At 41.5% G+C, this 114695-nt stretch carries 123 protein-coding genes and 1 pseudogene (2 of these 124 cut by a window edge); 82 read left to right on the top strand and 42 right to left on the bottom strand.

Annotation, left to right across the window (positions count from 1 at the left end; translation table 11 throughout):
- From MHB83_RS00960 to MHB83_RS00915, 10 genes are all read left to right on the top strand, one after another.
- Window positions 1–140, top strand: the 3' end of a protein-coding gene (locus MHB83_RS00960; RefSeq protein ID WP_310025226.1) for a HAMP domain-containing sensor histidine kinase. Its footprint begins 1168 nt before the window's first position; only the last 140 of its 1308 coding nucleotides appear in the window; its start codon lies off the left edge, out of view; the stop codon is at window positions 138–140.
- A 37-nt stretch (window positions 141–177) separates the two neighbouring features.
- Window positions 178–606 (top strand): phosphate-starvation-inducible protein PsiE, encoded by a 429-nt coding sequence (gene psiE, locus MHB83_RS00955; protein WP_003212694.1) that lies wholly within the window; start codon window positions 178–180, stop codon window positions 604–606.
- 220 nt (window positions 607–826) lie between these two features.
- Complete coding sequence (locus MHB83_RS00950; RefSeq protein WP_050944079.1) at window positions 827–1372, top strand: PadR family transcriptional regulator; 546 nt, start codon at window positions 827–829, stop codon at window positions 1370–1372.
- Window positions 1365–2111 (top strand): transporter, encoded by a 747-nt coding sequence (locus MHB83_RS00945; RefSeq protein WP_251191394.1) that lies wholly within the window; start codon window positions 1365–1367, stop codon window positions 2109–2111. The genes MHB83_RS00950 and MHB83_RS00945 overlap by 8 nt, the downstream gene beginning before the upstream one ends.
- Before the next feature lie 581 nt (window positions 2112–2692).
- A complete protein-coding gene (locus tag MHB83_RS00940) occupies window positions 2693–3601 on the top strand; it encodes an alpha/beta fold hydrolase (RefSeq protein ID WP_342496556.1) in 909 nt (302 codons plus the stop codon).
- Between the two features lie 139 nt (window positions 3602–3740).
- Window positions 3741–4694, top strand: a complete 954-nt coding sequence (locus tag MHB83_RS00935; RefSeq protein WP_253622261.1) for an iron-siderophore ABC transporter substrate-binding protein — start codon at window positions 3741–3743, stop codon at window positions 4692–4694.
- Between the two features lie 70 nt (window positions 4695–4764).
- Window positions 4765–5781 carry an iron ABC transporter permease gene (locus MHB83_RS00930; protein WP_342496555.1) on the top strand — a complete coding sequence of 339 codons (1017 nt, stop codon included), beginning with the start codon at window positions 4765–4767 and terminating at the stop codon, window positions 5779–5781.
- Window positions 5774–6811, top strand: coding sequence for an iron ABC transporter permease (locus MHB83_RS00925; protein WP_003212627.1), 1038 nt, complete (start codon window positions 5774–5776; stop codon window positions 6809–6811). Before MHB83_RS00930 ends, MHB83_RS00925 begins: the two co-directional genes overlap by 8 nt.
- A 21-nt stretch (window positions 6812–6832) precedes the next feature.
- The gene (locus tag MHB83_RS00920; protein ID WP_342496554.1) at window positions 6833–7552 is read left to right on the top strand and encodes an IucA/IucC family C-terminal-domain containing protein; all 720 of its coding nucleotides are present in this window, start codon (window positions 6833–6835) and stop codon (window positions 7550–7552) included.
- Window positions 7553–7663: 111 nt separating this feature from the next.
- Window positions 7664–8122, top strand: coding sequence for a hypothetical protein (locus MHB83_RS00915; RefSeq protein ID WP_003212829.1), 459 nt, complete (start codon window positions 7664–7666; stop codon window positions 8120–8122).
- A gap of 81 nt (window positions 8123–8203) precedes the next feature.
- On the opposite strand, the gene MHB83_RS00910 is transcribed toward MHB83_RS00915, so the two are convergent.
- Window positions 8204–9082: an endonuclease gene (locus MHB83_RS00910; RefSeq protein ID WP_003213322.1), complete on the bottom strand. Its 879-nt coding sequence runs from the start codon at window positions 9080–9082 to the stop codon at window positions 8204–8206.
- Between the two features lie 169 nt (window positions 9083–9251).
- Between MHB83_RS00910 and MHB83_RS00905 the strand changes: the two genes are divergently transcribed.
- The gene (locus MHB83_RS00905; RefSeq protein ID WP_050944684.1) at window positions 9252–10487 is read left to right on the top strand and encodes an alanine--glyoxylate aminotransferase family protein; all 1236 of its coding nucleotides are present in this window, start codon (window positions 9252–9254) and stop codon (window positions 10485–10487) included.
- A gap of 159 nt (window positions 10488–10646) precedes the next feature.
- Window positions 10647–11837: a tetracycline resistance MFS efflux pump gene (locus MHB83_RS00900; protein WP_003213581.1), complete on the top strand. Its 1191-nt coding sequence runs from the start codon at window positions 10647–10649 to the stop codon at window positions 11835–11837.
- Between the two features lie 54 nt (window positions 11838–11891).
- Here the strand turns inward: MHB83_RS00900 and MHB83_RS00895 are convergent, their stop codons facing one another.
- Window positions 11892–13049 carry an oxalate decarboxylase family bicupin gene (locus MHB83_RS00895; protein WP_251191391.1) on the bottom strand — a complete coding sequence of 386 codons (1158 nt, stop codon included), beginning with the start codon at window positions 13047–13049 and terminating at the stop codon, window positions 11892–11894.
- Between the two features lie 64 nt (window positions 13050–13113).
- The gene (locus MHB83_RS00890) at window positions 13114–14274 is read right to left on the bottom strand and encodes a helix-turn-helix domain-containing protein (protein ID WP_251191390.1); all 1161 of its coding nucleotides are present in this window, start codon (window positions 14272–14274) and stop codon (window positions 13114–13116) included.
- A 320-nt stretch (window positions 14275–14594) separates the two neighbouring features.
- Between MHB83_RS00890 and MHB83_RS00885 the strand changes: the two genes are divergently transcribed.
- From MHB83_RS00885 to MHB83_RS00865, 5 genes are all read left to right on the top strand, one after another.
- Complete coding sequence (locus MHB83_RS00885) at window positions 14595–15446, top strand: DUF72 domain-containing protein (RefSeq protein WP_003212748.1); 852 nt, start codon at window positions 14595–14597, stop codon at window positions 15444–15446.
- Window positions 15447–15509: 63 nt separating this feature from the next.
- On the top strand, window positions 15510–16883 hold the full coding sequence (locus MHB83_RS00880; RefSeq protein ID WP_342496553.1) for a bifunctional UDP-sugar hydrolase/5'-nucleotidase: 1374 nt from the start codon (window positions 15510–15512) through the stop codon (window positions 16881–16883).
- A gap of 67 nt (window positions 16884–16950) precedes the next feature.
- The gene (locus MHB83_RS00875; RefSeq protein ID WP_050944071.1) at window positions 16951–17256 is read left to right on the top strand and encodes a YunC family protein; all 306 of its coding nucleotides are present in this window, start codon (window positions 16951–16953) and stop codon (window positions 17254–17256) included.
- 69 nt (window positions 17257–17325) lie between these two features.
- A complete protein-coding gene (gene yunB / locus MHB83_RS00870; RefSeq protein WP_003213497.1) occupies window positions 17326–18096 on the top strand; it encodes a sporulation protein YunB in 771 nt (256 codons plus the stop codon).
- 128 nt (window positions 18097–18224) lie between these two features.
- The gene (locus MHB83_RS00865; RefSeq protein ID WP_106029280.1) at window positions 18225–18455 is read left to right on the top strand and encodes a hypothetical protein; all 231 of its coding nucleotides are present in this window, start codon (window positions 18225–18227) and stop codon (window positions 18453–18455) included.
- A 56-nt stretch (window positions 18456–18511) separates the two neighbouring features.
- Here the strand turns inward: MHB83_RS00865 and MHB83_RS00860 are convergent, their stop codons facing one another.
- Window positions 18512–19456: a M23 family metallopeptidase gene (locus MHB83_RS00860; protein ID WP_249118194.1), complete on the bottom strand. Its 945-nt coding sequence runs from the start codon at window positions 19454–19456 to the stop codon at window positions 18512–18514.
- Between the two features lie 327 nt (window positions 19457–19783).
- On the opposite strand from MHB83_RS00860, the gene lipA reads away from it, so the two are divergent.
- The gene (gene lipA / locus MHB83_RS00855) at window positions 19784–20680 is read left to right on the top strand and encodes a lipoyl synthase (protein WP_034317455.1); all 897 of its coding nucleotides are present in this window, start codon (window positions 19784–19786) and stop codon (window positions 20678–20680) included.
- Window positions 20681–20718: 38 nt separating this feature from the next.
- Here lipA and MHB83_RS00850 read toward each other — a convergent pair whose 3' ends face one another.
- Complete coding sequence (locus MHB83_RS00850) at window positions 20719–21354, bottom strand: YhcN/YlaJ family sporulation lipoprotein (protein ID WP_050944070.1); 636 nt, start codon at window positions 21352–21354, stop codon at window positions 20719–20721.
- Window positions 21355–21474: 120 nt separating this feature from the next.
- On the opposite strand from MHB83_RS00850, the gene MHB83_RS00845 reads away from it, so the two are divergent.
- The 3 genes from MHB83_RS00845 to MHB83_RS00835 are packed head-to-tail and all read left to right on the top strand — an operon-like array spanning window position 21475 to window position 22996.
- On the top strand, window positions 21475–21750 hold the full coding sequence (locus MHB83_RS00845; protein WP_003213192.1) for a YutD family protein: 276 nt from the start codon (window positions 21475–21477) through the stop codon (window positions 21748–21750).
- Between the two features lie 19 nt (window positions 21751–21769).
- Window positions 21770–22204 carry a DUF86 domain-containing protein gene (locus MHB83_RS00840; protein ID WP_212045767.1) on the top strand — a complete coding sequence of 145 codons (435 nt, stop codon included), beginning with the start codon at window positions 21770–21772 and terminating at the stop codon, window positions 22202–22204.
- 18 nt (window positions 22205–22222) lie between these two features.
- Window positions 22223–22996 (top strand): TIGR01457 family HAD-type hydrolase, encoded by a 774-nt coding sequence (locus MHB83_RS00835; protein ID WP_137054515.1) that lies wholly within the window; start codon window positions 22223–22225, stop codon window positions 22994–22996.
- Between the two features lie 41 nt (window positions 22997–23037).
- Here the strand turns inward: MHB83_RS00835 and MHB83_RS00830 are convergent, their stop codons facing one another.
- A complete protein-coding gene (locus MHB83_RS00830; protein ID WP_106066291.1) occupies window positions 23038–23538 on the bottom strand; it encodes a phosphatidylglycerophosphatase A in 501 nt (166 codons plus the stop codon).
- A gap of 114 nt (window positions 23539–23652) precedes the next feature.
- Here MHB83_RS00830 and yutH point away from each other — a divergent pair, with 114 nt between their 5' ends.
- The 6 genes from yutH to MHB83_RS00800 all read left to right on the top strand — a co-directional run bounded on the left by yutH (window position 23653) and on the right by MHB83_RS00800 (window position 31523).
- Window positions 23653–24681, top strand: coding sequence for a spore coat putative kinase YutH (gene yutH / locus MHB83_RS00825; RefSeq protein WP_342496552.1), 1029 nt, complete (start codon window positions 23653–23655; stop codon window positions 24679–24681).
- An 85-nt stretch (window positions 24682–24766) separates the two neighbouring features.
- Window positions 24767–25750 (top strand): D-glycerate dehydrogenase, encoded by a 984-nt coding sequence (locus MHB83_RS00820; RefSeq protein WP_342496551.1) that lies wholly within the window; start codon window positions 24767–24769, stop codon window positions 25748–25750.
- 208 nt (window positions 25751–25958) lie between these two features.
- Window positions 25959–27260, top strand: a complete 1302-nt coding sequence (locus MHB83_RS00815; RefSeq protein ID WP_003213524.1) for a homoserine dehydrogenase — start codon at window positions 25959–25961, stop codon at window positions 27258–27260.
- A complete protein-coding gene (thrC, locus tag MHB83_RS00810; protein WP_044140848.1) occupies window positions 27260–28321 on the top strand; it encodes a threonine synthase in 1062 nt (353 codons plus the stop codon). The genes MHB83_RS00815 and thrC overlap by 1 nt, the downstream gene beginning before the upstream one ends.
- The gene (gene thrB / locus MHB83_RS00805) at window positions 28318–29250 is read left to right on the top strand and encodes a homoserine kinase (RefSeq protein WP_034620114.1); all 933 of its coding nucleotides are present in this window, start codon (window positions 28318–28320) and stop codon (window positions 29248–29250) included. The genes thrC and thrB overlap by 4 nt, the downstream gene beginning before the upstream one ends.
- A 302-nt stretch (window positions 29251–29552) precedes the next feature.
- The gene (locus MHB83_RS00800; RefSeq protein ID WP_342496550.1) at window positions 29553–31523 is read left to right on the top strand and encodes a S9 family peptidase; all 1971 of its coding nucleotides are present in this window, start codon (window positions 29553–29555) and stop codon (window positions 31521–31523) included.
- A 211-nt stretch (window positions 31524–31734) separates the two neighbouring features.
- Here the strand turns inward: MHB83_RS00800 and MHB83_RS00795 are convergent.
- Window positions 31735–32034 (bottom strand): annotated as a pseudogene (locus MHB83_RS00795) (NifU family protein).
- 121 nt (window positions 32035–32155) lie between these two features.
- Between MHB83_RS00795 and MHB83_RS00790 the strand changes: the two are divergent.
- Both MHB83_RS00790 and MHB83_RS00785 read left to right on the top strand, forming a co-directional pair.
- Window positions 32156–32485, top strand: a complete 330-nt coding sequence (locus MHB83_RS00790; RefSeq protein WP_003212989.1) for a YuzD family protein — start codon at window positions 32156–32158, stop codon at window positions 32483–32485.
- 99 nt (window positions 32486–32584) lie between these two features.
- The gene (locus MHB83_RS00785; RefSeq protein ID WP_003213664.1) at window positions 32585–32815 is read left to right on the top strand and encodes a hypothetical protein; all 231 of its coding nucleotides are present in this window, start codon (window positions 32585–32587) and stop codon (window positions 32813–32815) included.
- A gap of 50 nt (window positions 32816–32865) precedes the next feature.
- Here MHB83_RS00785 and MHB83_RS00780 read toward each other — a convergent pair whose 3' ends face one another.
- A complete protein-coding gene (locus MHB83_RS00780; protein ID WP_050944064.1) occupies window positions 32866–33933 on the bottom strand; it encodes an NAD(P)/FAD-dependent oxidoreductase in 1068 nt (355 codons plus the stop codon).
- A 255-nt stretch (window positions 33934–34188) separates the two neighbouring features.
- On the opposite strand from MHB83_RS00780, the gene MHB83_RS00775 reads away from it, so the two are divergent.
- The 3 genes from MHB83_RS00775 (at window position 34189) to erpA (ending at window position 35986) form a co-directional block, all read left to right on the top strand.
- Window positions 34189–34425 (top strand): YuzB family protein, encoded by a 237-nt coding sequence (locus tag MHB83_RS00775; protein WP_003213414.1) that lies wholly within the window; start codon window positions 34189–34191, stop codon window positions 34423–34425.
- Window positions 34426–34695: 270 nt separating this feature from the next.
- A complete protein-coding gene (gene dapF / locus MHB83_RS00770; protein ID WP_342496549.1) occupies window positions 34696–35550 on the top strand; it encodes a diaminopimelate epimerase in 855 nt (284 codons plus the stop codon).
- A gap of 73 nt (window positions 35551–35623) precedes the next feature.
- Complete coding sequence (gene erpA, locus MHB83_RS00765) at window positions 35624–35986, top strand: iron-sulfur cluster insertion protein ErpA (protein ID WP_012011138.1); 363 nt, start codon at window positions 35624–35626, stop codon at window positions 35984–35986.
- A gap of 153 nt (window positions 35987–36139) precedes the next feature.
- Here erpA and MHB83_RS00760 read toward each other — a convergent pair whose 3' ends face one another.
- The 3 genes from MHB83_RS00760 to MHB83_RS00750 all read right to left on the bottom strand — a co-directional run bounded on the left by MHB83_RS00760 (window position 36140) and on the right by MHB83_RS00750 (window position 38438).
- A complete protein-coding gene (locus tag MHB83_RS00760; RefSeq protein WP_342496548.1) occupies window positions 36140–37036 on the bottom strand; it encodes a DUF2268 domain-containing protein in 897 nt (298 codons plus the stop codon).
- Complete coding sequence (locus tag MHB83_RS00755) at window positions 37020–37787, bottom strand: MerR family transcriptional regulator (RefSeq protein WP_199852783.1); 768 nt, start codon at window positions 37785–37787, stop codon at window positions 37020–37022. The genes MHB83_RS00760 and MHB83_RS00755 overlap by 17 nt, the downstream gene beginning before the upstream one ends.
- Before the next feature lie 234 nt (window positions 37788–38021).
- On the bottom strand, window positions 38022–38438 hold the full coding sequence (locus MHB83_RS00750) for a hypothetical protein (RefSeq protein ID WP_284907307.1): 417 nt from the start codon (window positions 38436–38438) through the stop codon (window positions 38022–38024).
- Window positions 38439–38633: 195 nt separating this feature from the next.
- On the opposite strand from MHB83_RS00750, the gene MHB83_RS00745 reads away from it, so the two are divergent.
- A complete protein-coding gene (locus MHB83_RS00745) occupies window positions 38634–38840 on the top strand; it encodes a hypothetical protein (RefSeq protein WP_044140840.1) in 207 nt (68 codons plus the stop codon).
- Window positions 38841–38886: 46 nt separating this feature from the next.
- On the opposite strand, the gene yumC is transcribed toward MHB83_RS00745, so the two are convergent.
- The gene (gene yumC / locus MHB83_RS00740) at window positions 38887–39885 is read right to left on the bottom strand and encodes a ferredoxin--NADP reductase 2 (RefSeq protein ID WP_003212844.1); all 999 of its coding nucleotides are present in this window, start codon (window positions 39883–39885) and stop codon (window positions 38887–38889) included.
- Between the two features lie 390 nt (window positions 39886–40275).
- Here yumC and MHB83_RS00735 point away from each other — a divergent pair, with 390 nt between their 5' ends.
- The 4 genes from MHB83_RS00735 (at window position 40276) to MHB83_RS00720 (ending at window position 42892) form a co-directional block, all read left to right on the top strand.
- Window positions 40276–41493, top strand: coding sequence for an NAD(P)/FAD-dependent oxidoreductase (locus MHB83_RS00735; RefSeq protein WP_161792789.1), 1218 nt, complete (start codon window positions 40276–40278; stop codon window positions 41491–41493).
- Between the two features lie 128 nt (window positions 41494–41621).
- Complete coding sequence (locus tag MHB83_RS00730) at window positions 41622–41747, top strand: YuiA family protein (protein WP_157957789.1); 126 nt, start codon at window positions 41622–41624, stop codon at window positions 41745–41747.
- A gap of 81 nt (window positions 41748–41828) precedes the next feature.
- The gene (locus tag MHB83_RS00725) at window positions 41829–42149 is read left to right on the top strand and encodes a YuiB family protein (protein ID WP_003212933.1); all 321 of its coding nucleotides are present in this window, start codon (window positions 41829–41831) and stop codon (window positions 42147–42149) included.
- 98 nt (window positions 42150–42247) lie between these two features.
- Window positions 42248–42892 carry a 3D domain-containing protein gene (locus tag MHB83_RS00720; RefSeq protein WP_003212854.1) on the top strand — a complete coding sequence of 215 codons (645 nt, stop codon included), beginning with the start codon at window positions 42248–42250 and terminating at the stop codon, window positions 42890–42892.
- 42 nt (window positions 42893–42934) lie between these two features.
- Here the strand turns inward: MHB83_RS00720 and MHB83_RS00715 are convergent, their stop codons facing one another.
- Window positions 42935–43411, bottom strand: a complete 477-nt coding sequence (locus MHB83_RS00715) for a divergent PAP2 family protein (protein WP_003212726.1) — start codon at window positions 43409–43411, stop codon at window positions 42935–42937.
- A 325-nt stretch (window positions 43412–43736) separates the two neighbouring features.
- On the opposite strand from MHB83_RS00715, the gene MHB83_RS00710 reads away from it, so the two are divergent.
- The 3 genes from MHB83_RS00710 to MHB83_RS00700 all read left to right on the top strand — a co-directional run bounded on the left by MHB83_RS00710 (window position 43737) and on the right by MHB83_RS00700 (window position 47633).
- The gene (locus tag MHB83_RS00710; protein ID WP_253622270.1) at window positions 43737–45227 is read left to right on the top strand and encodes a leucyl aminopeptidase; all 1491 of its coding nucleotides are present in this window, start codon (window positions 43737–43739) and stop codon (window positions 45225–45227) included.
- Window positions 45228–45368: 141 nt separating this feature from the next.
- A complete protein-coding gene (locus tag MHB83_RS00705) occupies window positions 45369–46697 on the top strand; it encodes a Na+/H+ antiporter family protein (RefSeq protein ID WP_253622271.1) in 1329 nt (442 codons plus the stop codon).
- Between the two features lie 159 nt (window positions 46698–46856).
- Window positions 46857–47633, top strand: a complete 777-nt coding sequence (locus MHB83_RS00700; RefSeq protein WP_137054456.1) for a sporulation protein — start codon at window positions 46857–46859, stop codon at window positions 47631–47633.
- A 70-nt stretch (window positions 47634–47703) separates the two neighbouring features.
- Here MHB83_RS00700 and MHB83_RS00695 read toward each other — a convergent pair whose 3' ends face one another.
- The 3 genes from MHB83_RS00695 to MHB83_RS00685 all read right to left on the bottom strand — a co-directional run bounded on the left by MHB83_RS00695 (window position 47704) and on the right by MHB83_RS00685 (window position 50892).
- Window positions 47704–48300 (bottom strand): biotin transporter BioY, encoded by a 597-nt coding sequence (locus MHB83_RS00695; protein WP_003212636.1) that lies wholly within the window; start codon window positions 48298–48300, stop codon window positions 47704–47706.
- A gap of 115 nt (window positions 48301–48415) precedes the next feature.
- Window positions 48416–49552, bottom strand: a complete 1137-nt coding sequence (gene ald, locus MHB83_RS00690; RefSeq protein ID WP_061409499.1) for an alanine dehydrogenase — start codon at window positions 49550–49552, stop codon at window positions 48416–48418.
- Between the two features lie 110 nt (window positions 49553–49662).
- Entirely contained in the window at window positions 49663–50892 is a 1230-nt protein-coding gene (locus tag MHB83_RS00685; RefSeq protein WP_137054457.1) for a PucR family transcriptional regulator, read from the bottom strand.
- Window positions 50893–51296: 404 nt separating this feature from the next.
- Here MHB83_RS00685 and MHB83_RS00680 point away from each other — a divergent pair, with 404 nt between their 5' ends.
- From MHB83_RS00680 to MHB83_RS00645, 8 genes are all read left to right on the top strand, one after another.
- On the top strand, window positions 51297–51590 hold the full coding sequence (locus MHB83_RS00680; RefSeq protein WP_003213769.1) for a WXG100 family type VII secretion target: 294 nt from the start codon (window positions 51297–51299) through the stop codon (window positions 51588–51590).
- Window positions 51591–51685: 95 nt separating this feature from the next.
- Entirely contained in the window at window positions 51686–51925 is a 240-nt protein-coding gene (locus MHB83_RS00675; RefSeq protein ID WP_003213579.1) for an EsaB/YukD family protein, read from the top strand.
- A 14-nt stretch (window positions 51926–51939) separates the two neighbouring features.
- The gene (gene essB / locus MHB83_RS00670) at window positions 51940–53253 is read left to right on the top strand and encodes a type VII secretion protein EssB (RefSeq protein ID WP_342496547.1); all 1314 of its coding nucleotides are present in this window, start codon (window positions 51940–51942) and stop codon (window positions 53251–53253) included.
- A gap of 51 nt (window positions 53254–53304) precedes the next feature.
- The gene (gene essC, locus MHB83_RS00665) at window positions 53305–57780 is read left to right on the top strand and encodes a type VII secretion protein EssC (RefSeq protein ID WP_342496546.1); all 4476 of its coding nucleotides are present in this window, start codon (window positions 53305–53307) and stop codon (window positions 57778–57780) included.
- Window positions 57777–60674, top strand: coding sequence for a type VII secretion protein EsaA (esaA, locus tag MHB83_RS00660; RefSeq protein WP_342496545.1), 2898 nt, complete (start codon window positions 57777–57779; stop codon window positions 60672–60674). Before essC ends, esaA begins: the two co-directional genes overlap by 4 nt.
- Window positions 60664–61149 carry a type VII secretion protein EssA gene (gene essA / locus MHB83_RS00655; protein ID WP_050944050.1) on the top strand — a complete coding sequence of 162 codons (486 nt, stop codon included), beginning with the start codon at window positions 60664–60666 and terminating at the stop codon, window positions 61147–61149. The genes esaA and essA overlap by 11 nt, the downstream gene beginning before the upstream one ends.
- 99 nt (window positions 61150–61248) lie before the next feature.
- Window positions 61249–61992, top strand: a complete 744-nt coding sequence (locus MHB83_RS00650; protein WP_170965981.1) for a (S)-benzoin forming benzil reductase — start codon at window positions 61249–61251, stop codon at window positions 61990–61992.
- A gap of 145 nt (window positions 61993–62137) precedes the next feature.
- Window positions 62138–62671, top strand: a complete 534-nt coding sequence (locus MHB83_RS00645) for an HD domain-containing protein (RefSeq protein WP_003212819.1) — start codon at window positions 62138–62140, stop codon at window positions 62669–62671.
- Here the strand turns inward: MHB83_RS00645 and MHB83_RS00640 are convergent.
- Window positions 62668–64152, bottom strand: a complete 1485-nt coding sequence (locus MHB83_RS00640) for an alpha/beta hydrolase (RefSeq protein ID WP_340866490.1) — start codon at window positions 64150–64152, stop codon at window positions 62668–62670. The two genes, MHB83_RS00645 and MHB83_RS00640, sit on opposite strands and share 4 nt — an antisense overlap.
- Before the next feature lie 182 nt (window positions 64153–64334).
- Here MHB83_RS00640 and MHB83_RS00635 point away from each other — a divergent pair, with 182 nt between their 5' ends.
- From MHB83_RS00635 to MHB83_RS00595, 9 genes are all read left to right on the top strand, one after another.
- On the top strand, window positions 64335–64571 hold the full coding sequence (locus tag MHB83_RS00635; RefSeq protein ID WP_003213721.1) for a YuzF family protein: 237 nt from the start codon (window positions 64335–64337) through the stop codon (window positions 64569–64571).
- A gap of 185 nt (window positions 64572–64756) precedes the next feature.
- Entirely contained in the window at window positions 64757–65860 is a 1104-nt protein-coding gene (locus tag MHB83_RS00630) for an AI-2E family transporter (protein WP_050944047.1), read from the top strand.
- A gap of 66 nt (window positions 65861–65926) precedes the next feature.
- The gene (locus MHB83_RS00625; RefSeq protein WP_106029262.1) at window positions 65927–66148 is read left to right on the top strand and encodes a spore germination protein; all 222 of its coding nucleotides are present in this window, start codon (window positions 65927–65929) and stop codon (window positions 66146–66148) included.
- Between the two features lie 99 nt (window positions 66149–66247).
- The gene (locus MHB83_RS00620; RefSeq protein ID WP_050944046.1) at window positions 66248–66469 is read left to right on the top strand and encodes a spore germination protein; all 222 of its coding nucleotides are present in this window, start codon (window positions 66248–66250) and stop codon (window positions 66467–66469) included.
- Between the two features lie 96 nt (window positions 66470–66565).
- On the top strand, window positions 66566–66814 hold the full coding sequence (locus MHB83_RS00615) for a YueH family protein (protein WP_034660684.1): 249 nt from the start codon (window positions 66566–66568) through the stop codon (window positions 66812–66814).
- Between the two features lie 27 nt (window positions 66815–66841).
- Entirely contained in the window at window positions 66842–67249 is a 408-nt protein-coding gene (locus MHB83_RS00610) for a YueI family protein (RefSeq protein ID WP_050944045.1), read from the top strand.
- Window positions 67250–67309: 60 nt separating this feature from the next.
- Window positions 67310–67861: an isochorismatase family cysteine hydrolase gene (locus MHB83_RS00605; RefSeq protein WP_003213138.1), complete on the top strand. Its 552-nt coding sequence runs from the start codon at window positions 67310–67312 to the stop codon at window positions 67859–67861.
- Between the two features lie 77 nt (window positions 67862–67938).
- Window positions 67939–69348: a nicotinate phosphoribosyltransferase gene (locus MHB83_RS00600; protein WP_229200437.1), complete on the top strand. Its 1410-nt coding sequence runs from the start codon at window positions 67939–67941 to the stop codon at window positions 69346–69348.
- 140 nt (window positions 69349–69488) lie between these two features.
- Window positions 69489–70715, top strand: a complete 1227-nt coding sequence (locus MHB83_RS00595; RefSeq protein ID WP_050944044.1) for an HDOD domain-containing protein — start codon at window positions 69489–69491, stop codon at window positions 70713–70715.
- A gap of 30 nt (window positions 70716–70745) precedes the next feature.
- On the opposite strand, the gene MHB83_RS00590 is transcribed toward MHB83_RS00595, so the two are convergent.
- Complete coding sequence (locus MHB83_RS00590; RefSeq protein WP_050944043.1) at window positions 70746–71099, bottom strand: hypothetical protein; 354 nt, start codon at window positions 71097–71099, stop codon at window positions 70746–70748.
- Window positions 71100–71604: 505 nt separating this feature from the next.
- Between MHB83_RS00590 and degQ the strand changes: the two genes are divergently transcribed.
- From degQ to MHB83_RS00560, 6 genes are all read left to right on the top strand, one after another.
- Window positions 71605–71745, top strand: coding sequence for a degradation enzyme regulation protein DegQ (gene degQ / locus MHB83_RS00585; RefSeq protein ID WP_003213123.1), 141 nt, complete (start codon window positions 71605–71607; stop codon window positions 71743–71745).
- Window positions 71746–71896: 151 nt separating this feature from the next.
- Window positions 71897–72820, top strand: coding sequence for a polyprenyl synthetase family protein (locus tag MHB83_RS00580; RefSeq protein ID WP_322000331.1), 924 nt, complete (start codon window positions 71897–71899; stop codon window positions 72818–72820).
- A complete protein-coding gene (gene comX / locus MHB83_RS00575; protein ID WP_342496544.1) occupies window positions 72789–72977 on the top strand; it encodes a competence pheromone ComX in 189 nt (62 codons plus the stop codon). Before MHB83_RS00580 ends, comX begins: the two co-directional genes overlap by 32 nt.
- Window positions 72978–72983: 6 nt before the next feature.
- Window positions 72984–75269 (top strand): ATP-binding protein, encoded by a 2286-nt coding sequence (locus MHB83_RS00570; RefSeq protein WP_253622277.1) that lies wholly within the window; start codon window positions 72984–72986, stop codon window positions 75267–75269.
- Between the two features lie 80 nt (window positions 75270–75349).
- Window positions 75350–75991 (top strand): response regulator transcription factor, encoded by a 642-nt coding sequence (locus tag MHB83_RS00565; protein ID WP_003213500.1) that lies wholly within the window; start codon window positions 75350–75352, stop codon window positions 75989–75991.
- A 23-nt stretch (window positions 75992–76014) separates the two neighbouring features.
- Window positions 76015–76404: a hotdog fold thioesterase gene (locus MHB83_RS00560; RefSeq protein WP_340866485.1), complete on the top strand. Its 390-nt coding sequence runs from the start codon at window positions 76015–76017 to the stop codon at window positions 76402–76404.
- A gap of 86 nt (window positions 76405–76490) precedes the next feature.
- Here the strand turns inward: MHB83_RS00560 and mnhG are convergent, their stop codons facing one another.
- The 7 genes from mnhG to MHB83_RS00525 are packed head-to-tail and all read right to left on the bottom strand — an operon-like array spanning window position 76491 to window position 82267.
- Window positions 76491–76865: a monovalent cation/H(+) antiporter subunit G gene (gene mnhG, locus MHB83_RS00555; RefSeq protein ID WP_003213369.1), complete on the bottom strand. Its 375-nt coding sequence runs from the start codon at window positions 76863–76865 to the stop codon at window positions 76491–76493.
- Window positions 76849–77130 (bottom strand): Na(+)/H(+) antiporter subunit F1, encoded by a 282-nt coding sequence (locus tag MHB83_RS00550; RefSeq protein WP_003213177.1) that lies wholly within the window; start codon window positions 77128–77130, stop codon window positions 76849–76851. The genes mnhG and MHB83_RS00550 overlap by 17 nt, the downstream gene beginning before the upstream one ends.
- Window positions 77130–77609: a Na+/H+ antiporter subunit E gene (locus MHB83_RS00545; protein WP_044140819.1), complete on the bottom strand. Its 480-nt coding sequence runs from the start codon at window positions 77607–77609 to the stop codon at window positions 77130–77132. The genes MHB83_RS00550 and MHB83_RS00545 overlap by 1 nt, the downstream gene beginning before the upstream one ends.
- Before the next feature lie 6 nt (window positions 77610–77615).
- A complete protein-coding gene (locus MHB83_RS00540; protein WP_034620106.1) occupies window positions 77616–79094 on the bottom strand; it encodes a Na+/H+ antiporter subunit D in 1479 nt (492 codons plus the stop codon).
- Entirely contained in the window at window positions 79087–79428 is a 342-nt protein-coding gene (locus tag MHB83_RS00535) for a Na(+)/H(+) antiporter subunit C (protein ID WP_003213576.1), read from the bottom strand. Before MHB83_RS00535 ends, MHB83_RS00540 begins: the two co-directional genes overlap by 8 nt.
- On the bottom strand, window positions 79428–79859 hold the full coding sequence (locus MHB83_RS00530) for a Na(+)/H(+) antiporter subunit B (protein WP_034620105.1): 432 nt from the start codon (window positions 79857–79859) through the stop codon (window positions 79428–79430). Before MHB83_RS00530 ends, MHB83_RS00535 begins: the two co-directional genes overlap by 1 nt.
- Window positions 79856–82267, bottom strand: coding sequence for a Na+/H+ antiporter subunit A (locus tag MHB83_RS00525; RefSeq protein WP_339205992.1), 2412 nt, complete (start codon window positions 82265–82267; stop codon window positions 79856–79858). The genes MHB83_RS00530 and MHB83_RS00525 overlap by 4 nt, the downstream gene beginning before the upstream one ends.
- A gap of 219 nt (window positions 82268–82486) precedes the next feature.
- Between MHB83_RS00525 and MHB83_RS00520 the strand changes: the two genes are divergently transcribed.
- Entirely contained in the window at window positions 82487–82696 is a 210-nt protein-coding gene (locus tag MHB83_RS00520; RefSeq protein WP_050944039.1) for a hypothetical protein, read from the top strand.
- A gap of 74 nt (window positions 82697–82770) precedes the next feature.
- Here the strand turns inward: MHB83_RS00520 and MHB83_RS00515 are convergent, their stop codons facing one another.
- The 7 genes from MHB83_RS00515 to malK form a co-directional block, all read right to left on the bottom strand.
- A complete protein-coding gene (locus tag MHB83_RS00515; RefSeq protein ID WP_003213451.1) occupies window positions 82771–84108 on the bottom strand; it encodes a 2-hydroxycarboxylate transporter family protein in 1338 nt (445 codons plus the stop codon).
- A gap of 175 nt (window positions 84109–84283) precedes the next feature.
- Entirely contained in the window at window positions 84284–85243 is a 960-nt protein-coding gene (locus tag MHB83_RS00510) for an ABC transporter permease (protein WP_003213713.1), read from the bottom strand.
- On the bottom strand, window positions 85244–86290 hold the full coding sequence (locus MHB83_RS00505; protein ID WP_003212654.1) for an ABC transporter permease: 1047 nt from the start codon (window positions 86288–86290) through the stop codon (window positions 85244–85246). It lies immediately after the preceding gene.
- Window positions 86283–87818, bottom strand: a complete 1536-nt coding sequence (locus tag MHB83_RS00500; protein WP_003213375.1) for an ABC transporter ATP-binding protein — start codon at window positions 87816–87818, stop codon at window positions 86283–86285. The genes MHB83_RS00505 and MHB83_RS00500 overlap by 8 nt, the downstream gene beginning before the upstream one ends.
- A 159-nt stretch (window positions 87819–87977) precedes the next feature.
- Window positions 87978–89060 (bottom strand): BMP family protein, encoded by a 1083-nt coding sequence (locus MHB83_RS00495; protein ID WP_044140813.1) that lies wholly within the window; start codon window positions 89058–89060, stop codon window positions 87978–87980.
- 394 nt (window positions 89061–89454) lie between these two features.
- Window positions 89455–90162, bottom strand: coding sequence for a response regulator (locus MHB83_RS00490; RefSeq protein WP_003213073.1), 708 nt, complete (start codon window positions 90160–90162; stop codon window positions 89455–89457).
- Entirely contained in the window at window positions 90155–91756 is a 1602-nt protein-coding gene (malK, locus tag MHB83_RS00485) for a malate sensor histidine kinase MalK (protein ID WP_050944037.1), read from the bottom strand. Before malK ends, MHB83_RS00490 begins: the two co-directional genes overlap by 8 nt.
- Window positions 91757–91941: 185 nt before the next feature.
- Here malK and MHB83_RS00480 point away from each other — a divergent pair, with 185 nt between their 5' ends.
- The gene (locus tag MHB83_RS00480; protein ID WP_003212871.1) at window positions 91942–92499 is read left to right on the top strand and encodes a YufK family protein; all 558 of its coding nucleotides are present in this window, start codon (window positions 91942–91944) and stop codon (window positions 92497–92499) included.
- A 42-nt stretch (window positions 92500–92541) separates the two neighbouring features.
- Here MHB83_RS00480 and MHB83_RS00475 read toward each other — a convergent pair whose 3' ends face one another.
- The 3 genes from MHB83_RS00475 to MHB83_RS00465 form a co-directional block, all read right to left on the bottom strand.
- Window positions 92542–92952, bottom strand: coding sequence for a thiol-disulfide oxidoreductase DCC family protein (locus MHB83_RS00475; protein ID WP_003213597.1), 411 nt, complete (start codon window positions 92950–92952; stop codon window positions 92542–92544).
- Between the two features lie 18 nt (window positions 92953–92970).
- Complete coding sequence (locus tag MHB83_RS00470) at window positions 92971–94872, bottom strand: transglycosylase domain-containing protein (protein ID WP_050944036.1); 1902 nt, start codon at window positions 94870–94872, stop codon at window positions 92971–92973.
- 108 nt (window positions 94873–94980) lie between these two features.
- Window positions 94981–96159 (bottom strand): MFS transporter, encoded by a 1179-nt coding sequence (locus MHB83_RS00465; protein WP_309216248.1) that lies wholly within the window; start codon window positions 96157–96159, stop codon window positions 94981–94983.
- A gap of 218 nt (window positions 96160–96377) precedes the next feature.
- Here MHB83_RS00465 and kapD point away from each other — a divergent pair, with 218 nt between their 5' ends.
- Window positions 96378–96995: a 3'-5' exonuclease KapD gene (gene kapD, locus MHB83_RS00460; protein WP_003213730.1), complete on the top strand. Its 618-nt coding sequence runs from the start codon at window positions 96378–96380 to the stop codon at window positions 96993–96995.
- On the opposite strand, the gene MHB83_RS00455 is transcribed toward kapD, so the two are convergent.
- On the bottom strand, window positions 96992–97384 hold the full coding sequence (locus MHB83_RS00455) for a kinase-associated lipoprotein B (protein WP_003213196.1): 393 nt from the start codon (window positions 97382–97384) through the stop codon (window positions 96992–96994). The genes kapD and MHB83_RS00455 overlap by 4 nt on opposite strands.
- 90 nt (window positions 97385–97474) lie before the next feature.
- On the opposite strand from MHB83_RS00455, the gene MHB83_RS00450 reads away from it, so the two are divergent.
- Window positions 97475–97654 carry a hypothetical protein gene (locus tag MHB83_RS00450; RefSeq protein WP_003213469.1) on the top strand — a complete coding sequence of 60 codons (180 nt, stop codon included), beginning with the start codon at window positions 97475–97477 and terminating at the stop codon, window positions 97652–97654.
- Here MHB83_RS00450 and MHB83_RS00445 read toward each other — a convergent pair whose 3' ends face one another.
- Window positions 97655–98947, bottom strand: coding sequence for a sensor histidine kinase (locus tag MHB83_RS00445; RefSeq protein WP_226803970.1), 1293 nt, complete (start codon window positions 98945–98947; stop codon window positions 97655–97657).
- 133 nt (window positions 98948–99080) lie between these two features.
- Window positions 99081–100256: a MalY/PatB family protein gene (locus tag MHB83_RS00440; protein WP_226803968.1), complete on the bottom strand. Its 1176-nt coding sequence runs from the start codon at window positions 100254–100256 to the stop codon at window positions 99081–99083.
- Between the two features lie 83 nt (window positions 100257–100339).
- Between MHB83_RS00440 and MHB83_RS00435 the strand changes: the two genes are divergently transcribed.
- On the top strand, window positions 100340–100600 hold the full coding sequence (locus tag MHB83_RS00435) for a YugE family protein (RefSeq protein ID WP_003213422.1): 261 nt from the start codon (window positions 100340–100342) through the stop codon (window positions 100598–100600).
- Here MHB83_RS00435 and MHB83_RS00430 read toward each other — a convergent pair.
- Window positions 100597–101421, bottom strand: a complete 825-nt coding sequence (locus MHB83_RS00430) for an alpha/beta hydrolase (RefSeq protein WP_226803966.1) — start codon at window positions 101419–101421, stop codon at window positions 100597–100599. The genes MHB83_RS00435 and MHB83_RS00430 overlap by 4 nt on opposite strands.
- Before the next feature lie 174 nt (window positions 101422–101595).
- On the opposite strand from MHB83_RS00430, the gene MHB83_RS00425 reads away from it, so the two are divergent.
- The 3 genes from MHB83_RS00425 (at window position 101596) to yugI (ending at window position 103881) form a co-directional block, all read left to right on the top strand.
- On the top strand, window positions 101596–102096 hold the full coding sequence (locus tag MHB83_RS00425) for an Lrp/AsnC family transcriptional regulator (protein WP_003213765.1): 501 nt from the start codon (window positions 101596–101598) through the stop codon (window positions 102094–102096).
- Window positions 102097–103290, top strand: a complete 1194-nt coding sequence (locus MHB83_RS00420) for an aminotransferase (RefSeq protein ID WP_327839898.1) — start codon at window positions 102097–102099, stop codon at window positions 103288–103290. It abuts the gene before it with no gap.
- Window positions 103291–103488: 198 nt separating this feature from the next.
- Window positions 103489–103881, top strand: coding sequence for a S1 domain-containing post-transcriptional regulator GSP13 (gene yugI / locus MHB83_RS00415; RefSeq protein ID WP_003213420.1), 393 nt, complete (start codon window positions 103489–103491; stop codon window positions 103879–103881).
- 67 nt (window positions 103882–103948) lie between these two features.
- On the opposite strand, the gene MHB83_RS00410 is transcribed toward yugI, so the two are convergent.
- Window positions 103949–104185, bottom strand: a complete 237-nt coding sequence (locus MHB83_RS00410) for a DUF378 domain-containing protein (protein WP_003212952.1) — start codon at window positions 104183–104185, stop codon at window positions 103949–103951.
- A gap of 144 nt (window positions 104186–104329) precedes the next feature.
- Here MHB83_RS00410 and MHB83_RS00405 point away from each other — a divergent pair, with 144 nt between their 5' ends.
- The 5 genes from MHB83_RS00405 to MHB83_RS00385 all read left to right on the top strand — a co-directional run bounded on the left by MHB83_RS00405 (window position 104330) and on the right by MHB83_RS00385 (window position 109162).
- Complete coding sequence (locus MHB83_RS00405) at window positions 104330–105493, top strand: iron-containing alcohol dehydrogenase (protein WP_342496543.1); 1164 nt, start codon at window positions 104330–104332, stop codon at window positions 105491–105493.
- Window positions 105494–105614: 121 nt separating this feature from the next.
- The gene (locus tag MHB83_RS00400) at window positions 105615–106787 is read left to right on the top strand and encodes an iron-containing alcohol dehydrogenase (protein WP_342496542.1); all 1173 of its coding nucleotides are present in this window, start codon (window positions 105615–105617) and stop codon (window positions 106785–106787) included.
- 126 nt (window positions 106788–106913) lie between these two features.
- Window positions 106914–108269 (top strand): glucose-6-phosphate isomerase, encoded by a 1356-nt coding sequence (locus MHB83_RS00395; protein WP_012011080.1) that lies wholly within the window; start codon window positions 106914–106916, stop codon window positions 108267–108269.
- A gap of 240 nt (window positions 108270–108509) precedes the next feature.
- Entirely contained in the window at window positions 108510–108728 is a 219-nt protein-coding gene (locus MHB83_RS00390) for a spore germination protein (RefSeq protein ID WP_003213169.1), read from the top strand.
- Between the two features lie 32 nt (window positions 108729–108760).
- Window positions 108761–109162: a YugN-like family protein gene (locus tag MHB83_RS00385; protein ID WP_003212880.1), complete on the top strand. Its 402-nt coding sequence runs from the start codon at window positions 108761–108763 to the stop codon at window positions 109160–109162.
- Here MHB83_RS00385 and MHB83_RS00380 read toward each other — a convergent pair.
- Window positions 109159–110145, bottom strand: coding sequence for a potassium channel family protein (locus tag MHB83_RS00380; RefSeq protein WP_050944029.1), 987 nt, complete (start codon window positions 110143–110145; stop codon window positions 109159–109161). The genes MHB83_RS00385 and MHB83_RS00380 overlap by 4 nt on opposite strands.
- 118 nt (window positions 110146–110263) lie before the next feature.
- Here MHB83_RS00380 and MHB83_RS00375 point away from each other — a divergent pair, with 118 nt between their 5' ends.
- The 6 genes from MHB83_RS00375 to MHB83_RS00350 all read left to right on the top strand — a co-directional run bounded on the left by MHB83_RS00375 (window position 110264) and on the right by MHB83_RS00350 (window position 114443).
- Complete coding sequence (locus tag MHB83_RS00375; RefSeq protein WP_003213467.1) at window positions 110264–110488, top strand: hypothetical protein; 225 nt, start codon at window positions 110264–110266, stop codon at window positions 110486–110488.
- 81 nt (window positions 110489–110569) lie between these two features.
- Window positions 110570–111244, top strand: coding sequence for a zinc metallopeptidase (locus MHB83_RS00370; protein WP_041816317.1), 675 nt, complete (start codon window positions 110570–110572; stop codon window positions 111242–111244).
- Between the two features lie 48 nt (window positions 111245–111292).
- Window positions 111293–112585 (top strand): hemolysin family protein, encoded by a 1293-nt coding sequence (locus MHB83_RS00365; RefSeq protein ID WP_044140793.1) that lies wholly within the window; start codon window positions 111293–111295, stop codon window positions 112583–112585.
- Between the two features lie 135 nt (window positions 112586–112720).
- A complete protein-coding gene (locus MHB83_RS00360; protein WP_212045479.1) occupies window positions 112721–113122 on the top strand; it encodes a secondary thiamine-phosphate synthase enzyme YjbQ in 402 nt (133 codons plus the stop codon).
- Between the two features lie 16 nt (window positions 113123–113138).
- Window positions 113139–114170: a nitronate monooxygenase gene (locus MHB83_RS00355; protein WP_335353051.1), complete on the top strand. Its 1032-nt coding sequence runs from the start codon at window positions 113139–113141 to the stop codon at window positions 114168–114170.
- Between the two features lie 24 nt (window positions 114171–114194).
- Window positions 114195–114443: a hypothetical protein gene (locus tag MHB83_RS00350; protein ID WP_095117870.1), complete on the top strand. Its 249-nt coding sequence runs from the start codon at window positions 114195–114197 to the stop codon at window positions 114441–114443.
- Window positions 114444–114464: 21 nt separating this feature from the next.
- Here MHB83_RS00350 and MHB83_RS00345 read toward each other — a convergent pair whose 3' ends face one another.
- A protein-coding gene (locus MHB83_RS00345) for a protein-glutamine gamma-glutamyltransferase (RefSeq protein ID WP_044140789.1) crosses the window boundary here: on the bottom strand, window positions 114465–114695 show its final stretch. 510 nt of this gene lie beyond the right edge of the window; 231 of the gene's 741 nt are visible here — the last part of the coding sequence; its start codon lies off the right edge, out of view; it ends in the stop codon at window positions 114465–114467.

Below are 114695 nucleotides of genomic sequence, written 5' to 3'. Positions count from 1 at the left end.
CAAATGACACGCAGGAAAGCACTGGACTTGGTGAACGAAGCATCAAACGAATGATGTCTCGCATGCACGGACAGTTTGAAAAGATGGAAAAAAGCGATGTTTACTACATCGTGCTGCGATTCTGGCACATCAAAATATAGATGACAAATGAATAACATGGAATGGAGAGACAATCTAATGAAACGATTCAACAACTTCCAAAAGGTACCCGATCTCTTGCAAGGTCTTCTGAATATCTGTCTATTCTTTCTAGCCCTTGCTTTAAGCGTCCTCTTAATTAGTGAAACTTGGTATATTGTCCAATTTGTCTACAAGAATGTGGTCAACAAAGGAGAAAGCTATTATGAAATGCTTGGTGAGCTGCTGATCTTCTTTATGTACTTTGAGTTTATTGCCTTAATTATTAAGTACTTTAAATCAAACTTTCATTTTCCGCTTCGCTATTTTATTTATATTGGCATCACAGCCGTCATCCGTTTGATTATCATCGATCATAAAGAGGCTGTGTCGACCTTCTGGTGGGCGCTGACCATTCTAGCCATGACCGTTGCACTCTTTATCGCCAGTAAACGACATGCGGTTCAGGAGCATGAAGAAGTGAAGTGAGGGGAGAAGACGAACGGTTGCCGTTCGTCTTTTTTTTGTTTGATCGAGGTGGCTCACTCATCGTATTGCACACCTCTATAAACATCACGCTAACGCTTGCTTACAGGATTTTTTGAGAGCTCTGAAAAAGTGCTTAGCATGAAAGAAAATTTAAATCTAATCTTGAAATAATACTCAATGTTGAGTATTGTGTAAATAGATATTGAATAGGAGGAATCTGATGACGGACTTATATATATTAGGATTAATATCGATGAAACCGATGTCAGGGTATGATGTTGAGCAGAATTTAAAAAATACAATGGTCGATAGATGGGGAGGAATTCTAGTTGGCTCAATCTATTATGCGCTAAATAAATTAGAAAAAGGAAACTATATAAAAGTTTGTGAAACTAGGACGGTAGGGAAAAAGAGTACTAAAATTTACAAGATTACAGAACTTGGAAAAGAACACAAGAAAGAATGTGTGATGAAATGTCTTGTAGAACCTCAAAATACTTATCCAACTCAACTTTTTGCTGGACTAATGTTTGCTGACGAAATTGAAAAACAAGAAGCTGTTAAATCATTAAATATTCAAATTGAAGCGCAAAAAAGACATTTAGCAGAAATAAAAAAGGGTGAAGAAGAAAAAGAGAAACAAATGAATCTACCTCCTTTAACAAGACTAACGTTTGATTACATTTATGAAATGGAAGAAATGAAAATGAAGTATCTTTATGAAGCTATTCATTTAATTAAGACGAGGGAGTTAACCGATGAATAAAATCGATCATATTGTTATCAATGTTGATGAGAAATATCAAAAAGACAAAAAAATGATAGATATGATACAACAAAATGGTTTTCCGTATGCACCTAAAAAAGGTAAAAGAACAAAAGGCTTTAAAATAAGCAATCTTTGGATTGGAAAGGAGTATCTTGAATTAGTGAATATAACACAGAAGGATGGCGGTGGCTGGAAAAAAGATTGGACAGAGTTGTATAATCGAGGCACAAGAGGAGCAATATGCTTAATGATTGATGTATCAGATATTGATTATTTACATCAATCGCTTTTAGACAAAGCATTTGATGTACAAACGCCAGAAAGAATCGAATATAAATTATTTGGACTACTTAAAATTTCATCACGATGGAGAAACATGTACTTACCTTATTTTGAAAAAGAGGCCTTTCAAATTGGATTTCAGCAATTAGATAACGAAGATATTTCTGAAAAATTTCAAAAGAAAATGATCCCCAATAGTATCAGTCATAAGATAATGGGGATGACAAAAATGATCATCAATGGCAAGTGGACTGAATTAGACTACAATATGATTGAGAATACCTTTCGTAATACTCAAAAAGAAGGCAATGCATTAAAAATAAAACTTAATAATGGAAGCGATATAATTTTTGTTAAAAACAATGATTTTTCCCTTTACGTAGAAATGGATAATCACAGTTTTCAATCTAAGTCTATAACAAAAATAGAAAATGTCTATTTAGTAAACAATTAGATTCAATACATATAGATAATCATAAAAAAATGATTGTTTTTCTGAAATTCATCAGCATATGGCTTATTGTTGTGACCGCCGGGTGAAATGAACATCATTAACTGGAAAAAAGCATGTTATCATATCTAGTGAAAAAGTATCTCATTCTGCTCAGCGGTCACAATAATATGTATAAAGAGAATGGTGATATTTTTCTTTATTAAAATGCTAAAAAGTCATAGTGGGTAATAATAAATTCATTACTTGCTACTTAAAAGTTGGTATACAATAGGACAATAAATAAGAACGATATCAATGGATTTGTTCATGAAGAATTATCGTTAAATGCGGACTTAGAAATTGATGCTGAAAATTAAAAAAGCTTTATAGAAATATTGTCATTGCACTGCCCAAAAAAGCATGAAAAGCTATGAAATAAATTACGTCTTTCCTATACCCGAAGCATAAAAAGCGTTAAAACAAATTGTTGCCATTATTCAAAACAAGACCTTTCCTTTGCGGGATATTACTTAATAGAATGTAGTCATGAGAATGGCCAGTATCGCTTGCCATTCTCGTTTCTGTTTGAAGGAGCGAAAAAATTGACAGACACGAAGACAGAACCATTTTCATTTACAAGTATGCAGCAGGCAGCTCCTGTTCATATTCCAGAAAGACAATTCATGCCATCACACGACGGCACAAGCCTTGCGTATTATCCGTTTTTAGCAGAAAAAAAGAACGTGGCAAATGTCATCTTGATCCATGGTGGAGGCGCTCACAGCCTAGCTGGTTACGAGCATATCGCCTATACGCTGCAACATGATTTTCATGTGAATACGTTTTTAATCGATTTAAGAGGTCACGGCTATTCTGATGGAAAAAAGGGTGATACACCTAGTGTCACAGATGTGTGGCACGATATTTCGCAGTTTGTGAATATGGTCAAACAGCAGCATAAAGGAGCTGTTTATCTTTGCGGGCATTCATCTGGAGCGGGATTACTGCTAAACTACCTATCTTGGCCGAAAAAAAGAGAAGTAGACGGGTACTTTTTTATTGCCCCTGAATTTGGCTATAAATCAGGCACTGCGAGCCCTAATCAAATCCCTTTTGCAACCGTTCAAGTATGGAAATTCGTTCTGTCTGCCATGACAAAAGGATTGCTGATGAGTCATTCTGAAGCCGTTCGTTTTCACTATCCAATATGGGCAGTCGAGCAGGATCCGCTTTTGTTGACAGCCATCACCGTCAATCTAGCACTTGCCTTAACCCCATCTGCACCTAAAAAACAATTTGCGATGATGGATCGGCCATATGCGATGTTAGTAGGAAGTGAGGATGAGCTGTATGATATAGAAAAATTTCCTGCCTATCATGAGCTGCCCGATGAAACGATCAGAAAACAATCAGTCTATGAAGTGATGGATGGACATACCCATTTGTCGGTGTTACTAGAAGCGGGAAAACAGATTGGAAGGGCCATCCAAATGTGGAATCGTTCTATTTAGTATGAACAACTAGTCAACACTCTCCCTTTTTCTTAAAAATTTACATTGACACCATCCTTTTCTATGATAAAATCATAGTGTGATAATGAGAATCGTTATCAAACGATATGACTACATATAGAATGGATAGGTGAGGTACATGTTCAAAAAATCTTTTTGGTCACTATTAGTTGTGCTCTCCATCGTTTTACTTGCAGCTTGCGGCAGCAATAGCAGTGAAGGCAAGTCAAACAGTAAAGAAAAAGCAAGAACTGTTGAAAGCGCTATCGGTTCAACTGAAATTAAAGGATCGCCTAAACGTGTGGTGACGCTGTACCAAGGAGCAACAGATGCAGCAGTCGCGATGGGCATTAAACCAGTGGGTGTTGTAGAATCTTGGCTTGAAGCACCTACGTATAAATATTTAAGAGATGATTTAAAGGGTGTCAAAATTGTTGGACAGGAAATACAGCCAAACTTAGAGGAAATTGAAAAGCTTAACCCAGATTTGATCATTGCATCAAAAGTCCGCCATGAGCAAATTTTTGATCAGCTGAAAGAAATCGCTCCAACTGTTGCAACAGAAACAGTGTTCACATTTAAAGATACAGTGAAATTAATGGGTGAAGCGTTAAACCAGCAAGACAAGTCAAAAGAATTGCTAACGAAGTGGGATGACCGCGTCGCTGACTTCAAAGAAAAAGCGAAAAAAGACATCAAAAACTGGCCAATGAGTGTGTCTGTAGTGAACTTCCGTGCAGATCATGCTAGAATCTATCAAACTGGATTCGCAGGGTCCATTTTAACAGAGCTAGGCTTTGAAGGACCTAAGAATGTCAAAGATAAAAAGCAAGACATCATTACACTGACAGACAAAGAGAGCATTCCGCAAATGGATGCAGATGTGATCTATTACTTCATGGATGATCAGGATAAAGCCGTTGAAAAAGCATATAAAGAGTGGACGAGTCATCCTTTATGGAAGCAGCTTGACGCAGTGAAAGCGAAACAAGTGCATAAAGTGGATGAAATCACTTGGAACATGGGCGGAGGTATTATCGCTGCAAACATGATGCTTGATGATATTGATGATCGTCTCGGAATTGATAAATAAGGATAACAGAGGAGAAAATGTGAAAAACCATTTTCTCCTTTTTCCATAACAGATTGAAAGCGGGAATCAGATGAGAAGTTTATTAAAAAAGGATTCGAGCAAGGCGCTGCTGTTTGCTGGATTCGTCGTATTGATGGTGGTCTTTTTTATACTCAGCATTTCTCTTGGGCAAACCTCGATTTCCCTCAAAGCCACCATCCATGCGTTTCTCCATTTTGATGAATCGGATCCAAACAGTGTCATTGTCATGACATCCAGATTATCAAGAGCTTTAATTGCAACAGTTGTTGGATCAAGTCTAGCGATTTCAGGTGCACTGATGCAGGCATTAACAAGAAATCCGCTTGCAGCGCCAGATTTGTTAGGAATTAATGCAGGTGGACTATTTTTTATCGTCATTTCAATTGTTTTCTTTTCAACAGAGTCATTAACAGGCTATATGTGGACAGCCTTTCTAGGTGCGGCAATTGCAGGGATGCTCGTTTTTCTCTTGGGCTCTATTGGAAGAGATGGATTGACACCGGTCAAAATTGTCCTTGCAGGTGCGGCGATATCTGCACTGTTTGCGTCCTTTACACAAGGTCTTTTAATCGTGAATGAACAGTCGATTCAAAGCATCCTGTTTTGGATGGCGGGTTCAGTTTCTGGAAGAAGCATTGATATGCTGCTGCCTGTTTTTCCTTATATTTTAGGTGCGACAGTTGTGGCGCTGCTTCTTGGACGCTCCATCAATGTCCTTTTGTCAGGAGATGATATTGCGAAGGGACTTGGTCAACGTACGCTGGCGCTGAAAATCACGATGGGAGTTCTCGTCGTCTTTTTAGCGGGTGGTTCCGTCGCTGTCGCAGGATCGATTGGATTTGTTGGTTTTCTAGTGCCGCATATTGTGAAAAAGCTTGTCGGACCTGACCACCGCTGGGTACTGCCGTATTGTGCCGTAGTGGGGGCGTCGCTTTTACTTGTCGCAGACCTTGCGGCTCGTTTTCTGATCATGCCGCAGGAAGTACCGATTGGTGTCATGACGGCGGTAGCAGGAGCGCCTCTATTTGTTTATCTCGTGCGCAAGGGGTTGAAGACAGGTGGCTAAAACATATACAGTGCGTTCAAAGGGCGGGCGCATTTCATTTCAATTTTCAAAGCGGACGTTTTTGATTTTACTTTTATTGACGGCCATTGCTTTTGGGTTGTTTATTCTCAGTCTCTGTATGGGCAGCCGATTTATTTCGCCTGTGGATGTGCTTCTTCATATAATCGGTCAGGGAGAGGGAAATACCTTTGTGCTCAATACACTGAGGATTCCAAGAACATTGCTGGCTGTCTTAGTGGGAGCCGCACTTGCGGTATCAGGGCTTATTTTGCAAGGGTTAATTCGCAATCCGCTTGCATCGCCTGACATCATCGGGATTACGAGTGGTGCTTCGTTCGGTGCGATTATGTTTATTGTTTTTTGGATGGGCACTGTGCCTATTGCGTATCAATCGTTATGGGCGATTGCAGGTGCGTTTGCTGTCTCGTGTCTGATTTATTTGCTTTCATGGAAAAAAGGGGTCAAGCCGATCACACTTGTCCTAATGGGCATTGGGATTTCTGCCATTATGAAGGCGTGTGTGACGTTTACTCTTGTTCTTAGTGATACGATGACAACGACAAAATCATATATTTGGCTGACAGGCAGTTTATATGGTTCTACGATGAAGGACGTCACGTCGATGCTTCCTTGGATCATGATCATTTTACCGATTGTCATGGTGTTAGCAAGAACGATGAATGTGAAGGAGCTTGGAGATGATCTTGCAACAGGTCTCGGGGTAAAAGTGCAGGCAAAACGGTTATTCTTTCTGCTGATGAGTGTGACATTGGCAGGGATTGCTGTTGCCTTTGCTGGCGGTATTGAATTTGTTGGACTGATGGCGCCGCATGTTGCACGGATGATCATCGGCCGTTCCTTCATTGCGCTGGTCCCGGCATCTGCGCTTGTTGGAAGTATTCTCGTGATGCTCGCAGATTTAGTCGCTAGAACGGCTTTTCTACCGTTAGATGTACCAGCAGGTGTATTCACAGCTGCAATTGGGGCACCGTTCTTTATTTATTTGTTATACCAGCAGAGAAATCGATAAACGAAAGATGGAGGTTTTGATATGAGGCCAGAGTGGGTTGAGAGAGAATTACTTGATTTCGGGGTACACATCACAAATGGACCAATGACATCTGATCGCACACTTGCTGCGCTTTTTTCAGAAGCATCTGTCCTGCGTTTATTAGAGGCTGAAAAGGAAGCTATGCATGCACCGAATGTGGCGGTAGCAGCGTCGATGTTTTCAAAGCGTTATGCCTACTTAGCGGTCAGTTCCTCTTTGTACATGATGACGCTGTATGACGGTGTTTATCAGTTTCCACCAGAGGCATGTTTCTTTAGAGAGGATCGGAAAATCGAAATTGATGAGTCATTGTGTTCGTTTGTTCCATTAGAAGGAGATCGGAATGAATGGAGAGAGCAGGTTGTGCATGCGCTGTTTACGGAGTGTGTCACACCTCTTTTAGATGTACTGAAGCGTACGTCAAGACTTCCGTATACCATTTTGTGGGAGAATATAGCAGTTCGCATCAATTCTCTTTATCGCAGCATGATGCGAGAGGCTGAAGACCCTGCGGTGAAGCAGCGCGTGCGAGAGGATTATCTGTATCTGAAGCAAGCAGCTGGTGATGTATTTGGAGCAAAACAAAATCCATTTCATCACAGCTTAAACTTAGATGACAGTTTACTAGAAACATCCAACCGAAAGACTTGCTGTATGTATTATAAGCTCGAGAAAAAATCTGATAGTCTCGATTATTGTCTTGTCTGTCCTCTAAAATAAAAAAACACCTTATACTGAAGGTGTTTTTTTATTGGTTTAAATAGTTAGGTGTAAAATTAAATAAAGTTTTTTTGTTATTTCATCATCTCATATTTTATGGAAGGAACTCATATGAAAAAAATTATAATATGTATCATTTTTATGATGACAATCATCGTGGGCTTGTTTTTTATTCAACCACTTAAAAACCAAATTTCTTTTCTTACAGTAAAAAATACAAATCTGACTGAATTAAAGGTAGGACATTTGAAGTTGGGATTGAAAAAGGAAAAAAGCAGTGAAAATGAATGGATGAAAACTTCAAATTCAAATTATTTTAAAGTGAATAGAAGAAAAGAAATAGTGGCAATTTCTTTAGAAAATAATCAAAGTAATATAAACAACACAATAAATATTCATTCAACTAAGAAAGATATATATGATTATTTTGGTGAAAATACATACGGTAGAGACGATGACCAAGGATATAACATAATAGGTTATAAGGATTCGGAGCATGATATCAAAATAGAATTTTTCTACTTAGATAAAAATTTAGAGAGAATAATCATTAGTGAATTTAAGGAATAACGGAATATCCAGAATGTGTATGAGCGGTGAAGTCATTTTATTTTAAAAGGCACTGCTTGTTCGTAGCAGTGCCTTTCTTTTTTATTCCCAAATCGCACTTGCCCATTCTGGGTGATCGATAAAGGGATTGCGGTTGTTCTGATACGTTTCATAAATAATCTCGTTGCGGTTTCGTTCGATTTGATCGACAGGATCTTGTTTGTGCCACTTGAGAAGTACGGACATTTTGCCGTGAAGAGGGGCGCTACCATTATTCACTTTGTCGTTTAATTCTAAATCTGGAAAGCGGTCATCCCCTTCGTATCGCACTGCCATATAAAAGAGCATTCTTGCCACATCCCCTTTCACCCGGCTGTGAGGTTCGAATGAGTCGCTATCGTAAAAATTGCCCGGCGCTCCCTTGTATTCATTTCCGCCCAGATCAAAATCTAAATTTCCTCGTGTGCTATTCGTTTGCACGTCTGTTGCTCGCAGATGATGGAGATCTGTACCAGGGCCCTGGCTTGTCCCAAAATTGCCGTGTGACTTAGCCCACACATGCTCCCGGTTCCACTGGCCAACATTTCCGCCATTCGATTGCTTTGAGCGGGAGACACCGCTATAGAGCAAGAGCACGTTGTTTGGATTTTTTGGATCTTCATCTGTTTTCTTTAAGGCATCCCAAACTTGGCTGTAGGATAGCTGCTTATGATCATCAATAATATCGTGTAAAGCTTTCTTTAAAGCGGGTCCTGATTTGCCATTAGCAGATTGATAATAGGAATCGATTTGACTTGTAGCGGTTGTTTTCGCTTGTTGTGTAGATGTTTCGTTTTGAAGCTGTAACGGGGAAAATGTGATGGTTTGGCTCGGTTCATTCAAAGTAAAGCTTTGAGCATTCGCAGTTTGCGGCAGCGGGGCGGCTAACGTACCGAATATCATGATTCCGGCAGCCACAGTTCCAAATAAGGTTCTCTTCATTCGATTTCCTCCTTGATAGGGAATGTATTCTCTTTATTTCTATCATAATGTCAGAAAGAAATAAATGGATTTCTCGTAAATTTTATGTAATGAGTTCATAGGAAAAGAGATTGCTATTTTATCAGCATTACTGTATAAGTGGGCATATAGGATGACAGCAAGGGAAAGGATGGATAACGTGAAAGAACTGCAAATACCTTCAAGAACGATTATGACACCAGGACCTGTTGAAGTAGATCCCAGGGTGCTCCGTGTAATGAGTACGCCAATTCTCGGTCAATTTGATCCAGCATTTACACATATCATGAATGAGACGATGACCTTATTGCGGTCCCTTTTCCAAACAGAAAATGAATGGGCTTTTCCAATTGACGGCACGTCTCGTTCAGGGCTTGAAGCTGTGCTTGCCAGTGTCATTGAGCCGGGAGATTCGATGCTTGTGCCTGTCTTTGGCCGGTTCGGTCATCTTCTCATTGAAATAGGACAGCGCTATGGTGCTGAGGTACATACAATGGAATGTGAATGGGGAACCGTTTTTGACCCTAGCGATATCATTCAGAAAATGAAGCAGGTCAAGCCTAAAATCGTTGCGATGGTCCATGGTGAAACATCTACCGGGCGGTTGCAGCCACTTGAGCAAATTGGTGAAGCGTGCCGGGCACTGGATGCATTGTTCATTGTAGACGCTGTAGCAACCATTGGCGGGGTTCAGGTGAAAGTGGATGAATGGAAGATTGATGCGGCGATTGGCGGTACGCAGAAGTGCTTGTCTGTTCCATCAGGTATGTCCCCTATCACGTATAATGACCGGGTGGCAGCTGTCGTTGAATCGAGAAAGAAAGTGGAAAAGGGAATTGCGACACAGGATGAATTGCAGGAGCAAATGGATATTTCTCCAATTAAAAGCAATTACTTTGATCTCAGCCAGCTTCAGGATTATTGGAGCCCTAGGCGATTAAATCATCATACAGAAGCGACAACGATGCTCTATGCACTTCGAGAAGGGGTTCGTGTTGTGCTGGAAGAAGGTCTGTCTGAGCGTTTCCAAAGGCACGCATATCACGAGAAGGCCTTGATGAAAGGACTTGAAGCGATGGGACTTGAATTGTTCGGTGATCCACATTGTAAAATGCCGGTTGTGACATGTATTGAGATTCCAAGTGGTATGGATGGAGAAGCGGTACGTGCCGATCTGCTTAAGCATTTTGGTATCGAAATTGCCAGCTCCTTTGGACCGCTAGCCGGACGTATATGGAGAATTGGCACAATGGGCTATAGCTGCCGAAAAGAAAATGTGCTGTTTGTGTTAGCAGGGCTAGAAGCAATTTTAATCAAGCATGGTGCATCCATCCATTGCGGCGCAGGGCTTCAGGCGGCTCTTTCTATCTATGAACAAGGTGAATAAAGTCATAAGGATACTCGCTATTTGCGGGTATTTTTTATTTGGAAAAGAAAACTAAATTTTGAAAAACTAGACTTATAGACAGTGATATCGCTATACTGAAGAAGTTCTGATCATTTTTGTCATCATTTTCATTTATTTTGCAGAAAGAGGTTTTTTGATATGAAGAAAATGGGCAGATTATATATTTTGATGCTCAATATTTTTATTGCCATGCTTGGCTTTGGCCTCATTGTCCCTGTCATGCCAAGTTACATTGAAGCCTTTGGCGCAACAGGAAAAACACTCGGTTTTCTTGTCGCTGCAACAGGTCTCACACAGTTTGCTTTATCGCCGGTCGCAGGCGCATTGACCGATCGATTTGGACGTAGAAAATTGATCATTGCGGGGATTGCCGGCTTTACGATTGCCCAGTTTATTTTTGCATTTGCTGATCAGCTTTGGATGCTGTTTGTGTCACGATTTTTAGGCGGTGCTGCCGGGGCTTTACTCATGCCAGCCATGTTTGCATACATCGCTGATATCACAAGTGAGAAGGATCGAGGGAAAGGAATGGGGCTATTTAGTGCTGCAATGACGTTAGGCTTTGTCATTGGACCAGGCGTAGGCGGCTATTTGGTCGAGTACGGAATCGCTTTTCCTTTTCTCATCGCAGGTTCCTTTGCAGCTCTTTCTACCCTATTGTCCATCCTGTTTTTACCTGAAACATTAACAAAGGAAAAGCAGGAAGAAGCGAGGTTAAACAAAGACATTCATTTCAACCCGTTTGTACAAATGCTGCAAGCTTTAAAGACATCCTACGGTTTTTTGTTTATATTGGCGTTTGTCCTCAATTTTGGCATCATTCATTTTGAATCGATTTTCGGCTTATATGTAGACCAAAAACATGGATTTACACCGAAGGATATTGCGTTTGTAATTACGGTTGCGGGTCTTGCAGGCGTGCTTGTCCAAGGTGCGTTGGTGAATGCCTCTGTGAAACGATTTGGTGAAATGCGCGTCGTGCGTTATGCACTTCTAGGAGCGGCTTTGATGCTCATCGTCTGCCGTGTTGCGCCGTCCTTTTGGCTAATCTTTGCAGGCTCTATTTTATTTTTATCGGCTACATCATTTGTTCGTCCAGCCCTCAATACATTGCTGTCCAAAATGGCAGGTAATCAGCAAGGAGTAGCGGGTGGCCTCAATACATCCTTTATGAGCCTTGCCAATATTGTCGGACCGAGCCTTGCGGGCATTTTATTTGATGTGAATATTGAGTTTCCTTTTATGCTCGGAACACTGGTGCTTTGCATAAGCTTCATTGCATCCATCGTGTGGGGGAAAAAAGTGCAGCATCCTTCGACAGTTTCTTAAAATTTGTTTATAAAAAACCGATCAGTACGGCTTGATCGGTTTTTTTGATGCGCATCATCTCTTATATTTCACGACAGGTGATTTTTCTTTATGAAGCGCTCGAATCATGGCATCATCTACATGCAAATGCTCTTTCACTAATTGAGGAGGGGTTAAGGCCATCCACTGATTTAACGAAATATCTGCAAAGCGATCACTTTTAAAAATTTCTAAAAACCAAAGGCTCGTTTGGCCGATATTTTGGATGTAATGTCCCATACCAAAAGGAACATATCCGACATCACCTGCTCTGTAATTAAAGGTGCGGGCAGTGCCCCCGGCTCCAAAGACCGTCATTTTGGCTGTACCGGTTAAATAATATTGCCACTCATCATTATTAGGGTGCCAGTGCATTTCTCTCATGCCGCCAGGCTTTACTTCAACAAGCGCAGCTGCAATGGTTTTTGAAACAGGGAAATTCCGTGAATCGACAATGCGGACAGTTCCCCCAGAGGTCGTCAGCGGTTTTTGGCGAAGCAGCTGGTACGTAAATGGCGGCTCGATGCTTCCGTATGGATCAGATACCGTTTGGCTTTCTATTGATGCTGGCGGAGAGCCTTGAAACATGTAGCGCTGCTTATTCGGAATATGGTCAAACAGCTTCTTAGGAACGCCAAAATTGTCGGAGAGAATGTTTTTCGGTGTATGGGCAAACCAGTCTGTGATGGTGAACGTATCAAATTCAGAAAAAGCGCCATCATCAAAGACTAAAAGAAATTCACACCCGTCCTCAAGTCCTTGAATGGAGTGCGGAATACCTGGGGGGAAATACCATAAATCTCCTTCTGCTACATCAGCGATCATATTTCGCCCTTCTGCATCTACAGAGGTGATGCGGGCTTTTCCTAAAATCATATACGCCCATTCAGCCTGCTTATGCCAATGGAGCTCTCGCACTCCGCCTCGAGTCAGCCGCATGTTGACACCCGCAATCGTTGTGGAAACAGGCAGCTCTCGCTTCGTAATTTCTCTCGACCAGCCGCCATGATTTAAATGCATATGTGTATCGGAATATGAAAATTTTAAATTAGGAATGATTCCGGCATCGGTTTTAGGTGGAACAAGCATATCTGGGTTCTCGATATCTCGAAGGACGTCCCGCGGGCCTAGATCGGTGGCACCAGCACCATCCTCTCGAATTGGCTGCGGGATGTGACGCAGCTCATCATCCATTTATCATCCCTCCTCTTGTATCATTTTTCTCCTCCAAACTATATGAAGCTTCGGAAGAAAACATTCACTCAGGATGGGGGGAAAGAAGCATGTGAATACGTAATGCTAAGCGCAGCCTTAATGTGGTTTCAGGATCTTTTAAGCTGATCCGCAGCAGCTCCTCACACTTCTCCAATCGATAAATGACCGTGTTGCGATGAATAGACAAACGTTTCGCTGTTTCTGAAATGTGGCAATGCGTTTCTAAATAGACAGATAAGGTGTGGAGGAGATTTTGACCGGCTTCATATAACGGGTGAAGGTGCATCTGGTGAAACGTGACTAAATCCTTTCTTGGAATAAGCTTTAATAAATCTGGCACATCCTTTGCCTGATAGAAGTGTATATATTCCGACTGCGCCGAGAGATGTCCGGCTTGAAGCGCTTCTAATGCTTCTCTGTACCCCTCAGACAGGTAATTGATGCGACAACTAGTCAAGCTCGCGCCAAAGGAAATGGTGTGATTCACTTGAAGGCTAACGAGCATCTGCAGCTGTTTCAAAAAAGAAAGGAGTCTTTCACTCATCTCTGACCAACTGCCCGTCTCTTCCATTAATACAATGCCCATATCACCTTTGACAAATAAAAAGGAAGGGAAAGGAGAGCTTGGAAGTGCGCTGTCGAGCAGATCAACGACTTGTTCTAACATCAGTTGCTGCTTCAAAAAATGAGTGGTCTCATGACACTGATCAAGCTGACAGATCATACATAGATAGCTGCTATCTACATTTAATCCAAACGCCTTCGCAATGTTTGCAGCGTCTTGCTGAGAATACGATGAACCCTCTATCCATCTGCGAAATCCTTCATTTCTGGCACGCTTGGCCGTTTGCTGGGCAGAATATTGTCTCATTCGCGCAATCGAGATTTCGTGTACTGCTTGTTCAATGATGACTTGCAGTGTTTCATCCAGCGGAAGGATGAAGGAAGGAATGACCACATACTCACATGTTTGTTCGGTTAGATCAATCGGAAAGACAGAAAAGGTTTGCTTCGTATCTATTATTGAAAAATAATGGGGTGTCCGGCTTTTGAAAAAGGGGAGAATGCGAATCCAATCTGGGCTCGTGATGATGATGTGCGAGTTGCAGAGAAGGCGCCCATGCTGGTTACACAAATAGACAGGCTTGTGAATCCTTTCGGCGATTTTTTGCAATGCTTCAAACTGGTTATCGTCTAAGTTCATATCCACTAAGTCTCCTTTATTGAGAACTTTAGTTCTTGGTGAAGATGAATAAATAAATGGACAATCACTGTTCACTTCTCTGATATGCATTTTATGTTATCAGCTCAAATCATTTAAGATAGAAAGTTGTCAACTAATATCACAAACAAACAGAGTTCATGATAAAATCACGCACCATCAGTCATCTTCATTCAGAATTACGGGCAAATATGATATGTTGTAGACAGAAGAATTTCTTTCAGAAAGATGGGTATGACAAGAGAAAAAGGCTTTCATGTGAGGAAGCCGTCTATACATGAGAGTGGCAAGAGGTGAGAAACATGATTTATATCGGATTAACTGGCTGGGGTGACCATGACAGTCTTTATCCGCCGAAAATCGGCAGCGCGCAAAAGCTGTTTCACTATTCGTCTACGTTTCCCATTGTGGAGCTGGATGCCAGCTTTTATGCAGTTCAGCCTGAACGTAATCATGAAAAGTGGATCAAGGATACGCCAGATACCTTTCAATTTGTCGTGAAAGCATATCAAGGAATGACCGGTCATCAGAGAGGCGAAATTCCGTTTGCTTCGAAGGAAGAGATGTTTGACGCATTTATTCTTTCATTGACTCCGCTTATTCGTGAAGGGAAACTAGCCATGGTTCTATTTCAATTTCCACCATGGTTTGATTGCAAAAAAGAGCACGTCCTTTATTTAAGATGGTGTAAAGAGAAGATGGGGGACATTCCGTGTGCCCTCGAATTCCGTAACCGCACATGGTTCTCAGATGAATTTTATGAGCAGACCTTGTCCTTTATGGAAAAAGAAGGCTGGATTCATTCTGTTTGTGATGAGCCGCAAGTTGGAGAAGGCTCCATTCCGCCAGTCATACAAGCTACGCACCGTGATAAAACATTGGTCCGTTTTCACGGAAGAAATAAACAGGGCTGGCTTCACCCAGCAGACCATGAGAATTGGCGTGAAGTGCGATACTTATATTTATATAATGAAGCTGAATTAAAAGAGTGGAAAAAGAATCTCGACATCCTGCATCAGCAATCAAAAGATGTGTATGTCGTGTTTAATAATAACTCCGGCGGAGATGCAGCGGCGAATGGTCAGCAGATGATTGATTTGCTGGATATTACGTATTCAAGCCTTTCTCCGAAGCAGTTAGATTTATTTAGTTAAATGAGAGCTGCGGCTTTCAACTTGAATGAGACGGTTCAGTGACAACTTGAGGGAGAGATCAACATGCTGCAGAAGCTATGGCTATATCATACAAACGACTTGCACAGCCACTTTGAGAACTGGCCCAAAATCGCAGCTTATATTGAGGAAAAGCGTCAAGTTCACGATCAGATGCTCTTGTTTGATATTGGCGATCATATGGACCGAGTGAACCTTGTGTCAGAAGCTGATTATGGAAAGGTAAACGTCAAGCTTCTCAATCAACTTGGCTATGATGGGGTCACGATTGGGAATAATGAAGGCATTACGCTGCCTCATGATCAGCTCGATCAATTGTACGAGCATGCGCAATTTCCAGTGATCCTGTCTAATTTATTTGAGAAAGGCAAAAGACCATCGTGGGCACAGCCTTATCATATAATCCAAATGGAAAACGGATTGAAAATATGTCTCTTAGGTGTGACCATTGCGTATACACCTGTCTATGAAAAGCTGGGCTGGGAGATTACAGATCCGTTTGACAGCATACGGGACATGCTGCAGGAAGTGAAGGGACAAGCGGATATCATTGTGCTCTTATCCCATCTTGGTATCATCCATGATCGGGAGGTCGCCCGTGATTTTCCTGACATCGATATTATCCTAGGCTCACACACGCATCATTTGTTAGAACAGGGTGAAATGGACAATGGCGTACTGCTTGCATGCGCTGAAAAGTATGGGCATTATATTGGCTGTGTCGAGCTGACCATTGACACAGCGAGCAAAGAGTTAATCGAGAAAAAAGCAACGGTGCAGTCAGTGGAGCAGCTGATCAGTGAATCAGATGAAGCGATCACTACCTTACAGCAAGCAGAGAGAAGAGCGAGAGCCCTCATGCAGGAGAAAGTAACTGCGCTTGAGTCAAGGCTAGAAACGAAGTGGTTTGATGAATCCCCGCTTCCGCAGCTCTTAACAGATGCCATTAAAGATTGGTGCGGGGCAGATATCGGCATGATGAATGCAGGTATGGTGCTTGATTCATTAGAGGCAGGAATCGTGACTAGAGAAGAAGTCCACCGAATCTGCCCGCATCCCATTAACCCAATTAGGGTGACGCTTTCCGGTCAACAGCTCATCGAAACCGTTCGGCGTGCCTGTGAAGAAAAAATGGAACAGCTACGCATTAAGGGCTTCGGCTTTAGAGGTGAGCTGATGGGGAAAATGCTGTATAGCGGCCTCACCTATACAGTAGAAGAAGGTGAAACCAAACGAGTAAAGGATGTTTTTGTGCATGATCAATTGATCAGAAAAGACGCCTTATATACGGTTGGCACAGTCGATATGTATACATTAGGCTCTCTATTTCCTCATATCCGTGACCATGAACACATTGAATATTTCATGCCGGAATTTTTACGTGATGTGCTTACTTGGCGCCTGAAGGAAGCCACATGAAATCCGCTTTAGCCTAACAACACTCGCCCTCTTGTCACATAGATTGTGATGAGAGGAGTGAAGGGATTTGGTGAATTTAACACCTATTAATATTGATGGACATTCCTTTACAGCCGTCACCGTCAAACTGCCGAAGACGAATTTTATGGCAGTGACAAATGAACATGGGTATATTATGTGCGGTGCACTGGATGTCGGGCTCTTAAATGAAAAGCTTGCAGATAGAGGCATTATCGCAGGGAGAGCAGTTGGTGTGAGAACGATAGAGCAATTGCTTGATGCCCCTTTAGAATCTGTCACATACGCTGCAGAAGCGTTAGGCATTACAGTTGGAACCATTGGAAGAGACGCCTTATTAAAAATGGTGAAATAAAATGAAGAGATGATTCCTATCCCCCCGCCTGTCTGCATACACTTGTAATGGAGAAGGGGGGATTTTTTATTGAGAATGAACCGCCGCTATCGCCCCTATAAAAAGGGCCCTTTGCCATTCCGATACGTCATGCTGCTTGCGATCTTATTCTTTGTACTCTCAACCGTCATAAGTCTATTTTTTATTAACCGCTCCATTAAACCAACCCTTATTCACATTGCTGAACTAGAAACAGAGCGTATCGCCAATCATCTGATTCAATATTCCGTCCAAGACTTTGCAGAAGATCAGGAGAATATGAAGGATATGGTGGTTATGAATACAAGTGAGAACGGAAAAGTAACGACCATCGATTTTAATGCGCAAGCAACATCTAAAGCAATGGCTGACCTATCACGTCATCTTCAAAAAAATTTAGAGGACATTGAAAAGGGGAACTTTCAAAAAGAGGCAAAAGAAGCATTAAAGGATCAAACAGATGGACATGACGGCATTATATATAACATTCCGCTTGGGCAAGCGTCCGGAAATGCACTCATCGCCAACCTAGGACCAAAAGTGCCTGTACGGTTTAGTCTCATTGGCGATCCGCATACGGACGTTGAAAAAAACATTAAGCCTTATGGCATCAACAATGCCTTGATTGATATTAGTGTTCTAATTGAGGTCAAGGTGAGAGTCATCATCCCGTTTGCATCTGAAACAATCGTAGTCAAAAATTCAGTTCCCGTCTCCATCCAAGCCGTTCAAGGAGATGTACCAGATTATTACAATGGCAGCGGAACGAACTCAGGCGCTCCATCGATTGTTCTCCCAGAGAAAAAGGAGAAGAAAGAATAACAGCCCAAGGAATGATAGGGCTGTTTTTTGATGTGCATTTATTGTAAATAAAAACCTCATTCACTACTTGATTCCATATAGATGAATGTGTCATGATCAATTTTAATTGTTATTAGGGGGGGAGCTTTATGAAGAAACTTTATGTAAGTGGTATTTGCTTTTTGGTTTTTGCTATAGTATTTAGTGCTAAATATATCACAGCATCCATTTTACTGGTCAGAAATGAAAGCTTAAGTATCAATATTTTTAGAGGTATGTTTGACATGATTCCATTGGAAGTAACCGTTGTGTATTTCATTTTTCTCATCATGGGAATTCTATTTTTAATTTTAGGTTTGAAGGAGAAAAATGAGCAGTAACTTGCTTAGACATGAAAAAGGAGAAGGGTGCGAAAACGCTAAACTTCTCCTTTTCTTTAATGTCGTTTTCGCTCAGCTCTTTCCCACGCCCTTAAATGAGGGTATGGATCAAAAGACCATTCAGTTCTGCCATTGTCTTTATACATGCCATAGTGAAGATGCGGCGGAAATTTTCCTGCTGTGCCTGGGGGGCCATAACCGGAGCTTCCGACAGATCCAATGACCTGTCCGGGTTCAACAATTTGACCTGTTTTGAGTCCTTTTGCAAAGCCATTTAAATGAGCGAAGTAATGATAATGGTTATGAATATCTCGAATCCCAATCCGCCAGCCGCCAAAGCGGTTCCAGCCTTTCATTTCAATCACACCATACGATGTCGCACGAACGGGAAGTCCATAATGGGCAAATAAATCCGTACCCTCATGAATTCTTCTGCCTCCAAATCCTCTTGCATCTCCCCATGTACTCCGGTAGCTGTAGTCAGCTCCGACTGGAAGAGGGAAAGCGTGCTTTCCGAGGTCAAGATGACCATAGTGCTGATATAGCTTCATAAAAGATGAAATGATTCCAACGGTTTGATCTCGTCCATAATAGTCCCATAAAGCAATTTTTAATTGATCAATGCTGTTGCCGTAATGAAGCAAGTATTGAGCAAACGTGAATAATACATCCTCATCGTCATCGCTGTTCGCTTTTCCATCCCCGTTGCCATCAAGTCCAATTCCATCAAACACTTTAATGCTTAAAGGAGAGGTATCCTGCTTATTCGGGTTTTCAGGGCCGATCCACATTTCCCGGGGAATGTAGATGCCAATGACGCCTTTTTGTTTCGGTAAATCTCTTCTGCTTTTTCGAATATTGTGCTCATACTGATCAACCGCAGCAAGTACATACCATGGAACTTGTGTCGTGATGGCGACTTTTTCGTAAAGTGCCATTCGCTGCTTCAGTACATCTGGCTGCTTGCCTTCCCCCTGCGTATGAACAGGTAAAGGAAGCATTGAAAGAGCGATCATGATGGCTAAAACCACTTTCACAAACGTCCATCTCCTTTCATCAAGCATCGTCTTCTACCGTTTAGTGTGGTTAGATCACCCTATTTCATAAGAAGAAAATGTTAGTAATTTTCTTGTGATTTTTTTAGGAGGCTTTTGGGTATTTTTGCAGCTCATTCCCTTGTTGTTCAATCTGTACTATGTTAAAGTGTCTAAAGAAAAGGCTTTAGGCCGAAGATTCAATTTTTTGCAGCTTCTTAGCTGCATCCATCGTATATAGCAGGAAGATTTTTGTAGATGCACCTTTAACGAATTCATATGGAGATGATGGAATTGGCAAAGAAGGAAGAGCACGTAAGAAAACCGGACTGGCTTAAAATTAAGCTGAATACGAATGAAAACTATACCGGTTTGAAAAAAATGATGCGGGAAAACAACCTGAATACCGTTTGTGAGGAAGCAAAATGTCCGAATATTCATGAATGCTGGGCAGTGAGAAGAACCGCTACATTTATGATCCTTGGATCTGTTTGTACGCGCGCATGCCGTTTCTGTGCGGTGAAAACTGGACTTCCAACTGAGCTAGACCTGCAAGAGCCAGAACGCGTGGCAGATTCAGTGGCTTTGATGAACTTAAAGCATGCTGTCATAACAGCGGTTGCAAGGGATGACCAAAAGGATGGCGGAGCAGGTGTGTTTGCTGAAACCGTTCGTGCCATTAGAAGAAAAAGCCCATTTACGACAATTGAAGTTCTCCCTTCAGATATGGGCGGCAATTACGATAATTTGAAGACGTTAATGGACACACGTCCTGACATTTTAAATCACAATATTGAAACAGTTCGCAGATTAACGCCAAGGGTTCGTGCGCGTGCTACATATGATCGTTCATTAGAATTCTTGCGCCGTGCAAAAGAAATGCAGCCCGACATTCCAACGAAATCAAGCATTATGATTGGACTCGGTGAAACGAAGGAAGAAATCATTGAAGTCATGGATGATCTTCTTGCTAACAACGTCGATATTATGGCGATTGGTCAGTATTTACAGCCTTCGAAAAAACATCTAAAAGTTCAAAAATACTATCATCCGGATGAGTTTGCAGAGCTGAAAGAAATTGCCATGTCAAAAGGCTTCAGCCATTGTGAAGCTGGACCGCTTGTGCGCTCTTCCTACCATGCAGATGAACAAGTAAATGAAGCGTCTAAAAAGCGTCAGGCGCAAGCATAACAAGAAAACGCCAGAGCTCTCTGGCGTTTTTTCTCGTATTAATTTTGGCCGTAAGGGGCATTTCTTCTCATGGTACGGTCGGAATTCGTCATACCATTTGCATCTTCTTTCGTAGAAATATCTCCACCTTGAGGGGAATACTTCATTTGTTGAATTGTTTTGGTTAAGATTTGATCAAAATCACGTGAATTGGTTTGAAGACGTGAAAAATTGGCAATGGATTGAAAGTGCTCTGGATTATCAGAGACGTATACATGATAATAACGAGGGAGAACAGAAACCGCCGTTTTCTTTACTTGATCGGCAGATTCATCCCGGTTTTTGTTTCCTGTTCGATACACAATCAGTGCATCCTCATCTGTCACAAGTGTGGCTGCATCTTTGATGTTTGGCAGCTGCACAGTTAAACTTGTAATGACGTGGGCAAGATGCTCGCGATTTAAAGCAGGTGTTCTTTCTTTCTGATCCGTTACTTGCTGGTGCTGATAACGAACATACCCTGCTCTGTTTGTGTCTGCTTCTGGCATGTTGGAATTATTTCCTTCATGACGATCTGACAGACGGATGGTTTTACTTGAAGAATCTTCATCCACTTGCCGGTTCATACCTGATTGAAAGCCGCACCCGCCTAAAAGCATGCTGAGAAGAATCGCGGCTGTCAGTTGTTTCTTCATAAATGTGACCTCCTTTTTTCTTTAGCTTCGGCTAAATCGGAAAAAACATGCTTTAGCAATTGATGGAGTTCTTCCAATGAATTATCATTAAAGATGGATCGTTTAAAAAGAGGTGAGAAGATGATCGTCATTCAGAATGCTACTTTTGATCTTGTAAGAGATATTAAAGATGGTTTTGATGAAGAAGCGTTTAAAGCGAGGTACTCAGATATTTTAAATAAGTACGATTATATTGTGGGGGATTGGGGCTACAATCAGCTGAGATTGAAGGGGTTCTTTGATGACCAAAACCAAAAGGCCACATTTGATACAAAAATCAGCACACTCGATGAATACATTTATGAATACTGTAATTTTGGCTGTGCCTATTTTGTCTTAAAACGAATCAGAAAATAACGCAAAGGGGAGCGTCATGATGTATTTCGTAGACAGAAAAAAAATTGAAGAGACATTACGTTTTTTCGAGGAGCAATATGAGTTGATGCGTAGTCATCAAACATGGACAAGTCCACTAGAGAAAAAAGCGCTGGAACGAATTGTCCATTTGCTCGTCGAATGTATTCTTGATACGGGAAATGACATGATTGATGGCTTTATTATGCGTGATCCAGGAAGCTATGATGACATCATGGATATTCTTGTTGATGAAAAGGTTGTACCAGAAGAGGAAGGCAGTCAGCTGAAAAAGCTTGTCTCGTGCCGCAAAACACTTGTACAGCAATACCAAGAAGTGGCTCATCACGACTTGCTGCAGGTGATCAGCGAGGTTGAGCATGCGCTACAGGTTTTCCCAAACCGCATCCGTACCTACTTAGAGCAGGAGCTAGGCCCAGTATCAGCGTTTAAATAATCCATTGGAGTTGTGAACATCATGAAATACAAAGGCTATTTAATTGATTTAGACGGAACCATGTATAAAGGAACAGAAAAGATCGAAGAAGCAGGTCAATTTGTTCAAAAGTTAAATGAGCTAAACATTCCCTACTTGTTTGTCACGAATAACTCGTCACGTACGCCAAAGCAGGTAGCAGAAAAACTTGTTTCATTCGATATCCCAGCAACAGAAGAACAAGTCTTTACAACAAGTATGGCAACAGCCAATTATATTGCCGAACAAAAGAAAGACGCGTCTGTTTACGTCATCGGTGAAGAAGGAATCAAGCAGGCCATTGAAGAAAAAGGGCTGACGTTTGGTCAGGAAGACGCTGATTTCGTTGTTGTTGGAATTGATCGCAGCATTACATATGAAAAATTCGCAGTCGGTGCGATTGCCATCCGTCAAGGCGCACAATTTGTCTCAACAAATGGAGACATTGCTATTCCAACCGAAAGAGGGCTTTTGCCAGGCAACGGCTCGTTAACATCTGTATTGACCGTGACTACTACAGTCCAGCCAACATTTATCGGGAAGCCAGAATCGATCATCATGGAACAAGCCATGCGAGTGCTCGGGACGGATGTGTCTGAGACGCTCATGGTAGGCGATAACTATGATACGGATATTATGGCAGGGATGAATGCAGGAATGGACACATTGCTCGTTCATACAGGCGTGACAACAAAAGAGCTGCTTCAGAAATATGACAAACAGCCAACCTATGTCATTGATTCATTATCTGAGTGGATTGAACGATTATCATAAAAAAAGAGGACAAGCGTTACGCGCGCGTCCTCTTTTTTGCTTTATTCCACATTTCTTGCACTATGTGCCAGCCTGCTTGATGCTGCAGCAGCAATGGCGCCGACAATGTCATCTAAAAAGGTGTGGCACTCCCCTGTGGATTTATCGTTGAGTGTCCCGAGAATTCCTGGTTTTTCTTTATCGATATATCCGTAATTCGTAAAGCCGATCGAACCATAAATATTGACGATAGCAAACGATAAAATTTCATCAACACCATACAGGCTTTCGTCTGTTTCTAGAATGGATTGAAGCGGCTCGGTCAGTTTTTTTTGCTCGGCGAGTACGTCTAGTTCGACGCCAGTTAATATCGCATTTTGGACTTCTCGTTTTGCGATGACACGCTCCACATTGTGGATGCATTCTGTCATGTCTAAGCCAGGATGATATTTTTCCTGTAAAAAGTAGACAAGGTCTGCTATATCTTGAATGGATACGCCTCGTTCTTGTAAACGGCGTCTTGCTGTTTTTTCTACTTCGTTCATCTCATGATGATGTGGCATATATTCCTCACCCAATCCTCGTAATTTGTCCACAACGTGTAAAAAGCTTCGGATAGTAAATAGTATTCATAAATCCCTCAACCTGCGACTACGATATGATAAGAGATCGATCATATGAACGCAGGTGAAAACATGAAAGAAACCATTTATCACACATTTGGTATTGATGTGCGTCAACTTATGCCATATGGCAGTTATCAGAGCTTTCAAACGTCGGAGGCTCTCTTTATCATTGTTCCTGTGTCTCATTTGCGAGAAGAAGAACTCACAGAGCTGTTTCATATCAGTCAGTATTTACTGAATGCCGGAGACCCATACGTCGCTGTGTTTGAATTAACAAATGAAGAGAAGTCCACCTTTACTCATGGAAAGGAGCTGTATGCTTTATTAAAGGCAGCACCGCCGATCTCGAGCCGCTCGTTTCAACAGGCGTCAGAGCTGGCGGCCTTTCATGTCAGGGGAAGAGGTTTTCCATATGAGGTGTCTGAAACAAAACGTGTGGGAGCGTGGAAGGAATTATGGGCAAAACGGCTAGATCAGCTTGAAGGCTTTTGGATGCAGCAAATGCACCAAAAACCACTGGAACGGTTTGAAAAAAAATTCATCGAATCCTTTCCGTATTATCTTGGATTAACGGAAAACGCCATTCAATATTTAGTGGATACTGAGCTGGATGATGAACCGAAAGAATGTGACTCAGGCACTGTCTGCCACCAGCGTTTTTCGCGAAGGACATGGCCGCATGAGCAGCCGCTTCGTTTACCTGTAGATTGGGTCTTTGATCATCCAACCCGGGATATTGCCGAATACTTAAGAGAAACCTTTGTCCAGCATAAGGAAGATTTAATTGAGGAGGGCTTCTCTTTTCTACAGCAATATGAGCAGGTGACACCACTTTCTTCCTTTTCTAAGCGTTTGTTATACAGCCGCCTGTTGTTCCCGCTTCATTACTTTGAAATTGTGGAAGGCTACTACATGTCGGGAGAAAATGAAAAATCATATTATGAAGAACGGCTAGATTACGTCTTAAATGATGCCAATCGCTATGAATACTTTCTAAAGGTCTTTCAAGAAATGAGTGCCATGCGAAGCGGCGGGAGCCTCATTCCACCTGTTGATTGGATCACAGGTCCACTGATTTGAAGTTTCAGTGAACAGATGAAACGTCTCTTTTCTCTTGAGGCGTTTTTCGTTATGCTTAAAGAAATCAATCAAAGGAGTGTTCTTCTTGACGAAACCTTATGTCTATATCACAAGAAAGCTGGATGAAGCATCACTTACACCACTAAAAGAAGTCGCTCATATCGATATGTGGCCAAGCGAAGATGAGCCATGTCCACGAGAAGAATTAGAAAAACAAGCAGCGAAAGCGGATGCGCTTCTCACCATGCTGTCAGATCAAGTAGATGAAGCCCTTTTATCAAAGGCTCCACATGTTAAGGTGATCGCAAACCTTGCTGTGGGTTATGACAATATTGATCTTGAAGCCGCTAATAAGCGCAACATCACCATTTGTCATACGCCTGATGTATTAACGGAATCCACGGCTGATTTAGCTTTTGCCCTTCTGATGGCGTCAGCTAGACGGATTGTCGAGGCGAGTGATTGGATTAAGGAAGGAAATTGGACAGGCTGGGGACCGCTTCTTCTTGCAGGAGCTGATGTTCATCACAAAACCCTTGGAATTGTCGGCATGGGCAGTATCGGAACAGCGCTTGCCAAGCGGGCAGCAGGCTTTGACATGAAGGTGCTGTACCATAACCGGTCAAGAAAGCCAGAGGCAGAAGCGCAGCTCGGCGTGACCTATGCGGCTTTTGAGGACTTGCTCACGCAGTCTGATTTCATCGTCTGCCTGACGCCGTTAACCCCAGAAACGAAAGACATGTTTAATGAAAAGGCATTTGATCTGATGAAGAACTCTGCTTATTTTATTAACGTATCAAGAGGACAGACTGTGGATGAGGATGCTTTATATGAGGCAGTCACGACAGGAAAAATTGCCGGCGCTGGTCTGGATGTATTTAGACAGGAGCCTGTCAGCCCATCTCATCCGTTAACAACATTACGTAACGTCACGGTTCTCCCTCATATTGGAAGTGCAAGTGTCGAAACGAGAAAAACGATGATGCGTTTATGTGCTGAGAATATTGCGCTTGTCCTACAAGGTCAGCAAGCCAAAACGCCGGTTCGTTCATCATTTCAGGCTCCCTGAGTTTCGGGAGCTTTTCTGACAAAAATATTTTGAAAATATAGAATCTTGATATAAATAGCTGTTAAGCGGTTTCATTCTAACAATCTCATATTTTATTACCTTGTCAAAATGAGGATACCCCTTTATAATGTGTGTACATTGAATGTCTGTGTTAGGTTAACAAATGTCTTTTTAGAGAGGACATTGACGGAGAAAGGTGGAATTTCAGGTGAAGGCAATTCGAGTTGGACTATTAGGATTAGGAACAGTGGGAAGCGGTGTCGTCAAGATTATCCAAGATCATCAGGATAAATTAATGCACCAGATCGGCTGTCCGGTATTAATACAAAAAGTGCTTGTGAGCAATCCCGATAAAAAGAGAGATGTGGATGTGGCAAGAGAAGTCTTCACAACTGAAGTATACGATGTGATTAGAGATCCAGAGGTCGACGTCATTATTGAAGTGATGGGCGGCATTGAAGAGACAAAACAATATTTAATAGATGCGTTAAATGAAAAGAAGCATGTCATTACCGCCAATAAAGATTTAATGGCACTTTACGGAACAGAGCTTTTACATGTGGCGAAAGAAAATGGCTGTGATCTTTATTATGAAGCAAGTGTCGCCGGAGGAATTCCGATTCTGCGTACGCTGGAGGAAGGATTGGCATCTGACCGAATTACGAAAATGATGGGAATTGTGAACGGCACAACCAATTTTATATTAACGAAAATGAACGTCGATAAAAGCGCATATGAGGATGTCTTAAAAGAAGCGCAGGATCTTGGCTTTGCAGAAGCAGACCCGACAGCTGATGTAGAAGGACTGGATGCAGCAAGGAAAATGGCGATTCTTGCAAGACTCGGTTTTTCCATGAATGTGGAATTAGACGATGTGAAGGTGAGAGGCATTTCTGACGTTTCTGATGAAGACATTAATTTCAGTAAACGATTTGGCTACACAATGAAGCTGATCGGAATTGCCCAGCGGGACGGAGAGAAAGTGGAAGTCAGTGTCCAGCCAACCTTACTCCCTGATCACCATCCGTTATCATCAGTCAACAATGAATTCAATGCGGTGTATGTCTATGGGAGTGCTGTAGGGGAAACGATGTTTTACGGACCTGGAGCTGGAAGTCTGCCAACGGCAACCGCTGTGGTATCAGACTTAGTCGCAGTCATGAAAAACATGCGCCTTGGCGTGAACGGAAGCGGATTTATCGCACCGGAGTTTGAGAAAAAGATCAAATCACCGTCGGAAGTATTTGCTCAGCAATTTTTAAGAATTCATGTTAGAGATCAAGTCGGGGCATTTTCCCGCATTACATCTATTTTTTCTGAAAGAGGCATCAGCTTTGAAAAGATCCTTCAGCTTCCTGTGAAAGGGCATGATGAGCTGGCTGAAATTGTGATTATTACACACCGGACCTCAGAAGAAGATTTCTCAAATATCCTGCAAAAATTAAACGATCTCGACGTGGTGGTTCAAGTGAAGAGCACGTACCGAGTAGAAGGGAACGGTTTAAGCTGATGAAGTGGAATGGACTTATTGAAGAATTCCAAGAATTCTTACCAGTAAACGAATCAACACCAAAACTAACATTAAATGAAGGGAATACACCGCTGATCCACCTTGCCAAGCTTTCGGAAAAGCTAGGGATTGAGCTTCATGTGAAAACAGAAGGCGTCAATCCAACAGGCTCTTTCAAGGACCGCGGGATGGTCATGGCTGTTGCAAAGGCAAAAGAAGAAGGCAATGATACGGTCATGTGTGCTTCGACAGGGAATACTTCTGCAGCGGCAGCGGCTTATGCTGCTCGTGCTGATATGAAATGTATCGTCATCATTCCAGACGGAAAAATTGCCTTTGGCAAGCTTGCACAGGCTGTGATGTACGGAGCAGAGATCATTGCAATTGACGGTAACTTTGATGATGCACTGAAAATCGTCCGCAGCATCTGTGAAAAATCGCCGATTGCCCTTGTTAACTCTGTCAATCCGTACCGAATTGAAGGACAAAAAACGGCGGCATTTGAAATCTGTGAGCAGCTAGGCTCGGCCCCGGACGTACTGGCGATTCCTGTTGGAAATGCGGGGAATATTACCGCCTACTGGAAAGGCTTCAAGGAATACCATGAGAAAAAAGGAACTGGACTGCCTGTTATGCGCGGCTTTGAAGCAGAAGGCGCAGCAGCGATCGTGCGAAATGAAGTGATTGAACAGCCAGAAACAGTGGCAACTGCCATCCGTATCGGAAATCCTGCAAGCTGGAAACAAGCTGTGGCAGCGGCAGATGAATCAAACGGAAAGATTGATGAAGTGACAGACGAAGAAATTCTTCATGCATATCAATTGATTGCTCGTGAAGAAGGTGTGTTTGCAGAGCCAGGCTCATGTGCGTCTATCGCAGGTGTGCTAAAGCAGGTGAAATCCGGAGAAATCAAGCCAGGCAGTAAAGTTGTTGCGGTATTAACAGGCAACGGATTGAAAGATCCGAATACGGCCATTGATATTTCACAAATTAAGCCGGTCACACTTGATGCAGATGAAGATCAAATTCTTGAACACTTAGAAAAGGCCGCGCGCGTATGAGTAAAGCCTCCATGCTTTTTTCAATCACAGTACCGGGAAGCACTGCCAATTTAGGACCAGGCTTTGATTCAGTTGGAATGGCGCTCAGCCGCTATTTAAAGCTATCGGTCTATGACCATGATAGCTGGCTGTTTGAAGCAGAATCAGATGTCGTGTCTGGAATTCCATCAGGCACCGACAACCTCATTTATCAAACAGCCAAAAAGGTCGCAGATCACTTTGGAAAAACACTCCCGCCTGTTTATGTCAAAGTGTGGAGTGATATTCCATTGGCACGGGGGCTGGGCAGCAGTGCTGCTGCAATTGTGGCAGCCATTGAGCTAGCCAATCAGCTTCTCGAATTAAATATGCCGGATGATCAAAAGCTCTTTTTTGCAAGTGAGGTAGAAGGTCATCCAGATAATGCGGGTGCTTCTTTATTCGGAGGTTTACTGATTGGTCTTCATGAAGAAGACAAGACACATGCTGTCAAAGTGAAGCATGTGGATATAGATGTTGTTGTCGTGATTCCTTTTTATGAAGTACTGACAAAGGATGCCCGTGATGTCCTGCCAGAGGATTTTTCCTATAAACATGCTGTCAGTGCGAGTGCTGTGAGCAACGTGCTTGTTGCCGCCTTAATGACGCAAAACTGGCCGCTTGTTGGAGAAATGATGAATAAGGATTTATTTCATCAGCCTTACCGCACAATGCTCGTCCCAGAGCTGTCGAAGGTAGAGCATGTCGCTTCGCTAAAAGGAGCGTATGGAACGGCATTAAGCGGTGCTGGTCCGACAATCTTAACCTTAGTTGAAAAAGGGAAGGGAGAAGCGCTGAAAAAGCAGCTTGCCCAAAACTTCCCGCATTGCGAAGTAGATTTGCTGACAGTACCAGTAGAAGGTGTTGTCGTGGAGCATGATCCAGTCAATCAAGTAAAGAACGTGCTGTAAAAATGCACGTTCCAGCGTGTAGGCAAACCCTCGCATTCGGTGTCAGTCCTGCGTGCTGGTGCTCACGAATATTAATTCGCTCCGCTCCAGTACTCGTCCTTCCTAGACTGCAAAGGTTTTCTATCACGCTGAAAAGAAGAAAAAGAGCTAAAATAAAGATCATTTTAGCCCTTTTTCAATAACCCGAGAACGTGCTGTAAAAATGCACGTTCTTTTTTTATTCTTGTTTTTATAAAATGAAGCAGGGATTATTATTTAGAGGATCGAACTATTTTTTATGCATAAAAGGAGGAGATACATTCATGAAGAAATTGATGACAGCAGAAGATTTAACGAAGATTGTTTCTGTTTCTCATCCGGTTTATTCACCAGATGGAAAAAAGGCGGTTTTTACAAAGGTCACGGTGAATGACAAAAAGGACGATTACAACATCCATTTATGGGTTCGAGATGAAGAGACAGAGGAGCTGTCACAATGGACATTTGAGGATGGAAAGCATCATCAGCCAGTGTGGTCAAAAGACAGCAGGCAGCTTGCGTTTATTTTGCAAAAGCCAAAGGAAGCTCCCCAGCTTGCACTGATTCAGAGCGAGGGAGGCGGTGTGCGTACCTTAACGTCGATTCCATACGGAGTATCTCATCCTGTCTTTTCACCAAATGGAGCTTTCATTTATGCGGCTGTGTCACTGAAACAAACAGAGTCTATACATGATGAAAAAAAGGAAGAGGGAGATGATTTCGCTCCTGCGGTATATGATGATTTAACCTATAAAGCAGATGGCAGAGGTTTTTTAGATGGGCGTTTTACGCAGATCATTCAAGTGGATGTTCATTCAGGAGAGATCGAGGCAGTTACGAGCGGACAGCATCATCATGTGAATCACACGCTCTCTCCGTGCGGGAAATGGCTTGCCTATATTCAATCAAATCCTCAGAAACCTTACATAAGTGACGTGTGCCTCCGATCATTAGAGGAAGGTACGACAAAGAAAATCACACAATCATCAGGCGCTTATTCCACCGTGTCTTTTGCTCCTAATGGAGAAAGCCTCGTGTATATCGGACATGAGCGAGAATTTCAAAATGCTACGTTCCCAGCATTATGGCTGTATGATCTGAAGGAGGGAAACGTCGTTCAGTTGTCAGAAATGCTCGATATGTATGTGGGCAACTGTATGGCAGGGGATAGTGTTATGGGCGAAGCCAATCAGCTTCCGCAGTGGACAAAGGATAGCCAAGGGTTTTATGCGCTTGTTTCTGATCAAGGCAGTACAGGGATTTATTATTTCTCTGTTGAAGGCTTAGCCTATCCTATTCGATTAGAGGCAGAACATATCACAAACTTCAGCCTTCATCCAGATGAATCCAAATTGCTGCTGAGCCGGCTGTCTTCCGTTTCTCCAAGTGAGCTGTATGAGCTGACATTAGGGGAGGCGGATCTAAAGCGAATCACGTTCGAGCATGATGAATTCCTCAAGGAGCATGTCCTATCGGTACCAGAGCCATTTTCATTTCAGTCAAAAGAAGGCGACGAGGTGCATGGCTGGTTTATGAAGCCATCCCAATTGGAAGAGGGGAAGACTTATCCGCTTATTTTAGAAATTCATGGCGGGCCGCATGCCATGTATGGTTATACGTATTTTCATGAATTTCAAATGCTTGCCGCGGAAGGCTATGCCATCGTATATATCAATCCTCATGGCAGTCATGGATACGGACAAATGTTTACCGACCGTGTGAGAGGGAGTTATGGTGACGTTGATTATGAGGATGTCATGCAGGCTGTTGATCATGTGCTGAAAGCCTATGATTTCCTTGATGAAACAAGACTTGGAGTGACAGGCGGCAGCTATGGCGGTTTTATGACCAACTGGATTGTCGGACAGACCGACCGTTTTCGCGCAGCCGTCACACAGCGGTCCATTTCAAACTGGATTAGCTTTTATGGCATCAGTGATATCGGTTATTATTTCACAAGGTGGCAGATGGATGGGGATATTTATGATTCAGCCGATAAGCTATGGGATCGTTCGCCGCTAAAGTATGTGAAGCAGGTAAATACGCCGCTTCTCATCCTACACAGCGACGAAGACTATCGCTGCCCAGTCGATCAAGCAGAACAGCTTTTTGTAGCACTGAAGGAGCTTGGGAAAGACACAAGGCTCGTCAAATTCCCGAAAGCATCTCATGATTTATCCAGAAGCGGCCATCCGGGGCAGCGTATTCAAAGACTGACCTTTATAAAGGATTGGTTTAGAGAGAAGCTAAGCTAATAATAAAAAAACGACCCAAATCGGGTCGTTTCAGCGTGATGACAAACCCTCGCATTCCGTGTCAGTCCTGCGTGCTGGTGCTCACGAATATCAATTCGCTCCGCGCCAGTACTCGTCCTTCCTAGAATTCAAGGGTTTTCATATCACGCTGAAAAAGGCTAATACTGAAAAAAACGACCCGAATTTGGGTCGTTTTCATGTCATATATGAATTAGAAAACCTGTTCAACTTCTACAACGCCAGGCACTTCTTCTAATAATGCGCGCTCAATACCGGCTTTCAATGTAATGGTTGAACTTGGGCAGCTGCCGCATGCACCAAGAAGACGCAATTTGACAATGCCATCTTCAATGTCTACAAGCTCACAGTCTCCACCATCACGTAATAGAAATGGACGAAGTTTGTCTAGTACTTCCTGTACTTGGTCTTTCATTTCGACTTCAGTCATTAGATACAATCGCTCCTTTCACAACATATCACCATTATATTCATCTGGACGATAAAAATCTATTGATTGGTTTCAAAGTTTCCTTCTCATTATAGCACAATCTCATCTTGAAACAAAAAGTGATTTTGACTTTTTTCATACAGAAAATTCAGCTAAAATAAAGAAAGAATAGGGGGCTTGTCAAATGAATCAAACCGTCGATCTTTATGTATATGGAAGAGATGTACTTTGCGCTAGCTGCGTGAATCTGCCTTCATCAAAAGACACATTTGAGTGGTTAGATGCAGCGTTAAAACGAAAATATCCAAATCAGCCGTTTCGCATCACATATATTGATATTGAGCACCCACCAGAAAACGAACACCAAAAGGAATTGTCTGAACGAATTCTTGATGATGAATTCTTTTATCCGCTTGTCTTAGTGGAGGATCAAATTGTCGGAGAGGGCAATCCAAAATTAAAAGACATTTATCAAGAAATGGAGAAATACGGTTACACGGAGAGCAGTGAATAAACTGTTCTTTTTTTGAGAAAATAATCGAACAAACGTTCCTTTTTAGGTTGAAAAAGAACGTTTGTTCGATTATAATGAAAGGAAAGGAGCGTGAGCATCATGAATTATTTACTGAAACAATCTCTTCAACAGCAAATACCAATTGAGATGATTTATATGAAGAAAAACGGAGAGTGCACGAAGCGTAAAATCATTGTCCACCGTCAAACAGACCAGCTCATCCAAGCGTATTGTTTATCGAAAAAGACGATGAGAACGTTTCGTAAAGACTGCATCCTTGCCCTTGCTCCGATCAAATGGACCCGTTCATCGGCACATGCCGTTTCATAGAAAAAAGCTCCCTCGACGAGAAGGAGCTTTGAGATAAAATTCACATGATGTTAGCCATTGTGATGCTTATACATCCAAAGGAGTCCGGATTTTAGAAGTCTTGGTACACGGCCAATAAGTGGACGATCTGCTACTAAGCCAAAGCCGGCTTTTTTCCCTAAAGAGCCTAAGACACCTTTTAGCTTAAACTGAGGATAAGCCTCAGGAAGCGGCTCGTTTTTCCAGCGTTTTTGCAGAGATTGGACAATTTGTTCTGCCTGCGCCTCGGCAAGCTGTGCACTTGGGGCATGCGGAAGACTTGCGCAATCACCCACGACATAGACGTGCTCATTTTCAGGGAGATTGTGATGAGGTGTTAATACGACGCGGCCTTGTACGTCCTTTTCAACATCCATCTCCCGTACCACTTTGCTTGGCTGAATGCCTGCTGTCCATACGATTACCTCTGCTTCAATGGCGTCATCATGGTTGTAAACAACACCTTCTTCAACCTTCGTAATATTGGCACAGTTAATGATCTTTACGTCATTTTCTTCAAACCACTTTTGCACATATAAACTTAATCTTTTTGGGAAGCTTGATAGAATCAGCTCTCCGCGGTCAAAAAGAATAATGTTTAAATCAGCACGGCTTTCTCTTAATTCACTGGCTAGCTCTACCCCGCTAAGTCCAGCACCGACGATACCAACCGTTGCACCTGCACCCAAATTGTTTAATTTGTTATACGTATGTCTTGACTGATCAATGGTTTGAATGCTGTATGTATGTTCTTTCGCACCAGGGACATTATGATACTTGTCCTCACAGCCGAGTCCAATCACCGTGTCGTCATAAGGAATGGGTTCACGGTCGCTGAATAAGATCTGTTTGTTTTCAATATCAATTTTTTCTACTTCCCCATATTGAATATCCAGCTTCGGATGCTCTGGAAAAGATACTCGAATGTGATGATCAGAGATCGTTCCAGCAGCGAGTGCATAATATTCTGTTTTTAAACAGTGGTAAGGATTTCGATCAATTAATGTGATAGTAACATCATCAGGTAATTGATTTGGCAATAAGCGGTGGAGAACCCGCATATTCCCGTAACCTCCGCCGATCAAGACTAAATTTTTCATGACGATTCTCCTTTTCCCCGTAGACATTGAAAAACACTTATACTAAAAAACTTTAAGTTAAAATACCAAATAAAATTATATCGAATTTACTGTGAAACCACAATAATTGTTTCAAAATAACCTACATATTCATTAGTTAGTCCTAAATAGTAAAACATTTTATGAGGAATAGGCGTAACGATACAGGTGAAGCTCATGTTTTGACTAATAGAAGGAATTTCGGTAGGATGGTAAAGCAATGTGAGGTGAAGCAAAGTGTTCCCACTGATCGAATTTTGTGTAAGTAATCTTGCGCAAGGGTCTCAAGAAGCAAAAGAGAAGCTTGATAAAGACCCAAACCTAGACGTTATGGAATACGGCTGTTTAAGCTATTGCGGCAAATGTATGGACTCCCCATTTGCACTCGTGAATGGAGAATTTGTTTCCGGAGAAAATGCAGAGCAGCTAGTTGAGCGTATTTATGCTTTTATAGAGGAAAATGAGATGTTTTAAATGCACCACATGGGTCATGAGGTGCATTTTTTTCATATTTTAAGTTTCCATTTTTAAGGAGAATGAATAGAAAGCGCATCCAATATGTTATGCTAATAAAATATCATTAAAATGAAGCATCACACGAGAGAAAATGAGGCATATGCATAATAAAAGCCCCTTGCCATGGCAGCAAAGAGCTTTTATGTATGAAAAACGGGGGATGATAAGATTGTCTCCTGAATCGACTCCTTTTATACTATAAAGAAACAACATTTTTGGAGGAAGCTCATGACATCATTTCAATTCACGAAAATGCACGGATTAGGAAATAATTATATATACGTCAATCAGATGAAGGAACAGCTTCCAGAAGAGCAGCTATCAGAGATAGCGATCCAGGTTTCTTCTGTTTATACAGGAATCGGTTCAGACGGAATGATCCTTATTTGTCCATCAGATGCTGCACCTGTGAAAATGCGCATTTTCAACAATGATGGTTCAGAGGGGAAAAACTGCGGTAACGGTCTGCGCTGTGTGGCTAAATATGTGTATGAGCATCAAATCGTAACAGACACAACGTTCCAGATTGAGACATTGTCAGGACTCGTTGAAGCGACCGTTCATGTGCAGGATGGTCACGTACATTTAGTGACAGTAGATATGGGAAAGCCTCGTTTTGAAAAAGAAGCGATGCCGATGCTTGGCGAACCAGCAAGCACAACGATTAATGAACCGCTTGATTTTGGCACGACGACCTTAAATGGAACGGCTGTTTCAATGGGAAATCCGCACATCGTTTTTTATCTGGAGGACATTGAAAAGGCACCGCTTGATACAATTGGGCCAATCATCGAAAAACACGACATGTTCCCGGAAGGCGTCAATGTAGAATTTGTAGAAGTGGTCAGTGAAACAGAACTGCATTTTCGTGTGTGGGAAAGAGGGTCTGGTATTACTCAAGCCTGCGGAACGGGAGCTTGCGCGGCTGCCGTATCCACGATTGTGAATGGACAGGCGAAAAAAGAAACGGACATGACGGTTCACTTAGCAGGCGGAGATCTCATCATTCGCTGGAAAGACAACGACCATGTGCTCATGACAGGGCCTGCTGAAACGATTTGTGACGGCACATTTTATCTGTAAACCATTTATTTGAGAAAAGGCACCATCAGGTTTATAATTGAAAAGAAACATCCAGTCAAAAGGAGGGATGATCATGAGTACACCAGTAACCATTACAGAAGCTGCTGCACTGCAGATTAAAGATATGATGAAAGAGCATGAAGAAGAAAATGCGTTCCTACGAGTTGGCGTAAAAGGCGGCGGCTGTAGCGGTCTTTCATACGGAATGGGCTTTGACCATGAAGTTTCAGAGAAAGACACGCAGTTCGAACAGCAAGGCATCCAGGTCCTTGTCGACTCCGAAAGCCTTGATATCATGAACGGCACTATCATTGATTTCAAACAATCACTAATGGGCGGCGGTTTCACTATTGATAATCCGAACGCGATTGCTTCATGCGGATGCGGTTCTTCTTTCAGAACAGCGACAAATACCGGTACGCCGGAAGAGTGTTAAGGTTAGTAACAATTAATTTTGTAAATCCATATTGAATATTTAAAACCTCCTCAAATTGGTTATGATTCGAGGAGGTTTTTTTGTATTGTATTAAAGATGTGAAAAGGGGAGATAACTTAAATCACTCAGCACCGTCTTTTTTTTGTATGGTATTTAAGTATAAAAAAGTTCGCAATTTCTTAATATTTCATCTGTACCAAGTAAGGTGGCTTCTTCTATTCCTATATTATTTTTTCTCATAAAAGATTGTACAGCTTGATAGCCTACTGCATAGCCTGCAAAGGGTGATAATCCGACAGGCTGAAAGCCTTGTTCTTTTGCAATGATATCACCAAACATATAACTGCTGACCTCAGCAAACCCTTTTGTATGTAAAGCCTCTTTTATCACTTCTTTTGAATAGTCTAATTCCTCTTTATCAAAAGAAGTGACCCAAGGTCCTAACACATGTTCACCATAAAGCTCTTTTACAAATGATTCAGCTAAACCCTCTATAATTAAATAATCTCCAACCGTGACGTTTCCGTAATCCCATTCAAAATGTGAAAAACGGATATTATGATGGAATTCATGTGCAATGAGAGCAGGAATTCTAGGGATATTATATGAATTTGGATATAGTGATACTTGAATAAATCCAGGAATTCCCCCAAAGCCACAATATCCTTTTTGCAGTTCAAGCTTTTTCGGATCAGCTATATATAGACCAAATCTCAACTCATCAGCATTTATTTGAAGGTTGTGCTTTTCTATGAAATCCATACAATGGTTTAAGGTGATATCTGCTGTTTGAAGAGCCTGAATTTCTCGTAGTCTCTTCAATGCCTGTTGTCCAGTTTGTGTATCTGTTACATCAAGATAGCCAAGCATCTTGGTTGCCATTATTACATCATATCCATTTTGGTGTTTAGCTTTTAGCGGAACGTTAATCATATTCCACATCTTTTCAAAAGGTTTCATCATGGTGTGTTGGAAAAAACGTTCTTTATTGTGTTTCGTTGAGAATAATTTTTCGTATTGATCGATTGTATTCTCAATCATAATTTTCATAGCTGTTCCCTCTTTTATGAAGAGTAGTAAAGACTTTCATCGCTTCGCTCATAAATGATGCCAAGCCCTCACCATATTGATCTATATTCTTTGTGAAACGTTCATCTTGAATATAGAGTTGGCCTAAACCGTAAAAAGCATCAAGAGAGTAATAACTAAAGTTTTTGTTTAAAAAGTCGTACCATTGTTTGATTACGATTTGCACCTCTTTGGATTTAGGGGAATGATTGCGAAGAGAGGCTAGTTTATTAAATATGCTATCCCAGCTATCAGATAATTCAATTTGTTCATCTTTAGACAAATGATTTAGTTTTGAGCTGACTTGATCAACAGTTTCATTTCCCCAACGGTGACGAGCTTCTTCTCCATATTGACTAAATTTCATATTCATATTCTCGAACCTTTCTTTATGGGTGTAGAGAGATTCTCCCATCAAATGCTGTAGCGTCTTATCAATATTTTCGATCATTTTATCAAATTTATCTCGTTTCTCTATTAACATTTTTCTTTGTAAAATAAATGCTTCTTTCTTCTCAAATGAAGGATTATGCATCATCTTTTTTATTTCCTTCAATGGAAATCCAAGTTCTCTGAAAAATAATATCTGCTGTAATGTTTCAAGGTTTTCTTCTGAATAGAGTCGATAACGATTATCTGTGACTTCTTTCGGAATCAATAAGCCAATCTGATCGTAATGATGAAGTGTCCGAATACTAATACCAAACAATTCAGCTACTTCTTTTACTTTCATTTCAATTCACCTCTCTTGATATCACTATAAAATATGACGTTACGTGAGGGTCAATAGAAAAAGGATTGATGAATGGAAAATTTGTTATTAAAATAACCTGATTAATTTTGGGGATTTCACTTAATCTAAGCCTATTAAAATAATGACATGATTGGAAATGACTAAGTGGAACAGCATGTGATGTTAAAGGTGGAGAAGAAATTTAAAAAAAGACACTCATCCAGTGTCTCTTTCTCATATTGCTTCTTCTATTTTCAACAGCTCTTTATCCAAGACATCCACCAGCTCTTGGGTGCTAAACATATAGATCACCACTTCTTTATTGCCATCTTCCACATGGACTTCAATCACAATTTTAATATTTGCTGGTTTTTCATGATACATTACTTCAAAAGTACCCACTTTTTTCGTTTCATTGTTTTTATTCATTTTTTGGACTTTAGAGAGTATCTGTTTGATTTCTTGATCACTCAAACCAGAATCTAAAACGGAAGTGGACACACGCTTTAAAAAAGGTTCTAGTTGATCAACATCAATATTCAGTCCTGCTGCGAACTGCGCATAATGTTTGTTATAGTCTTTTGCAAACAGCTCAACTGAGCCACCAATCATCAGTAACAAGATCAAACTGATCATGAAACGCTTTAACATTTTTCCACCTATCCTTCATTATGATCTTCTTCTTTTCCTATATCGGTTGATCAGATAAAACCTTCATTCTCTCTTCAACAATTTATAAATCGCTCAATTTTGTTACAGCTTGCTCTCACAACTGGCTATTTCCACCCGAAAAGAGTATCATGAGAACCAAACATAAACTGTAGGTAGAAAAGAGGTTGCTGAGGTTTGAGTGAACAAATCAATTGCAGGAACTGTCATGAACTGATTCCGTATCGTTCTAAAACGTGTCCAGCTTGCGGGATTGAGAAGCCGCTTCCGAAAAAGGAACGTGTAAAAGATCGGGTGATTTTGGTTGTGGCAGGGATTGTTGTGGTGCTGCTTGCTGCAATGGTACTTGGAATGGCGAATGCCTATATTGGGATTTTTAAATAAACGAAAAAGGAGTTCCGCTAGTGGGAACTCCTTTTTTTGATTTCGCTTATTTGTTTTCAAATAAGCTTGTGGAATGAAGAGGCTGTACACGGGCTTTCGGGTCCATGTAGGCTTTCGCATTGTTGACAGCCGTTGGTGCTTCACCAAATCCGCTGGCAATCAATTTGACTTTTCCTTCATACGTACAAATGTCTCCTGCCGCATAGAAGCCTTCAATGTTTGTTTCCATTGTGGATTTCACGACGATCGAGTTCTTTTCGATTTCAAGACCCCATTGCTTAATTGGTCCAAGAGAGGAAACAAAACCGAAGTTGACGATCACGTCGTCCACATCAAGCACTTGTTTTTTGTCGCCTTTGACTTCTTCTAGCACAATCTGTTCAATGCGGTCTTCACCAATGAGCTCGGTTGGGACAAATGGCGTCACGACATTGACTTTCGAATTGTGCAGGTTTTCTACACTGTGCTCATGTGCACGGAATTTATCGCGGCGGTGAATAATGGAAACCTCTTTTGCGATAGGTTCAAGCATCAGTGCCCAGTCCACCGCAGAGTCTCCGCCGCCAAGAACAGCGACACGTCTGCCAGCAAATTGATTCAAATCATTAATGAAGTAATGCAGGTTGCTTCCTTCAAATGATTCTGCTGCATCTAGTTCAAGCTTTCTCGGTTGGAATGCACCGTTACCAGCTGTGATGATGATCGTTTTAGAATAATGAACCTCTTGATTTGTCACAAGTTTAAAGATACCATCTGCCTGTTTTTCAACCGTTTCAACTGCTTGCTCTAAGCAAATGGTTTGATCAAATTTATCCATTTGTTCCTTTAAGTTATCAATTAATTCTTGTGCGCGGATTTTTGGAAAACCAGCCACATCATAAATGTATTTTTCAGGGTAAAGAGCGGATAATTGACCGCCGAGCTGAGGAAGGCTTTCAATGATTTTCACACTTGCCTGTCTCATGCCACCGTAAAACGCAGTAAACAATCCTACTGGGCCGCCCCCGATAACGGTAATGTCATATACCTTAGAATCTTCTTGCATTCCTTTAATCCTCCCAAATGAAAATTGTTATCACTATATCATATCATACCACACATCGTCGTTTGACTTGTTTTGAAAAACTTGTCGTTTTTTGATGCCGAAGCTTTGAAAAAGAGGAAAAAGTGAGAAAGACCGTTTATCATAAGGATTTTCAGTTTAAAGCCTTGAAAATTGGATCAGAACTCGCTATTATTGTTAAGGGAACTAAATATTAATTTTTTATGAATTTTTGTCGGATACGGTCAAATGCTTTCGTTTTATGTAGGTGAAAGTTCAGATTTTCACATACTTATTTTTTGTTTAAATTTCATAAAATGCCGCAAAGCGGTTGAGAATAACGATATGTAATTCTTTATCCGTTTTACAGCAAATTTAAAAAAGGTGGATGTGATTCCAGTGAATAAACCGAAAATCGTTGTATTAGGTGCAGGTTATGGCGGATTAATGACTGTAACAAGATTAACAAAACAGCTTGGCACAAATGATGCGGACATTACTCTTGTGAACAAGCATAATTATCATTACGAAACAACATGGTTACATGAAGCAAGTGCAGGTACACTTCATCATGACCGCTGTCGTTATCAAATCAAAGATGTGATTAACAGTTCCCGTGTCAACTTTGTACAAGCAACAGTTGAAAGCATTAATAAGGAAGAGAAGAAAGTCGTGACATCAGATGGCGAACTTTCTTACGACTACCTTGTTGTTGCGCTTGGTGCTGTTCCTGAAACATTTGGTATTGCAGGACTGAAAGAATATGCATTCTCAATCTCTAACATCAACTCTGCTCGTCAGCTTCGTGAGCATATTGAGCTTCAATTTGCGACGTATAATACGGAAGCTGAAAAACGTCCAGAGCGCTTGACAATCGTTGTCGGCGGTGCGGGCTTCACAGGTATTGAGTTCCTTGGTGAGCTTGGAAACCGTGTGCCTGAGCTTTGCAAAGAGTATGATATTGATCAAAAAGATGTGCGCATCATCTGTGTAGAAGCTGCACCAACAGCTCTTCCAGGATTCGATCCTGCATTGATCGACTATGCAATGAACTACCTTCAAGGTAAAGGCGTTGAGTTCAAAATTGGTACAGCGATCAAAGAATGTACGCCTGAAGGCATCATTGTTGGAAAAGACGATGATACTGAAGAAATCAAAGCTGAAACTGTTGTTTGGGCTGCTGGTGTACGCGGTAACCCAATCGTTGAAGAAGCTGGATTTGAAAACATGCGCGGCCGCGTAAAAGTATCTCCAGATCTTCGTGTACCAGAAAATGATGATGTATTCATCATCGGTGACTGTTCATTGATCATCAATGAAGAAATCAACCGTCCATACCCACCAACTGCACAAATCGCAATGCAGCAAGGTGAAACAGTAGCGAAAAACCTTGCCGCACTAGTGAAAGGTGGTTCTCTTGAAAGCTTTAAGCCAGACATCAAAGGAACAGTTGCTTCTCTTGGTGAACACGACGCTGTAGGTGTTGCGTTTGGTAAAAAACTTCAAGGAACAAAAGCTTCAGCAATGAAGAAAATCATCGACAACCGTTCTTTATTCATGGTTGGCGGACCAGGACTTGTTCTGAAAAAAGGAAAATTCAAGTTCTTCTAAACCGATATAGACAAAAACGTGTATCCTCGTGATACACGTTTTTTTTGACATATTTTCTTACTTGGTTATCGGCAGTAAAGTATGGTATGATAAATTATCAGAAAATTTAGATTAAGGGAGTGAGCAATATGAATGCACATACAAAAGAAAAGAAGTCCACCTGTCAATATTGTTCGGGGAAAGGATATTTTCAGCTATTGCTCGGCGGATCTGAAACATGTGAGGAATGTAAAGGGACAGGAAAGAAGCTTTAATCCATCTGCTTTTTCCATTGATTGACTTCATCTCTATTTCCAAGTTAAACTAATGATGGGATATTTGGGGGTGGAGATGAAGTGATCAGTTTACCAGTCGTTATTATTTCCGTTATTTTATTTTTCGTGTTATTCTTCGGCATTGGCTTTTTGCTCAATATGCTGCTGAGAATGTCATGGATTATGGCTATTTTATATCCAATTGTATGCCTTTTCATTATCAACAATCAAAAGATGATCGCTTATGTCAGAGAACCGGGCATCGCTTTTTCAGGAATAGGGGACCGCATTGTCTCTCTCGCAGCGGCTGATATCATTATTTTGTTAAGCGGTCTGATTGGTGCAATTGCATCAGGTTTTGTCATTAATGCACTTCGAAAAAGAGGGTATCAAATGTTTTAACTCACTTGTAGATAGGCAAGTGGGTTTTTTGTTTCTCCTTTGCATAGTTTCCATTTTGTTTGGAAACAAATAGATGGGTAGAGGAGTGACAAATAAAGATGAAAACATGGATGAAACGATTGTTCATGACAGCCCTTTTTATGCTTGCTCTTTTGACAAGCTTTACGGGCATATCTGGAGTTGAACCAAGTGATGTAGCTGCCTGGGTGAAAGAGACTGATCCTGGCAAGCAAGTATCTTCTTTTTTCCAACAGCAAAAAAGAGAAACGATGGCACTCAAAAGTGATGACTTGCGGGCTATATCTCTCGAAGAAGCGTTCAATTGGAACGATTACCCGAAGCAAAAGGTTGTCGCCACAGGCTATACAGCAGGTGTGGAATCAACAGGTAAAACGAAGGAACACCATGCATATGGCATTACATATTCAGGCGTCAAAGTGAAACGTGATTTATATTCAACTGTGGCTGCGGACCCATCAGTCTTTCCGATTGGAACGGTGCTCTTTATCCCAAACTATGGCTACGGAGTGGTCGCAGATACGGGAAAAGCCATTAAAGGTCATAAGCTTGATTTATACTATGAAACAGTAGATGATGTGTATAGAGAATGGGGTAAAAAAGTGCTCGATGTGTATATCATCAAAAAGGGCGAAGGAACGTTAACGGAAAAAGACTTAAACCAGCTTAATGAAGCAAAATCAATGCAAGTATTCCGTCAGCAGTTTCAAGCCAATAAAGAATAAAAAAGCTTTGGACAAGTTTGAGGTCCAAAGCTTTTTTCGCTTCTACATGAAGTAATAATCTAAGATAAGTGTCAGCAAGATCCCTGTTAAGCCGCCAAAGAAAACTTCAATCGGCTTATGACCAAGAAGCTCTTTCAATTTCTTTTGCTTTTCTTTTTCTTCCGCACTCGGGAAATTCTTTGCTTCAGAAACAAATCGGTTAAAATCTGTTACCAGCTTGTTCAGTACAGTTGCCTGTTCTCCTGCCTGTCTGCGCACACCTGTTGCATCAAACATGGTAATAATCGCAAAGATGGCGGAAATCGCAAAGATTGATGTATTTAGCCCGTGCTCTAAAGCCACTGCTGTTGAGAGTGCTGTTACGGCTGCGGAGTGTGAACTTGGCATTCCGCCTGTGCTTGTAATGAGCGACCAATCTAGTCGTCTAGAAATGATAAATTGAATCGGTACTTTTACAAATTGAGCAAAAAAGATGGCTGCAAGGCTGGCAAGCAGCGGAAAATTCGTCAGTACGCTCATGAACAAGAAACATCCTCTCTGTAAGAAAAAATATCGTGCAAAATGGTGGACTGTGTACCCTAGTATGATGAAAAAATGATAGCAGATTCAAATGCTGCCAAGTCCATGTTCAATTATAACATTAAAGAAAGTAGATGTGGAACGAGGAGACGCGGACGGGCTGTACAAGTTTTCATCGCTTTTTCATGATGCCCTTCCGCGTGTGAAAATATAAATGTTCATCAAGTAAAGACAGACTGGCAATGATCGTATAGACCCGCAAATTTTGATATAATAGAAGTTCCAATGTGAAAAATGGAGTTCATTGAAGGAGCGTGTGATAAATATGTTTTTCTCGACAAATGAATGGCAACATAAAGATACACTGGCGATCGGACTTTTTCAAAAGAGCCAATTATCAGGAAAAGCAAAAGAAATGGATGAATTACTTGAAGGACGAATCACTGAATTATTAAAAGAAGGCGATATTTCATCTAAACGAAATCAGCTTTCGAAGTTTTTCCCATCCCCTGAAACAGGCATCAAACGCATTTATTTTGTCGGGCTTGGGAAGGAATCAGATTACACGTTTGAAGAGGCAAAAGAAGGATTTGCCCATTTATTTAAAAAGCTTCATCAAGATAAAAAGCAAGCGGTTTCGGTCTTGCTGGACACGTTTATTGGAAAGGATCTACCTGCCCAAGATGCAGCCCATGCCCTTTCTGAAAGCTGCCTTTTAGCTACATATGAATTACAAGATTTTAAACATAAAACAAATGAGCCGGATCGCTTCATCGAATTTGTTTATGCAATGACGGATCATGATACGACTGAAATTCAGGCTAGTCTGAAAGTGGGCGAGGTCTACGGACAGTCCGTCAATTCGGCTCGTACCCTTGTGAATATGCCGCCGAATATGCTCACATCCTCTGATCTGGCTTCGTACGCGGCAGAGCTTGCGTATAAATACGAATTTGAGATTGAAATTTTAGATAAAGAACAAATGGAAGAGCTCGGGATGGGCGGGATTCTAGCTGTCAATAGAGGCTCAACAGAACCACCAAAGCTCATCGTTCTGAAATATCAAGGCAAGGAAGAATGGACGGACGTGATTGGGCTTGTCGGTAAAGGCATCACATATGATACTGGTGGCTATTCGTTAAAGCCAAGAGCCAGTATGGTTGGGATGAAAACTGATATGGGCGGCTCAGCCTCTGTTTTAGGCGCTATGGAAATCATCGGTGAGCTGCGCCCAGAGCAAAATGTCATTGCTGTTATTGCTTCGACAGACAATATGATCTCGGCTGATGCGATGAAGCCGGATGACGTCATTGTGTCGCTTAGCGGTAAAACAATCGAAGTGCTGAATACGGATGCAGAAGGCCGTCTTGTTTTAGCAGATGGGGTGACATATGCGAAGCAGCACGATGCCTCTGTTCTTATAGACGTGGCGACATTAACAGGCGGAGTCATTGTGGCACTTGGAAATGAGACAACAGGCGTCATGACGAATAACGATGAACTGTATGCCCAGTTTAAAGAGGCATCAGAAGAATGCGGTGAAATGATTTGGCAGCTGCCAATCACTGAAAAAGATAAAAAGCGCGTACGAAACAGCAAAATGGCTGATCTCAATAACTCACCAGGCCGCGATGGTCATGCGATCATGGCAGGAGCTTTCATCGGTGAGTTTGCTGAGGATACGCCTTGGGTTCACTTGGATATTGCAGGAACAGCCACAACAGAAAAGCCTTCATGCTTTGGACCAACGGGGGCGACAGGTGTGATGGTACGGTCATTGGCCACATTTGTGGAACGATTTGAAGGAAAGAAATAAAGGATGAGGCTCTGCCAAATGGCAGGGCCTTTTTTATGTAGGTCAAACGCCATTTGACGTAGTATTTTTTCTATGGTAACATACGTTGGTACTTTAATTATCTACTACATTAGTAAACTAAAGGATTTCGGGGGTTTCACCATGAATGCAGTTGTTTTAGCGGTTGTTTTAATGTTGATATTAAGCTTGCTGCGGGTCAATGTGGTCATTGCCCTCGCACTTGGTGCTTTAGCTGGCGGACTTGCAGGTGGATTAGGCCTGGGAGGAACAGTGGAAGCCTTTACTGACGGGCTCGGAGGAAATGCGACAGTGGCAATTAGTTATGCGCTTTTAGGGGCATTTGCTGCGGCGCTGACAAAAACGGGTCTTCCAGATGCCATGGTTGAAGGAGCAGTGAAGCTTTTAGGAAAAGAAGGCGACTCAAGAAGAAAAACATTATCAAAAGTACTGATCATTCTTGTGATTTTGATCGTATCTTGTTTTTCACAAAACGTCGTTCCTGTTCACATTGCCTTTATTCCGGTCTTAATTCCGCCATTATTAAAAGTGTTTAACGAGCTTCAAATTGACCGTAGACTGCTAGCGTGTGTCATGACCTTCGGACTCACTGCACCATATATTTTACTTCCAGTCGGTTTTGGACAGATTTTCCACGGAATGCTCCGTGACAATATGAAGGATGCAGGTCTAGCTGTGAATTTAGCAGATATTCCATATGCCATGCTGATCCCTGTTGGGGGGATGGTGCTAGGATTGATTGTCTCTCTTTTCATGTATCGTAAGCCAAAAGTATATGAGGATCGCGATATTACAGATATAGAGAAATCAGCCTATACGACAAAAAGTCTATTCTTTGCCGGTCTTGCCATTCTCGTGTCATTGATTGTCCAGCTTTATCTGTCTCAAAGCCTTGGCGTGGAAGGGATGATCTTCGGTGCACTCGCAGGACTGCTTGTCTTGTTTGTGACCGGAATGATGAAACGCGATGAAGCAGATCAACTGATTACATCTGGCATGAACATGATGGCATTTATCGGTTTTGTCATGCTTGTTGCGGCTGGATTTGCCAACGTTTTAACCAAAACAGGAGACATTGAAACGCTTGTTAAAGCATCTTCACAATTTATCGGCAACAGCCAGAGTCTCGCGGCCATTTTAATGCTGCTTGTGGGTCTGCTTGTGACAATGGGGATCGGATCATCATTTGCCACGATTCCTATTATTACGACCATCTTTGTTCCACTTTGTTTACACCTTGGATTTAGTCCAATGGCGACCATTGCCATTATTGGTTCAGCTGCGGCTGTTGGTGATGCAGGTTCACCTGCAAGTGACAGTACGCTTGGACCGACATCTGGATTGAACATGGATGGACAGCATCACCACATTTGGGGTACATGTGTCCCGACTTTTATCTATTATAATATCCCACTTGTTCTATTCGGCTGGCTTGCAGCGATTATCCTGTAAGATGAAAAGCTTGTAGAGAAAACGATGATGTTTTTTCTATAAGCTTTTTTGTTGTTCACAAGCGAAAAAATAATTAGGACTAAAGTATGAATTAAATGAATCTTTCTTCCTCTATCTTACGTATATATGCTGATAAAAACGAAAAGGGGAAGATGAGAGATGTCATTTTTTAAAAAGCTAGCGGCAAGTGCAGGGATTGGTGCGGCAAAGGTAGATACCATTTTGGAGAAAAACACTTATTATCCTGGACAAGAGGTAAGGGGAACTGTCCATGCAAAAGGCGGGAAAATCTCTCAGGACATCCGCTATATCAATGTCAAGATTCAAACACAGTATGTGATTGTGAAAGATGATGAAGAGCATAGAAAATATGTGAATATCTTTACTTTACGGGTGACGGATTCTTTTATCATCCAGCCTGGCGAAAAGCATGAATTTCCGTTTTCATTTATTCTTCCTATCGATACCCCGATGACGATCGGAAAAGTAGAAATTGCAGTAATGACAGACCTTGATATCCAAGGAGGAATCGATAAATCTGACTATGACCGCATTTTCGTTGAAGCACATCCTTGGGTGAGAAATGTACTGGAGGCCACTAGAAATCTTGGCTTCCACTTGAACGAAGCAGACTGCGAACAAGCACCTTACTTCCAGCGTCGTCTGCCATTTGTTCAAGAATTCGAGTTTATTCCGACATCAGATGACTATCGTTATATGCTTGATGAATTAGAGCTGATTTTTCTGATAGATGAAGGCGGATTAGACATTGTTTTCGAAGTTGACCGCAGAGCAAGAGGACTCAGAGGGTGGCTTGAGGAGATGTATCATGATGGAGAACAGCTTGTGCGCTACCGCTTCAGTCCATCAGACCTTGAAGATGTAGAAGTGCTTGAAGGGATGCTAGAAGGAATCATCGACCAATACGCTGAATAAATGATGAAAAAAGAGCCTAAATGAAGATAGGCTCTTTTCTCTATGTTCAACTTGTAGATGATGTCTGCACTTATGATGCGGCTTGTTGTTTTCGAAAGGACGTAGCTTTTGAAACAGAGCGATAAATTTTAGGTGCCAGCATCGCAAGTAATATCGTCAATGCGTAATCTTTCACCATAAACCAGATCATAAAGAACCACGTGGTTTGATAAGAAATCGGGGCATTCAGCCACACATTTAATGCGAGGTACGTATAAGTCGTTCCGATCACATACATGACGGTCGTACCTGCAATAGCTGCAAGTAAAAAGCGGCCAAATCCAGGATTTTTTCTTTTTTCTAAAATGAATCCAGCTAGCCAGGCAGCAGGAATATACGATAAGACAAAGCCACCGCTTTTGCCTAAAATCACCCCAAAGCCTGCTGAAAACTGTGCGAATACAGGTGCGCCAGCAATTCCGACCAAGGCATATACAATCATCGCTAAAGCACCAAGCCGTCTGCCGAGCAAAAGACCAGCAAGTACACAAAAAAATGGCTGCATCGTAAGTGGAATTCCGCCGACCTGTAAAAACGGCACAATGGATGTGATATTCGCTCCAATCGCCATGAGTGCAGCAAACATTCCGACTAGCACAAAATCAGCGGTTCTTGTTTTCTGTTGCATGATGTTTCCCCCTGTCTTATCTGTACAAATAGATTAAGGGGATGAAGGTTATTTGTCAACCTGTTTTTAATATTGGTTAACAATAAAACCCGCCCATCAAAAGGGCGGGTCTGTATTAAGCTTCTGTCATAGAGGACGCATCGATCGCTTGATGAACAGGTACATAATCATAGCCGAGATCACGAGCGACGGCTTCATATGTGATATGTCCGTTCATGACATTGACACCTTCTGCGATGGCTTTGTTTTCTTGAATGGCTTTTGCAGCGCCTTTATTAGCAATTTGCAGTGCGTAGGGAACGGTGACATTCGTTAAAGCAACAGTCGATGTCCGTGGAACTGCTCCAGGCATATTGGCGACAGCATAATGTAAAATACCGTGTTTTTCATAAGTAGGTTGATCATGTGTTGTGATATGATCTATGGTTTCGACAATGCCGCCTTGGTCAATGGCTACGTCTACGATGACGGAACCGGGCTTCATTTGCTTCACCATTTCTTCCGTCACAAGCGTTGGTGCTTTGGCACCTGGGATCAGCACCGCACAAATGAGAAGGTCCGCCTCACTGACTGAATCGGCGATATTGACAGGGTTAGACATTAACGTTTTCATTTGATGCCCAAATTGATCGTCCAGCTGACGTAATCGTTCTGCGTTTACGTCAATAAGAGTGACATCTGCGCCAAGTCCAATCGCCATTTTCGCTGCGTTTGTTCCAACAACACCGCCGCCTATAATCGTGACCTTCCCTCTTGATACCCCTGGTACGCCTGCGAGCAAGATGCCTTTACCGCCTTTTGGCTTTTCTAAAAATTGTGCACCGATTTGGGCGGCCATTCTGCCTGCCACTTCAGACATAGGTGTTAAGAGAGGGAGTGATTTTCCGTCCGTTACTGTTTCATAAGCAATAGCTGTGACGCCTTTTTGTTTTAAAGCTTCAGCCAAGGAGGGCTCTGCAGCAAGATGCAGGTACGTAAATAAGATGAGTCCTTCTCTGAAAAATGAATATTCCTCAGGTAATGGTTCTTTTACCTTCATGATCATATCAGAAGAAGCCCACACATCTTTCGCTTGATCAAGAATTTCTGCACCAACAGATACATAATCGTCATCAGTGAATCCGCTTCCAAAACCAGCGTTTGTTTCAATCAAAATCTGATGTCCAGCTGAAAGTAATTGAGAAGCTGCTCCTGGTGTTAATGCCACTCGGTTTTCATTGTTCTTAATCTCTTTCGGAATGCCGATGATCATGTTTATTCCTCCCATGCTTATCTATTCATATTGTATGTCTAGTGTATCCTGAATGTTTAAAAAATGCTTCGGTTGAAATAAAAAATAAAAAAACGCCTCTTTGTGAAATTTCACAAATGGACGTTTTTTAGCTTCATATCAAGGTATATGGTCATTTTCTCATTCATGTTTTTTAAATCGATTTCTGCAATGTCCGTAATGCGTTTTAATCTGTAATTCAATGTATTGATGTGGATGTTTAATTGCTTTGCGGCAATATTGGCATTGCTGTCACAGTCAATAAACCGTTCAAGGGTTTCGACTAGGTTGGAATGATGCCTCAGGTCGTAATCTTCCAGCTTTGATAAAGAGTAACTGGAGTAAGATGAGCCCCTTCGTTTTTCAGCGAGGACATCTAAATATTGATAAATACCAAGCTCAGAAAAACTGTGTAAACGTTCGGTTTCAACAGGGAAGCGCTCTTTTGTTTTTAATACAGCCAGTGCTTCTTTATAGGATGGCTGAATATGAGAGATGTTATCGTAAATTCCACCAATCGCTGCTTGAACGTGATGGATATGATAACGATCAGACAGCTGCTGCAGCATGCCACTTGTGAATTGTTTAATATCCTGCAGTGGGTGCTCTGTTTTTGGTGAGACAAGAATAATGAATTCGTGAAAATCAACAGTCGTTAACAGCACTTGGACTTGCTGTGTTGTTTCAAGCAGATAAGATAGCTTTTTTTCTGTGTCCTCTGTGAGTTCGTCACGAAGTCGGAAGATGATGATGGCATACGTGTCTGGACATCTGATGCCGAGTCTTAAAAATAGGTCGAGCATCTCATCCTTTTCATGAATATGACCTGTGAGCATCTTCCAAAAAAGCTCCTGATTGCGTTCTTCTGTTTTCGTTTTGCGAATTTGTAAGTTAAGTAATTTGTTTTTAACAGCATGTGCTGCCATCTTCAAAAGGTCTATTTCTTCTTCTGAAAATGGCTGTGCGGATTCAATTGCCCAGATAAATCCGAGTACTTCTTTGTCCTTCCAGATTGAAATGGCAACCCTGCTAGATAAACCCACCTCTGCAATTTGAGGGACACGAAGCGGTTCGTCTGTCTTAAGGAGTGTAGGAATGATGCCGTCCTTCCAAAGCCGATTAATGACCTTTTCCGGTACACGGCGGGAGATAATGGTTGAAGTTCTGGCGGGATCAGTAAAATCATTATGTGTGCTATAAGCGAGCAATCGATGATGCGTATCTTCTATAGTAATAGGGCAATTGAGCACATCACTAATTTGGTCTGCCACATCCTCTAAACGATCAAGACTATACTTAAATGGATCTGTCTTTTTTGTCATAAAAACCCCTGCTTTTTCGAATATTTCACGTACTTACATTATGAAGAGAAAGCGGTACGTAAATCAATAACAAAATGCCATAAATTTAAAAAAGAGATCGCTATGAGAAGCGAGCGTATCATGCTGAAAGAAGGCGAAAAAGAAATAGTACAATAATAACGTAGTAATAAATCAATAGGCGGAAAGATTCAGTGAAGTGTGTCTACACTTATTAAGAATATATGACCAAAAAAATGTTAAATACTAGATAAAAAGCGAAAATACAGTAATTCTATAGACTCATTTTGTAAAATAAAAACAGATTTGTTTGACTGTGTATCATTTCTGTTTTTATAATAATAACGTCAAAAAATAAGTGGATTAGCCCATTATATGGCGGCTATGCACGGGAGGTAATGAGGAATATGTCAGGAATTATTCGCGTAACCCCAGAAGAACTAAGAGCGACCGCTAAGCAATATGGTGTTGAAAGTCAAGAAGTGTTAAACCAAGTTGATCGTCTAAATAGAATGATCTCAGATTTAAAAGGAATGTGGGAAGGTGCTTCTAGTGAAGCATTTGCTGATCAATACGAGCAGTTAAAGCCTTCATTCATCAAAATGTCTGATCTATTAACAGATGTCAGCAATCAGCTTGATCAAACGGCAAATACACTTGAAAGCACTGACCAAGACATCGCTAGCCAAATCCGCGGCTAATCAAAGGGATTTCCTTTCTAAGTGTGAAAAGCAGAAAAAGCGCCGAGTCTGTCAATGGATGCCGGCGCTCTTTCTATTTTGTGAGGTGGAAATTTGTGTATATCGATATTACCATCGACTTAAAAAATTATGATGGCAGTGTGTTTGATTTGAGACTATCAAATTATTTACATATTAAACAAGTCATCCATATCGCCTGGCAGGCAAAACAAATCTCACTCCCTAAGCGAGAAGGCGGCTGGGTGCGAGTAGTCAATAAGAAAGCTGTGTTTTCAGGCGAATATAAGCTGTCAGACTGTGGAATCACCACAGGAGACAGGCTGGAAATACTATGAAAGGACTTTTGTAAATGGCAGATAAAAAGAGTTCCTATTTAGAAGAACAATTAGAAGCAGTGATGAAAAAAGAGGGCGGAACCTACAGCTTCATTTTTCAAAGAGAGACCATTAAACTCTTAGACGGTTTAGAAGCGGCACCGATCAAAGACATCAACCCTTCATTCAAAAAAGAGATTCAATTAACTGAAGATGAGGTTATTATTTCTATTCAACCGCCTCCTGCCTATCAGGAATTTCGTTTCATCCATGCGAAGGATGAAAAAAGCAAATGGATTTTTTCATACCAGCTTGTCGATGCAGTGTGCAAACACGACGTGAAGCGGCTGCATCCTATTGTTTCTCCTGAAAACATTGTTTTTCATCAAGGCTTAGCTCCTGCATTTTTGCATTACGGCGTCAAAGAAAGCATCCCGCCATATGAAACGGATGAGCATCGTCTGTTAAAAGAGGTCAAAGCCGTCATTCTTCGAGTGGTGGACCATGAATATCAGTTTCAAGAATATGTGGCTTACAGCGAGACACTGAAATTATCTGAACTGGCAAAAGAGATCAGCGAAACGCAGTCTCTGGAAGAATTGTCTGCCCTGATTCAGCAAAAGATCGAAGCGATTGAAACGAAAGAGAAAACGCTATTGACCATTCCGAAAAAGAAATGGAAGGTCGAACGATATATCGGACTAGGTCTGCTTGTCCTATTAATCCCTGCATTGGTGTACACCATTTACACCTTCTTTTTTGCGATGCCGAAACAAGAAGCGTATGTCGAGGCAAACAAATATTATCTCAACAAACAGTACAGCCAAGTGGTGGATACGTTAGAAAAATATTCAGCCAATCAAATGCCGGTCTCTCTTCAATATGAACTGGCCATTTCGTATGTACAAACAAATCAAGGCAACCTGTTACTCGATCAGCATAAAAAAGAAATCACAGATACATACACATTACAGACTGATCCGCAATATTTCCTTTTCTGGATTCATATTGGACAAGGCAATAGCAAGGAAGCACTTGATATTGCACGGGTACTTGGAGACGACCGGTACATATTTACGGCACTCGTCGCCTACCGCAACGACATTCAAAACGATGACAGTCTTTCTGCGGAAGAAAAACAAAAACAGCTAGATCCGATCATTAAGGAAATGGCGAAATATGAAGAAAAAGAAACAACGGAGACAAGCACCAATGACTCCTCGGGCGCAAGTCAAACAGATGAAACAGCTGAACAAAAAGAGCAGTCAAAAGCCGATCAAGAGAAAAAAGAGAAAGAATCTGAAGCGAAAAAGAAAACCTCTCAGACGAAAAAAGATGAGAAAAAATAATTCTTTCGATACAACTGACAGTTGGTGCTGTCCCATGAGGAGGTGGAGCGTTTGAGTCTTCTTTGGGTTTTTTATGAGGAGGATTATCAAACCGTCCGTTTAGACGAGCAGTTCAATCGAGAAGCTGTGATTGGACCTGAAATAGAGCATACGGTGACAATCCCTTCACTTTCGTTTGATGAAGGGGGCATCCGTTTAACTCCTGATGAACCGAATGATGGCTTTTCCATTTATCAGGGTGAAGAGAAGAAAGGCACATTACTTCCACATGAACCATATAAGCTTGGTACAATGACACTTGTTTTAATGGAAGCACATCATGATCAACACATTTATTACCTAGGAAATAGAGTCGAGCTGTCTTTTTCACGTGAGAACAAAGGTGATATTGATGTGTGGAAAGAACAAGCGCATTCCATGTTTCAAGATGCGAGCCAATTTACTTTGGAGAAAATCGAAGGAACTTGGTATGTCATGCCTCAGGACGAAACGATTTATGTGAACGGGCAAAAAATTCACGGTCCAGAGACAATTGATGCTGGAGATGAGCTGTTCTGGAACTTCCTAACGGTGACATTGAAAGATGATGATTTATTGCAGGTGACTGCATATGAACCATTTCAAACACGTTTGGAAAAAACAAGAGCACCAAGCACAGAAACAAAACAAAAATATCCTTTATATAGACGAACACCGCGTTTAATTTATGATCTGCCAGATGACCGGGTTTCCTTTAGCTTTCCTTCGCAGGAGAGTGAAAATAGCAGCAGAGGGCTTTGGCTTGTTGTCCTCCCGCCGCTTGTGATGCTTCTTGTGATGGGAATTGTCGCTCTTGTCCAGCCGCGCGGGATCTTTATTGTCGTGTCGATGGCGATGTTTATCATGACGTTAATCACATCGTCTGTTCAATACTTTAAAGAGAAATCACAACGTAAAAGAAGGGAAGAGAAACGGCAGCGAGTCTATTCTCTTTACTTAGAAAATAAACGAAAAGAACTGCAAGAGCTCTACGACCGCCAGCAATATATTTTGACGTATCATTATCCATCATTTGAACAAATGAAGTATTTAACGTCAGAAATTAGCGGCCGAATTTGGGAAAAAACACTGATGAGTGATGATTTCTTGCAGTTGCGTCTTGGGACGGGCGCAGTCCCGTCAAGCTATGAACTATCGATGAGCGGCGGCGATATGGCCAATCGTGATATCGATGAATTAATGGAACAAACGCAGCACATGCAACAGGTCTATCGTGAAGTAAAGGATGTACCCATCACATTCGGTCTTGCCGATGGCCCAACTGGATTGATTGGAAAGCCAGCCATTGTGAAAAAGGAGCTTCATCAGCTTGTCGGACAGCTTGCTTTCTCGCACAGCTATCATGATTTAAGATTTGTCTTTATTTTTCATGAGCAGGAGTATGAGAAGTGGGAATGGATGAAATGGCTTCCGCATTTCCAGCTGCCTCATACATACGGCAAAGGGTTCATTTACAACGAACAAACACGTGATCAGCTGTTGTCCTCGATTTATGAAATTTTACGTGAGCGTGATCTAGAAGAAGAAAAAGAGAAAAAAATCTTTACGCCTCACTTTGTGTTTATCGTGACAAATCATGAGCTCATTGCGGAACATGTGATTTTAGAATATTTAGAAGGCAGCCGAACGGACCTTGGCATCTCCATTATTTTTGCTGCTGAAACAAAGGAAAGCTTAGCTGAAAATATCTCGACGCTTGTCCGTTATATTAACGAGGAAGAAGGAGATATTCTCATTCAGCACAAGAAAGCCGTCCGAATTCCATTTCAGCTTGATACACATGAGCGCGGGGACAATGAGCTGTTTGCCAGAACGCTGAGAACATTAGATCATCAAGTTGGCATGACCAACTCGATTCCTGAAACGGTCTCCTTCCTTGATCTTTTTCATGCCAAACAGGTAGACGAGATTGGCATTCGTGAAAAGTGGCTCACATCAGAAACGGCCAAATCACTCTCTGTGCCAATCGGTTATAAAGGGAAAAATGACATTGTGGATCTGAACCTACACGAAAAAGCACACGGTCCGCACGGCCTGTTGGCGGGAACAACAGGATCAGGGAAAAGTGAATTTTTACAGACGTACATTTTATCGCTCGCTGTACACTTTCATCCGCATGAAGTCGCATTTCTATTGATTGACTATAAAGGAGGCGGAATGGCGCAGCCGTTCCGGAATATTCCTCATTTACTTGGCACGATCACCAATATTGAAGGCAGTAAGAACTTTAGTGAAAGGGCGCTTGCCTCAATTAAAAGTGAGTTGAAGAAAAGACAACGCTTGTTTGATCAATATCATGTGAATCACATTAATGATTATACGAAGCTCTATAAGGAGAAAAAGGCTGAACAGGCAATGCCTCATTTATTCTTAATCTCTGATGAGTTCGCTGAATTAAAAAGTGAAGAGCCGGACTTTATTAGAGAGCTTGTCAGTGCTGCACGTATCGGCCGAAGCCTTGGGGTTCATCTCATTTTGGCTACCCAAAAGCCAGGCGGGGTCATTGATGATCAAATTTGGAGTAACTCACGCTTTAAGGTCGCACTGAAAGTACAAGATGCGTCAGACAGTAAGGAAATATTGAAAAATAGTGATGCGGCGTCTATTACCGTTACAGGCCGTGGCTACTTACAAGTAGGAAACAATGAAATCTATGAATTGTTCCAATCAGCTTGGAGCGGTGCGCCTTATATGGAAGATGGCTACGGATCAGAAGATGACATTGCCATTGTGACTGATACTGGACTTATTCCGTTATCAGGGGTAAGCACAGAGCCGGCTGTGAAAAAAGAGACAGTGTCGGAGATTTCTGCTGTTGTGGATGAAATTGAACGTATGCAGCAGGAGCTTGGGATTGAGAAGCTCCCAAGTCCTTGGCTTCCACCGCTCGAAGAACGGATTCCAAAATCACGTTACGCGTCGAGTGAAGAGCATGTCTTCCATTTTGCGCTTGTCGATGAGCCAGATCAGCAAAGCCAGCATCCACTTTCTTATCAAATGATGGAGGATGGGAACATTGGGATCTTTGGTTCCTCTGGCTACGGAAAATCACTTGCTGCAACAACACTACTCATGAGCTTTGCGGAGAGATATTCACCTGAAGAATGGCATGCGTATATTTATGACTTCGGAAATGGAACATTGCTTCCGTTGGCCAAGCTGCCGCACACGGCGGATTATTTCTTAATGGATCAAATGAGAAAGATTCAAAAGTCGATGACGCGTCTGCGGGAAGAGGTTGAATACCGCAAGCGTTTATTCAGGCAGCAAGAAATGAGTCATATCAAAATGTACAACGCCTTAAATGAGAAAAAGCTCCCATTCATTTTCATCGTGATCGACAACTTTGACATTGTCAAAGACGAAATGCATGAACTTGAATCTGAATTTATCCAGCTGAGCCGTGATGGACAATCATTAGGAATTTACTTCTTAATTACAGCGACTCGGGTAAACGCAGTCCGTCAATCTCTTATGAACAACTTGAAAACAAAGGTCGTCCATTACTTAATGGATCAAGGAGAGGCGTACTCGATTATTGGCAGACCGAAATTTAGCTTAGAGCCGATTCCAGGACGAGTTATTATCAACAAAGAAGAGCTTTACTTTGCACAAATGTTCCTACCAGTTGAAGGAGATAACGACCTCGAGCTGTTTGAGCATTTGAAACAAGAGATCCAGCTTCTTCATGATCGCTTTGCATCAGCTGAAAAACCAAAACCTGTACCAATGCTTCCTGATAAACTAACCATTTGGGAGCTAGAAAGTCGCTTAGAAGAACAAAAACAGCCGTATGACATTCCAGTCGGACTAGATGAGGAATCTGTTGCTCCTGTTTACTTTGACTTGAAGAAGAATAAACACTGCCTCATCATTGGTCAAACGCAGCGCGGGAAAACAAATGTGACAAAACTGATGCTTGATCAGCTATTAGCAGCAAAACCTGAGAAGCTAGCCGTCTTTGATTCGATTGATCGGGGTCTCTCTCATTATGCAAAAGAAGAGAACATTGATTACCTTGAAACAAAAGGTGATATCACCGAATGGGCTGAGGAAATAGACCGTTTATTCAAGGTGCGTGAAGAGATGTACGTCGAAGCTGTGCGCCGGGGAGAGACTGATCAGTTGTCGTTCTCTCAAATTGTGCTTGTGATTGATGGCATTACGCGTTTTCAGCAGACAATCGACCCGCGCCTTCAAGATCAATTGGCTGATTTCATGAAGTCATATGCACACCTAGGCTTTAGCCTGATCGCATCAGGAAATCATACCGAATTCAGTAAAGGCTATGATGCACTCACAAACGAAATCAAACAAGTTCGTCATGCTATGTTACTCATGAAAAAATCAGAGCAAAACATCATACCGCTTCCGTATGCAAGACAAGAACCAGATATTCAGCCAGGCTTCGGGTATTTGGTTGAAAACGGGAAAGAGAAGAAAATCCAGGTTCCTTTATGTGCGGTAGAAAGGAAGAGTGTTCAATGACAGAGCAGCAAAAAAGCTCCATCAAAATCGTATCGACCATGATATTGATTCTGGTTCTGCCGGTTTTATTTTTCCACCTTATTGGAGATGATCCGGCAAAACAGAAAAAGAATGCCACACGTAATATTGCTGTGGTCAATGAGGATATGGGAGCGAGCGAAAGTGAAAACACCGCTCGTTTCGGACAGGATGTCGTGGCCGCATTATCAGAGCGTCCAGATTATACATGGACCGTAGTGAACCGCAGTGCGGCGGAAAATGGACTGAAAAGCAGAAAGTATGACGCTGTCCTCTATATTCCGTCTGATTTCTCTAAAAATGTGCTGAGCTATGATAAAGATCATCCTGAAAAGGCATCCATTCAATTTTCCATTCAAGATCAGCTCAATTCAGTCAATAAAGAGAAAGTGCAAAGAGAGCTGGAAAATGCGCAAAAGAAAATGAATGAACAGATGTCAACGTTATACTGGAGCTTTGTATCACAGGAAATCGGCAATGTCAGAGAAGAGTTTGAGCATATTGTCGGTAAAGAAGTCGAATTTCAAAACACGATGTATAACTTCTATAAGCCGAACTCAAACAAACTATCAGACGCTGTTCAGCAGCAGAAGAAACAAATAGAAGAATTAAAAAATGCGATGGCCGATTCGCAGAAACAATATAAAGATGGTCTGAGTACAACAGAAGAAGCAAAGAACCAGTTAAAGGGCTTTGTGAAAGTAGTCGATCAATACCAGCAGTATCAAGACAAACAAAAGGACCTCCTGATCAAAGCGCAATCGACAAACCAAAAACAAATCCAGCAGGGGCTCAAACAGCTCGCTGATATCCAAAACCAAAATGCCCGCAGCTTTAGTGATCAAATGGGTGGACTCAAAACAGACATCAACGGCGTACAAAGTCAGCTAAACACAACGGACAGCGCCATCCAATCTGTTCAAAAGTCAAGAGAGGACGCTATTCCTAAGCAATCGACGGGATTAACTAAGCTTGTTCAGGAGTCTCAGGAAGAACTGATTAAAAAGTATGAAGAGCGTTACTTAGAAGACTATCGAAATAAGATATCAGCCTTGCAGACAAAGCTATTGGCTAAACGGCAAGAGTTGATGGATGAGCCTGAGCCGCCAGTTGATTCTGAAGATGACGGGCCATCAGATCAAGATAATGAAAACCCAGAAGAGATTGGGATTAACCTAGATGAAGAAACAAATGAGCTCTCGCAAATTTCAATAGAAATGAACGACCTTGCGGATCAATTAGGAGAACAAGAGACACCGCCTTCGACCGGAGATGGGGAAGAAGGTGAAGCGGGCGAAAATCCTGCTCAGCCAGATACCGGCAACAAGAATTCATCGCAGGATGACCTAAAAGCACTCTCAATCCGCTTAGATGAAGTGAAAAAGAAAATTCAAGAAAAAGCTTCCGCTCATAATGACGAATTGAAAGACAAAGTGAGTCAAATGAGTAAAGAGCTTGAGAAACTTACGAAAAAAGTAGAAAAGCTTGAAAAGATGTTCCTATGGTTACAAGATCGATATAATGTGATTCCAAATGAAATCAAAAATCAGGAGTCCACTATTTTAAGCAAAGTAAAAGAGCTGAAGCGCAGAAACTCACCGATTGGTGAAGCTTTTAATGACAATCTTTTTGAGAAAAAGTTCGAAACAAAATCAACAAGAACTAAAAAATTAATGGAGTATTCCAATCAACTCTCTCAGCTAGAGCTGATGATCGCAAATGTCTATCAACCATCTAATAACTCTTCTTTATATGACGCAAAAGAAGAGAATATCCAGTCCATCCTCTCCATCAAAAAAGAGGAAACAGAAAACTGGGATACGCTCAAAAAACAAATGCTGACGTCAAACGATGATGTGTCTACTTTTATTGATGAGATGCAGAAGTTTTCAGATGGCTATGCAGAATACATTTCGACTCAGCAGGCAAGCATGGAACAGGAATTAAACACAATTTCTGAAAGTGCGGACAATGTTGCGGAGCAAATGGCTGATCAAGGAGATGCAGTGTATACGGCAGACCTTGCAGGCAGTTCTATTGTTGTCAGTGCACAGGATTCAATTGGTCAGGAAGTGCTTCGACTTTCTGAAAATATGAGTTCGTTAACCGACCGCCAAAAAGGGGTGGCGGATTATACGAATAACATTGAAGAGAGTGTGACAACGGTCCAAGAAAAAGCGGATACGCTGAATGAAAACTGGAGCAAGAATGTTCATTCCACGAAACTTGTTCAGCAAGATTTGAAAGGTATTTTAGGAAACACATTAAGCGATCAAGGCAACAGCAACTATGTGTATAATCACTTAGCCAATCCGCTGAAAATTAGCGGTGATGTACCAGAAGAAAAAACGCAGACTGTACCGCCAGTGGTTATTTTGGTCATTGTGATGATCAGTAGTTTGTTAATTGGCTTTTTCAGCTCGTATTATGCGGCAGCTCCGATGCTGGTTAAAGGTGCACTGTTTGGCATCTTAAATCTATTAGTCGGACTCATGATCAGCTTGTTCGGACTGAACATTTACAAGCTTGCAGATGATCAAGCGATTCAGTGGTCCATTTTCACGATTTTACTATTAGTGGCTTGTTCCGCCTTTATTCGCACGGCGTTCCTTTTCGGCTCTATTGCCGGATGGATGGCAGCAACGGCGCTTATTTTCTTCTTTGTCGCACCATTAATTGATTTGGTGATGCCGAATTTCCATTTCACAAATCCAGTGACAGACGTGTACCTGTCCATCCAATATGGAAATGGAGATCACTTTGGAATGGGTGTTATAGGATTAGTGATTTTAACTGTCCTCTTCATGGCCATCCCGCTTGTGACAAAGCTATGGAAAGATAAAACGGAGGAACGTGATGTGACTCATGAGGCTTAATCTGTTCGTGAAAGGGATGGCACTTGGTGTCATGTCCCTTTTTCTCCTCATTCCTGCTGCTTTCGCTGCTGGTGAAGATACGGATACAAATGTCAAGCCGAATGAATATCAAGAAAAAGAACTCAATATTAACTCAAGTATATTGAGGGATCAAACGAAATACGAACAAAGCAAAAAGACATCAACAGTTAAAACAGACATTCATTTTGCTGAACCGCCTAAAACTCCGGGAGGGTCTCTTTCTCCGCAGCTTTTCAGTGATCTAAAAGAGAATCCGCCCAAAACATCAGCTCACATGATGGAAGAGATGAATATCTCTTTTCGTGATGCCGCTGTATCGGCACCTTCTGGAGATGATTATGAGAAGCAGTCATCCGCACTGCTTCCGATCATCTTTGGTTTCTTAATCGTCTTTGGCATCGTTGTGATGGTCATTCTAATTCCAAAGGTGAATGTGAAGGCTGAGAAGAAATAGCCTGTCTCTTTAAAAAGAGGCAGGTTTTTCTTTGTGCAGATTGCTTGAATTCGTACCGTTTCCCTACGTAAAATAGAGTTATCGAGGGAGGAGATTGTCATTCGAGTTTCAATCGTTACAGGCGGATCAAAAGGATTTGGCCTAGCACTTGTGAACCGGCTGCTTTCACGCGGAGATCATGTGTACACGGCAGCAAGAAGTGCATCACCAATTTCTCATCCGAAGCTTACACATACACAGGTCGACCTGACAGATGAGCAAGCAGCAGCCAAATGGCTTCGAGATTGTCTCACGCCGCAAACACTGACAGCAGCTGATGACATCTTATTCGTCAATAATGCAGGCATGGTGACACCAATCAAGCGTGTGGGGCAAGGCGGACAGGATACGCTTCATCAGCATTATACGCTGAATCTTGTGATTCCTGTTTTGCTGAGCCATGTGTTTGTTAAGCAGACTCAATCATTTAATGGAAAGAAAACGATTGTTCACCTTTCTTCTGGAGCGGCGAAAAATCCATATAAAGGCTGGAGTGCGTATTGCAGCTCAAAGGCAGGACTTGATATGTTTATGAGGACTTTGCATGAGGAACAGCAGGACGAGGCGTATCCAATCAACACGTTTTCATTTTCCCCAGGCACGATTGATACAGATATGCAAGGAGAGATTCGGAAATCATCAAAACAGGACTTCGAACAAATTGATCGTTTTCAGCAATTATATGAAACAGGCACACTGAAGAGTCCAGATGAAGTCGCAGGTATTTTGCTCGATCTTTTAGCGGGTGATCCAGCTGGCGGCTGTGTATACGATGCACGTGAGTATGTGAAAAAGCAGTCATAACGACTGCTTTTTTCCGTCTTGTACAAGCAAAACCGGCCAATTTGACATAAGCTAATCTTGAGACTCATAGAAAATATAACAGAACATTTGAGTTTCTTTTCAGAATATGTTAGGATGCTAAAAATATAGATAAGGAGGGGTCTCCATGAGAAAGGTTACATTAATGGATGTTTACACCCATCCAGTTGCTCAAAAGTATTTAAATCGTTCAGGAAAAGCCCATGCGATTGCTTGTGCTTATCACGCATTCAAGCTGGCGATGAAGGCTGGGATTAACCCAGATCTGGCTGTGAAAGCAGCGCTCTTACATGACATTGGCCATTATGAATGGTATACAGCCGGCGGAGAATGGGATTACGAGACATATAGACGAAATGATATTCATGCCATTAAAGGTGCGGAGCGGGCACATAAACTGCTCATACGGCTCGGGGAGGAACCAAAAGCAGCCAAAGATATTGCACTTGCGATTCTGCTTCATACAGATTCCTATTTGCCAGAGGGCGACCTTCATAAGGACACACTCCAACAAATTGTGAAGAAAGCAGATGAAATGGATGAAGAGCCTGGCGGACACCACCATTACAGACAAATAGACGAATCACTCGCAATGAAAAAAATTGCTGATTTGGATCAGAAAGTGCAGCAGGCACTTCAGCCCATGAAACGCTCTGTTTAATATGGAATGTCACCATGAATCGTTCCGTGCTGATCGACATACAATGTGCGAATAACGGTACGGTTAAACGCAGATGTCCCTGACGCAGTGAGTCCAGTGTAATTTACCGTGACAGAATAAGCACCTTCTTTTTTCAATTGAACGGCTGATGAGGTACTTGTTTTCAATGGATGATCTTTTTTTGCATCTTGAAAGTAAGTGGTTTCCACCGTTCTGCTTAACCGTTTAATCAGACCGCTTGAATGGGTCGATGCATCTCCTGACTTCGAAGCAGCTTCTTTAATTTCTTCATTTAATGGAGAATCAAAGGTTACAAGCAGCAGATAAGGAGCTCTTTTTCCTGAATTCGATTGAATCGTCCATTTTCCAGGAACGGGTTTATTGATTTTTACATGGTGTGAATATGCGCCTTCATATGGGAAAGATGCTTCCGATGTCTTAAGGTTTGTTAAGACATCTCCATTTGGGGCAATGATTTCGGGCTGCGTCTCCTGCCTTTCATTTAACCACTGGATCGATAAGCCATTCGTTCCTTCCTCTACATAGAACGCTTCTGTTTGATCCTTTTCACTTTCTCCACCTTTCACATAAACATCTGTATTGAGCTCAGCAGAAACGGGCTCTTGTTCCTCTTTATGTTTATTTCCAGCGCTCGCGGCATTTGCCAGCAGCTGATGCTGGAACACAGGAAACATACTTGTGCCGTTTTTGATTGAATAGTGATCCCATTTTCCTGTTAAAATATTGTTTGCATATGATAGTTTTGTGCTGTTTACCGTGACGGCACCATCATTTGTACCAAAGCTTTTTAAATACATGCCGCCTAAATACAGCGCACCGCCAAATGTTCCCCATTCCGAACCAGAGTAGGTGACATATTTATTGGGAAACGCCTCAAGCTGGTCGGTTTCACTTCGAAAAGCCGCCATCAGACCGGTTTGCAAAGAATAAAGCGCGTCGCTTTTTTGTCCAAGAATTTCCGCAAGCCAGCTTCCGCCCTTGCTATACGCTAGATCCGCAAGCGGTGTCCCGTTATGAGGAGAGCCGAGAGTAATGACCTTTTCCACATAGGGATGGGCTTTGAAATACACCAGGGCGGACTGTGTATCGACCCCGCCTTTACTATGACCAATCACAATGAGTTTTCTACCAAACGAATCATAGATTTCTTTGAGCTTTTCCGCTAATAGTTTGCCGTTCTTTTTCATGTCCTGATCTGGGTGCAAATCTATGAATGCGCTTTCGTATCCGTTCAAAACAGCCTGCTTTGCCATATCGTTTCGATTGGACCAAGTGGAGGAGGAGCTGTTAATGCCATGAACAAAAACAAGTGGTGGTTTTGATCCGTCTTTTTGAACGGGCTCTTCGCCTTTAAACCACTTTCCTGGCGTCCCTGGTGGGTCTCCAATTGTCCCTGCATGCGCATAACATGCAGAGGATAGAAAGAGCATGACAGCAACAATACAGATGAGTTTTTTCAAGACAATTCACCTCTTCAAATGTTTTAAATGGTTGGCAGCACCAATCTATTATACTTCTAAAAAATGTAAAAACATACCAATTGTTAAAATATGGTATTAATGTTGTGGGATTGCCCTGAGTGACATTCACATGGGTTCATGCATACGCTGTGGGTAAATACACAAGTAAAGGGGCGGGTAGTATGGCACAACAAGGAAGTCCACAGCTTGTTTCATTAGTTGATCCATATGTTTATCAAACATTGCAGAAAGTGGTCGGTATGAGATTAATTGTGCAAACAGTGAAAGATACGGTCCGTGGGAAATTGAAGGAAGTCATGCCGGATCATATTGTCATAGAAGCGGGGGCGAAATCAGTTTTTTATGTGCGTATCCAGCAAATCGTGTCGGTGATGCCTGATCACAGTGAAAGAGTGTAACAAGCAGACGCATAGGTGTCTGCTTTTTTTCATGCTTATAGAATGTATATCTAGAAAAAGTGCATGATATACCAATTGTTCTTTTTTTTTCAAAAAATGAGGTTCTAAAAACAAGAAGCAGTTGACAGATGGTGGGTTGAATAGTAGTTTTTTAATAAGATCAATACGTAACAGGAGGAGCATCTTTGTTAAAATCTAAAGTTCATTTTTGGACATTCCAAATATTACTTGTTTTACTCATTGTGTATGTATCAACAAAGGTTTCGTTTTTATTTCAGCCGATTATTTTATTTGCATCAACACTGTTTGTCCCCATTTTGCTGGCGGGTATTCTCTTTTTCATCTTTAATCCAATTGTTCAATTTTTGTCCAAGAAAATGCCTAGGACACTCGCTATCCTGATCATTTATCTCCTGTTCATCGGACTCATCACAATCATCGTCAATGCTGCCGGACCTGTCATTGTCACGCAGTTAGGCGGACTTGTCAAAAGCTTCCCTGGATATGTGACGGACATGCAGAAATTTATCAATGACTTTTCGCATTCTAAAACATTTACTTGGATGATGAGCCAAGATTATGTGTCTGTCTCAAAGTTTGAACAGACGGTCGTTTCGACATTAAAGGCATTACCGGAAAACATTGCTTCAAGCATGTCTGCGGTGTTTGGCGTGATTGCGAATATTGCTTTAGCCGTCATCACAGTTCCATTTATTTTATTTTATATGCTGAAAGACGGGCATAAGTTTCCGGACAAGCTCGTTCAGTTCTTACCAATGCCTTACCGCAAGGAAGGGCTGAAGATCTTCAAAGAATTAAACGACACGCTCGCAGCTTACATACAGGGGCAGATTATTGTCTGTTTGTTTGTCGGAGTCGCTTGTTTTATTGGATACTTATTAATTGGTGTGAAATATGCGCTTATTCTCGGTATTATCATTGCGGTCACAAATGTGATTCCATACCTTGGACCATATCTTGGCGCGGCACCAGCTGTGCTGATTGCCTTTCTTGATTCGCCTGGAAAAGCAGTGGTGACAGTGATTGTGATTCTTGTCGTGCAGCAAATTGACGGAAATGTTATTTCTCCATTGATCATTGGGAAACGCCTGAACACACATCCTTTGACCATTATCCTGTTATTAATTGGGGCAGGAAGCTTTGGCGGTATCCTTGGCATGATCTTTGCGGTTCCTGTCTATGCACTGCTCAAAGCCATCACCCTGAATATTGTCAGATTGGTTCAGCTGCGTCAGCGGTCTCGTAAAGAACAGCATTTAAACGTATAGGACAAATGCACAACTTTTCCCTTTTTGCATAAGATGATTGACATAAGCAGATAGGGGGAGATTTTGATGCCTGCAATCGTTGGACCTATTCATATCGAGTCATTAGGAGGAAACGGTGCAGCTACTTTCGGTGATGTACTGGCCATTGCCCCTTTAGCTGTAGACCACTCTACTGGCGGGGCGGGAGCCTTTAATGCCGGTGATTATATGTCTCTTACAAGTGATCCAAATGCGACGATGCTTTGGGACTTCACATTGTTTGGCCAGCCTCAATCATTTAATGCATAGAAAGACAGCTGGTGATCAAATATCAGCTGTCTTTTTTTATTTGTGATACACGTATTGTTGAGCTGGGCATATGATGTGGATAGAAAAGGTGGTGGAGCAATGCCAGCGATTGTTGGACCTATTCATATAGATCGTGTGTACGGAAATGGGGCGGCACATTTCGGTGATGTTTTTGCCATTTCACCAAAAAGTGTTGATCACTCCGCCGGTGGTTCAGGTACCTATAATGCAGGGGACCTCGTCCAATTTTTTAACAGTCCAAACGTCACATTTGTTTGGGATTCTAATCTTATTAGTCAGCAAAAGAGCTTCAATGCGTAGCCAGCTTTGAAAGGGTATTCCTTTTCAGAAGCTGTCTTTTTTTATGGTACAATGGATATGGATGTAAGAAGAAAAAAGAGGTGTGAACAGAGTCAAATGAAAATTAGAAAAGCACACATCACAAGCCGGCAGCCAAAGACCTACAATGTATATTTACATGAAAATAAAAAAGAATATAAAACGCTTGTTGCCGTACCTGATATTGAATGGAGTATTTCCATTGCGTACGAGGACGAAAAAGAGCAGCTGATCCATACGCTCGAGCAATCCTTAATGGAAAGAGCAGAAACAGACGAAGCCCGTGAACTTGCACTAAAGATTGTGCACTGGGTCACAGAAATGTAAATTTTAAAACCAGGAGTGAAAACAGCGATGAAAGAAGAATCCGTAGACTTTTATTTGCAGCAAGGGATATTTGGACATGCTGAAACAAAACCCGATGAACGAAGAATGTTTCTCGGTTCATTAAGGGAACGAGCGCTTCTTGCCCTGACAAAGGGACAGGTATCACGAAATAAACCGTATCAAGAGGTCGAACAAATATTAAAGGCCAACCGTCAGGCCACTGTTCTTTTAAATGGTGAGTTGTCCTATGCTTCTTATTCTCAATATGTGAAAATGGCTAATGCCGCTGGATGTTCCTTTAAAGTGGTGAATCATCATGAGGCACATTCTCCTTTTGGTCTTGTGATAGAGCTGCCGAATGCGGTCAATCAAGAGCACATCTATATCGAAGATGAGCTGTTTCAAAAGGCTTTTTCTCACGAATCTGTTGAATAGGTTTCCCTAGTGAAATGAATAAGCTATAATGAGTCAAAAGAGCATATGGGAGAGATGCGGATGGGCAAAGCATTGATTTGTATTGATTATACCGTTGATTTTGTTGCAGACGATGGAAAATTGACATGCGGAAAGCCTGGACAGGCGATAGAGCCTAAGATCACAGAGATCACTTCTTCGTTTATTGATGAAGGGCACTTTGTCGTCTTTGCAGTCGATCATCATGAGGAGCAAGACCTTTATCATCCAGAGACAAAGTTATTTCCGCCCCATAATATTCGCGGGACAAAGGGAATTGAACTTTATGGAAAACTAAGTTCACTATTTCACACGTCAAAGCATTTAAAACATGTCTACTATATGGAAAAAACAAGATACTCTGCTTTTGCAGGCACTCAATTAGAAATGAAACTGCGCGAGCGTGGCATCACTGAACTTCATTTAGCCGGCGTATGTACCGATATTTGTGTACTTCATACAGCTGTTGATGCGTACAATAAAGGCTTCGAACTTGTGATTCACGAGAATGCTGTGGCGAGTTTTAATGAAGCGGGGCACGAGTGGGCACTTTCTCACTTTGAGCAGTCGCTTGGTGCGAAAGTGGTTAAGTAAGGGAAGGAGAATGGAAGTTGGAGCATCGGTTTATTGACGACAGTTTATCACTACATACAGACCTTTATCAAATTAACATGGCAGAAACGTATTGGAGAGACGGCATTCATGAGAAGAAGGCAGTGTTTGAACTCTTCTTCAGAAAGCTTCCATTTGACAATGGCTTCGCTGTATTTGCTGGTTTAGAGAAAGCGATTGAGTATTTATCGGACTTCTCCTTTACCGAAAGTGATCTAGCGTATTTAAAAGACGAACTCGGTTATAAAAGCGATTTCATTGATTATTTAAGCGGGTTATCCTTTACAGGCTCCCTTCATTCAATGCGGGAAGGCGAAATTGTCTTTGCAAATGAACCAATTATGCGTATCGAGGCAACGCTTGTCGAAGCGCAGCTAATCGAAACCGCCTTGCTGAATATTGTGAACTTCCAGACGCTGATTGCAACAAAGGCAGCTCGGATTAAAGGAATCATTGAAGACGAGACAGCACTAGAATTTGGAACAAGACGTGCACATGAAATGGATGCAGCAATGTGGGGAGCAAGGGCGGCACTCATCGGCGGCTTTCAGGCGACAAGTAATGTTCGTGCTGGGAAGCGCTTCAACATCCCAGTGTCAGGAACACATGCTCACGCACTTGTACAAGCATACCGTGATGAATATACGGCATTTAAAAAATACGCTGAAACCCATACAGACTGTGTCTTTTTAGTCGATACGTATGATACCGTGAGATCCGGTATTCCGAATGCCATTAAGGTAGCGAAAGAATTCGGAGACAAGATCAACTTTATTGGTGTCAGACTTGATAGTGGTGACCTTGCCTACTTGTCTAAAAAAGCTAGAACGATGCTGGATGAAGCTGGATTCCATGACGCAAAAATCATTGCATCAAGTGATCTCGATGAACATACCATCATGAATTTAAAAGCACAGGGTGCCAAAATTGATGTGTGGGGTGTTGGAACAAAACTGATCACAGCATTTGATCAGCCAGCTCTCGGTGCAGTGTATAAGCTTGTGTCCATTGAAGAAAACGGCAAAATGAATGATACCATCAAAATTTCGTCCAACCCAGAGAAAGTGACAACACCAGGACGTAAACGTGTGTACCGCATTATCAACCAATTGAATCATCACTCAGAGGGTGACTACATTGCGCTCGAAGAGGAAGATGTTCATAGTGAGGATAAGCTAAAAATGTTCCACCCTGTGCATACATTTATCAGCAAATTTGTCACAAACTTTGTGGCGAAGGATCTACATGTCCCGATTTTCGAACAAGGAAAACTTGTATATGACAATCCGGATATTCAAACGATTCAAGCCTATGTGCAGGATAGCCTCGGACTTTTCTGGGAGGAATATAAACGAATCAGCAAACCAGAAGAATATCCAGTCGATTTGAGTCAAAAATGCTGGGATAACAAGATGCAGTTTATCCATGACGTGAAAAATAAAATTAAACTAGAGCTTTATGAAAGCTAACGTTGGAAGAAAAGGAGATCATCCAGTCAGGTGATCTCTTTTTTTATTTTTTCACCGATTCAAATTGAACCATAAGCGCAATCATTTGGTATACTGAAAGCACATCTTGTTTGTCATTGCATAAAGGAGGATTGGAGCAGTTGAGGGTGTTTGTTGCGAGACAGCCTATTTTTAACAGAAAAGAACAAGTCGTATCATACGAGCTACTTTATAGAGATAGTGAAACCAATACATATAGCGCTGAAGATGGTGACAAAGCGACAACGGACCTCATTATTAACAGTTTTTTAAATATCGGCATCGAAACATTGACAGAAGGCAAAAGATGCTACATTAATTTCACCGAAAGCTTACTTTCGTCTGATCTGCTCACCTATTTTGATCCGCATCAGCTTGTGATCGAGATATTAGAAAATGTCCCGATTACCCCGGCTCTTATTATGAGATGTAAGGAGTTAAAAAAATGGGGATATACGATTGCACTTGATGATTTTTTTCTAAGCGGATCACATTTCAGTGACAAGTTGCTTGACGAACTCCTCTATTGCATTGATATTTTAAAAATTGACTTTCTAAAGACTACATCGAAAGAACGTAGAAATATTCTACATACCTATAAAAAATATCGACTTCGCTTCCTTGCAGAAAAGGTGGAAACGCGAAGAGAATATGAAGAAGCGCTAGAAGCCGGCTTCCATTTGTTTCAAGGGTATTTCTTTAGTGAGCCGCATGTTATATCAGGACGAGCATTATCAACCAGCTTCCATGCGTACCACCAGCTATTAAATGAGCTGAGCAAGGAACAGCCGAATATCCAGGTCGTGACCCATTTTATTGAAAGTGACCTTTCGCTATCATACCAATTATTAAAAATGCTCAATTCAGGCGGCATGAGGCGTCTTTATCAAATCAAAAGTATCCGGCAGGCGATTATTCTGCTCGGGTTTAATGAAATTCGGCGCTGGATCTTTATTCTTTCATTTAAAGAATTGAATGTTCAAGCCAACTCAAGCCAAAAAGAAATTATCAAAATGTCCTTCATTCGGGCGAAAACGTGTGAACTGATTGCGAGTCGTACCGAACGAGAGCATCCAGCCTCTTATATGCTGACAGGCATGTTTTCTCTCATCGATACACTTGTCAGGGCAGATATCACAGAACTTGTGAAAGAGCTGCCGCTTTCTGATGAAGTTGGCGAGGCACTGCTTGGCTATGAAAATGATTATTCATTTGTACTCGGTGTAGCCAAACGGATTGAACGAAATGAATGGGATCATGAGATGTTAGATGGGAATCTCCCGAAGCAAGAAGCCTACGGATGTTATATAGAAGCCATTGAATGGTGTCATAAAATGTTTGAATCGTAAAAGCCGCTCACGTCAGAGCGGCTTTTTTTGTTATGCCCACTGTAAAAGGAGAAAAAGTCTGCTAGAGGCGAGAGACAAGTAGATACGAATGCCTTCTGGACTAAAGCGGATGTCAATACCACTTTTCACACCGATTTGCTTCAGCATTCGGATGACACTTGCCGAATCAGAGCGCTCAGCAGCCTCCATGATGCGCTGTGCAAACGAAAGCGAGCTGGAAATCTGCTGTGTAATAAGTGAAGCATCAGCAACAAGTCGGGCTGATTCCTTTGCGGCTCGTTGAAACGAGTGGGCATCTACTGGAGGAAAAGTCATAGGCGTGCGCGAATATGCACGGCTCATTGCGGGACCTTGCAAAGCAGGATAAGGAACATAGTAAAACACGTGGTCACCTCTTCTCTCATTGACGTGAAATTGGACGGATATCTGTTCTAAATGTATGTAGAAAATCAGAATAAAGAATCAAAATGATCTTTCTATCTTTATAAATCCAACATAAAAATAGGTACTTTTGCGGTCAATTTCGGTGAATGTCGCCAAAAAATTGCGGTGTCCACAATGGGGTCTGTCGTCTGACCTATAACACGCAAAACCGAGGTTATAGAAGGGATCGTATGTTCTATTGTGAGAGAAGTGTGACGAATGATGCCTATTCTTGTTGCATTAGTGACACAATTCCTTTGAAATTAAGATAAAAGTATGATTTGAAAAGTCAGAAAATGATGAAAAAAGACCTATTGAATTTTGCGGTATCACGCACACATTTTGTGCATACTTTTCGGTGAAAAAATACTCAATTACATTTACACTGTTAGTAATAGATCAAATACTTATGACCCAATCACCATACACAAATACATTGATCTTCCAAAAAAGGAGAGTGGAATCGATGGAAAAGTATGAAATCGAAGAACTTAAACAATTATTATGGAAACTTGAAAACGAAATTAGAGAAACAACGGCTTCTCTTCATAACATTAACAAAAGCATTGATCAATACGACAAATATGAATATGTGAAAATTTCTTAAAGACTTGATAATCATCAAGTCTTTTTTTTATCCAAATACATACAAAAAAAGGATATATTATTATATAATTGTTAAATAGTGATGTCAGTGGACATTTGCTCATGTCTTTTTAGTAAAATAAAAGGCGGAAGGGTGAGGGACAAGACCGAGTATGCTAAACTATCTAGAGAATACAAAAATCAAGCAGAATATGTCTGATTTTATTCAACATGCAGTCAGGCAGAAGGATTTACAAAAGCTGCTTCTAGAATTTACAGATATAAAGAATGAATTTCCCTTTGGGCAATTAGCTTACAAGCATTATGAGGCATTTGGCGGACAAGACAAGCAAGCGATTACACAATTGGCAGCAGGGATTGAACTTCTCATCTTATCAGCCGATATATTAGATGATATCGAAGATCAGGATAAAGATTCGTATCCTTGGATGAAATGTCAGAGCGGAATTGCGATTAATGCGGCGAATGTTCTTTTTACATTGAGTTTTGAAGTCTTTTCAAAGCTTGACCATGCAACAGAGCTGTTAAACAATGTATATTCCTATTCCATTCAGTCAATGCAAGGGCAGCATATGGATATTACACTGGAGCCGAAGAATGAGCAGGATTGTTTAGATATCATGAAGTCAAAAGCAGGATCACTGTTTGTGTTACCCTGTGTGTTAGGGGTTATTTTGGCAACAGGTTCTTTTGAAAAGAATGTAGAAGAATATGCGTATTATCTAGGTATGGCAGAGCAGCTTGAAAATGACTATTTAGGTCTTTTTAATAAAGAGAATATTGATTTTAAAAGAATGCAAACACTACCGCTTGTCTATTTAAAAAATGAATTTAACCCATCCAGTTCAGGCTTGCTCAGTTATTTTCAATCAGAGAATAAGAGCATAGGTTCTAAAGAATTCAAGGATAAATTAAAAGAATCTGGTGTTCAACAATATGTATTTATTATGAGAAACCTCCTCAGAAATAAGTTTAAAGAATCATTCAAGAAACTACATTTAGAGGCTTCTAAAAAGGAAAAGCTGTTACTCTTTTTAATTGGAGATGGAGAAGATGAACATTCAGAAACTGGTTAGTTATCTAGTGGGAAACCCCTCGGCGTTAAAGCAAGTTGCTAATGGAAATGCATCGTTACTTCACGTTGATCAAGTGACTGCGAGTATTATTGTTGAAGGTTTTCAGAAAGAAGATACCATTAGATCAAAAAAATGGAGAGATGCTGGTGAGTATTGAGGCTCTATGCAAAAATTTTACTCGAAATTAACTGTTATTTTAATCATCCTTAGCTTCATTTATGTGATTTATATTTCTTACATCAATGTGTTTAATATCTTTGTAGGAGCAGTCGTTTCGGTGAATAGTGACGGACAACTTGAAATAGAGGATGTTGTTGATTTTACAGACAGTTATTATGCTGGTGTTAGAAAAGGCGATATCATCCTTGAAGTGAACGGTAATAAAGAACCAACCGAAGAAGTAAGAAGAGGTTATTTAGCAAACGTCAAAAGTTTAGTTGTTGATAGACATGGTGATGAAATTGTCATAGAGAATGTGAGGTTATTAAGTCAAGAAAATCTATTTATCTACTTAATACCGATCATTTTTTATTCAATCTGTCTATTTTGTATATTTATGATTTTAAAAATCAACAAATCTAGGAAAAAAGAGTCTGCATATATTCTTGCCCTTTTTTTATTGGCTGTTGCTGTAGCATATGTCAGTTCTGGTGGTTCTGGTAAAGGTGAGTATATTAGTGGTTTTATCGTCATTTCTACGATGACTTGTGTACCTCCTTTATATATGCACTTTATGTATCAGTATTTGAAGGAATTGGGTACGAAAATTATTAGTGTACGTGTGCTTCTTTCTTTGTATGCAGTTCCATTTATAAATCTTGTTTTAGAAATTTATTTTAAAAATATGGTTTTAGCTGCTTTCAACTTACTTTCGTTTTTTGCACTTGCATTTATTACGATTATTATCACATTCAGATCAGCTAAAAGGTGGAAAGGCACGGAAATTGGTAATGTCCTTAGTGCATTTGGACTTGTCTTAATCACGTCATTCAGTCCTTTTATGCTGTTCTTTATCATTCCATATTTTTTTCATAAGTATTTTATTTCGCCTTATATTCTTGCTTCGTTTGCATTATTAATTCCGTTTTTCTTAGTCTATCAATTTATGTCAAATAAATTGTATAATGTGGATTTCTTTATGGGGAGGATCAAATATTACTGCCTTTTAGCCATTACACCAACTATAGTAGTGGTTATCATATTTGATTTCATTCAAAAACCTAGTGCTAACTTTTATACAGTGAAGTTTACGATTATCACGTATATTCTTATGTTGACAGTCTTTTACTTTAAAGAAATCATCGATTTTCGCTTTCGCCTGAAGCGTTTTTCAGAGAAGCATAATTATCAGGACAGTGTGTTTAAATTTACGCAGCTCATTCGCGAGGCATCATCACTTCACCAAGTGTTATATCATTTGAAATACACCATTTTAGAAGTGCTAGTTGTTAATAAAGCCTTTGTGCTTGAAGTGAAGCCAGATGGACAAATAGAAGAGATTGATGAATCTTCAGGTGATAGTGAGCTATGGAAAAAGTATGTAGACCAATTTCAAGAATTATTAGGTGAAGTTGGAAAAATCGTCGGGCTTGATAAAGGGTTCATGATGAAAATTGGCGAGCGGGGCGGTCACTCTTTTGTGATTTGCTGTTTATCTAATTTACGGATACCAAAATTGACGCGTGATGAGATTTCTTGGCTGAAAACATTGGCATTTTATACAAGTGTCAGTTTAGAAAATGTCGTCAAGATTGAAGAATTGATGGAGCATCTTGAAGATTTGAAGCAGCGTGAAGCGAATCCAGCTTGGCTGAAAAAAGTCATGTTTGCGATGGAAGAAAAGCAGCGATCAGATTTAGCAAGAGATCTTCATGATTCTGTGCTGCAGGATTTGATATCACTGAAAAGGCAGTCAGAGATGTTTTTAACGAATTTCCAAAATGACCAATGCCCGACTTCTATTGAACAATCGCTTATCTCATGGAATGAGCAAATGTCTAAGGTGATTCAAACCACGAGAGAAACATGTCATGAACTTCGGCCGCAGCTACTTTATGATTTAGGTCTAGTGAAGGCGATATCGAAGCTGACTTCTCAAATCCAGGAGGAAGCACCGTTTCATATCCGGCTGAATACGACACGTTTTGATAAAGAGCTGGACATTGATTCCCAGCTGAATATTTACCGGATTGTTCAAGAACTGTTATCCAATGCCTTGAAACATTCTCAAGCCAGCCAAGTGCTCGTAATGCTGATTTGTATTAAAGATCAGGTTGTTCTTCACTACGAGGATGATGGAGTAGGCTTTGACGCAAGCCATCTTGATCAGCACACCATGAGCATGGGCCTCTCTGGGATCAGAGAACGAGTCAAGGCGTTAAATGGGAAGCTTCACATTCATACCGCACCTGAAAAAGGGCTGAAGGTGAAAATTGAAATGGAATTGTAACGATTTATTAAGGAATAAGACTTGGCATCTGCCAAGTTTTTTATATAAAATGGAAGTGAGTGATTTAAAGGGAGGAAGACATGAAGAAGATATTGGTCATTGATGATCATCCGGCTGTCATGGAAGGGACAAAAAGCATATTAGAATCAGATCAGCAGCTATCAGTCGATTGTTTAAGTCCTGATGCAGAAGCCGCCTTTTTAAAGACGCATGACTTTTCCATCTATGATGTGATTTTGATGGATTTAAATCTCGGGGATATCAATGGAATGGACATTGCGAAACAAATTCTAGAAACCAACCAACAAGTGAAAATCATCATTTATACAGGGTATGAAGTAGATGATTATTTTGAAGAGGCCATTCGGGCTGGATTGCACGGTGCAATTAGTAAAACAGAGACAAAAGACAAAATTATTGAATACATACACCGCACATTGCAAGGAGAAGTTGTCATTCAGCTATCCTATTTAAAGAAATTAATTTCACAGCAGCAAGAAAAGCCAGAACAGGCGCAGGAGACCGATCACGAGCTGTTAACAGAGCGAGAGTGTTTGATCCTCAGAGAAGTGGAAAAAGGATACACGAACCAAGAGATTGCCGATGTGCTGCATTTGAGCAAACGCTCGATTGAATACAGCTTGACGTCCATCTTTAATAAGCTGAATGTTGGCTCTCGAACCGAAGCGGTGTTAATTGCAAAATCTGAAAGTGTGCTGTAAACGTGTGAAGGGAGAGAACCCTGATGGAAGTGAATGGATCAAATACACTGCTTGAGGCACTGGGGATTGAGATTGTAGAGTGTAATGAGTCTCGATGCGTAGCAACAATGCCAGTCGATCACAGAACAAAACAGCCATTTGGACTGCTGCACGGAGGAGCTTCTGCTGCTCTAGCAGAAACAGTGGCAAGCATGGGAGCTGCGGCTCATTTAGACTTAACTCAGCAAGTTTGCTCAGGGATTGAAATCAATGCCAATCACTTAAAATCTGTACGTGGTGGAGTAGTGACAGCGACGGCTGTTCCTGTACATGTCGGGCGCCGTACAATGGTATTTCAAATTGATATTAAAGATGATCGAGACCGGCACATCTGTACGTCAAGATGCACACTTGCTGTCATTGATCGCATATAAAAAAGCTCCCGGTGCAGCGGAAGCTTTTTTTAGGTTGAATTGATTCATAAAAAGAAGATCCTCGCATGTGAGGATCTTCTTTCGGTTTATAAGTACGAGTCTTCTTTGCGTTTAATCACGAAGTTACGAAAACCACCATAATCATCCTGTACACTTCGTTTGTCCATCTTGACACCAGTATTGTAGGCGGCTCTTCCGATCAAGTGTGCGCCGACCGGAGCTGTTAAAAAGATAAAGACAATCCCAAGTAGAATCTTCGCAGAAATAATGCCTGCAAGAAACCATTCGTGAAAGAATACCCCAACTAATATGAGGACAACACCAAGTGTCGATGCTTTTGATGCAGCATGCATACGTGTATAAACATCCGGCAGGCGAAGAACGCCAATGGCTGAAATGAGACAAAGGATGGCGCCAAGCAGGATAAAGAAAATGACAATAGCTTTAGCGATGACGATCATTTTCAATCACTTCCCCTTTCTCAAGGAATTTGGAGAAAGCGACAGTGCCGATAAAGGCAAGGATACCGAGCAGTAAAATAATTTCAAAGAACGTTGTCGTTTTCAGCAAAATAGAAACGATAGCTGTCATCCCAATTAAATTGATTCCTATCGCATCAAGCGCACTTACACGATCAGGAATAGAGGGCCCTTTGATAACCCGTATCACAAAAAGAAAGGTGGATAGCGCAAGAATGCCAAGTGAAATTTGTAATATGAGCTCCATTACTTACCGCTCACCTCCTGAATCGCTTTTTCAAATGAAACCCGGATATCGTGAATGGCTTTTTCTGCATCTTCAATATCCATCGCGTGAATGTATAAAATGGAACGATCATCAGAAATATCAATGACGAGTGTACCTGGTGTCAATGTAATCATATTAGCCAGTATGGTGATTTCCCAATCCGTTTTCAAATCTGTACGAAAGGCGAAAATACCGGGCTTAATGGTGAGCTTTGGAGATAATACGGTCTTTAATACACTTAAATTGGCAAGAAGCAGCTCCCGAATAAAAATCAATACGAGCTTGAAAATCGCAAACAGGGCATAGCCGTAAAAACGCTGCGGGAAAAACCGCCGAAGCATAAAAATGGCGACCATCCCTAGTACAAAGCCTGATACAAAGTCTGCGGCTCTGTATGTATCATTCATAAACATCCATGTAAAGGCGAGGAGAGCGTTTAGTAATATTTGAAAGGCCATGTTCATCTACTCCTTCAGCACAGCTTGAATATATTTTTCTGGTGTTGAGAGCATTTCCGCTGCTTGATTGATATAAGGGGCAATGAACTCTGTCCCTAACCCAATGGCAAGCGACAAGATCACAAGCAGTACGCCAGGGTACACCATTCCTTTAATCGACGGTTTCCTTCTTCGCATATCTTGATCCTCGCCCCAAAATGCGAGTATGAAGATCCTCATAATCGAATACAGGACAAGAAGGCTGGACATTAAGACAAGGATAGAAAAGGTCATGTGTCCAGCAGAAAATCCACCTTCTACAATCTTTAGCTTTCCAACAAACCCACTCAGAGGAGGAATTCCTGCTAGGGATAAAGCCGAAATGAAAAACATCCACCCTAGTAAAGGCTGAGATTGAATCAGTCCGCCCATCTTTTTCAAGTGATTGGTGCCAGCGTATACAAAAAGTGCACCTGCCAGCATAAATAAAGCGCCTTTAATCACCATGTCATGAATGAGATAATAAATGGCCCCTTGGAGTGAGGCAGGTGTATTGGCTGCAATCCCAAACAAAATGACCCCAACTGCTGTGACAATGTTATAGATGACGATCTTTTGCACATCAGAATAGGCAATAGAGCCAATCACACCGAATATCACCGTTAGTGCGGCAAACCAAGCCATGAGTGTATGTGTAAACCCTGTATCATGTATAAAAATTAACGTAAAGACTCTGGCAATCGCATATAAGCCAACCTTTGTCAGCAGTGCACCAAATAGAGCAGAAATAGCCGCTGGCGGTGCATGATATGATCCTGGCAGCCAGAAATAAAGCGGGAAGATCCCAGCTTTTAAGCCAAATACAATGAGGAACAGAATAGAAATGACAGTGATTAATCCTGTTTGCCCTGATTCAGCTATTTTCACACTTAAATCAGCCATATTCAAAGTGCCCGTGACTGCATATAAGCAAGCGACACCGACAATAAATAATGCCGACGAGATGATATTAAACACAATATATTTGAGTGATTCTCGAAGCTGAGGCTTTGATCCGCCTAACACAATGAGCATATAAGACGCCATTAGCAGCAACTCAAAAAAGACAAACAGGTTGAAAATATCGCCTGTTAAAAAGGCCCCACTTACGCCAGCTAACAAAAATTGTACGCCAGAGTAATAGAAAAGCCGCTCCTTTTCCTTCCCAATTGTTTGAAAGGAGAATAGAACTGTCACTAGTCCAACAACGGAAGCGGTGAGCACAAGGAGCGCAGCAAACTGATCGGCCACAAGGGCAATCCCAAATGGTGCTTTCCAGCCTCCTAAATAGAGAGTTTGAATCCCATTAGTAAAGATGGTTTGGACTAAATACACATTACAGACAATGGCTAAGAGCGAAGCAAACACACTAAAGCCTCTCGACAGCATGATGTTCTTATTCATAAAGATCAATAGTGTAGCAGCTAATAATGGAATTAAAATTGGCAGGATCACGAGATTATTCATGCTGATCATTTCCTCTCATTTGATCCATGTCATCTGTTCGCAGCTCTTGGAAGGCACGGAAGGCCATGACAAGTAAAAAGGATGTCACACCAAAAGCAATGACAATGGCTGTTAAAATTAATGCTTGTGGTAATGGATCTACATAGGATGTGAGCCCCTCTTTTAAAATAGGTGGAGCTCCTTTTTTTAAGCCGCCCATTGTCAAAAGAAGCAAATGGACGCCGTGACTTAAAACAGCAGTACCGACGATGACCCGTAGAAGGCTTTTTGAAAGCATTAAATAGGTCGCCGCCATAAAAATAATACCGACGATAATAGACATTAGAAATTCCATTATTCCTTCTCTCCAATCGTTTGAATAATGGTCATGGTGACACCGACAACAACTAAATATACACCGATATCAAACAGTACGGCTGTCGCCAGTTCTGTTTTCCCTAAAAACGGCAGTTGAAAATAATCAAATGCATGGGATAGAAAAGGTGCACCGAATAGAAAGGATCCCATACCCGTCAGGATCGCGACGAGCAGCCCGGTCGCTGCAACATAAATAAAATTAAAGGGCAGAATACGTCTCACTGTTTTCAGATCGTAGGCTAAGAGCAGAAGGACGACAGCACTGGCACTCATCAGGCCGCCAATGAACCCCCCGCCAGGATTATTATGTCCCGCAAGAAATAAGTGAAGGGAAAAAAGCAAGATGATGAATGCTGTGATTTTTGTTGTGACTTGTAAGAGCATATCATTCGTATCAATTTTCCTCATCGCCGCACACCTCTCTTCCGTTTTCCTTGTGCCTGTGCCTTTAATAATCCATAAATACCAAGTGCCGCAATCGCCAGCACGGTAATTTCAAACAGTGTATCAAAGCCCCTGAAATCTACAAGAATGACATTGACAATGTTGTCGCCGCCAGCAAGTTTATAGCTGTTTTCAATAAAGTAAGTTGAAATGGACTCAAGTGACTGCTGACTTGTGGAAGCAAAAGCAAGACAAGTGACAGTGAGACCAACACCTATTGAAATGATCAAATTGGTTAATTTGAATTTTCTCGTTTTTTGCTTCAAGCTCAGCTTCGGCAAATGATAGAAGCAAAGTAAAAACAGTGCGACAGAAATCGTTTCAATAATCAGTTGTGTCAGGGCAAGGTCAGGTGCTCTGAAAATCACGAAGAATAATGACAGCGTGTATCCCATGACACCTAGAGCAATAATGGCAGTTAAGCGTGAGCGGGCGAATACAGTCGTGACCGTCGCCGCCACCATCACAAGTGAAAGAATGGCTTCATACGTGCCAATTGGCGCAGCTTTTTCTGTTTCAAATGAGAAAGCTTGCTGATAGAACATCACGCTGCCAAGTACGATAATCATGAATCCAAACACATAGACAAGGTAATCACGAAGGAAACCGGTCATATAGCTGTTTGTCAGGCGGTATGAACCTTTTTCTAAACCGATTAGAGAACGATCGTATAACGTGTTAAATGACCATTTTTCCTTAAATATATTGTACATTGGACGCCATTTTGACAACGTTAAATAGCCGATTGTACCAAGTACAACAACACCTATCGTCATATAGAGCTCTGGCTGGAAACCGTGCCACGCTTCAATTTTTACTGCAAAACGGCTTCCTGTTTCAATGGCTTCCGGGATGATCGCAGCAATCGCGGGTTCAATGACCGAGTAAGCAAGAATATTTGGGAAAAAGAAGAAAGTGACCACAAGTGCAGCGAGAATGATTGGCGGGATGAGCATGCCAATTGGTGCTTCATGCGGCTTTTTCTCTAATTGATCTAACTGAAGATTGCCTCTAAATGTTTTAAAGAGAAGCATCATACTGTAAATGAACGTAAAGACACTAGCGAGCCAAGCAATTGCTGGAAAAATAGCGCCCCATGTCGAAATATCTGTAAAGTTGATCTCAGAAATACGTAACATACTTGTGAAAAACAGCTCTTTACTTAAGAAGCCGTTAAATGGCGGTAGTCCAGCCATTGAAAATGTACCGATTAGCGTAATCGTAAAGGTAATCGGCATGATGGTCATTAAACCACCTAATTTCCGAATGTCACGAGTACCTGTTTCGTGATCGATAATACCTGCTGCCATAAAGAGACTGCCTTTAAACGTAGCATGGTTAATGAGGTGAAAAATAGCAGCAAGAACGGCTGCGCCAAAAAAGGCAGGGTTGTTTTCATGAATCGCAGCTGCGCCGACGCCAAGCATGAGCATAATCATGCCGAGCTGACTAACTGTCGAGTAGGCCAGAATGGCTTTCAAATCATTTTGCCGGACGGCATGGAATGATCCCCAGAATAATGTGATAAGTCCGACAATGGATATGGTCCAGAACCACACCTCTGATATAGCAAAGATCGGACTGAAGCGGGCAACAAGATAAATACCGGCTTTCACCATCGTAGCAGAATGCAGATAACTGCTCACAGGGGTAGGTGCTTCCATTGCATCAGGCAGCCAGATATAGAATGGGAATTGCGCTGATTTCGTAAAGGCACCTAGTAAGATCAGGATCATGGCAGGGATAAAGTAAGGTGATGCCATAATGAGCTGAAGCTGATTGACTGCTTCACGAATACTGAATGAATCAGTGATCAGGTAGATGAGGATGAAGCCACCAAGCATAGCTAATCCGCCAAAAACAGTAATAAGCAGTGATTTGGTTGCACCATATCTAGAGCGCTCCCGCTTATACCAATACCCAATTAAGAGGAAGGAAGAAATACTCGTTAGCTCCCAAAACAAGTACAGAACCACCATATTGTCAGAGAGAACCACACCAAGCATAGCGGTCATAAACATTAACAAATACGTATAGAAAGAGCCAAGCTGTTCTTTTTCTTTTGATAAGTAGAAAATACTGTACAAGACCACTAGTGCGCCAATACCTGTAATTAATAATGCAAATAACAAGCTAAGGCCATCAACATATACAGTAAAATTCATCCCTAAAGATGGAATCCATTCAGCTTGTGAGAAAAGCGTTCGTCCATTCGAGGTAATGTGTAACATTTGGATGAAATAGGTGAATAAAAGAATCGGCAAGATGAGAACAAACCACCCTGTATGTATACGCCTTACATATTTAAAAAGGAAAGGTACAACAAAGGCGAGTAAAAAAGGTGATAGGATGGCGAAGTGAATAAGCTGCAAGAAAATGAACCTCCTTTGATCAATATAAATTCACGTTCTAAAGAACTGGTAATTAAAATTATATCTTAAATACAGCCATAGTGCATTGGTTTGAAACGATTTCGAGCAAACTGTATTTGTTTTGGGTTCTTTTGACCACAAAAATAATTTTATCAAAAATGAAACTCATTGTATATTGTTTTGTTTTTCGTACATGCTTTTCTTAAAGGAGCTGATTAAATGAAACGAAAGATCGCCATCAGCTTAAGCATATTCTGCACGATTTTAGGAGGAGCATTCTTGATTGACCGAAATGATCAAAAAAGGTGGCAGGAAGGCAGTGAATGGCCGCTATTTTCTGAGCACCTTTTCCGCATGAGCTATCAGGAAACTAAGCTGTATCCTTTTCAGCCTAGGGAATATTTACGAATTGTATTAGCTGATGAATAAAATCATATAGGATAAAAGAAATATAAAAAAGCATGTGCCTATGAGAGGGCACATGCTTTTGATGTTTCAATGTTTTAAGTAAACATTCTAAGTAAGATTGTTGCGCAGATCACAGTTGCTGCTCCACCAAGACGTGTAGATACTTGTGCGAAAGGCATGAGACCCATTCTTCCAGAAGCTGAAAGGATCGCAACGTCACCAGTACCGCCAAGTCCGCTGTGACAGCCTGTCACAATCGCAGATTCTACTGGGTACATGTTCATCAATTTCCCAACGAAGTAACCAGAACCCACCATTCCAAGAACGACAGCGATACATACACAAACGAATGGAATAGAAATCACTGTTGCTACATCATCAAGTGGAATGTATAGAATCCCTAGACCGACCATAAGCGGCCATGTAAAGCTTCTTGATACAAACTTGTAGAACTGCTGTGAGCCATCTTGCAGATGCTGAGGCATCACGTTTAAGTATTTGATTAAAGCGGCAAGAACAATCATTAAGATTGGACCTGGAATATGAACAAAGCTTTCTAATAAACCACCAAAAATGAACGTTGTACAAGCCACGAGTACACCAGCACCCATTAACCCAAAATCAACTTTTGGATCCATATCAGGCTGTTCAAAAATTTCATTTGCCTCTTTAGATTTTACAAGACGACCATTCCCGTTTAGTTCAGGACGTTTTTCACCAAGCTTCTTCATTGCGCCAGCACAGATAATGGCAATGACGTTCCCAATGACGGCAGCAGGAATTAATTGAGAGATTAATGACTCTGCTGATACACCAAGAATTTGTGAATAAGCAATAGATAATGGCAAAATCCCTTCTCCAACACCACCGGCAATAATCGGAACAATAATAAAGAAGAACGAATGATGCGGTGTGTAACCAACTAAAAGACCAACAAGAATTCCGGCAGTCACAGCTGCAATTGTACCTGCAACAAGAGGAACAAACATACGAATAAGGCCTTGTACTAAAACAGTTCGCTGCATCCCAAGAATACTACCTACTACAAGAGCAGAAATATAGAAGTAAAGGAAGTTCGACGTCTTCATAAGAGACGTAACCGCTTCCAACGAGTTCGGATTCAGAACATGAAAAAAGACCAGGAACGATGGTACGAATAAAGAAAGAATCGCCGGTCCACCAATATCTTTTAATATCGGAATACGTTGTCCTATATCTCCAAGGAAAATCCCCAAAATCATAATAACAGCGAAACCACCAAGCATATTTGCTGGAATTTTATTGAAATAAGCGGCAGTTAAAATAATCGCTGCAAGTACTAAATACACAGGTAAGTCAATAACACCAATTTTCCAAGACATGATCTTACGGAAAACGCTTTTATTATTGTCAGAATCGTCTGTAATCGATTTCAATTGTTGTGTATTAGCCACATAAACACCCCCAAATGCTATTTGTCTCAATTGTAGAAGATTCTGTGACACTCATCTATTTATTAAACTAAATTAAGTGTAATAAAAGTAAAATAAACAGGAGTTTTTATGTTTTTATCATACAAAAATCCCCTGAAGGTAGTTTATCCTTCAGGGGATTGATCATACATCGTTATTATCGTTTTCCTTTTAAATAAGGTGTCCCAAGTGCTTTCGGTGCATCTGCTCGGCCGATGAAGCCAGTGAGTGCTAAGATGGTCAGCACATATGGTGCAATGAGCATATACACGTTCGGTATATCTTGGAAGAGCGGCAGGAGAGAGCCAATAATGCTTAAACTTTGAGCAAATCCAAAGAATAAAGCAGCGCCCATTGCGCCGAATGGGTGCCATTTACCGAAGACAAGTGCAGCTAGTGCGATGAAGCCTTGTCCAGTTATGGTCGCATGTGAGAAATCAAGTGCGATGGTTGAGGCATAAACAGCTCCGCCAAGACCACCAAACAGTCCACTAATAAAGACGCCGATATAGCGCATCCGGTACACTTTGATTCCCATTGTATCAGCAGCCATTGGATGTTCTCCGACTGCACGAAGACGAAGACCAAACGGCATTTTAAATAAAACAAACCAAGCAACAACCGCAAGCGCTAATGCGAGTATGGACGTATAATAAACATCTTTAAAGAAGATATCGCCAATTATCGGAATGTCACTTAAAAGGGGAATATCACCTTTATAGAAAGGCTCTGTAATTTTATCTGTTTGAGCTTTCCCGTAAATGAGTTTCACGACAAACAGCGTAGCGCCAAGTGCCAGCATGTTAATCGCAACACCACTGACCGTTTGATCTGCACGGAATGTAATGGTCGCAACTGCATGAATGAGAGAGAACAATCCGCCAATCGCCATTCCGACGAGGAGCCCAAGCCACGGGGTCAAGGCCCCGAATGTATCAGCAAAAAACAAGTTAAAGATAATACTGGAAAATGCTCCGACGACCATCAAACCTTCAAGACCGATATTCACAACACCTGATCTTTCTGAAAAGACGCCTCCAAGAGCGGTTAAAATAAGTGGTGCAGCATAGACAAGTGTTGCTGGGACGATGATTTCAAGAATTTGCAGAAATCCCACTTATTTTCCCCCCTTTTTCTTCATTTGGTTCATCACAAGACGGATAATATAGCTTGAGGCGACGAAAAGAATAATGATCGCAATGACAATATCAACGACCTCAGTCGGTACGCCAGATTCAAGTGGCATATTTAAAGCGCCGACCTTCAATCCACCAAGCAGCAGTGCAGCAAGAACAACACCAACAGCAGTATTTCCACCTAATAAAGCGACGGCGATTCCGTCAAAACCTACACCGGTAAACGAGCCTTTAATTGATGCATATTCAAATGTACCAAGACCTTCCATTGCGCCTGCAAGACCTGCAAAAGCACCTGAAATGAGCATCGCATAAATGATATTGCGGCGAACATTCATACCGGCATAATGGGATGCCTGCTGGTTCATTCCAACAGCCCGCAATTCAAAGCCTTTAGAGGTTTTTTGAATAATGACCCACATCACGACCGCAGCTATAATGGCAACAAAAATACCATTATGCATCCGGGAGAAATCGGTGATTTGTTCAAAGAAACCAGAGCGAAGCGAGGCAGTGGCATCGATTTTTTCTGTTTTATCTTTATTATTTGTTAAGACATTTGAAATCAAATAGTTCGTCACATGAAGGGCAATGTAGTTCATCATGATCGTGACAATCACTTCATGAACATAAAAACGAGCCTTTAAAAACCCAGGAATAAAGCCCCATAATGCACCAGCAGCAGCTGCGGTGATGAGTGCAAGTGGCAGATGGATGTACATAGGTGCATGGACAGTTGTACCGATCCATACAGCAGCTACCCAGCCAATCAGCATTTGACCTTCTACACCGATATTAAAGAGACCTGTCCGAAATGCAAAAGCAACAGCAAGCCCTGATAAAATGTAAGGTGTCACTTGTCTGATGGTTTCTCCCATATAATAGGTTTCACCGAAGACGCCATTCCAAAGGGCGCCATAGCCTTCGATGACACTATAACCGCTTGCCAGCATAATAATGGCCCCAACAAAAAGACCAAGTACAATGGCTATAAGCGGAATGAGCAGATTTGTTAAGCGATTAGACATTTGCTTCTTTCCCCACTTCCTGTTGCGTACTTCCAGCCATTAATAGACCAAGCTCTTGCTCTGTTGTTTCTTTTGGATCAACGATGGCAATAATGCTGCCTTCGAATATAACAGCAATCTTATCACTGACATTCATAATTTCATCAAGCTCAAATGAGATGAGGAGGACGGCTTTGCCTGTGTCCCTTTGCTCAATGAGGCGCTTATGAACAAATTCAATCGCACCAACATCAAGTCCACGTGTCGGCTGAGCGGCAATTAATAAATCGGGATTGCGGTCAACTTCACGGCCAATAATGGCTTTTTGCTGATTCCCGCCTGACAGGGCGCGTGCCTCTGTATATTCACTCGGTGTTCTTACGTCATACTCGGCAATGATTTGCTTTGCCTTTTGGTATATATTTTTCATATTCATCAAGCCAAATTTTGAGTATGGACGCTGGTAATACGTTTGTAACGAAATATTCTCTCCTATTGAAAAATCAAGCACTAGTCCGTGTTTATGACGGTCTTGAGGAATGTGTCCAATTCCAGATTCGGTCACCTTACGAGGCGGAAGATTTTGAATGGCTTTCCCGTTTAGCATGATCGTGCCAGATTCTGATTTTTTTAGACCGGTAATGGCTTCAATCAATTCAGATTGACCATTGCCATCGACTCCAGCAATACCAACAATTTCTCCAGCCTTTACTGAGAGGTTGAGATGTTTGACCGCTTCAATTCCTCGTGCGTCTTTTACCGTAAGATCCTGAATTTGAAGTACTTCCTCAGCAGGAGAGGCGTCTTTTTTGTCTGTCTTAAATGAAACTTCACGACCGACCATGAGGCTTGCAAGCTCATCTTTGTTTGTGCTTTCCACATCAAGTGTACGAATGCCTTGGCCTTTTCGGATAATGGTGACGCGGTGACATGCATCCATAATTTCTTTCAGCTTATGGGTAATTAAAATAATGGATTTGCCTTCATTGATTAAGTTCTTCATAATTTGTATGAGTTCTTTAATTTCTTGAGGTGTTAAGACGGCTGTTGGTTCGTCGAAGATCAAAATATCAGCGCCGCGGTAAAGAGTTTTTAAAATTTCTGCACGCTGCTGCATGCCGACAGAGATGTCAGATACTTTTGCGGCAGGGTCTATTTTTAAACCATAGCGGTCAGAAAGCTCTTGTACTTGCTGTATGGCTTGTTCTTTGTCGATCTTTCCAAATTTCTTGGGCTCTTTTCCTAAAATGATGTTTTCAGCGACGGTGAAGGTATCGACAAGCATAAAGTGCTGATGCACCATACCGATGCCTAAATCACTTGCATCATTCGGGCTAGAGATGGTCACAGGTTTTCCGTGAACCTTGATTTCACCTTTTTCAGGCTGGTACAGTCCGAAAAGCACGTTCATGAGCGTTGATTTTCCAGCGCCGTTTTCACCAAGCAGCGCATGAATTTCGCCCTTTTTTAGCTGCAGCGTAATGTTATCGTTTGCTACAATGCCAGGGAATTCTTTGCGTATATTCAACATTTCAATGACATAATCCACAGGTTTAACCGCTCCTTTTTTAGGGTGCTGATGAAGATAAAAACTAGCAAAAGAAAAGCTGCAAAACGAGGCTGCAGCTTTTCTTTTACCACCTTTTACGAATAAAGAGGAGGTAAAGGAGAAACAAGGGGATAAGGCGCGCTTATCCCGATGTTCAAATTAAGCTTTAAAATCTTTTAGTTCATCACGTGTTGCAGGGATTTTAATTTCGCCCTTGATGATTTTTTGTTTCCATTCTTCTACTTTCTTCAATACATCTTTATTAAGGTTGTCCTGAGATGGAGAAATGTCAAGAGCGCCTTCTTTCAGACCATATGTGATCACTTCGCCGCCAGGGAACTTACCTTCTTTTGCTTTCGTTGTTAAGTCTTGTACCGCTTTGTCTACTTTCTTAACCATAGAAGTAAGGGTGACACTTTGTTTTGTTCCAGGTACTTTTCCTTCGTCATACTGGTCTTTATCTACACCGATGACCCAAACTTTGCGGTTAGGATCCGCTTTTTTCAGGTTTTTCGCTTCTGTGAAGACACCAGTTCCAGTGCCGCCAGCAGCATGATAAATGATGTCGACGCCGGATTTGTACATGCTTTCAGCTGTTGCTTTCCCGATGTCTGCCTTATCGAATGCACCAGCATATTTCACTTCAACTTTTGCTTTCGGGTTAGCTGCTTCAACGCCTGCACGGAAACCAACTTCGAATTTTCTGACTAATTCAGAATCAACGCCGCCAACAAAACCAATTTTATTTGATTTTGTAGAAAGAGCAGCCGCAACACCCACAAGGAATGATCCTTCATTTTCGTTGAACACAATGCTGGCTACGTTGTCTTTTTTCACGACAGCATCAACGATGGCAAAGTGGTTTTTCTTACGCTGATCTGCAATTTCACTAATAGAATCTTGCATTAAGAAACCAATTCCGTAAATCAGGTCGAATTTCTCACGAGCAAGTGTGTTTAAGTTTGTTGTATAGTCAGCGTCTGATTTAGATTGTAAGTAATCAAAGCCGTTTTTACCTTTTTTTAGATTGTTGTCTTTTCCAAATGCTTGTAAACCTTCCCAAGCTGATTGGTTAAACGATTTGTCATCGACACCACCGACATCAGTTACCATTGCAACAGTGAATTGATCTTTATCTTTTTTGCTTTCACCGCTGTTTGAGCCAGAGTTGCCGCATGCTCCAAGGATGGTTCCTGCTGCTACGACTAAGGACAATGCTAGTCCAATTTTGCGCTTCTTCAAAACATAACCCCCTATAAAATTTAAAAGTTTCAGAAAAGTCTCGCGAAAAAAGACCGACCTATCTCTTCTCACCCTTTTGAATAGGGTATTTTATCCTGCTTTCTCCTGAAACTTATGGAGGACAGGAGAGAAGATGTAAGACATCAGACTTATATCTCGTTGAACTAATCAATCATAATTTATCATTTCCAATCGAATAAATAAATAGAAATTTGTTTTATTTTAAAAAAAATGTTAAAAGGCTAAATTCGATGTCTTTTTATGTGCTGAAATATGATATAATGCCGCTTTTGTGATGTGATCTACTACAGTGGAACCACTGATATCAAGGGGTTTGTCACATCGTGTTCCATAAAAAAACATCTGGCCTCTGTATAAGGTCAGATGTGTCAAATTATAGATATTGCTGAATTAAATTCATATTTGTTGTACTGAGTTTATATTGGAAAACAGGGCGTCCAATTGTCCCGTATGCCATTTCAACATCAACTACTTCGATGTCCTCAAGGAATTTCAAGTATTTTCTAATAGAGACTTGAGAGATTTCTGTATGATTCGCTAGGTCTTCGGTCGTGAAAGCCTGATGACCGAATGATTGAATACTTGTCCAGATGAGTTTGAGTGTGCTTTTGGTCAGGCCTTTTGGCAGAAGGACTTTTTCCGTCTCTGCTTTTTTATGAAAGAGCTTCGCATCTAAATCATTTTGCGAGATGCTGTTCATCGTTTGGTACAAGGCGTGTTTTCGTTTATATTCTGAGAGCGCTGATTGGAAACGTTCAAATTCAAACGGCTTGATCAAATAATCAACAGCCCCGTTTCGCATCGTTTGCTGGATCACGTCGACTTCATTGGCAGCTGAAATGACAATGACATCAACCGAATGATTTTGTTTGCGAATTTCTGATAATAATGCCAGGCCATTTTGTCCAGGCATATAAATATCGAGCAGTACAAGGTGAATGGCTTCTGTTTTTAAGATGTCCAGTGCCTGCTGAAAAGAGGTGGCAATCCCTTTTAATTCAAAGCCGTCGATTTGGGTCAGGTAGCGTTTGTTCAGCTCCCCAACCATTGGGTCGTCTTCTACTATTAACACATTAATCATGTGAATCCTCCTTTTGTTTATACGGAATACGGAGACTAAAGGTCGTTCCTTCTCCTTTTTCACTCGTGACAATCAGATGACCGTTCAATTTTTTGATGCTTTGATCAACGAAGTAGAGACCGAATCCTCTGTCTTCTCCTTTAGTTGAAAAGCCTTGATCAAACATGATGTCTTGTTCTTTTTTTGTGAGACCAACACCTGTGTCTGTAATTTCAATATGAAGCTGCTCCTGAACGTATCGGAATGAGATCGAGATGTTCTTCGTCTCAGTATGAGAAACAGCATCGAGTGCGTTATTTAACAGGTTGCCAATGACGGTAATGAGATCATGCGTCACTGCCGGGTCCTCTGAATTTGGGACTTGTGTGCTGCATATGACTTCTAAGGTCGCGCCTTGTTCCCTGATATAGCTTTGTTTTCCTAGTAAAAATCCTGCTAAAACAGAGTTTTTCACATGGTTGATGATTTCATTTGTTTCCGTCTGCTGATAGATCGCAATATCTTTGATATAAGTGCCAAGGTCATCGTAGTTTTTGAGCTGAACCAATCCTAAAATGACATGAAGCTTGTTCATAAATTCATGTGACTGGGCACGGAGGGCATTTGCATACATTTTGACTCCGCTCAGCTGCTCAGCCAAGTGTTTGACTTCTGTTTTGTCACGGAAGGTGGCGATCGCTCCAACGATCTCGCCCTTTACCGTAATCGGGACTTCGTTAAATACGAGCTCCAGTCCGTTCATTCTCACGTCGCGGTCAAGCAGCGGCTTGCGTGTTTCAATGACTTGCTTTAGACCGCTTGAAGGGAGGAGCACCTGAACATCTTGTTCTCTAGGATCAACCATAATGCCCATAATATGAAAGAGCCGTTTCGCTTCAGCATTGGCGAGCTTGATTTTACCGTGCTGATCGACGGCAAGAATCCCTTCTTTTGTTGATTCTAGCATGGCGCTTCGTTCTTTTAATAATGTAGCAATCTCATCTGGCTCTAGTCCAAACATAATTTTCTTCACTTTTCTTGCCACAATGAGTGCTCCAATGATACCAGAAAGAAGACTGAGCGATATGACGAAGTAGAGTGGAAGTAAGCTTTGATGAATAATCAAGTCAATTTCCTTTAACGTAATCCCTACTGCCACAGCCCCGAGCTGCTTCCCATTTTGATCATAAACCGGAACAAAAGCACGCATGGATCTGCCAAGTGTTCCAGAAGCCGTACTAATATGCTCTTTACCCTGTAATGCTAGTTTTTCATCACCGCCAGCAAACCGCTTCCCGATCTTCTGCGGATTTGGATGGGTTTTGCGAATGCCGTTCATATCCATCACGACAACGAATTCGGTTTTGGTGATTCGCTGAACACTTGTTGTATATTGACGGAGTGCTGAATACGATCGATTTTCTTCTAATGATTTCGCTGTGATCGGAGCCTCTGCGACCATTTTGGCAGTGGAGAGGGCGATGTCACGTTCCTGCTGATGAATGTTTTTAGCTGTTTCTGACCAGATCGTAAAGAAAGTGATACAAAGGGAGATCAGGACAACGATACAAACAAAAATCGTCAGTCGTGTTTGCAATCTTAATGTTTTTTTCACGAGTATACCCCTAACGCACGATTTTTTCGTAATAGTAATACTTTAACGGGAAAATGTAAGTTTGTGAAGGAATGTACGTGCAAAATCACAAATTTGATTTTGCCACCAGTTTACTTTGAAAGCATCTTGTCAATCCGTTTTAAGTGAGCCATAATAAATGTGAGCTTATGAGAAAGGATCTATTTATGAAAAATACATATTTGACTGGATATTTTCCGCTGATTTCGATTTTACTATTCAGCTCTGCTTTTTCGATTTTCACAGTAGGGATTATGACTGATTTCTTGACTCAAGCAGGTATTTTAAAAGGAATGCTGGAATTCTTCTCGGAACAGGGCATTCGGCTTGCTCTTTTTGCTGCTTTTGCACTTGTTTATTTTATGATTTTATCTGCCTTGAAACTGATTGCAGATACGGTGTTAGAGCTGGCGCTACTCTTTTTCGCGAAAGATCCTGAAGGAGAGAACTTAAAGAAAATTCGGATTGCATCCGTTGTTTATTTATTTGCCAGCTTACTTGCATTTCTGCTGACGCAGCAGCTGATTTTGCTTGTCGGACTATTTGTTTTAGCAGGTCTTGTCTATTTTATCTGGGTTGTGGTCCGCATTTATCAATCGCTTTCCATGCTGAATTTAATTGGATTTATGATGTTTATTTTGCTGTTTTGGGCCACGTTTTTAATCGGCATTTTGTACTTATTTATTAAGCTTTATAACAGTGTTATGGCAAGTCTGCCTTCATAAACAGACAAAGAAAGCATCCTCCGATAGTGGAGGATGCTTTTTTTATGATAGAAACCGTTTTTGAATATCAGGTGTAGGCATCATACAAGATGTTTTTTGACCGAACCATTTGTAGCGATTTTTCGCTATCCGCTCATAAAACCAATCACGGATAGGGCGCGGAATGGCAAGGAATAAATAACTCCATCTGTAGATTCCTTTTAAATGCCGCGTGGCTTTTAAGATGCCTGTCGACTTCGTATAAAGGGTTCCTTTTTCAATATAAATGAATGAATTAAACTCATCTAAAGGCAAACCGTTTTCTTTTAAAATGCGCTGCCCTGTCTCTGATTGTAATGAAGCAAACATCATTCGCTCATTTGGATCACGCTTAATCACAAACTGAACAGCGCCGCTGCACACGTTGCAGACACCATCAAATAAAATTAAATGGGATGGATGTGTTGAATGCATTGCAATCAAACCTCCTGTTTATCTGGCGTATTGCATCGTATTTTTCCAAATACGTAAGTGCGGACTTGAGCTGTAAATAGATTCAACCGTTCCTCTATCTCTTCCAACCCATACACCCATTGTATATTGATCTGTCAGTCCAACAAACCAAATGTCTTTGTAGTCATTGGATGTTCCTGTTTTACCACCAATGTAAGGGGAACTGAAATTCGCTTTTTTCCCTGTTCCGCTTTTTACAACGGAGGCAAGCAGTTTACGCATGGTGTCATTTGTCCGCTGAGAATACACTTGCTTCGGTGACTCTTTCCACTTGTAAAGTGTCTTGCCGTTTAAGTCTGTCACCTTTGTGATCGAATGATTTTGCGTGTAAGCACCTTGGTTGCCAAAGACGGTATACGCATCTGTTATTTCTAGCGGCGAGAAGCCCTTCGTAAATCCGCCAAGTGCAGAAGGAAGGCGGTAATCATCCGCTACGATATGCTCGAATGAGAATTTCTCTAAATAGCTAAAGCCCTTTTTGACACCGACTGTATCTAGCATTCGGATCGCAGGGGTATTGTAAGAGTTTTTAAAGGCTGTTTCAAGTGTGACGGTTCCATACGTTTTATGATTATAGTTCTGCGGACAGTATCCGCTGCTACAAAACTTGCCGGCACTAATTTTGCTTGAAGCTGTTGCACCGGTTTGGTCGATGTAAGGACCATAGTCTAAAAGCGGCTTAATCGCAGAACCAGGCTGTCTTTGCGCTTGATAGGCGTAGTTGAAATCAAACTTTTTATAGTTCTTCCCGCCAGCAAGTGCGACAATTTGATGCGTTTCATGATTAATGACCGCTGATCCGCCTTCTACACCTTGGTAAGGTAGCTGCGCATTGAGCTGATAGACGGCTCGTTGCTGTAAGGAAGGATCAAGTGCCGTATAAATTTTGACCCCATCCTGAAGCAGGGCACTGACCTTTTCAGATAATTCTTTTTGAATGGCTTTTTTTGCTCCATCTGTTTTGGCCTTCTTCAAGCGTTTTGTAAAGCCTTCCTGATCTGACACAAGATCGGTAAATTCCTCATTGGCATATGTCACATAGTCAGGGTAAAGGTTTTTCTTTTCACTCAAGGACAGGCTGATTTTTTGTTTGACGGCTTTTTTGTATTGCTTTTTGGTGATGACGCCGTCTTTCTTTAAAATGCCAAGCAGTCGTTCTTGGCGTTTCTTTGTGTGTTTGAATTGCTTCAATGGGTCATACAGTGTTGGGTTGTTTGGAATCGCAGAGATAAATGCCATCTGTGCAAGCGTTAAAGAACTAAGTGGCTTATCAAAATAGTAATTAGCCGCAGAACCGACACCGTAAACACCATTACTGAAATAAATCGTATTTAAATAGCTTTCGAGTATTTCATCTTTCGAGAATTTCCGCTCTAATTCATAGGAATAGAGCAGCTCTGTAAACTTTCGGGTGAACGAACGTTCATGGCTTAAATATAAATTACGAGATAATTGCTGTGTGATCGTACTTGCGCCTTGGCTGATGCCATGGTTTTTCACATTTGAGGCAAGGGCACGAACAACTCCCATAAAGTCAATGCCTTTATGGTCATAAAAGTTACGGTCCTCTGAGCGGAGGAACAGCTCCTTCACATGATCAGGAATTTTATCATACGTGACGAACACTCGGTTTTCATCGTTTGATACGATTTCGGAGATGAGGGAACCATCCCGATCATACATATAACTGTTTTGGGAAAAATCTATCTTTTCCAGCTTGATTTTTTGATCAAGCACTTCGTTCACAGGCTTCACACTTGCAGCTTCTTCCTTTGATAGATAAAAAGTCAGAACAAATAATGGAATGAGGGCAGCAAGTAATAACCAACCAATCATTGCACGAAACATGAGGTCACTCACTTTCTTCAATTTTCTAGCCATATCGTACCATTCTTTTGCGAATACGAGAAGGTTATTTTTAGAAAAGAATGGGCTTGAAGTCTAGTGAATAAGGCTTCTACACAAGAAAAAAGAGTATCTGATGCTGGATCAGACACTCCCTTCTTTTGCCTTCGACTGTGAGCGGACTGCCCATAAAAATAATGCGCCAAATAGAAAAATGCCGGCGGTGACATAAAAGACAGCTGGAATCCCGTAATGACTCGCCACAATGCCGCCAATTACCGGACCGACAACATTCCCAAGAAAACGGAAGCTGACATTGTATCCAAGCACTTCCCCTTGCATAGAGGCAGGTGCTTTGATCCGAATATACGCCGTCGTACATGGAATAATCCCGCCAAGTGCCATCCCGTATAGAAAACGGAAAAGTACTAACATCGCATAGGAATCCGCCATTGCTTGCGGGATGAATAAAATAGAGGAGAGGATGAGAAGGGCAAGCAGCACCTTGTCGTGACCAATTCGATCTCCGAGATCTCCCCATTTTCGTGTAAAGAGCAGGTTGCCAAGTCCAGTTGCAGAGAACGCAAGACCTGCATAAAATGCGAGATTAACAGGACCGTGTAAATCATGAATGTATAAAGCCAAAAGTGGCTGAATGCTAAAGTTCCCTACTTGTGTAATAAACGTTAAAAGCATCGTGACGACAAGCAAAGGCTGTTTGAAAATATGAACGAGCACATCCTTCCGTGAGTAAGAAACGCGCCTCGCTTCTTTTGAACGGATGGGATGTTCTTTCACTCCGAAAATAATCACAATTGCTGACACATAAATGACAGCCGCTGTGAGGAAAAACGTATAAATAAATCCGACGCTGTCTGCCATGAATCCGCCCATTAATGGACCAAACAATCCTCCGGCGACATTACTCATCTGCATCGTTCCAAGGGTTTTACCTGCAGTTGCCTTTTCCGTCTGTGCAGAGATGAGTGCCATTGAAGTCGAGATAAAACCTGTGACAAGCCCCATGAAGAGCCGCAGGGCGAATAGCTGATAAACGGTTTGCACAAGCCCCATTAATAGAATACTTGTTGCGATCCCAATCCCGTTAATGAGCAAAATCTTTTTATAGCCATGCCGATCTCCAATCCGTCCCCAAATCGGAGAAATCAGAAAGGCCGTTAAAAACGTGACGCCAAAGACATAGCCGCTCCATCTTTGGACAAATTCATTTGAATAACTGCTATCAAGAGATTCTATGTAAAGTGATAAAAAAGGGACGATCATTGTAATGCTGGCAGATACAAAAAAGTTCACAAACCACATGATGTACAAGTTTTTCTTCCTGTTTGTGATAGAGACCACCTTCTTTATTTATTTCGTGCTCCTTAATAATTATAAAGGAAACTAAACGATCTTTCATCTGATGAATAGGTTGGGCATAGTGAATCTGCATTATTTTCAAGAAAATGAAGTGATTTCAAGGTCCGTCTTAATATAATGGTATCAGAATGAAAAACTGATGAAAAAGTGAGGTGAGACTGGTGGAACAGAAGACGGTGCTTGTGGTCGATTTTGAATTTACGATGCCTGATGGAAAGTATCATCCGCAAAATTTTTTTCCTGAAATTATTGAAGCTGGGGTAGTGAAAGCGGCAAGTGAAACGATCATAGACACGTTCTCTAGCTACGTCAAACCGAAAAAGTTCCCGAAGCTGACGAAGCGCTGTAAATCGTTCCTCGGTATTACGCAGCAGGATGTAGAGAGCGGAATTTCCTTTGAGGCATTTATCGAGAAGCTTGTGTCGCTAGATGGGGGAGAGGATTGTGAGATTATTACATGGGGCAATATGGACATGAAAGTGCTGAAGCAAAACTGTATGCTCAATCACATTGCCTTTCCTTTTAAGGGGAAGCTGAGGGACCTTGCCTTTGAATATAAAACCTTTTTTGGTGATCGCACACTGACAGGGCTTCGCAAGGCGGCAAAGGAATACGGCAGTGAAGGAGCTGGTAAGCATCATAAAGCACTAGATGATGCCATGACGACTTATCAGCTGTTAACCCTTTTTGAAAAAGACAGAGCCTATGTGGAAAATCCGCAAACAACCAAAATTGGTGAGCTGATCGATTTCTCACATTTTTTTGATTCGGCTGATTAGCGGGCGTCTTCTGGAAAATAATCTTTTTCGAGAGAAGATAGGCATGCTCTTGATTTTTCCGCCCATTTGGATTCATCCGCATGGAGCGCTTGTTTTAATTTTTCTACAGCTTCTTTTAGTGATACTTGATAATCTGGTATAACGCCATCATAAGGCTTCACCATATGATGAGGGATATTCGTCTGTTCACGATAGGCCAAAGCCCGTCTTTCTTGGAAAAAAGGCACGTCTGCTTCTTTTGGGTGATGCAGGTCGCCTTGAGTGGGATGTGTCAGAACGGCTTTTACTTGAACGAGATAGGCCGATGGTTTCACTGCTGTCACTTCCCCAATGTAAACACCTGTTTTATAAAATCCTTTCACAACTTGTCCAATTTGAATGTCTGTCATGTGAAATTCCTCCATTTCCTTCTCGTAGGAAGGTATTTCATTTCTTTTAGCCAATATAGTGAAGTAAACGAGCAAAAGGGGGAATGGCGAATGTTGTCGTTCATCGCACTCTTTCTACTGTATTTTCCTGAAGATAAAAGGGAGTACATCCCAGCGGCAATCACCACTGTGATTTTCTTTATGGCTGCATTTATTTGCTTTCGTCTGATCGTTCGTGCGTCTAAGAAGCAGGAGCGGATAGATGAAAAAAAGACAAAAAAAATGGATTGATCATTTTCTTCTTGTATCTTCAGGAAATTTCACGGTAACGGTTGTACCAGACTGCAGCGAGCTTTTGAAACGAATGGTTCCATGGTGATTTTCAATGATAGAAAATGTCACGGTCAGCCCAAGTCCAGTCCCTTTATTTTTCAATGTGTAATAGGGTTCGCCAAGCTTTTTCATTTGGCTTTCTGTCATTCCTACACCGTTATCCACGAAAAAAAGGCATATTTTATGATTTTCTTTTGAAGCATAAAGCTCAATTTTCCCTTCGTGTTCTGGGGCTGCTTCAATCGCATTTTTGATTAAATTAATCATGACTTGCTTGATCTTCGTTTCATCACCTTGAATGTATAAGTCAGGTTCAATGGATTGATGAATCGTGACCGATTTGAAATTCGCATAGGATGTCATCAGTGATGCACATTCCTCGAGTAATTTAGATAGGTTGAGAGATTCAATTTGATAATAATTTTGTTTCGCAATGTCAAGATAACTCGTAATAATATCCTGCGCCCTGTCTAACTCGGACAAAACGAGATTTTTATAATCTTTATTGGTTGATGTCTCTTTTGTATTGTCACTAGAAAAGAGCAATTGGATAAAGCCTCTCACCACTGTCAGCGGATTGCGTACTTCATGGGCAACGCTTGCAGCGAGTTCACTTACAATGGTCAGCTTTTCTGATTGGACGAGCTGTGTTCTCATTTGCGCATTTTCTTTGACGAATTCAATGGAATAGATACTTAGCACGAGAAAGAATATGTAGTAAAGAGTTGAGAGAAATAACTCAAGTAACTTCTGCTGCATAATAAAGGCCGGGCTGTATTCCATTAAGCTGACCGCAAATAATCCAATGTAAATAAAGAATCCTTTGGATAAACCGATAAGCACTCCATACATCAGCTTTTTCAGCTTCGAATATTGACGCCATTTCCGGTAGAACAGAAATGGGATGAAAAAGTAAATCGGTACGACAATGAGTCCAACCCATAAAAAAGAGCCATACATCACGAATTTGACCATGGAACTTATCAAGATGGCGATGATCCCAGCTGTGTAGCCTCCATATAAAATGGCAAGTACAAGAGGGATGGATTGAAGGCCAGTCTGCAAGTCTAAAATCGAACCAACTGGATACATAATACATAGTGCTGAAGAGATGGATGCGAATACTGTGATGAGCAGTTTATTCGTTTTTGGGAAATGAGCAGGGGTCCGGCTTAGCCATAGCGCGTGATATAAAAAGATTGGAAATAGAATAAAAGATACATGGAGCAGAAAATCCTTGAACATTTCCATTTAAATGCTCTCCTCGTAAATAATAGTAATTCCTCTCATTATATCATTTCATGTACAAAGTAGATATGATAAAAGGAGGGTTTTTTTCTTTAAAAAGAACACCCGTGAGGATGTTCTTTTGATCATATAGGTCTTAATCAGATGATTGCGTAAACGCTTGATGAAGGCGTTTCAATCCTTCTTTGACTGTTGAAGTAGGACAGCCGAGATTCATCCGAATAAAGCCGTCTCCTTCGAGTCCGTAAACGTGACCAAGCTCTAGGATCACTTTGCCCTTTTTTAGCAAATTGCGTTTCAATTCCGCTTGACTGAATTGATAATCCCGAATGTCTAGCCACAATAAATAAGAAGCATCTGGTTTCATATAACGCATGTTTGGAAGATGTTCGTCAATATAGTCCATTGCCATTTTCATATTGCTTTCGAGATAAAGAACAAGTGCATCAAGCCACTCGTCGCCATGGCGGTAGGCTGCTTCCATCGCAGGGATCGCAAATGCATTCAGTTTGGCCAGTCCGTTTCTTTGCATTTCATTGTTGAAAAGGGTTCTTTTTTCTTCATCGGAAATGATAATGGCAGATGCTTGGAGGCCAGCTAAATTAAATGTTTTACTTGGTGCAATGCACGTCACTGTGATATGTGCTATGTCGTCAGAAAGACTAGCAAATGGTACATGCGGCTTTCCGTATAGCATCAAATCAGAATGAATCTCATCTGAAACGACTGTGACACCGTGCTTGATACAGAGGTCTCCAACTTGCTTTAATTCCTCTTTTGACCACGCTCTTCCGGACGGATTATGCGGATGACAGAGGAACATGAGCTTCGCTTCAGGTCTGCTTAATTTTTTCTCTAAATCATCAAAATCCATGACATAGCGGTTGTTTTCTATTTTTAAAGGATTGGTTGAGACTGTTCGTCCATTTCGTTCAATCATTTGATAAAAAGGTGTATACACAGGGGACTGTATGACGACTTCGTCACTTGGTTTTGTATAGGCTTGGACTGCAAAACTAAGTGCCGTGACAATTCCAGGTGTGAAGGTGACGTCTTCTGTCTGGATCGACCACCCGTGTCTTCTTTTGAGCCATTCAGCTACTGCCTGCTGCGTATCCTGATCTTGAAAAGCATAGCCAAATACACCGTGATCCAATCGCTTTTTTAATGCATCAAGGACGACCTGCGGCGCTTTAAAATCCATATCGGCTACCCACATTGGCAGCGCATCTGTTGTTAGGAATAAAGACTCTGCTTGATCCCATTTCACTGATTTTGACCCTTTACGTATGATCTGTTCGTCGAAATTCATGAAACCCACCTCTAGCCGTTTTTCAACCATTGTTGGTTGTGCTAAAATAAACATCACAAAATTTATTATAAGCGGTGATACCGATGAAAGATAGTCAAGCTGTAGAAGAGATGATTCAACTCATTAAGGCATGGGACCCTTTTCAATATGGGGAGGACTTTTATGAAACGGAGCCTGCTGACGTCATCAGTGCATTATACGACGCAGAAGACTCTTTATCTTTAGCAAAAGACATTCAAGCCATTTATCATCACTCATTTGAGCAGCTCCTGCCTTTTGAGAGCTGTCAACATATAGCGAATCAGCTTTTCGTCATACGAGACAGCAGCTCCTGCACACGCTAAGACAGGCTGAAATGTCCGATTTGATCAGACACAAAGACCGGATTTTCCTCAGGAACGAGGTGCCCGGTTTTTTTTAATGCGTGCAAGGTCGAGTTTGGCAGATCCTTGTGTAGCCTCTCTCCTATTTGGATGGGAACGATTCGATCTTCCTCACCCCAAATGAGCAGCACGGGTGTCTCCATTTTCTTTAGGACATCCGAGGTCAAATCCCCTTCCCGGTGCCGAATCAAGCGGAAAATCCCTCGGAAAATTTGATCATCAGAAAAAGGCTTTAAATATCCATCCACCATCTCTTGATCAATGATGGAATGATCATGCACAACAGCCGTTAAATTTTTCATGATGCCTTGCTTCAAGAGCTTTCTTTTAAGATAGAGATAAAAATAAGGAATATATGTGCTGTAAACAACTGATCTCTTTGATTTATTTAAATATCCTGAGCTGCACAAAAGGACCGCCTTTTCAAATAGGTCTGGCCGTTCAGATGCGGCATATAAAGCAATTTGGCCGCCCATCGAATGACCCACAAGGATCGCATGCTGAATCTGTAAGTAACCAGCTAGCTCGATAATGATCTTTGCCATGTTGCGATAGCTGTAAATAAACGTATTCGACTTCTCGGACTGTCCAAATGGCGGCAGATCGATCGCGATTAAATTGAAGTCTTGTTTCAGAAGCGGGATGAGCTTTCGATAGCTGAAGGTAGAAGAGAAAAGACCATGAATTAAGATCAATGTTTTCTTCCCCTTATTTGGATAGTGCTCGTAATAGATGTCTAAACCGAATTTACTTTTCATATAAGCTGGCTGAACAATGTCCATACTCATCACTCCGATACTTGATACTCTCTGTTAGGTGACTGTATTGTACCCTAAAAAGTGGATTTTAAGCTATGGTTAGCATCTTTTCCCTGCTTAGCATAATGGGAAAAACGTGCTATAATGTTCAGAAGATTTTTTAAAACTAGCTTTTTACAATCTGAGGTGTGAAATCAAATGAAACTAACAGAAAAAGAAACTGAAATATTAGAGATTTTAGATGAAAACAGCCGTGCCGATTTAAATACAATTGCAAAAATGGCAGGCGTGACAACAGAAGAAGCAGAAGCGATTATTCAAAAACTTGAAGATCAAAAAGTCATTATTGATTACTCAACCATGATTGACTGGCGTAAAGTAGATGGTCATGAAGGCGTCACAGCCATGATTGATGTCAAAGTGACACCAAAAAGAGGCGTCGGATTTGATGAAATTGCTGAACGTATTTATCGCTTTCAGGAAGTGGAGTCTGTCTATCTCATGTCAGGTGTTTACGATCTATCTGTTGTGATCCGCGGAAGATCTATGTCTGATATTGCCCGCTTCGTGTCTGAAAAATTATCGACACTTGATTCCGTTGTTTCAACAACTACCCACTTTATTTTGAAGAGATATAAACATGATGGGAAAGTGTTTGAAACAGGAGACGATGACAAAAGAATCGTGGTGTCACCTTAAATGAAAAAGTCTTATTTATCTGAAACGGTACAAAGCATTCAGCCGTCAGGTATTCGGAAATTCTTTGATTTGGCAGCCACAATGGAAGGGGTCATTTCCCTTGGTGTCGGCGAGCCAGATTTCGTGACAGCTTGGAATGTCAGAGAAGCAAGTATTATGTCATTAGAACAAGGGCTTACCTCTTATACGGCGAATGCAGGGTTATTATCTTTGAGAAAAGAATTGAGCAACTATTTATATAAGCGGTTTCACATTGAATACAGTCCTGAAGAAGAACTGATTATCACAGTTGGCGGAAGCCAGGCACTTGATTTGGCGTTTCGTGCGATTTTAAACAGCGGGGATGAAGTGATCATTCCAGAGCCTTGTTTCGTAGCATATGGGGCCCTTACGACACTTGCGGGCGGAGTACCTGTTTATTTAAGTACATCGGCTGAAAAAGATTTCAAAGCAGACTCTACGGATCTTCGCACGAAGCTGACGCCTAAGACAAAAGCGATCCTGCTTTGCTCACCGTCAAATCCAACTGGTTCTGTCTATTCAAAGGAAGAGCTTGAAGATATTGCTCAATTTGCAAAAGAGCATGACCTTCTCATTATCACAGATGAGATTTACGCAGAGCTGACGTACGATGAAGCTTTTACAAGCGTTGCGGCAATTCAAGATATGAAGGAAAGAACGATCCTCATTTCAGGCTTTTCAAAAGGGTTTGCTATGACTGGCTGGCGCTTAGGATATGTGGCAGCACCACCTGTACTGCGCGATGCCATGCTGAAAATACACCAATATTCTATGATGTGCGCGCCCTCAATGGCACAATATGCAGCAGAAGAAGCCTTGAAAAACGGGCTTGAAGATGTAGAGAAAATGAAGAAAAGCTACAGAAGGCGGCGAAATTTGTTTGTCGGCTCTTTGAATGAACTGGGGCTCACATGTCACCAGCCAAACGGCGCATTTTACGCTTTCCCGTCCATTAAAACGACGGGCATGACGTCAGAACAATTTGCTGAGGAGCTGCTCCTAAGTGAAAAAGTAGCCGTAGTCCCTGGTAATGTCTTCGGACCGAGTGGTGAAGGTCATATTCGTTGTTCATATGCTTCGTCTCTTGACCATCTTCAGGAATCACTTTCAAGAATCCAGCGCTTTTTGCAGGAACGACAAGTGAAAGAAGAAGCACCTGCCATCATCAAATAAAAAAAGGCATCAATCCATTAGGACTCATGCCTCTCAAATTAGGGGGGAATACTAGAAAGCATTCTTGTTTTCAGGTATTCCCCCTTTTGAACTGATCTAAACCCAATTAAAAAATATTTTGCGTAAAAGACCGTTCTGTGATATAGTTTTTAATTGCGTATAAACGAATATTAAAACATTTATTTAGGAGTTGTTATCATGGCGACAAAGTTTGAAGTAGGCAGTGTTTACACTGGTAAAGTAACAGGATTACAAGCGTATGGTGCGTTTGTTGCATTAGATGAAGAAACTCAAGGACTTGTGCATATTTCTGAAGTAACACATGGTTTCGTAAAAGACATCAACGAGCATCTTTCAATTGGTGACGAAGTTCAAGTGAAAGTTCTTTCTGTTGATGAAAAAGCTGGTAAAATCAGCCTTTCTATCCGTGCTACACAAGAAGCACCTGAAAGAAAAGAAAGCAAACCAAAGAAACAAAGACCACAGCAAGTGAAAGAAGAAGCTGCTACACCACAAGGTTTCAATACACTTAAAGATAAACTTGAAGAGTGGATTGAGCAATCTAACCGTAAAGATTTGATCAAGAAATAAAAAAAGCACCGCTTCAAACGGTGCCTTTGGCTGCCTCGTATAGGCGGCCTTTTTTATGTCTTTTTGTTTAGCGAACCTCTGGATTCGGCTCGTCACGGCGAACAGCTTCTTCGCTTGGCTTGAACAATAGACCAAGGTTAACAAGACCTGCAATTCCAACAAGACCATAAATAATACGTGATAATGCAGAGCCTTGTCCGCCAAAGATCGCTGCTACTAAGTCAAATTGAAAAAAGCCGATTAGTCCCCAGTTAATAGCACCGATAATCGTGAGCACGAGGGCAATACGCTGAATAGCACTCATCGTGATTCCTCCTTTCGCTACAGCATCAATACATTTATATTTTGCAGATTTTTAGCCAAACTATGCGTAAGAAAATGGATTAAAGCAAATTACTTTACTTTTGGAATGATTGAGGCGCATAATGTAGCGCGAGGAGGAGATCAAATGGATCGATTTACTTATTGGAACCCAACGAAATTAATATTTGGAAAGGGAGAAGTTTCAGCCCTTTCAGATGAACTCAAACACTACGGAAAAAACGTATTACTTGTATATGGTGGAGGCAGTATTAAACGAAACGGCCTTTATGACCAAGTTGTCAGCATCCTAAAAGAATCAGGAGCTGCAATCACTGAACTTGCTGGTGTTGAGCCAAACCCGCGCTTAACAACGGTAAGAAAAGGGGTTGAGCTTTGCAAAGAGAACAACGTTGACTTTATTTTGGCAGTTGGCGGCGGGAGTGTTATTGATGCAACGAAAGCGATCGCAGCCGGAGCCCAGTACGATGGAGATGCTTGGGATATCGTGACGCGTAAGCATGTCCCAATGGAAGCAATTCCGTTCGGTACGGTGTTAACCCTTGCTGCAACAGGTTCTGAAATGAACTCTGGATCAGTGATCACAAACTGGGAAACAAATGAGAAATATGGCTGGGGAAGTCCAGCAGTTTTCCCTAAATTCTCTATTCTAGATCCAGTGAACACATTCACTGTGCCAAAAAACCATACGATTTATGGCATGGTTGATATGATGTCTCACGTGTTCGAACAATATTTCCATCACACGGAAAATACACCTTACCAAGACCGTATGTGTGAAGGGCTTCTTCGTACGGTCATTGAAACAGCTCCGAAGCTGATCAACGATCTTGAGAACTATGAGCTGCGTGAAACGATCTTATTCACTGGTACCATTGCGCTCAATGGTATGCTGTCAATGGGAGCACGCGGTGACTGGGCATCTCACAACATCGAGCATGCGGTATCTGCTATCTATGATATCCCTCATGCAGGCGGACTTGCGATCTTGTTCCCGAACTGGATGAAGCATGTCATTCAGGAAAACCCAGGCCGCTTTAAACAATTAGCGGTACGCGTATTCGATGTGGACCCTGCGGGCAAAACAGACGAAGAAGTAGGCTTAGAAGGAATCGACAAATTGTCAGCTTTCTGGACAAGTCTTGGCGCACCGAACCGTTTAGCGGACTATGATATCAACGATGAGAAAATTGATTTAATCGCAGATCGTGCAATGGCACGCGGTGAATTTGGTCAATTTAAAAAGCTAAACAAAGAAGATGTTCTAGCTATTTTGAATGCTTCTTTATAATCAAACAATGAAAAGATAATTGCTTTCGAGCAGTTATCTTTTTTTGAGTTCGACGTGTACATATGTTAAAGTAGTCTTTCATGTTTTTGGATATATACGCTGTAAGGAGATGTATCAACAGATGGAAAATTTTATTTATTATAATCCAACGAAATTAATGTTTGGAAAAGGACAACTAGACGGACTAAAAAGCGAACTCGCTCGTTATGGAAAACGAGTGTTACTTGTATATGGTGGAGGCAGCATTAAGAAAAATGGTCTTTATGATAATGTGATCAGCGCGTTAAATGAAGCAGAAGCTGACGTATTTGAGCTGTCAGGTGTTGAACCAAACCCGCGCCTCACCACAGTGAAAAAAGGAATCGACATCTGCCAAAATGAAAAAATTGATTTCCTATTAGCTGTTGGCGGCGGCAGTGTGATCGACTGTACAAAAGCGATTGCAGCCGGAGCGGAATATGACGGAGATGTGTGGGACATTATCTCAAAGAAAACAACCGCTCAAAAAGCATTGCCGTTTGGCACAGTGCTCACACTTGCGGCAACTGGTTCAGAAATGAATCCAGACTCTGTCATCACAAACTGGGAAACAAATGAAAAATATGTGTGGGGCAGTTCAGTCACTCATCCTACTTTTTCAATTTTAGACCCTGAGCATACTTATTCAGTGCCAGAAAACCAGACGGTGTACGGCATGGTCGATATGATGAGCCACGTCTTCGAGCAATACTTCCATAATGTGAAAAACACGCCTTTACAGGATCGAATGTGTTTTGCTGTTCTTCAAACAGTCATTGAGACAGCACCAAAACTGCTTGAAGACTTACAAAACTATGAGCACCGTGAAACGATCCTTTACGCAGGAACGATCGCTTTAAATGGCACGCTGCAAATGGGTTACTTTGGCGACTGGGCGTCCCATACGATTGAGCATGCAGTATCGGCTGTCTATGACATTCCGCATGCAGGCGGACTTGCGATCCTCTTCCCAAATTGGATGCGTCATACACTCGATCACAATGTGGATCGCTTTAAAAATCTCATGCTAAACATGTTTGACATCGAGACAGAGGGAAAATCTGATCGTGATATCGCATTAGAAGGAATCGACAAGCTGTCAGCCTTCTGGACAAGCCTCGGTGCACCAAGCCGTCTAGCAGATTATGACATTGGTGAAGATCAGCTGGACAAAATTGCCGACATTGCGGCGAAAGAAATGGAATACGGTGGTTTTGGTAACTTTATGAAACTTGATCGTGATGACATTCTTTCTATTTTGAAAGCTTCTTTATAATCCTTCGTGCCGTTTCTCTCTATGAGAAACGGCTTTTTGCTATGGGAGTGACGATCACTTGATTTCAATAGCTAGTTCCGCTAAAGTGAAAGGGATAGAACTAACGTAATGGAGGGCTTACAAGCGATGACACATATTCAATTTGACTACTCAAAAGCGTTACCTTTCTTTCAAGAGCATGAGCTTACATATTTAAAAGATTTTGTGAAGGTGGCCCATCATAATATTCATGAACAAACGGGTACAGGCAGTGATTATTTAGGCTGGGTTGACTTGCCGAAGCAATATGATCGCGAAGAATTTGCCCGCATTAAAAAAAGTGCAGATAAAATTAAGTCAGACTCTGATGTCTTACTTGTTGTCGGAATCGGCGGTTCATATCTCGGCGCACGTGCGGCGATTGAATTTTTGAACCACTCTTTCTATAACACGCTGCCAAAAGGCAAACGCAAGACGCCGCAAATCATCTTTATTGGAAACAACATCAGTTCTTCTTATTTAACTGATGTAATGGATCTATTGGAAGATGCAGATTTCTCTATTAACGTCATTTCAAAATCTGGTACAACAACAGAGCCAGCGATTGCGTTCCGCATCTTTAAAAAGCTCCTCATTGAAAAATACGGTGCCGAAGAAGCGAAAAAACGTATTTATGCAACAACGGACAAGGCACGCGGTGCATTGAAAACATTAGCAACAGAAGAAGGCTACGAATCATTTATCATCCCTGATGATGTAGGTGGACGTTATTCAGTCTTAACAGCAGTGGGTCTATTGCCAATCGCTGTGAGCGGTGCAGACATTGATCAGATGATGGAAGGTGCGGCAAAAGCAAGCGAAGACTTCGCTTCATCTGAGCTTTCTGAGAATGCGGCATACCAATATGCTGTCGTCCGTAATGTCCTTTACAATAAAGGCAGAACGATTGAAATGCTGATTAACTATGAGCCAGGATTGCAATACTTTGCAGAATGGTGGAAACAATTATTCGGTGAAAGTGAAGGGAAAGATGAAAAAGGAATCTACCCTTCATCTGCGAACTTCTCAACAGATCTTCATTCACTTGGTCAATATGTTCAAGAAGGAAGAAGAGACTTGTTTGAAACAATCGTTAATGTAGACAAGCCTCGTCATGAGCTTGTCATCGAAGCAGAAGAACAAGACCTTGATGGCTTGAACTATCTAGCAGGAAAAACGGTTGATTTCGTTAATAAAAAAGCATTTGAAGGAACGATGCTTGCTCATACAGATGGAAAAGTACCGAATTTGATCGTTACAATTCCTGAGATGGATGCTTATACATTCGGATATCTCGTTTACTTCTTTGAGAAAGCATGCGCGATGTCTGGATATCTACTAGGCGTCAATCCATTTGACCAGCCTGGCGTAGAAGCTTATAAAGTGAATATGTTTGCTTTATTAGGAAAACCAGGCTTCGAAGAGAAAAAAGCCGAGCTTGAAAGCCGCCTGAAACAATCGTAAGAATGAAAAGCACACCTTTTAGCGTGATAGAAACCCTTTGAAGTCTAGGAAGGGCGAGCACTGGCGCGGAGCGAATTTAACATTCGTGAGCACCAAGCGCGCAGACCTGACAACGAATGCAAGGGTTTGTCTACACGCTGAGCACACCTTTGAAGGGTGTGCCTTTTTTATTTTCGCACGGTTCCTGTGCAAGCCTCCTTACGCTCTGTACATAGAATAATGAGTAGAGGAGGGTGAAACATGAGAACGAATCATATTTACATTCACGATATTTCTGGCCAGGCAATCGTCAACTTTGGCAATGTCGGACGCATTTGTCCTATGAGTGCTACGAAGGAAACATCAGGGTCCGGCAGTGCGAACGAGACGAATCAATCATCCAATCAAAGCTTATTTGATGCCACTTTTTCAAACAATGTACAAATCACGAGAGATAGATGTATGAATTCCTCTCTTTAACGAAACCTATTAGACAAAAAGGAGGGTTTCGTATGATTCATGTACCATCCAGGCTGACTGGTGAAAGCTTTTCACTTTACCATTTAGAAGAGACGATGAAGCCGCTCGGCTATGTCATTAATGGTAACTGGGATTACGATCACGGATACTTTGATTATAAAATTGATAATCGTGATGGCTATACCTTTCTCAGAGTTCCTTTTACAGCCGAAAAGGGCCAGTTGGATCAGCCAGGCGTTGTGGTGAAACTGGGAGATCCATTTCTCTTAAAGCATGTCTATCAAGATAAGTTAGATGATCATGCGATGGTTGGAAATGTGGGAGCATCCTTTAACCAATTCCAAGAACCAAAAGAGAAAGATGGAGATGTATCAAAAGCTTATACTGAGATTGGCTTTTCGCTCGTCAAGGAATTAGAAGACGCACTGCTTTAAAGGCTGATCAGTTCATCCTCAGGATGAAGCTCATAATCAAAGGGAGGATTCATCATGGGTCCTTCTTTTTTTTGTACACCGACAATGATCACATGATGCTCTAAAAAATGATGGAGCGCTGTTAAGAATGTTTCTCCGGCTAACGAAGCTGGAACCGGTATGATGGTGATCTGTTTATGCAAGGTCATATGACGTTTTTTCTTTAACGCTTTGAACTGTTCCTTTAAAAGAAAATGCTCGACCATTAAATGATTGACTGCATCAGAGGTATGAATGACTTGATTGGCGCCAGCCCGCTCGGCATTTTTCACGTAACGATCTGTTAAAATTTCAATTAAACAGTAGAGTGAAGGGTTTAATCCTTTTGCTGCAAGTAATGTTAAAACACTCTGCATATCAGCTGTCACCTCATTCTCATGCTGATCTGCGGTAATCATCAGTGCATCTGCACCTGAAATATTGGCTTTGCGAAGTGTGCCATCTTCGGTGCCATGCCCTTTAATAAAATGAACATTCTCTAGAAGCGGCCCTTCCTTCAAGGAATCATCAATTAGCACAATCGGCATAGCTGGATCAATCGTTTGAAACGATTGAAGCAGTTTGTTCGTTTTTTCATTCCAACCGACGATAATGAGATGTCCTTTTCCTTTAAACGCGACCTTCCCTTCTACATAATGGTGCTGCTTGCTGAACACAGCGGCAGCGAGTGTGGCAAAATAAGCCGTGACAAAGCTTGCCCCGATCAGAATCAGCGCCATACCTGCGATTTGTCCGGGAATGGTTTGCGGTACAAAATCACCATAGCCGACCGTCGCGACTGTAATGAGAGCCCACCAGATCCCATCAAAGATCGTATGATACTGCTTCGGTTCAAGCAAGACGATTAATTGTCCAAAAAAAAGAAGCAAGAAACAGATGATGATGGCAATTCGAAGATAGAGAGGCCACCTTAGCCAAGCAATAAAGATACGGTTTGATTTCATTGGACTCTTCCTTTCAGGAGACTGCTAATGTCAGTATGCCCGATTGAGGAAACATTTTTTCATCTTCGTCATGTAGATCCCATATCTTAAAATAAGAGAGAAGAAGGAGGGAATGCGAATGTCGTTCGTTCAAAAGACCGTACTTCTTTTTATCGGCGCTCACTTTTTATCATCAGCTATGATCTTACTTGTGTTTGACTTAAATGCGGTGAATCATTTTATGAATGATTTTTCATGGCTGCACTTTTTTCAAAACCTATACGGAACGGTGACCTTTTATACAGCATGTTTAGGTGTGTTCTTCTTTTTCATTGGCGTGGTGATCCCCCTTAAAAAGACCTAGTGCTTTTTTCTGTACACGTTACATAAAAGTCATTAAAATTGTAAATAAATATATAAAATAAAAAGGAAGCTGATGAGCATGCTGTTTTTTTATTTTTTAACTTTTGCCGCATTGGGATTATCATTTTGGGCACAATTTAAAGTAAAGAATAATTTTGAAAAATATTCAAAGGTTGAAGCATCCAGTATGAAAACAGGTGCGGAAACCGCTCGACATATTTTAGATCGCAACGGGTTATACGACGTGCCTGTTGAACCGGTAAGAGGAACTTTGACTGATCATTACGACCCGACGCAGCGTGTGGTTCGCTTATCTGAACCTGTGTACTATGGCCATTCCATTTCGGCCATTTCAGTCGCATCACACGAGGTTGGACATGCCTTGCAGCATCAGGAATCCTATGGTGCGCTTGTCTTGAGACATAAGATTTTTCCTGTCGTGAACTTTGCATCTGGCGTTGCCCCGCTTCTTTTCCTTGGTGGAATCTTACTTGGCAGCCTTAACTTAATCGGGCTTGGGATCATTTTGTTCTCAGCGGCTGTGTTCTTTCAGCTTGTGACATTGCCTGTCGAGTTTAATGCAAGTTCTCGTGCGAAAGATATCATTGTTTCAGAAGGAATCATTAGAAGCAGTGAAGAAAGAGGCGTGAACAAGGTGTTAAATGCTGCCGCTCTTACGTACGTCGCAGCAGCCCTTGTCTCCTTGTTTGAATTGCTCCGTTTTGTAATGATCTTCCTAAATGGCCGTAATGATTAATTGATGCCAGAGGAGGTGAGCCCTTACCGTTGTTAGGTAAGGGTTTTTTTGTATATTTTAAACGTATTTTTAGTCATATTACTCATTGCTGCGACAGCGTTTTTTGTTGTCACTGAATTTGCGATTGTGAAAATTAGAGGCTCTAAAATCAATCAGCTGATTGAAAGCGGTGATAAGAGAGCCATTCACGTACAAAAGCTCATATCAAATCTCGATGAATATTTATCCGCCTGTCAACTCGGTATTACCATTACCGCTTTAGGCTTAGGGTGGCTGGGCGAGCCGACGGTGGAGCATTTTCTGCATCCACTGTTTGAGGAGTTGGGGCTTCATTCCGCATTAACCGACATCCTATCGTTTATCATCGCATTTGTGATCATTACGTTTTTACATGTCGTTGTGGGAGAACTGGCGCCTAAAACGATTGCCATTCAAAAGGCAGAGGCGGTCAGCCTTGTGACAGCAAAGCCACTCATCTTTTTCTATAAAGTCATGTACCCGTTTATTAAAGCATTAAATGGATCTGCGCGAGGCATTGTGAAATTATTCGGTTTTCATTCTGTCAAAGAACATGAAGTGGCGATCAGTGAGGAAGAATTGCGTCTCATTTTATCTGAAAGCTATGAAAAGGGTGAGATTAACCAGTCTGAGTACAAATATGTGAATAAAATTTTTGAATTTGATAACCGAGTGGCGAGAGAGATCATGATTCCTCGTACAGAAATTTCAGCCATAGAGATTGAACAGACGCTTGAAGACGTGACACATTATATGTTGAACGAAAGATACACACGCTACCCCGTCATTAAAGAAGACAAAGATCATGTGATTGGTGTCATCAATAGCAAAGATGTGTTTAAGGCGAGCTTTTTAAATCAAGATGTGACGATTGAAGACTTAATGCGTCCAGTGATTCGGGTGATTGAAAGTACGCCTGTTCAAGAATTGCTCATTTTGATGCAAAAGGAGCGAATTCATATGTCAGTGCTCGTAGACGAATATGGAGGAACAGCCGGACTTGTCACAGTAGAGGACATATTAGAGGAAATCGTGGGCGAAATTCGAGATGAATATGATCAGGATGAAACACCTCATATCGTCAAAAAAGGTGACTTCCACTATGTAATGGATGGGAAAGCCTTGATTGATGAAGTAAATGATTTATTGGATTTAGCCATTGAGAATGATGATGTTGATACAATTGCTGGCTGGATGATGACACATAAATTTGATATTGAGATTGGAGATACGATTGAAGCAGAAGGCTGTGAATTTACCATCATAGATGCAGAAGACCATCATATTCGGACCATTGACATCAAAAAGGTCCACTTTTCCTAAAAACCTCGTAACACTTGACGAGGTTTTTTTACTTGGTAAACTTTAGGTGAGATAATGCCTTCTACCGATAAACAGTGATTGACTTCACATAAAAAGGGTATGGTTTGATAGAAATGACAAAAAGGAGCCTCTCATATGAAAAAAATTAATGTACAAACAAATAGACGCGATGAGATGATCGACGTGACGAATGAGGTCCATCAATATATCAAGGAAACAGGTATTCAAAACGGAACCGTCATTGTCTACTGTCCTCATACGACAGCAGGGATGACCATTAATGAAAATGCGGACCCAGATGTGAAACGAGATATGCTCCGCCGGCTTGACGAAGTCTTTCCGTGGGAACATCCGAAGGACCGCCATATGGAAGGAAATACAGCCGCACATATGAAAGCAAGCTTTATGGGTGCTACGCAGCATATTCTCATTAATCATGGTGATCCTGTCCTTGGCACATGGCAGGGAATTTATTTCTGTGAGTTTGACGGGCCGAGACATCGCCATTTTTATATACAGGTATCATCAAACGAGTAAGAGATGGGGGAAATAAATGGGGGATATCACGAAATTACTGCAAATCAAATATGGTATTATTCAAGCGCCAATGGCAGGAGGTGCCGTGACACCTCAGCTGGCAGCCGCTGTTTCGCAATGCGGAGGACTTGGCAGTTTGGCAAGTGGATATGTGCAGCCTGACCATTTGAGGCAGCAGATCAGACAGGTCAAACAACTGACAACTCGCCTGTTTCAGGTCAATGTATTTGTACCAGAGCCAATTCCTGAAGTCAAAAAAGAGGATGTGGCATTTTGGGAGAAGAGACTGCCAGCACGACCAGTAGCCGATAGACTGCCGAGCGAAGAGGAATTGTGGAATGATTTTGAACAGAAAATCAACATTCTTTTGGATGAGGACGTACCGGTCGTTTCCTTTACCTTCGCTTGTCCAAACGAACAAACGATACATCGCTTTAAACAAAAGGGGATCTTTTTAATTGGAACCGCCACAACAAAAGAGGAAGCACTGCTTTTAGAGGAAAAAGGGATGGATGCCATTGTTCTGCAAGGAAGTGAAGCAGGGGGTCACCGAGGTACCTTTTTACCTGCAAAAGGAGATGCCCTGATGGGACTCTTTAGCCTGATCTCTGACGTCAAGCCGCTTTGTCATGTGCCATTGATCGCCGCAGGCGGGATTACAGATCGAGCAGGTGTGGAAGCCGCTCTAGCGCTTGGAGCGGATGCGGTGCAAATCGGCACACGATTTTTAGCCAGTCAGGAAAGTGCTGCGGCAGACATATACAAAAAGGCGATTTTACAGGCAGCAAGCAGTGAAACAAAGATCACGAAGCTTTTTTCTGGAAAAAGAGCAAGAGGTATTGTGAATCAGTGGATGGAGGAAGAAAGACAGAATGAAGATAGGGTTCTTCCTTATCCGGTTCAGCATGTATGGACGACACCGATGCGAAAAGCAGCAGCTGCTGCGGGAAACCCTGATCAAATGGCTCTTTGGGCAGGACAGGGCGTTGGCCGTATTCACTCGATTTTAACCGTTGAGGAGATCATGCATGAACTGACGCACATATAAAATCATGTTGGGTGGTGTGAAAGGGTGGACATCTTAAAACATTCATACCGAAAAAAAGGACAAATTGAATTTTGGTTTGATGAATTTCCGCACTCTCCTGCCGTCCTTACGCCCATTCGTCATTACTATTTTGTTCGTTATGTAAAATGGAGCCGGCATGATCCGCCGGTCACAAGTAAAGACTTAGAAAAAATGGAGATCCTTGCGAACACGATGCTTGGCACGCTGCAAGATTATCGAAAGCGCAAGGCATATAAAAGCCCCTTGTCATAACCACTAGACAAGAGGCTTTTTTTAGCTGCCGAACATTTGCCTGAGATAAATCACATCCATCCGGGTGGTCTGCGGCAATAGATAAGCAGATTGAACAGCACCTGGCCGCCTTCTCTTATTCAATTTGTCGATAATTTCTGCCGCTGTTAAAATCCCAAGTCCATGTCCGTAATATTGATCTTCTCCTAAGTAAATCACATTTTCCCCGCGCCACTGTGACTGCTGATAGCTAAATTCTGGATTCTCGAAATA

It is taken from the genome of Bacillus sp. FSL K6-3149 (assembly GCF_038630515.1).
GTDB classification, from domain to species: Bacteria; Bacillota; Bacilli; order Bacillales; family Bacillaceae; genus Bacillus; species Bacillus pumilus.
The sequence above is the reverse complement of the archived record's forward strand: the minus strand, read 5'-3'. Positions and strand labels throughout refer to the sequence as shown.

What these genes read in the sequence shown, in the direction of transcription:
- psiE (WP_003212694.1), top strand. Translation starts at nt 178, where the DNA reads ATGAAACGATTCAACAACTTCCAAAAGGTACCCGATCTCTTGCAAGGT.
- MHB83_RS00950 (WP_050944079.1), top strand. Translation starts at nt 827, where the DNA reads ATGACGGACTTATATATATTAGGATTAATATCGATGAAACCGATGTCA.
- MHB83_RS00945 (WP_251191394.1), top strand. Translation starts at nt 1,365, where the DNA reads ATGAATAAAATCGATCATATTGTTATCAATGTTGATGAGAAATATCAA.
- MHB83_RS00935 (WP_253622261.1), top strand. Translation starts at nt 3,741, where the DNA reads ATGTTCAAAAAATCTTTTTGGTCACTATTAGTTGTGCTCTCCATCGTT.
- MHB83_RS00930 (WP_342496555.1), top strand. Translation starts at nt 4,765, where the DNA reads ATGAGAAGTTTATTAAAAAAGGATTCGAGCAAGGCGCTGCTGTTTGCT.
- MHB83_RS00920 (WP_342496554.1), top strand. Translation starts at nt 6,833, where the DNA reads ATGAGGCCAGAGTGGGTTGAGAGAGAATTACTTGATTTCGGGGTACAC.
- MHB83_RS00915 (WP_003212829.1), top strand. Translation starts at nt 7,664, where the DNA reads ATGAAAAAAATTATAATATGTATCATTTTTATGATGACAATCATCGTG.
- MHB83_RS00910 (WP_003213322.1), bottom strand. Translation starts at nt 9,082, where the DNA reads ATGAAGAGAACCTTATTTGGAACTGTGGCTGCCGGAATCATGATATTC.
- MHB83_RS00905 (WP_050944684.1), top strand. Translation starts at nt 9,252, where the DNA reads ATGGATAACGTGAAAGAACTGCAAATACCTTCAAGAACGATTATGACA.
- MHB83_RS00900 (WP_003213581.1), top strand. Translation starts at nt 10,647, where the DNA reads ATGAAGAAAATGGGCAGATTATATATTTTGATGCTCAATATTTTTATT.
- MHB83_RS00895 (WP_251191391.1), bottom strand. Translation starts at nt 13,049, where the DNA reads ATGGATGATGAGCTGCGTCACATCCCGCAGCCAATTCGAGAGGATGGT.
- MHB83_RS00890 (WP_251191390.1), bottom strand. Translation starts at nt 14,274, where the DNA reads ATGAACTTAGACGATAACCAGTTTGAAGCATTGCAAAAAATCGCCGAA.
- MHB83_RS00885 (WP_003212748.1), top strand. Translation starts at nt 14,595, where the DNA reads ATGATTTATATCGGATTAACTGGCTGGGGTGACCATGACAGTCTTTAT.
- MHB83_RS00880 (WP_342496553.1), top strand. Translation starts at nt 15,510, where the DNA reads ATGCTGCAGAAGCTATGGCTATATCATACAAACGACTTGCACAGCCAC.
- MHB83_RS00865 (WP_106029280.1), top strand. Translation starts at nt 18,225, where the DNA reads ATGAAGAAACTTTATGTAAGTGGTATTTGCTTTTTGGTTTTTGCTATA.
- MHB83_RS00860 (WP_249118194.1), bottom strand. Translation starts at nt 19,456, where the DNA reads ATGCTTCCTTTACCTGTTCATACGCAGGGGGAAGGCAAGCAGCCAGAT.
- MHB83_RS00850 (WP_050944070.1), bottom strand. Translation starts at nt 21,354, where the DNA reads ATGAAGAAACAACTGACAGCCGCGATTCTTCTCAGCATGCTTTTAGGC.
- MHB83_RS00845 (WP_003213192.1), top strand. Translation starts at nt 21,475, where the DNA reads ATGATCGTCATTCAGAATGCTACTTTTGATCTTGTAAGAGATATTAAA.
- MHB83_RS00840 (WP_212045767.1), top strand. Translation starts at nt 21,770, where the DNA reads ATGTATTTCGTAGACAGAAAAAAAATTGAAGAGACATTACGTTTTTTC.
- MHB83_RS00830 (WP_106066291.1), bottom strand. Translation starts at nt 23,538, where the DNA reads ATGCCACATCATCATGAGATGAACGAAGTAGAAAAAACAGCAAGACGC.
- yutH (WP_342496552.1), top strand. Translation starts at nt 23,653, where the DNA reads ATGAACGCAGGTGAAAACATGAAAGAAACCATTTATCACACATTTGGT.
- thrC (WP_044140848.1), top strand. Translation starts at nt 27,260, where the DNA reads ATGAAGTGGAATGGACTTATTGAAGAATTCCAAGAATTCTTACCAGTA.
- thrB (WP_034620114.1), top strand. Translation starts at nt 28,318, where the DNA reads ATGAGTAAAGCCTCCATGCTTTTTTCAATCACAGTACCGGGAAGCACT.
- MHB83_RS00800 (WP_342496550.1), top strand. Translation starts at nt 29,553, where the DNA reads ATGAAGAAATTGATGACAGCAGAAGATTTAACGAAGATTGTTTCTGTT.
- MHB83_RS00790 (WP_003212989.1), top strand. Translation starts at nt 32,156, where the DNA reads ATGAATCAAACCGTCGATCTTTATGTATATGGAAGAGATGTACTTTGC.
- MHB83_RS00785 (WP_003213664.1), top strand. Translation starts at nt 32,585, where the DNA reads ATGAATTATTTACTGAAACAATCTCTTCAACAGCAAATACCAATTGAG.
- MHB83_RS00780 (WP_050944064.1), bottom strand. Translation starts at nt 33,933, where the DNA reads ATGAAAAATTTAGTCTTGATCGGCGGAGGTTACGGGAATATGCGGGTT.
- dapF (WP_342496549.1), top strand. Translation starts at nt 34,696, where the DNA reads ATGACATCATTTCAATTCACGAAAATGCACGGATTAGGAAATAATTAT.
- erpA (WP_012011138.1), top strand. Translation starts at nt 35,624, where the DNA reads ATGAGTACACCAGTAACCATTACAGAAGCTGCTGCACTGCAGATTAAA.
- MHB83_RS00760 (WP_342496548.1), bottom strand. Translation starts at nt 37,036, where the DNA reads ATGAAAATTATGATTGAGAATACAATCGATCAATACGAAAAATTATTC.
- MHB83_RS00755 (WP_199852783.1), bottom strand. Translation starts at nt 37,787, where the DNA reads ATGAAAGTAAAAGAAGTAGCTGAATTGTTTGGTATTAGTATTCGGACA.
- MHB83_RS00750 (WP_284907307.1), bottom strand. Translation starts at nt 38,438, where the DNA reads ATGTTAAAGCGTTTCATGATCAGTTTGATCTTGTTACTGATGATTGGT.
- yumC (WP_003212844.1), bottom strand. Translation starts at nt 39,885, where the DNA reads ATGCAAGAAGATTCTAAGGTATATGACATTACCGTTATCGGGGGCGGC.
- MHB83_RS00730 (WP_157957789.1), top strand. Translation starts at nt 41,622, where the DNA reads ATGAATGCACATACAAAAGAAAAGAAGTCCACCTGTCAATATTGTTCG.
- MHB83_RS00720 (WP_003212854.1), top strand. Translation starts at nt 42,248, where the DNA reads ATGAAAACATGGATGAAACGATTGTTCATGACAGCCCTTTTTATGCTT.
- MHB83_RS00715 (WP_003212726.1), bottom strand. Translation starts at nt 43,411, where the DNA reads ATGAGCGTACTGACGAATTTTCCGCTGCTTGCCAGCCTTGCAGCCATC.
- MHB83_RS00710 (WP_253622270.1), top strand. Translation starts at nt 43,737, where the DNA reads ATGTTTTTCTCGACAAATGAATGGCAACATAAAGATACACTGGCGATC.
- MHB83_RS00705 (WP_253622271.1), top strand. Translation starts at nt 45,369, where the DNA reads ATGAATGCAGTTGTTTTAGCGGTTGTTTTAATGTTGATATTAAGCTTG.
- MHB83_RS00700 (WP_137054456.1), top strand. Translation starts at nt 46,857, where the DNA reads ATGTCATTTTTTAAAAAGCTAGCGGCAAGTGCAGGGATTGGTGCGGCA.
- MHB83_RS00695 (WP_003212636.1), bottom strand. Translation starts at nt 48,300, where the DNA reads ATGCAACAGAAAACAAGAACCGCTGATTTTGTGCTAGTCGGAATGTTT.
- ald (WP_061409499.1), bottom strand. Translation starts at nt 49,552, where the DNA reads ATGATCATCGGCATTCCGAAAGAGATTAAGAACAATGAAAACCGAGTG.
- MHB83_RS00685 (WP_137054457.1), bottom strand. Translation starts at nt 50,892, where the DNA reads ATGACAAAAAAGACAGATCCATTTAAGTATAGTCTTGATCGTTTAGAG.
- MHB83_RS00680 (WP_003213769.1), top strand. Translation starts at nt 51,297, where the DNA reads ATGTCAGGAATTATTCGCGTAACCCCAGAAGAACTAAGAGCGACCGCT.
- essB (WP_342496547.1), top strand. Translation starts at nt 51,940, where the DNA reads ATGGCAGATAAAAAGAGTTCCTATTTAGAAGAACAATTAGAAGCAGTG.
- esaA (WP_342496545.1), top strand. Translation starts at nt 57,777, where the DNA reads ATGACAGAGCAGCAAAAAAGCTCCATCAAAATCGTATCGACCATGATA.
- essA (WP_050944050.1), top strand. Translation starts at nt 60,664, where the DNA reads ATGAGGCTTAATCTGTTCGTGAAAGGGATGGCACTTGGTGTCATGTCC.
- MHB83_RS00645 (WP_003212819.1), top strand. Translation starts at nt 62,138, where the DNA reads ATGAGAAAGGTTACATTAATGGATGTTTACACCCATCCAGTTGCTCAA.
- MHB83_RS00635 (WP_003213721.1), top strand. Translation starts at nt 64,335, where the DNA reads ATGGCACAACAAGGAAGTCCACAGCTTGTTTCATTAGTTGATCCATAT.
- MHB83_RS00625 (WP_106029262.1), top strand. Translation starts at nt 65,927, where the DNA reads ATGCCTGCAATCGTTGGACCTATTCATATCGAGTCATTAGGAGGAAAC.
- MHB83_RS00620 (WP_050944046.1), top strand. Translation starts at nt 66,248, where the DNA reads ATGCCAGCGATTGTTGGACCTATTCATATAGATCGTGTGTACGGAAAT.
- MHB83_RS00615 (WP_034660684.1), top strand. Translation starts at nt 66,566, where the DNA reads ATGAAAATTAGAAAAGCACACATCACAAGCCGGCAGCCAAAGACCTAC.
- MHB83_RS00610 (WP_050944045.1), top strand. Translation starts at nt 66,842, where the DNA reads ATGAAAGAAGAATCCGTAGACTTTTATTTGCAGCAAGGGATATTTGGA.
- MHB83_RS00605 (WP_003213138.1), top strand. Translation starts at nt 67,310, where the DNA reads ATGGGCAAAGCATTGATTTGTATTGATTATACCGTTGATTTTGTTGCA.
- MHB83_RS00600 (WP_229200437.1), top strand. Translation starts at nt 67,939, where the DNA reads ATGGCAGAAACGTATTGGAGAGACGGCATTCATGAGAAGAAGGCAGTG.
- degQ (WP_003213123.1), top strand. Translation starts at nt 71,605, where the DNA reads ATGGAAAAGTATGAAATCGAAGAACTTAAACAATTATTATGGAAACTT.
- MHB83_RS00580 (WP_322000331.1), top strand. Translation starts at nt 71,897, where the DNA reads ATGCTAAACTATCTAGAGAATACAAAAATCAAGCAGAATATGTCTGAT.
- comX (WP_342496544.1), top strand. Translation starts at nt 72,789, where the DNA reads ATGGAGAAGATGAACATTCAGAAACTGGTTAGTTATCTAGTGGGAAAC.
- MHB83_RS00570 (WP_253622277.1), top strand. Translation starts at nt 72,984, where the DNA reads ATGCAAAAATTTTACTCGAAATTAACTGTTATTTTAATCATCCTTAGC.
- MHB83_RS00565 (WP_003213500.1), top strand. Translation starts at nt 75,350, where the DNA reads ATGAAGAAGATATTGGTCATTGATGATCATCCGGCTGTCATGGAAGGG.
- MHB83_RS00560 (WP_340866485.1), top strand. Translation starts at nt 76,015, where the DNA reads ATGGAAGTGAATGGATCAAATACACTGCTTGAGGCACTGGGGATTGAG.
- mnhG (WP_003213369.1), bottom strand. Translation starts at nt 76,865, where the DNA reads ATGATCGTCATCGCTAAAGCTATTGTCATTTTCTTTATCCTGCTTGGC.
- MHB83_RS00550 (WP_003213177.1), bottom strand. Translation starts at nt 77,130, where the DNA reads ATGGAGCTCATATTACAAATTTCACTTGGCATTCTTGCGCTATCCACC.
- MHB83_RS00545 (WP_044140819.1), bottom strand. Translation starts at nt 77,609, where the DNA reads ATGGCCTTTCAAATATTACTAAACGCTCTCCTCGCCTTTACATGGATG.
- MHB83_RS00540 (WP_034620106.1), bottom strand. Translation starts at nt 79,094, where the DNA reads ATGAATAATCTCGTGATCCTGCCAATTTTAATTCCATTATTAGCTGCT.
- MHB83_RS00535 (WP_003213576.1), bottom strand. Translation starts at nt 79,428, where the DNA reads ATGGAATTTCTAATGTCTATTATCGTCGGTATTATTTTTATGGCGGCG.
- MHB83_RS00530 (WP_034620105.1), bottom strand. Translation starts at nt 79,859, where the DNA reads ATGAGGAAAATTGATACGAATGATATGCTCTTACAAGTCACAACAAAA.
- MHB83_RS00520 (WP_050944039.1), top strand. Translation starts at nt 82,487, where the DNA reads ATGAAACGAAAGATCGCCATCAGCTTAAGCATATTCTGCACGATTTTA.
- MHB83_RS00505 (WP_003212654.1), bottom strand. Translation starts at nt 86,290, where the DNA reads ATGTCTAATCGCTTAACAAATCTGCTCATTCCGCTTATAGCCATTGTA.
- MHB83_RS00490 (WP_003213073.1), bottom strand. Translation starts at nt 90,162, where the DNA reads ATGATTAATGTGTTAATAGTAGAAGACGACCCAATGGTTGGGGAGCTG.
- MHB83_RS00480 (WP_003212871.1), top strand. Translation starts at nt 91,942, where the DNA reads ATGAAAAATACATATTTGACTGGATATTTTCCGCTGATTTCGATTTTA.
- MHB83_RS00475 (WP_003213597.1), bottom strand. Translation starts at nt 92,952, where the DNA reads ATGCATTCAACACATCCATCCCATTTAATTTTATTTGATGGTGTCTGC.
- MHB83_RS00470 (WP_050944036.1), bottom strand. Translation starts at nt 94,872, where the DNA reads ATGGCTAGAAAATTGAAGAAAGTGAGTGACCTCATGTTTCGTGCAATG.
- MHB83_RS00465 (WP_309216248.1), bottom strand. Translation starts at nt 96,159, where the DNA reads ATGTGGTTTGTGAACTTTTTTGTATCTGCCAGCATTACAATGATCGTC.
- MHB83_RS00455 (WP_003213196.1), bottom strand. Translation starts at nt 97,384, where the DNA reads ATGACAGACATTCAAATTGGACAAGTTGTGAAAGGATTTTATAAAACA.
- MHB83_RS00450 (WP_003213469.1), top strand. Translation starts at nt 97,475, where the DNA reads ATGTTGTCGTTCATCGCACTCTTTCTACTGTATTTTCCTGAAGATAAA.
- MHB83_RS00445 (WP_226803970.1), bottom strand. Translation starts at nt 98,947, where the DNA reads ATGGAAATGTTCAAGGATTTTCTGCTCCATGTATCTTTTATTCTATTT.
- MHB83_RS00440 (WP_226803968.1), bottom strand. Translation starts at nt 100,256, where the DNA reads ATGAATTTCGACGAACAGATCATACGTAAAGGGTCAAAATCAGTGAAA.
- MHB83_RS00435 (WP_003213422.1), top strand. Translation starts at nt 100,340, where the DNA reads ATGAAAGATAGTCAAGCTGTAGAAGAGATGATTCAACTCATTAAGGCA.
- MHB83_RS00430 (WP_226803966.1), bottom strand. Translation starts at nt 101,421, where the DNA reads ATGGACATTGTTCAGCCAGCTTATATGAAAAGTAAATTCGGTTTAGAC.
- MHB83_RS00425 (WP_003213765.1), top strand. Translation starts at nt 101,596, where the DNA reads ATGAAACTAACAGAAAAAGAAACTGAAATATTAGAGATTTTAGATGAA.
- MHB83_RS00420 (WP_327839898.1), top strand. Translation starts at nt 102,097, where the DNA reads ATGAAAAAGTCTTATTTATCTGAAACGGTACAAAGCATTCAGCCGTCA.
- yugI (WP_003213420.1), top strand. Translation starts at nt 103,489, where the DNA reads ATGGCGACAAAGTTTGAAGTAGGCAGTGTTTACACTGGTAAAGTAACA.
- MHB83_RS00410 (WP_003212952.1), bottom strand. Translation starts at nt 104,185, where the DNA reads ATGAGTGCTATTCAGCGTATTGCCCTCGTGCTCACGATTATCGGTGCT.
- MHB83_RS00405 (WP_342496543.1), top strand. Translation starts at nt 104,330, where the DNA reads ATGGATCGATTTACTTATTGGAACCCAACGAAATTAATATTTGGAAAG.
- MHB83_RS00400 (WP_342496542.1), top strand. Translation starts at nt 105,615, where the DNA reads ATGGAAAATTTTATTTATTATAATCCAACGAAATTAATGTTTGGAAAA.
- MHB83_RS00395 (WP_012011080.1), top strand. Translation starts at nt 106,914, where the DNA reads ATGACACATATTCAATTTGACTACTCAAAAGCGTTACCTTTCTTTCAA.
- MHB83_RS00390 (WP_003213169.1), top strand. Translation starts at nt 108,510, where the DNA reads ATGAGAACGAATCATATTTACATTCACGATATTTCTGGCCAGGCAATC.
- MHB83_RS00385 (WP_003212880.1), top strand. Translation starts at nt 108,761, where the DNA reads ATGATTCATGTACCATCCAGGCTGACTGGTGAAAGCTTTTCACTTTAC.
- MHB83_RS00380 (WP_050944029.1), bottom strand. Translation starts at nt 110,145, where the DNA reads ATGAAATCAAACCGTATCTTTATTGCTTGGCTAAGGTGGCCTCTCTAT.
- MHB83_RS00375 (WP_003213467.1), top strand. Translation starts at nt 110,264, where the DNA reads ATGTCGTTCGTTCAAAAGACCGTACTTCTTTTTATCGGCGCTCACTTT.
- MHB83_RS00360 (WP_212045479.1), top strand. Translation starts at nt 112,721, where the DNA reads ATGAAAAAAATTAATGTACAAACAAATAGACGCGATGAGATGATCGAC.
- MHB83_RS00355 (WP_335353051.1), top strand. Translation starts at nt 113,139, where the DNA reads ATGGGGGATATCACGAAATTACTGCAAATCAAATATGGTATTATTCAA.